Source organism: Arthrobacter sp. 92 (assembly GCF_050260325.1).
Taxonomy (GTDB): Bacteria; Actinomycetota; Actinomycetes; order Actinomycetales; family Micrococcaceae; genus Arthrobacter.
This window is the reverse complement of the sequence record NZ_CP189863.1, coordinates 848,061-963,403: the sequence shown is the minus strand read 5'-3', so window position 1 is coordinate 963,403 and position 115,343 is coordinate 848,061. Positions and strand designations below refer to the sequence as shown.

The window sequence follows — 115,343 nt, the reverse complement described above, 5'->3', positions numbered from 1 at the left end:
CCGAACGTCCAATCCGCTTCCGGGCGTCGTTCCGCCAAGGCGAACGGCCCCGGAATCCACATCGTAGAGCCGGGACAGCAACTGGGCAATGGTGGACTTGCCGGCGCCGGAGGACCCCACCAGGGCCACCGTCTGGCCGGGCTCCACCCGGAAGCTGATGCCGTGCAGCACCTCTTCACCGCCGCGCGTGTCCAGCGTGGAAACGTCTTCGAGGGAGGCCAGGGACACCTTGTCAGCGGACGGGTACGCGAAGCGCACGTCGTCGAACTCCACGGCAACCGGCCCCGGGGGTACAGCCACGGCGTCGGGCTTCTGCTGGATCAGTGGCTTGAGGTCCAGGATCTCGAACACGCGCTCGAAGCTGACCAGCGCGCTCATGATCTCCACACGGGCGTTGGAGAGCGCCGTAAGCGGCGCGTAAAGGCGCGTCAGCAGCAATGCCAGCACCACGACGTCGCCCGCGGCAAGCTGCCCCACGAGCGCCAGCCATCCGCCCAGGCCGTAGACCAGCGCCAGCGCCAGTGCCGAAACCAGCGTCAGCGCGGTCACGAACGTGAACTGGAGCATGGCCATGCGGACGCCGATATCCCGGACCCGGCCGGCGCGCACGGCGAACTCGCGGGACTCCTCGTCCGGCCGGCCGAACAACTTCACCAGGGTGGCCCCGGGGGCGGAGAAACGTTCGGTCATCTGCGTACCCATGGCGGCGTTGTGCTCGGCGGCTTCGCGGCGCAGGTCCGCGAGCTTGGAGCCCATACGGCGGGCCGGGATGAGGAAGATGGGGAGCAGGATCATGGCCAGCACGGTCACCAGCCAGGACTTGCCGAGCATTACCACCAGCGTCAGGGCCAGGGCCACGACGTTGCTGACCACCCCGGAGAGGGTGCCGGCGAACGCGGACTGGGCGCCGATGACGTCGTTGTTGAGCCTGCTGACCAGCGCGCCCGTCCGGGTGCGGGTGAAGAACGCAATGGGCATTTTCTGCACGTGGTCGAACACTTTGGTCCGCAGGTCCACGATCACGCCTTCGCCGATGGTGGAGGACAGCCACCGGGTGATGAGTCCCACCCCGGCCTCCGCCACCGCCACCACCGCTATCAGCACGGCCAGCCGGATCACCACGTCCGCCCCCTGGTGGGCGATGATCGCGTCCACCACCTGGCCGGCCAGGACCGGGGTGGCCACGGCCAGCACGGCCATGACAATGGAGAGCAGCACAAAAGCGATGAGCTTGCCCCGGTGGGGGCGGGCGAAACTGAAGACGCGCTTGAGGGTGGCCTTCGAGAAAGGTTTGGAACCGCTCGACGCGCGGGTGATGTTGTAGAGGGAGCTCCAGGCAACCCGGTCCATGCTCATTTGTTGTTGCCCTTCATGGTGCGGTCCTTCACATCTGATGATGCCGTCGGGGCATCGGTCAGCAATTCGGTGACGACGCCGTTATCTACGTCCCAGCGTGCGTCCAGGCGGACGTTTTCCAGAAGGCGCCGGTCGTGCGTGACCAGGAGCAGCGCGCCGTCGTAGCTTTCAAGAGCTTCTTCAAGCTGCTCGATGGCCGGCAGATCCAGGTGGTTGGTGGGCTCGTCCAGGACCAGCAGGTTCACGCCCCGAGCCTGAAGCAGTGCCAGTGCGGCGCGTGTACGTTCGCCCGGAGAGAGGGAGTCGACAGGCCGCGAGGTGTGGTCCGCCTTCAGTCCGAACTTGGCCAGCAGGGTGCGGACCTCCGCGGGGTTCAGCGCTGGGAGGACGGCTTCGACGGCGTCACCCAGCTTGAGTTGCCCGGCGAGCAGCCCACGGGCTTGGTCAATTTCGCCGATGGCCACCGATGCCCCCATGGAGGCGTTGCCGGAGTCTGGCTGCCGGACTCCCAGCAGGAGCCGGAGCAGCGTGGACTTACCGGCGCCATTGGGCCCCGTGATGCCGATTCGTTCCCCGGCGTTCAGCTGCAGGTTCACCGGCCCCAGCGTGAAGTCACCTTGACGCACGACGGCGTCCCGCAGCGTTGCCACAACGGCGCTGGAACGCGGTGCCTGGCCAATGCTGAACTGAAGCTGCCACTCCTTGCGGGGCTCCTCCACTTCGTCGAGCCGGGCTATCCGGGATTCCATCTGCCGGACCTTCTGGGCCTGCTTTTCCGAGGACTCGGTGGAGGCAGCACGGCGGATCTTGTCGTTGTCCGGGCTCTTCTTCATGGCGTTGCGGACGCCCTGGGAACTCCACTCACGTTGCGTGCGGGCGCGGGAGACGAGGTCCGCCTTGGTGGAGGCGTAGTCTTCGTAGCGCTCCCGGGCATGGCGCCGCGCCACGGCGCGCTCTTCCAGGAACGCCTCGTAGCCGCCGTCGTAGACAGCCACGGACTTCTGGGCCAGATCCAGTTCCACAATGGTGGTGACACAACGGGCCAGGAATTCGCGATCGTGCGAGACGAGGACCGCGCCGCCACGGAGCCCCTGCACAAAGGCCTCAAGCTTGGCCAGTCCGTTGAGGTCAAGATCATTGGTGGGTTCGTCCAGGAGGACGATGTCGAAACGGCTCAACAGCAGGGCCGCGAGGGCAACGCGTGCCGCCTGGCCGCCGGACAGTCCCGTCATCAGTGCGTCCGGGCCCACGTCCAGGCCGAGGTCGGCAAGGACGGCCGGAATCCGTTCGTCCAGGTCCGCCGCTCCGGAGGCCATCCAGCGGTCAAAGGCCAGCGAATAGGCGTCATCGGTTCCCGCAGCGCCCGTGCCCAGTGCCTCGGCGCTGGACTCCATCTCCGCGGTGGCCTGGGCGCAGCCGGTGCGCCGGGCAATGTAGCCGGCTATTGTTTCGGCGGCCATGCGTTCGTGTTCCTGCGGCAGCCAGCCCACGAAGGCGTCCGACGGCGCAAGGCTGACTGTGCCTTCCTGCGGTTGGTCCACGCCCGCCAGAAGCCTCAGCAGCGTGGATTTGCCCGCGCCGTTGGCACCGACAACGCCAACCACGTCACCGGGGGCAACAGTTATGGAGAGTTTTGCGAAAAGCGTGCGGTGATCGTGACCGCCGGAAAGGTCTTTGGCAACAAGGGTTGCAGTCATTAGTCCATCCTCTCACCGCCGCCCAAAACGGCATGAAATCCCGCCGGGCATAAAGAACCCGCTGGTCCGGACTTGGGGGGTGTACGGACCAACGGGTTCGACCATCTAGCATAGTTGAATCAGTCCACACCGTAAAATTGGGACGCGGAGCACCTTGTGACCTCCGCCTCACTCTTGTCCCGCAGAGCCGTATCGCCGAATCCAGTCCGCAGGAATCCATAGATGCCAGTCCCCGCCAAAGCCTTTCAACGTTGGCTTCATAATGTTGCGCCGGCGGCGAGCACAGCCGACATCTGCAGGATCTCCGGCGTGAAGCGCACCACCCTGGCCCAGCAGCTTGTCCGCGGCAAGGTGGCCGAAAGCACCGTGGTCAGCATCAGCCGCGCCTTCGGCATCAACCCCGTGGCTGCCCTGGCGTCATTCGAGAGCTTCAAGGAACTCGCCGGCAGCCCTGTCCCACCCACACCGGGCGAACTGGTCAGCCAGATTGCCACCCTGGACCTGCTGCGCGCAATCATTTCGCGCTCGGCCCCGCCGGCGGCCACCGGCGGGGAGCAGGGGCCGCCGCCCCTGGCTCCGGCGCCGCACGCCACCTCTGTCAGGAACTGGGTGGACGCGATCGACGACGGCGAACTGCGGCACCGCGTCTCCGCGGCCACGGGGATCGCCCCGCAGAATTATTCGGCACAGCTGACAGCCAACCGCCTCTCCCCCGAGCTCGCGGTCGCGACCTCCCGCGAAGCGGGCGTAGGATTCACAGGCGGATTGGTGGCGACCGGACTGATCACGGAGTCGGAAGCCGGATGGGCGCCAGGGGCAAGGCAGTCAGCGCTGGACGGCCTCTCCGACGGCGAACTGACGGTTTTGGCCGGCGAACGGCTGCAGGCCCTGGGCAAAACACTCCGCCGCCATGAGCAGGACCAGGCACAAACAGAGAAAATATGGGAGAACCTCGGATGAGCCAGATACTGCAGTGGTCCACATTGGTGGTCTGCGGCATCGTGGCGCTGATCCGGATACCCAGCGCAGTCCGGGGTGAAAACCGCTCGCTCTTTTATATCTTTGTGCTCGCCACCCTCGCCATGCTGCTGAGCATCGATCCCAGCTATCGGGCGTTTGATTCCTGGCTTGGCTCGCAGAACTATGCCAACCTCATTCTGCGCTTCCTGATCTACGTGGCCATCCTGCTCGCGGGCCACCGAATCGCCCGGGGTTTCGACGCTCCCCGGAGTGAGCGCCTGATCACCGGTCCGGTTGGCCTGACGGTCCTGGGGCTGATCGCGGTCGCCACCGTCGCGTTCTTCCTCATGGCCGATACCGCAGGTACTGACACCGGCCTCAACTCTCTTCCGGCCCGAAGCCCGCTGAATGCGCAATTGATTCTGGCGTATGCCGCCGCCGGGAGGTTGTACCCCTCCTTTATCGCGGCCTGCATCCTGCCGGCAACGCTCCGGGCAATCCGCATGAGGCTTCCACTGGGGATCCGGTCCGGCGCCGTGCTGCTGTCGGTCGCCTTCGTGGGCATGATCGCAGGTTCTTTCTTCCCGCTCATTCCCCGGAACCTGGGGTTCATCGAGGCCCTCGTCAACTACACAGCCGTCCTCACCCTGGTCCTCGGGCTGACGGTTATCTGGCTTGCGCGGGTCATGGCACTGCGTGCCAGGTCACGCTAACGCATCGATTTCCCGGATTCGGCAATCGTTTTTCGTAACCTGCCAGGTTTCCGTTCACAGAATCATTAGACCGTGACATAATCATGAATGTGTGAACGTGGCGGCTGATTCGTGTGGGGAATTTACCGCGCGGATCAACGGTGGCTGTCCGAACACCATTGGGGGGATGAGTGGTAGCGGTCCTTCGGGACCGCTCCCACTCAGCTTTTTTAAACCTGTCGTAGGCTCCTCCCCGGCGTCCATTCCATGGCACCGTCAGCGCGCAAACCTCAGCGTGACAAGCTGGAACGGGCGTAGGGTCAACCCCGCCGAATCGTGTCCGACCACAACACCCGGCGCCTCGACAGGCCGCTCCAGGAGATCCACGGCCGTCACGGAGCGGACATCGAAGCCAGCCGCCACCATTCCGGTGGAACGTTCGCCCAGCGACTCGTACAGCCGCACAATGACATCGCCGGACCCGTCTTCCGCAAGCTTGACCGCCTCAATCACGATGCCTTGGTTGAACACCGTGAAAAGCGGGGCCACGGGATGGGCGCCCTTCACCACGCGGCGAGCCAGGTTGGTGCGGTAGCCCTCCTCCACGGCATCGGCGATGCCCGCTCCGGGCCTGATGCTCACCTGCAGCTCATGCCGGCCGCGGTCCGCCGTGGGGTCCGGGTACTTCGGGGCACGCAGCAAGGACACCCGGACGGTGGTGGTTGTTCCGCCGTCGTCCCGGACGGTGCGCGTCACGTCGTGCCCATAACTGGAGCCGTTTGTTACCGCGACGCCGTATCCGGGCTCCCCCACATGGATCCAACGATGGGCGCAGATTTCAAATTTGGCGGCTTCCCACGACGTGTTCACGTGCGTGGGCCGGTACACGTGCCCGAACTGTGTCTCCGACGCCGACCGGTCTGCGCGCAGATCCAGCGGAAACCCGATCTTGAGGAGCTTTTCCCGCTCCTGCCAGTCCACCGCGGTGGTGATGCCCAGCGACGCCGACCCTGCCTCCAGTGAGATCCGCTGGGTGATGGTGGAGTGTCCCACCAGCCGTTCCACAACCACGACGGCGTCCCAGCCGCCCCGCTCCAGCGTCACCGAATGCGCTTCCGTCAGTGAGCTGACGTTCCGCCGGTAAAACTCATCGATGTCCCAGGCGTCCCACTCGTTGGGGGTATCGCGGTGGAGTTCGAGGTGGTTTCCAAACGCCCCGGGGGCAATGGCCTCGCGCTCGCTGGCGTGGTCCTTCAAGGAGACCAGGAGCCCGTTCGAATCCAGGACCGCCCTGATGAGGCCGTTGTCCAGGACGTAGCCACCGTCCGCTTCGGTAACCACCACGGGATCGTCAGCGCGCACCACCTCGGCAGCGGCGAGCGCCGGAACACCATCGCGTTCGTGCGGCGCGGCATTGAGCAGGAATGCCCGCGTGCCTTCGCCAAGCATGGCCTCGGCTGCCTCGGCGATGATGGCCTCCAGGGCGCCGGAGATCGCCGCATAGTTACGCTCTGCGTCCTGATGCACCCAGGCAATGGAGCTCCCGGGAAGAATATCGTGGAACTGCTGGAGCAGCACCAGGCGCCATAGCCGCTTGAGCTCCGCCGCCGGATAGCTGAATGCGCCGCCGGCCCGCACCGCTGCAGTGGCGCACCACAATTCGGCCTCCCGCAGGAGGTGTTCGCTGCGCCTGTTCCCCAGCTTGGTTTTGGCCTGGCTGGTGTAGGTCCCCCGGTGCAGTTCCAGGTACATCTCTCCCACCCAGACAGGCAGCGCCGAGTACTCGGCCTGGGCTTCGGTGAAGAAGCTGGCCGACGTGCCGATCCGCACCTTCGGGGAGCCTTCCAGATCGGCCGTCCGGCGGGCGGCGGCAAGCATTTCCCGCGTGGGTCCGCCACCGCCGTCGCCATAGCCGAACGGCACCAGCGACACGGTGCCGCGGCCGTGGTCGCGGTAGTTGCGTTCGGCGTGCGCCAGTTCCCGTCCGCTCAGTTCAGAGTTGTAGGTGTCCACAGGCGGGAAATGGGTAAACAGGCGGGTTCCGTCAATACCCTCCCAGTTGAAGGTGTGGTGCGGCATTCTGTTGACCTGGTTCCAGGAGATCTTCTGGGTCAGGAACCAGCGGGAGCCGGCTGCCTTGACGATCTGCGGCAGTGCCGCGGAGTAGCCGAACGAGTCCGGCAGCCAGGCCTCCTGGCAGTCCACGCCAAACTCGTCGAGGAAGAATTTCTTCCCTTCAACGAACTGCCGGGCCATCGCCTCGCCGCCGGGCATGTTGGTGTCCGATTCGACCCACATCCCGCCCACCGGAACAAACTGGCCGGCCTTGACCTTTTCACGGATCCGCCCAAACAACTCCGGGTAAAACTCTTTTATCCAGGCCAGCTGCTGTGCTGATGAACACGAGAAGACAAAGTCCGGCGAGTCGTCCATCAGCGCCACGACGTTGGAGAAAGTCCGGGCGCATTTGCGGATGGTTTCCCGGACGGGCCAGAGCCATGCGGAGTCGATATGGGCGTGGCCGGTGGCCACGAGTTTGTGCGCGGAGGCATAGGCGGGGCGGGCCAGGACCTCCGCCAGTGCCGCACGCCCCGCGGCGGCAGTTCCGGGAACATCGTCCGGGTCCATGATGTCCATCATGCGCTCGAGGGCCCGCAGTATTTCATGGCGGCGGGGCAGCTCGATGGGCAGCTCGTGCATCAGCCCGCCCAGGGTCCACACGTCCTGCTGGAGTTCCCACACGGTCTGGTTCAGCTCGGCGATTGCCATGGTGCCCAGTCTGTAGGACGGCTCACTGCCTGCTGTGGCCTTGTCCCCGTAGGGCATGGCCGCAAAAGTCCAGCCCTGGGCGACGTCCGGATTCGCGGCGGCCTCGACGTAGAAGTCCACGGCCATCCCGCTGCCCAGCAGCTTGAGCGGGATGTACTGGTTACGGGGTGAGATGGCTTTGATGATGGTGCCGTCCGGGCGCCACGCGATCCCTTCGCACTGGAAGCCGGGGATTTCGGTGGTGAAGCCCAGGTCCACCACGATCTCCACGGCGGTGTCGGTGGCAGTGCCCCAGGAATCGGGCACCTCACCCTGCAGCCGAAGCCATGTGGTGCCCCACGGCCTGCCCCAGGCAGCCCCGTGCGCCTGGGGCGCGAATTCGTGGCGGAGGGCCTCCATCACGGAGACCGGTTCGTCCGGCGCGTCCCAGCTGCTCAGGGTGAGCGGTACGCTGCGGGTGTACACCGCGGCATCGATACGTTCCCGCACAAAGCGGTCGAGACGGACTTCCGTGAGCCGGCGGTCGTCATGCAATGTGGTCCTCTTTAAATGCGGGGATGTGGGGGGCACCGCGCAGTGCCTGCGTGGCCGTCGTATCCAGCCTAGGCGCACCCGCTTCGTTAACTGCTCATTCGCAACCGTGGGAGCGGATCGGCGTGTCCATTCGATGGATAAAATCTACTTCCTCGAACCGCATTAGCCAAGCACTTTCCTTATCCCGGCACGGCGGCCGGAGCCGTGATCCTGTGGCGCCCCGCGTAGACATTCAGGGTTGTGCCGCGGCTGAAGCCGGCCAGTGTCATGCCGCTTGCTTCCGCGAGCTCCACGGCGAGGCTGGACGGTGCGCTGACCGCTGCCAGCACCGGGATCCCCGCGAGCGCGGCCTTTTGAACGAGTTCGAAGGATGCCCGGCCCGACACCTGGAGCACCGTGCCCGTCAGCGGCAGAAGCCGTTCGCGAAGGGCCCAGCCCACGACTTTGTCCACGGCATTGTGGCGTCCCACGTCTTCACGCACGCAGAGCAGCTCGCTGTCACCGTCCTCCGTAATCCGGAACAGTCCTGCTGCATGGACCCCGCCGGTGGTTTCGAAAACCGCCTGGGCAGCGCGCAGCTTGTCGGGCAATCCGACGAGGGTCTCCACAGGCAGTGTCAGAGGGTCCGCTGCCGGGCTGAAATGCGATGACTTCCGGACGGCATCGATCGAATCGGTGCCGCAGATTCCACAGGAACTTGACGTGAAGATATTGCGCCCCCGCTCCGGCAGTTCGACGTCGGGCCTTAGCCGGGCTTCCACCACGTTGAAGGTCTGCACTCCGTTCTCGTCCTCACCGGCACAGAAACGCAGTGACACCAGTTGTTCTGGGGCCCAGATAATGCCTTCCGAAACCAGGAATCCGGCCACAAGGTCGAAATCATCACCGGGCGTCCGCATGGTCACCGTGAACGGAAGGGACCCCAGCCGTATTTCCAGGGGTTCTTCAACTGCCAGCACGTCCTCCCGGTGCCTCACCGGGAACTCAAGGGCCTGGGCTGAACCGTCCAGGACGAACCTGTGGACCTTGCGGCGTTGTGTCATTCGGGCCACGATGTCCTCCTAAATGCCGGGCCGGGACTGGTCATAGAACAATCATTGCAAGCAGTGTGCCGGGGCACCAGCGGGCGGCTGTCAACCAAGGAGTGCGCTCCAGTCCACGGGTCCGTCGCTTCCGGCGGCCTTACGCCCCGGCTTGCGAACGGAAGTTCTGGGTTTGGCCGCCGGTGGGCTCGGTGCCGGAATCGGCGGACCCCAAGGCAGGGCGAAGGCCGGCACCATCTCCCCAAGCTGCACACCGTGGGGAGGAACCACCAGTACGCCATCGGCCGCTGCGAGCCCGCGCATCATGCCGGGGCCGGTGTGTTGTGCCGGGGATGCCATGCCATACAGAAGCCTGAAGGGCATCAGCCGGGTCCGGCCCGGATCGGGTTCGAGCATGGCGCCGCTGGGAACTTCGCCCACCGGCGGAACGCTGCCGTGGCCCAGCGCCGCCAACAGCGGGGCACCGATTGTGCAGAGAGCCATCATGGCGGCGAGGGGATTGCCAGGGAGCCCCAGAATGAAACGCCCGTCCGGCAGTTCGGCCAGGACGGCCGGGTGTCCAGGACGCATGGCGATCCCGTCGATGATCAGCCGCCCACCCAACTCCTCCACGGCACGCCTCAGATGGTCGGTGCCGGATCGGCCCGTCCCCCCGGTGGTGATGACGACGTCGGCAGGTACCGTGGCGTGCTTCACGACGGCTTCCTCCACGCTGCGCTCCTGGGGGTCCGTATCCTCCCGGAGGACCTCTTCCGCGTTCACGTCTTCCAGGTTGACGTCTTCCAGGTTGACGTCCTCCAGGGCAGCGAGCCATTCCTCGTAATCGTCCCCGATTTTCACCTGCCCCGCGTCGATTCCGCCAAGCATTTCCACCACGGCGGCGAGCTGCGGCCCGAAGGTATCCCGGACCTTTCCCGGCCCTGGAAGCCCATCGACCACCACTTCCGATCCGGTCAGAAGGAGCCGAACCACCGGTTTCCCTTGAACCAGGACAGTGTCGTGCCCCGCCAGCGCCGCCAGCGCCAGGTGGGCGGGATTCAACCTTGTTCCGCTCCTGATCAAGACGTCCCCGGCGGCTGCTTCCTCACCCGCCCTACGGATATGTTGCCCGTTGCGGGGGTCCCCGGGGCGTGCGCCACCGCCGAGCACCAGGAGGGGCAATCCTTCCTCGTCCGCGGCGATAACGCCGCTCTCGCTCCGGAGCACCGCCCTGGCGCCGGGCGGAATGAGGCCGCCGGTCACGATGGGGCTGGCTTGGTGGGGGGCGAGCCGGTGCCCGGGCTCGGCCAGGATCCAGGGCCCGCTGCCATTGACAGCCCAGCCATCCATCGCGGACGACGCATAATGCGGTATGTCCTGCAGTGCGGTGACGTCGGCGGCGGCTATACGCCCCAGCGCAAGTCGGAGCGGGACCTGTCCGGCCGGGATCGGGGTCGCGCACTCGAAAGAGGCGGCCCTGGCCTCCTGCCAGCTATGTGCGAGGTGGGTGTGCGCGCCGGAAACGGCGCCCACGCTGCCCTCTTCGGGTTCAGCGTCTTCGAGTTCGTCCTGTTCGGGTTCGTCCTCTTCGGGTTCAGCCCGCGCTGCCGCTTCGTTGGCAGCGCCGCTGCCGTCCGGAGCTGCAGCGGTCATGTCCTGGGATTCCCCTCGACGGACGGTTCCGCCGCGGCCCCGGTACGCGACGTGTCCGCCGGTTCGGGGGTTTGCGGAACGCCGGCATAGTCCTGCACCAGCGCCCTGGCCACTCCCATGGCCGCCTGCATGGACTCCGCATCCGGAACCTGGCCGGAGCCCGATGCCATCCCTGCGGCGAATCCCGCAATAAAAGTCGTCAGTGGAGCCGCCGGGCGAACCACTGCGTGCGCTGCCACCCCAGCCAGCGCGAGCACCTCGTTGATGTCCACCTCGACGCCTTCGAGTTCGAAGGCTTGAAGCAGCGCACGGCACCACTCCTCCAGCGTTTCATCCTGGGTTTTCACGGCGGCCTCCAAAGTTCAATTCCAGCTGCGGTGACACGGCACAGTTCCACAAATCATGAACCCTGCCCGGACACCCCGAGTGCGGAGGCATCGTCCCACGTGTCCACGTCATCCGTGGAGCCTGCGGGGACGGTGACAGCCCGCAGGTCAAGCCTAGCAAGCAAGGCGAAAACAGAGCCTCCTCTTAGGGCGCCGCGCTGCTCCAGCTTACCCGCGGATTCTCTTAGCACGCGCGTGCTATAAAAGCCCGCAAGCGGCTGTTTCCGCCCGTCTGCAGACACGGCGATGACCCCGTCCGAGCCGGTTGGCAAGCCCGTAGCCGCCGTTTCAGGGTGGACGTCTCCACCGGCCGGTCCGTCGGCGGAGATCGCAGGGGCGCGAACATCTGAAGCGGCTGCAAGGAGGGCGCTCCGGAGGGCACGTACCGCGCACTCCGCCCGCGGCATGTCGCACGCCAGGATCAAAGTCAGCTCCGCGCGCTCAGCGCCCAGGCCTCGGTCGAGGGCCGCCAGGCCGGCGGCGATGGCCGCGGCAGGGCCGGCAAAAGGTGGCTCCTCACGGCAGCTCAGAACCCCCGGTGGAAGAGTTCCTGGATCCGGACCCACCACGGCGATGGCCCGTGCACCACGGGCGGCCACAATCGACCGCTGCAAGAGGGTGGAACCCTCATAAACGAGACGCGCTTTTGGCACACCGCCCAGGCGGGACGAGCGGCCGCCCGCAAGGATCACAGCATCAAACTCCACACCGCCAGCCTAACCCTGCACAAGCAGGGCACGATTCATCCGGCCACGTCCAACCGGCCCTGCCGAGCGCCTCAGTCCGCAGAATCCGGTCCGGCGGCCCGAAGCCACACAGCTGAAGTCAGGCCGCTGATTCCGGCAAGAGGAACGGATCCCACGCTGGAGTGGGCTTTTCCAGTTCCTTGATCTGCCAGATCGTGCCATGCGGCGGGGCCGGCACGAACCTTAGCTTCCAGCCCATCTCGGCCGGCGTGTGGTCGCCCTTGACGTTGTTGCAGCGCAGGCATGCGGCAACCAGGTTCTCCCACGAGTCCGCGCCACCGCGCGATTTGGGCTGAACGTGGTCTATGGTGTGGGCGGCCTTGCCACAGTAAGCGCAGCGGTGGCCGTCGCGGCGAAGAACGCCCCGCCGGCTGACCGCCGTGACGGCGTTATAGCGGGGCCGGATGTAGCGGTTTAGGAGAATCACGGACGGGCGGCCCAGAATCTCCTGCGGCCCGACGACAGGATCGTCGCCTTCGGCCACCACGCTCGCTTTTCCGGTGAGCACAAGGACCAGCGCCCGGCGGAAGGTCACTACCGCCAGCGGTTCATATCCAGCATTAAGAACGAGAGTGCGCATGCACATACCTCTTCACGGCCGCACCCGTCAGGGGCTCGAGGGCCGGCTGCCCTCTGCTTGTCCGGGCTATGGATCGACACCACAAGAGTAAACATAGGAGACCCATATCACGTAATCGGGCCGCTCAATCATCGCCGTGTCACCTGAATGTTCCCTCCCGCGGTGGAAAGGAACTGACACTCCGGCACACAAAGAAGGACCCCTGCCGCAAGTGCAGGGGTCCTTCTGGCAGCATCGCTGCAGGGTATTTAGCCGCCGACGCGGATGAAGACCGGGCCGGAGCCCACGTTGACGCTGTACAGCGCGGTGGTTCCGCCGTTCCAGCCGCCGTGAACGGCCATGCCGTTGCCAACGTATACAGCGATGTGGGCCATGCCCATGCCGCCATTCTGGTAGTAGGCGAGGTCGCCCGGCTGTGCTTCAGCAGCGCTCACCGTGCGGCCCAGGGACAGGTAACCGGCCGGCCAGCCGTGGTAGTTAATTCCAACGGCTGCCAGAGCGTTGGTGGCCAGGGCGGTGCAATCCTGGGAAACACCAAGCTGAGCGTAGGCGGCTGCGGCGATTGAGGCGCCGAGTCCGCTGGCCGCTGCTGTTGCCTTCGGGGCTTCCGGAGCGGCGACGGTTGCGGTAGCTGCAACGGCAGGTGCCGCGGCGGGGGCGGGTGCTTCCTGAACCGCAACAACAGGCTTCGGAGCCTCGACGGCGGGTGCCGGGGAGGTGGAGACAGCCGGCTTCTCGTAAGAGATGGCGATGCTGGAAGCAGCAGAGATGTTAGCCGGAGCGGCCGACTGGACTTCCAGGGTGGATGCCGAGGTGGCTTCGCGCTGAACGTTGGTGTCTGCAGCGTTGGCTGCGATTCCGCTGGTCAGGACAAGGCCGGAAGCAGCAGCGATAACCGCTGCCTGACGGCCCATGCCGCCGGCGTTGTCGCCGACAGCCTTGGCAATGACAGCAAGCGAGTTGGTCTTGGTGGCCTCGGCGCGGTGCCGTGCGATCGCACGAGTAGTCATTATTTCTCTCTTTCGTTTTCCTCAGACTGCGATGGCAGGCCGCGGTTTTTGGACGCTCCGGCATCTTGGGGGTAAGCCGGAACGGCCCGAATGGGTGATTTAGCGAAGTGCGCGTGCAGCATGGAAAGCACGCGCGGTTGAGCGGTGTAGCGCGTGCTTTAGCGCATGGTGTAGTACGAAGACGTGCCCGTCGCGGACACCGGAAGCAGCAGGGTGCCGTCGGAGGGGTTCAGCGCGCTGATCATCATGCCGTTGCCGACGTAGACCCCCACGTGGGCGCCGCCGTTTTGCATGACAAGGTCGCCCGGCGCCGGGGTGGCGGTGGGCGTCATGGCGTTCCATGCATTGGTGCGGGGGATGCTGATGCCGGCCTGGGCGTAGACCCACTGGGTGAACCCTGAGCAGTCCCAGCCGTTGGGAGTGGTGCCGCCCCAGACGTAGGGGTGGCCGATGCCGGTGTAGGCGATTGCAGCAAGTCCGGAAGCGGCGGCCGACGCAGCGGCATCGGAAAGCTTGCCCGGTGTGGCAGCCCCCGTGGAGCCTGCATCGGCTGTCTGCGATCCGGTGGACTGTGCCCGAAGCGTTTCAGCCTTGGGCGCCGCCTTCGTGGTCACGGACGGACGCTCGAAGGAAACAGTCGCGGTGGGAGCCGCCGTAACAGCAAGCTCAGCCGACTGTGACCCGGACTCTGTGGACGCTGACACCCCGACGTTGGCATCCGCGGCATTAGCCGGGAGTCCAGCGCTGAGGATAAGTCCGGATGCAGCTGCGATCACGGCAGCCTGGCGACCTACGGTCCCGGCGTTAGCAGTCACAGCCTTGGACACCGAGCTCAAGGGGTTCATACGAACCATTTGCGCGCGATGGCGCGCAGCATTGTGGCGTGAAGACACGAAGGTAGCCTCTCCCAATGCCTACGAGGTGAGCTGTCGGATTCGGATGGGAGTCACCCGGCCACTCGGCTTCCTGGGAAGCTTTGCGACTTAACCCCAAGGTCTTCTTGCGAAGACCAAAATTGGTTCCCCCGCCTCTGCCAGACGATGTCATGCGAACGGACCTTGAGCGGTGGCAGAGTTAGGCAATCCACTCAAGAGCGCCAACTTCGGAAAAGTTGGCGTGCTTCAAACGGTACAGCAGTTGGACGGCAATGTCACATTCAGATCACGGAGTGTCACAGGAATTTGAGAGTTAGCCATCGATTTGCTCAGAGCCAGCCGAGGGGGTCAACGACGTCTCCGTTGACCATCACCTCGAAGTGCAGGTGGCAGCCGGTGGATGCACCGGTGGTCCCGCTCAGTGCGATCACGTCGCCGCGGGAGACCTTCTGGCCCACCTGGACAGAGGATGAGGAGAGGTGGTTGTACGTCGTCTCAAGGCCGTTTCCATGGTCGATCACCACGCGGTTTCCACCGCCATAGGGGTGCCATCCCGCGAACGTGACGGTCCCGCTGGCGGCGGCATGAACCGCCGTTCCACACTGGGCGGCGTAGTCCTGACCGCGGTGGAATTCGCCGGCCCCGCCGGTGATCGGGCTTACCCGGAAGCCAAAGGGCGAGGAAGCAATCATTTGGTCCAGGGGCGGCCCCAAGGTCCCCGACGACGATGCTCGGGTTATGGTTCCGACGGACTGGGCGCTCAGGAGCTGCTTGAGCTTGCCGTCCGGGTCCCCTTTGGTGGAAACAGAAGTGCGGTTGAAATCGATCTTGGCCCCCGCGGCAGCTGAAACTTCCGGCTGGGCTGTGGCCGAAGCTGCCGCGGCGGAATTTCCCGTCTCGGCGGCGCTCAACATGGGACCGGTGGACGGAAGGGCCACGGTCAGGACCAGGCCCGCGGCGGCGAGGGCAATGCCGGCCTTCTGGCCGACGCCGCTCGCGGCGGCGAAGTCGGTCACTTGACTAAACAGAGTCCGGCGTCGGCGCGCATCACGATGGGCGTCACGAGGCCGTTCCGCGGGAGCCTCGCTCACCGGGTACTCCGGGGCAGGACCTGCCGCGCGGCGTCGGCCCCTCACGGTCTGCGTGGTCAAGAATGTTCCTCTCTGGATAGCCTGCGGAGTTAGCTGTCGGATTCGGGTCAGAGAGTTTCAGACCCGGCCCGCGGCCCGCAAGCCGTTCCAGCACAGAGGTATCCCAAGGATTCCTTCGTCGGAGAGGACTTGCGCACTGACGGACTTCACCCCAAGACCGCACATAGCGGCCGCTGGTGGTTCCCCCGCCTCTGCCAGTAGGTGATTCGTGCCGCTGATCCGCTGGCAGAGCTCGGCTCCAGATCAGGTAACGCTTTAGTATCGGCGCTAGTCCCCAACTATAGGGGATAAATCAACACGGTAATAATTCCGTTATCGCCGGTGTGAGTAACTTATGGGTGGTCCTACGAGTGCCGACCTAGCTGACGGTGACGAATACGTGCGCCGCAACCTCCGGCGGCAATTCCAGCGCCCCTTCGATGTCCGGCACCCGCACCGAGATGTACTCCCCCACCCGCTCCAGGGAGAGCCTGGCTCCGGGGCGGATTCCACCTTCTTCAAGCTGGAGCAAGAGCTCCGGTTCCACCTGGATCGGCTCCGCCAAGCGTCTCACCGTGATGCGGGAATCGGATCCGTAGCCGGTCATGGCATCGAGCAGGTTGATCACACCGTCAGTGAACAGTTCGGAAGGCTGACCGCCGAGGGCGGCGAGGCCCGGGATGGGATTGCCGTAGGGGGAAACGGTCGGATGGTTGAGCAGTTCGAAGATTCGCCGCTCCACGCGTTCACTCATGACGTGTTCCCACCGGCATGCCTCATCATGAACGTACGCCCAATCGAGACCGATCACATCTGCCAGCAGCCGCTCGGCGAGCCGATGCTTCCGCATGACCTCCGTGGCGCGTTTCCGGCCGGCCTCAGTGAGTTCCAGGTGCCTGTCCCCGGAAACGACCACCAGGCCGTCACGCTCCATCCGGCCAACGGTCTGCGAAACGGTGGGCCCGGAATGGCGCAGCCTTTCGGCAATCCGCGCTCGGAGGGCCACGATGTTTTCTTCCTCAAGTTCCAAAATAGTCCGAAGATACATCTCCGTGGTGTCGATCAGATCCGTCATCCAGCTCAGCTCCTCGAGCACAATCCTTGCGTCAATCCCACCGTACAGCGTGCGGGGCTGATCATCCGATCCGGTTCGTGAGCCCAAGGCAGCCACCGGGGAGGCCCGGCGCGTGCCGCCGTACGTCATGGACAGCTTAGCCTATTTTGAATTACTCCGGATAATTATCCGGCCCCCGGTGAAGGCCCCGCGGGCCGTCTCAATGACTGGACTATGACGCCCGCCGTTCCCGCCCCCATGCGGCCGTCAGGCAGAATAAAAAGGAAGTCTCCGTTGCAGACACCCTTACTGCCGGGCCTCCCCACGTCCACGCCGAAAATTGGAGCCACTGTGAGCGACACCAGCATCACTATCCCCGCCAACCTCCTGCCCAAGGACGGACGATTCGGCGCCGGGCCTTCCAAGGTCCGCCCCGAGCAGATCGAGGCACTCTCGGCCGCATCGGCCACCCTGCTCGGAACCTCACACCGCCAGGCACCAGTGAAGAACCTGGTGGGTTCAGTCCGTAACGGACTGAGCGAATTCTTCCGCGCCCCGGAAGGATATGAAGTCATCCTCGGGGTGGGCGGCTCCACTGCTTTCTGGGACATCGCCAGCTTCGGTCTGGTGGAGAAGAAGGCGCAGCACCTTTCCTTCGGGGAGTTCGGTTCCAAATTTGCCTCGGCCACCAACAAGGCGCCGTTCCTGGACTCGTCGTCGATCATCACGTCCGAGCCCGGGACCCGACCGGCGGCTCGGGCCGAGGCGGGGGTTGACGTGTACGCGTGGCCCCAGAATGAAACCTCCACAGGCGTTGCGGCTCCGGTCAAGCGCGTCGAGGGTGCCGACGAGGGGTCTCTGGTGCTGGTTGACGCGACCTCGGCTGCCGGCGGCCTGGACGTGAACGTCGCGGAATCGGATGTCTATTACTTCGCTCCGCAAAAGAACTTCGCGTCCGACGGCGGACTCTGGCTGGGCCTCTTCTCCCCCGCGGCGCTGGAGCGCGCCGCCAGGATCAAGGCAAGCGGGCGCTGGATCCCGGACTTCCTGGACCTGCAGACCGCTATCGACAACTCCCGCCTGAACCAGACGTACAACACCCCGGCGCTGGCAACCCTGGTGACCCTGGATGCACAGGTCCAGTGGCTCAACGCCAACGGCGGCCTCGATTTCGCGGCTGCACGCACTGCCGACTCCGCAGGCCGGATCTACTCCTGGGCCGAGGACTCCGGGTTCGCCACTCCGTTCGTGGCCAAGGCCGAGGACCGCTCAAATGTCATCGCAACCATCGACTTCGACGACTCGATCGATGCCGCCGCCATCGCCAAGGTGCTCCGGTCCAACGGAATTGTTGACACCGAGCCGTACCGCAAGCTGGGCCGCAATCAGCTGCGGATTGCCACCTTTGTGGCCATCGACCCCGAGGACGTTGCCTCGCTGCTGGAATGCATCGACTACGTGGTGGGCGAGCTCAAGAAGTAGGTCCTCCGCCTCCGCCTTCGACGGCGTCGTCCGGGCCTCGGCCGGGGGCGGCGCCGTTCCGGGTTATGCGGCCGGACACGAGGTGGAATTGCCGCAATCCGCGGGCACGGCGGTTGAAGGTGATCCGCAGTTCCTTGGCGCGGACAATCCACAGGACGCCGACCGCCGAGGCGATCAGCCCCGAGGCTGCCGCGACGGCCATGGACCAGCGAGGGCCGGCCACGTTGGCGACCCACCCGACCAGTGGGGCGCCGATGGGGGTGCCACCCATAAAAATGGCCATGTAGAGTGCCATCACCCGGCCCCGCATGACGGGGTCCGTGGTGGTTTGGACGTAGCCGTTGGCACTGGTCATCATGGTGATCGCAAACAGGCCCACCGGCACCAGGGCCACTCCGAACCAGAAGTAGCTGGGTGCCAGCGCGGCCAGGCCTGAGGTGAGCCCAAACGCCCCGGCAGCCCCGAAGATGATCCGCAGCCGGGGTTTCTTGCGACCTGCCGATAGCAGGGCGCCCGCCACCGAGCCGATGGCCATGATGGAGTTCATCAGGCCAAAAGCGCTGGCGTCCAGGCCGAACTCGGTGCCGACCATGGCGGCGATGAACAGCACGAAGTTCAGTCCCAGTGTGCCAACGATGAAGACGGCCACCAGCACCACCACAATGTCCGGCCGGAAGCGGACATAGCGCAGCCCTTCCCTGATCCGGCCTTTGCCGGCGCCCGCACGCGGCATGATCCGCAGGGAGGAAGCGGAGATACGCCACAGGCTTACCAGCAGGGCCACAAACGTGAGGGTGTTGATGAGAAAGACCCAGCCCGGTCCAACCGCCACGGTGAGGACGCCTGCCACTGCCGGGCCGATCATGCGGGCCACGTTGAACGATGCGCTGTTCAGTGCCACGGCGTTGGGGAGGTAATCGTCCCGGACGAGCTCGGACACGAACGTTTGCCGCACGGGGGCGTCCACCGCGGAAACCAGGCCCAGTAACAGGGCGAAGGCATAAACGTGCCACAGCTGTCCGGCGCCTGAGATGACAAGAATGCCCAGTCCGGCACTGAGCAGCGCCATGGAGGACTGAGTCAGCACCAGGAGCCGTTTGCGGTTGAAGCGGTCGGCTATCAAACCGGCAACCGGCGCGAGGAAAAGCTGGGGTCCGAGCTGCAGGGCCATGGTGATTCCCATGGCCCCGGCGTCATGATCGGTCAAGTGGGCAAAGACAAGCCAGTCCTGCGCCGTTCGCTGCATCCAGGTGCCGATATTCGAGACCAGGGCGCCGGCGAACCAGATCCGGTAGCTAAGTATGTGCAGGGACTTGAAGGTGGACATCATATCCAGCCTCCATGGTGCATATCCCCGAACCGCACCAACTGCTAGTCAGCCTCGCCGGCGGAATCGTCCAGGTGCCCGTGGGTGTCCGGCGCCTGCCCGTCCAAGGCCCCGGAGTCTGGCTCCTCGTCGTTCCCGGACTCAAGGCTGGGAGCCTCGGCCGCCGCTGCGGCGATGAGCTCCACCGCGGCGCCGTTAACTTCATCGCCGGCGGTCACATCGACCCCGCTTTCTTCCCCTGCACTTACTTCAGCGGCACCTTCTTCAGCAGCACCTTCTTCAGCAGCGCCCGAGTCCGCATTGTCGCCGTCCGCCGCCGTTGCGTCACGCGCTGCGGCACTTTCGCCGGCCCGGCTCTCGCCGAATTCCTCGTCCTGGGCGTCCTCCGGGCGGACGCGTTCCGCCCACGGAACCCACTCAGGCGCAAGGATGGAATCCTCGGAAGGCAGCAGGCCAAGCTCGTTGACCGTGATGAGCTTGGACCGCGAGTTGCGGGTCAGCACTGCATACCACTGCCATCCCTGGTACCCGGCCAGTTTGGACTCAAACAGATGCGTCACCAGGCGGTCCCCTTCGGATTTGGCTCCGAGATGCCGTCCAATCTGCTCGGCCGGCGCTATGCCCTGCACCGCTTCTCGGGCAACGTCCACGGCCGCGGCGAGGACTGCGTCGGGTTTGCCGGTGCGCCACACCGGAACGCCGGCCCGTGGCTTGGCCGCAGGTTTGGGCTCGCGCTGATCAGGTTGCGGAGTCATGGGGCTGCCTAGGCGTCCAGCTCGTCGGCGACCTTACGCAGGGCCACGGCAATGGCCTTGCTCTTGTTGCCTTCGGGGTACTTTCCAGCGGAGAGCGTCCCTGAGAGGTTGTCCAGCACAGTCACCAGATCCTGCACGAGGGGTGCCAGGTCCTTGGGGTTGGCCCGCTTTGCCTTGGCGATGGACGGCATTTTATCAAGGACCCGGAGGCCCAGCGCCTGGGCACCCTTGCGGCCATCGGCCACGCCGAACTCCACCCGAGTGCCGGCCTTGAGCTCGGTTACGCCTTCGGGGAGGGCTGACTTCGGCAGGAATACTTCCTGCCCGTCCTCGCCTGCGAGGAATCCGAAACCCTTTTCCTTGTCATACCACTTGACCTTGCCGGTAGGCACGTAATCAACCTTCTTCGTCGTGAACTTGCTGAGACACAGCCGGCCGTCACCGCGTCCGCATCGATATGCGGGTTCAGAGTATGACTGCCCGGACCATGTTGGTCTGTAACTTCAAGGTTATCCTGCCCGGGCCCCGTTTCCTGCTTTGAAGCGCGGCCATCGCCGCACTGTTAGCGTTACTCCCATGACACCTTCCCGCTACCGGCGGCCGCTGTTGATGGTCGCGGCGGTCATCGCCCTCCTTTCCCTCGCCGCTGTGGGCGGCGTCATGGCCATAGCCTTCTCCGGCGGAGCCGCTCCGGTGTGGGTCACCTGGGTTGCCTTGTACGGTTTGCCACTGGCTTTCCTGCTCATGGTATTGATGGTGCTCGATGGCGTTGCGGCCAGACGCCGGGCAGGAAAGCCCAGCGGGCGGTAACGTTGGACTGATGTCCCTTATCCGCGCGCTGAGCAAAGAGCTGGAGGCACGCAGCGACAAGTCGTTGCGGGCCCTGTTCGCCGCGCGGCCGGACCTGATTTCCCCCGGCGTTCCGGATTTTGCCGCCCTGGCGGCGCGGGCGAGTTCACGGGTCAGCGTTCAACGCGCCCTAGAGCGGCTGAACCGGCCACAGATGCAGGTTTTGGAAACGCTGCACCTGTGCACCAATACGGACACCGCCCACAGCGCCTGTGCCGCGGTGCTCAAGAAATTGATCTGCGGCGCATCCTTGGCCTCCATCGAACGGCTGCTCCACTCACTCGAGGAGCTGGCCCTGATCCACCGGGCCGATCCCCCGCACGGCGTCGTGGAGCCTCCGGGGGCAAGGCAACGGTACTACCTTCCGGTGGGGAGTCTCCGTGATGTAGTCGGCATCTACCCCGCGGGACTGGGCCGCAGCTACACGGAACTCGTGCGCCTGCAGCCCGCGTTCGCCCAACGCGTGGTGCAACTGGTGTCGGAGCTTCACCACAGCGGCGTCTCCATCCACCCTGCCACCACTCCAATGGAGGCGGCCTTGTCGCTGCAACACTGGACGTCGACGCCCGCTGCGCTGCAGTCGATCCTGTCCACTGCGCCGGAACGCACGACGGCGCTCCTCGCCAGGTTCGGCAATTGGGCCATGGGCGCCGTTCCCCAGGCGCAAAGGCGGGCCTCCGTCCTCAACGAGGGTCCCGACGTCGGGCCCGTTGACTGGCTTCTGGCCAGGGGACTCCTGGTCCCCCTGGACGCCGCCCACGTGGAGCTTCCACACAGCGTCGGCATTTCCCTTCGCGGCGGTCACGTGATCGAGGACTTCACCCTTTCTCCCCCGGTGCCCAAGCTGGGCCACACCACGGCTGCGCTGCGGAGGAATGCGGCGCTCGGTGCCATTGCCGAGACCCTGCGCCTGGCCGGTGAGCTGTTGCATTTTGTCCGCGAGCAACCGCTCACCACCTTGCGCAGCGGAGGGGTTGGTGTCCGGGAGATGAAACGCCTGGCCGACGCCCTCCGGATTGACCTGCACAATGCCGGCCTGATGGTGGAACTGTGCGCCTTGGCGGGGCTCATCCGGCTGGACGTTGACAGCTCCGCCTGGGTCCAGCCGGCCCAGCTGGAGTGGCTGACGCTCCCCCGGCAGGAACAGTGGCTGTGGCTGGTCAACGCCTGGCTGGCCAGTGAGCGTGCCCCCTCACTGGTGGGGCAACCCGTCACCGCTCCGGGTGCCGTCGCCGCTCCCCATCGAGCGGCCGCCGGCAATACCATCAACGCCTTGTCCGCGGAAGCTCAGCGCCCGGACGCACCTGTGGTCAGGAAAAGAATTCTTGAAATCCTCAAGGAGCTTACGGATGAGGCATCGGCAGCGGACGGACAGGCGCCCGTGCTGGACGCGGCTGCGGTGCTGCAGCGCGCCGAATGGATCCAGCCCAGAATGGCCAGGCGATTCAGCTCCTTGATCCGCGGAGTCCTGTCCGAGGCCGAAATGCTTGGCCTGATCGGCTCGGGGGCCCTGAGCCAGCTGGGTGCCGCGATCGCTGCTGAGCGGCCCGAGGATGCCTTGGATATCCTCGGCGAACACCTCCCTGCCGAGTTGAACCACGTGCTCCTCCAGGCCGACCTGACCGCGGTGGCACCGGGCTACCTGGCCCCGGGACTGAGCGAGAAGCTCCAGATGATGGCCGACGCCGAGGGCCAGGGACCCGCCACCATCTACCGCTTTTCGGTCGCCTCCGTGCGCCGGGCGCTCGACGCCGGCCAGGACGCGGCCACGCTCCTGGGCTTCCTCAGGGAGCACTCGGCCACGCCTGTCCCCCAGCCGCTGGAGTATCTCGTGGAGGACACCGCATCCCGGCATGGCCGGCTTCGGGTGGGCCCGGCCTCCAGTTTCATCCAGAGTGATGATGAGGCCGCCCTTCTCGAACTCATGCACGAGGCCAACGCATCAGTCCTGGGGTTGATCAGGATTGCGCCTACGGTCCTGGTCTCGCACACTGCGCCCAGGGAAACAGCGCAGGTGCTCCGGAGCCTGGGCCTCTCGCCCGCCTTGGAGGAAGCGGAGTCCGCGGTGGTCCGGCTGCGCCGCGGCACCGCCGTCGCCGGCAGCGGCAGCGGCCGTCCGGTTTACAGCGCACCTCGCACCGCCCCGGCGGAGGCCGACATCGAAGCGCAGCTTGCGGTGCTCCGCAGTGGCAAGCCTGCTCGCGGGAGCGCCCGGGAACACCACAGCGCTGAGTCCGGCACGGGTGAGGAGGCCACCCAGATCGGGCTGGAGACGCTGCAGAAAGCCATCAGGCTCAAACAGGCTGTCACCATGAACGTGGTGGACGGCGAAGGGAATTCCAGCCGGGAGACTGTTGTTCCGGTATCTGTCAGTGGTGGCCGGGTCAGGGTTTTTGACCCCACCCGGGACATCGAACGGGTGGTCTCCCTCCACCGGATTATCGACATTGAGGCGGCAGAGGAATTACGTCAGTGATGAGCATGACCCGGGAACGCCCCCTGAAGGCGCGGACACCGTGACCGATGGCCCCCTGATTGTCCAAAGCGACAAAACCATCCTGCTTGAGGTAGACCATGAGCAGGCCACCGAGGCACGGCACGCCATCGCCGCATTCGCCGAGCTCGAACGCGCACCCGAACACGTGCACAGTTACCGTCTCACCCCGCTGGGGCTCTGGAATGCCCGCGCGGCAGGCCTGGATGCTGAGCGCGTCTTGGACACACTGCTGAAGTATTCCCGATTCCCTGTGCCCCACTCGCTGCTGATCGACATCGAGGAAACGATGTCCAGGTACGGCCGGCTGCGGCTGGAGAAGGATCCACAGCACGGACTGGTGATGCGCACCAATGACTACCCCGTGCTTGAGGAAGTCAGCCGCGCGAAGAAAATTCAACCCTTGCTGGGCCCACGCATTGATGCCGAGACCGTCGTGGTGCATTCCTCCCAGCGGGGCCAGTTGAAGCAGCTGCTGCTCAAGATCGGCTGGCCGGCTGAGGACCTCGCCGGCTACGTTGACGGAACTCCGCACCCCATCATGCTGAACGAAACCGGCTGGAAACTCCGCCCGTACCAGAAGCTGGCCACGGAGAACTTCTGGGCCGGCGGCAGCGGGGTGGTTGTGCTTCCCTGCGGTGCGGGCAAGACCCTTGTAGGTGCCGCGGCGATGGCGACGAGTTCCACCACCGCCCTCATCCTCGTGACCAACACGGTTTCTGCCCGGCAGTGGAAGGACGAACTGATCAAGAGGACGTCCCTCACCGCGGAAGAAATCGGTGAGTACTCCGGTGCGGTAAAGGAGGTCAGGCCTGTCACCATCGCCACGTATCAGGTCCTGACCACCAAGCGTGGCGGGCTCTATCCGCATCTGGAACTCGTGGACGGCCACGACTGGGGTCTGATCATCTATGACGAAGTCCATCTCCTGCCGGCTCCGATTTTTCGGATGACGGCGGACCTCCAGGCGCGGCGGCGGCTCGGTCTGACCGCGACGCTGGTGCGTGAGGACGGCCGCGAAGGCGAAGTGTTCAGCCTGATCGGCCCCAAGAGATATGACGCGCCCTGGAAGGACATCGAGGCTCAGGGTTACATTGCCCCCGCGGACTGCGTGGAGGTCCGGGTGGACCTTCCTCGCGATGAGAGGGTGGCCTATGCGATGGCGGAGGACGCGGACAAGTACCGGTTGTGTTCAACCTCGGAAACCAAAACGCTCTTGGTGGAACAGCTCGTGGAACAGCACCGGGGCGAGCAGCTCCTGGTCATCGGACAATACATCGACCAGCTCGACGAGATTGGCGAGAGGCTCCAGGCACCCGTCATTAAGGGCAACACTTCGGTCAAGGAACGTCAAAGGCTGTTCAACGCCTTCCGAGCGGGCGAAGTCCAAACCCTGGTGGTCTCCAAGGTGGCGAACTTTTCCATCGATCTCCCTGAGGCGTCGGTGGCCATCCAAGTGTCGGGTTCGTTCGGGTCCCGGCAGGAGGAGGCCCAGCGGTTGGGCCGCCTCCTGCGCCCCAAGCAGGACGGCCGGGCCGCCCGTTTCTATTCGCTCGTTGCACGGGACACCCTGGATCAGGACTTCGCGGCGAAGCGCCAGCGGTTCCTGGCCGAACAGGGCTACGCGTACCGGATCATGGATGCGAAGGACGTTGGAAGAAACCCTTCCGCTCCGTAGCGTCGCCGCGATGCAGGCAATTCATCGGACACACATCAAACGCCCAGAAAACTTCCAGATTCTGGGAGCATCATGGGAGTTATGAAAAAGAACGGCCCTGAAGCCAAGCTCCTCGTCGTGGATGATGAACCGAACATCCGTGAGCTGCTCTCCACCTCTCTTCGGTTTGCCGGCTTCGAAGTTGTCTCTGCCGGCAGCGGGCGTGAAGCTCTTGCCGCGGCCGAGCTCCATGCACCGGACCTCGCGGTCCTGGACGTTATGCTGCCCGATATGGACGGCTTCACCGTGACCCGGCGGCTCCGCGCTTCCGGCAAGCGGTTCCCCGTGCTGTTCCTCACGGCCAAGGACGACACCGAAGACAAAGTGACCGGCCTGACCGTGGGCGGAGACGACTATGTCACCAAACCGTTCAGCCTGGATGAGGTGGTGGCCAGGATCCGTGCCGTTCTGCGCCGCACGCAGCCCATGATGGATGACGACGCAGTGATCCGGGTGGATGATCTGGAGCTCGACGACGACGCCCACGAAGTGCGCCGTGGCGGAACGGTCATTGAGCTCTCGCCCACGGAATTCAAGCTGCTGCGCTACCTCATGCTCAACCCGAACCGGGTCCTGTCCAAGTCCCAGATTTTGGACCACGTCTGGGAATACGATTTCAATGGCGACGCCTCGATCGTGGAGTCCTACATCTCCTACCTCCGGCGTAAAGTGGACATCGATCCGGATGCTCCGGCTCTCATCCAGACCAAACGCGGAGTCGGCTACGTCCTGCGGACGGCCGAGAAGCGCTAACGTTGCTGCAGCGTTGGAAGGCAGCGTCGCTGCGGTCCCAGCTGGTCGCCATCATGATGGCGCTGATGCTGGTGGCCCTCACCGTCACCGGCACCGGCACTCTGACCCTGCTTCACAGCTACCTTCAAGGCCAGGTGGACGACAAGCTCACGGCCGCCGTCACCTCCGTTCGCCAGCAACAGTCCTTCAGCCAGCTCCAGGACCAGAATCCCAGCGTCCCCACCGACTATTCGCTGATGCTGATCACCCCCGGGCTGCCCCCCGTGGTCTTCGGCGGAAACAAGGACTCCCACCCGAACATCAGCAGCTTTTCCGCCACTGACGCCAGGGACCGCGAGCAGGCGCCGTTCCAGGTCCGTGGCACTGACGGCCGTAATTGGCGCGTCGTTGCATTGAACGTCGTGGACGGCCAGCGCAGCGCGGTGGTGATCATCGGGTTGCCGTTGTCCCCCGTGGACTCGGTGATGGAGCACGCAGCCCTGGTGGTGGTAGGCGTGGGGCTGTTGACGCTGGTCCTGGCCTTCTTCATCGCCACGTGGACCGTCTCACGGTCGTTCCGGCCGCTGGCAAGGGTGGAGAAGACCGCAGCCGCCATCGCCGCCGGAGATCTCTCCAGGCGAGTGGACGTGGAAAATCCCGGCACCGAGGTGGGCCGCCTGGGCAGCTCCCTCAACGCCATGTTGTCCCACATCGAGTCGGCTTTCGCCGCACGGATGGCATCAGAAGAGCGGATGCGCCGTTTCGCTGCCGATGCCTCGCATGAGCTTCGGACCCCTCTTGTGACCATCCGTGGTTTCTCGGAACTGTACCGCCATGGCGCCCTCAGCACGGAGGAGGATGTTGCAACAGCCATGGGCCGGATCGAAAGCGAAGCCAAGCGGATGGGCTCCATGGTCGAAGACCTCCTGCTCCTGGCGCGGCTTGATGAGCAGCGCCCGCTGCAACAGAAGCCCGTGGATCTGCTGCTCCTCGCCAATGATGCCGTGGTGGACACGCAGGCCAGCGCCCGGGGCCGGGTTATTTCCCTGACAGGACTCGACGGCGGGGCCCCCGCTGCTGCTCCAGTTCTCGGAGATGAAGCCAAGCTCCGGCAGGTGCTGGGGAACCTGGTGGGAAATGCTCTGCGCTACACACCGGAGGGAACTCCCATCGAGCTTGCCGTGGGTACGCGTGCCGGGGAGGACGGTCAGCGGAGGTCCGTTATTGAAGTCCGCGACCACGGCTCCGGTATCCCGGACGAAGAGGCTCCCCGGATCTTTGAGCGCTTCTACCGTGCCGACACGTCCCGGACCCGGGAAACCGGCGGAAGCGGCCTTGGCCTGGCCATCGTGGCCGCCATTGTGGGTTCGCACGCCGGCAGTGTCCGGGTGGAGAAAACCGCGGGAGGCGGGGCCACCATGGTGGTCAGCCTTCCGTTCCAGGACGAAAACGCCCAACAGCGCAGCGACGTTATCCACATATAGTCCTCCATCGTGGCGCGCTTTTCTCTCCGCCCCTTAGGCTCGACGCAGCGGCCCGCATCATGGAGCCGCCCAGCCGAATCTCCCCGACGTCGAGAGGAAAAACCATGAGCATCATCTCCGTTGACCCAGAGCTCCTGCAGCTCAAGTCAGCCAATGTCCAGGCCACAGTGGACCGAATCAGCGCGGACGTCCAGGCTATGAAGCGCGGCTTGGACGAGCTTCAGGGAACGTGGCGGGGCTCCGCCGCCACCAACTTCCAGGCCCTCGTCACGGAATGGACGCTCACTCAGGGCAAGGTCGAAGCCTCGCTGGCGTCCATCAATCTGGCCCTGAACTCCGCAGCGGCCAGCTACGCCCAGACCGAGCAGGGCAACACCCAGCGCTTCAGCTAGCCCTTACACCTCGCGCAGGGAGCTTGTGGCATCCTAGGCCTCCGGTGTCCCCTGATGGAAGCGGAGCCGCCACTGCGCGCCATCCAGGACCCACAGGGAACTGCGCAGGTCAGCGCCCTTGTACCCCTGGGTGCGGTACGTCAGCAGCACCGCGCCGGTTCCGATGCGGTCCGTTCCCAGCACCTCGATCTCGGTGGCCGGGGCCGGGTTCTCCTCAAGTGCCATCATCACCGCGTCACGGTTCCACATCCGTCCGGAACTGCCGATCTCGGTAAATTCCGGGTGAAGCAGCACGCCGGTACGGCCAATGTCCGCCCGGACGTCCGGGCGGAGCAGTTCCCGTTCGAGTCCTACGACGATTTCCTCGGGGCTGGCTTCGCCGGCGGTTGCCGCAGCGAACAGTTCGGTATCCAGTTCGCTAAAGAGGTCGGGCTCGCTATAGCGGCCGTCAGCAAAAAGCTCCTGCTGACCGCTCCTCTGCTGCACGCCATGGCCAGCCGCTTCCTCGGCGGGGCGGCGGGCACCAGCCGGGGCTACAGAGGCCGCGGGGGCCGATGCTGTCGCGGCAACGGCGCCTGCCGTGAATCCAGGGCCCGACCTCACGGCCACGCCCTGCTGGTACGCCGTTGCGGCCGCCCGGGCCCGGTCGTCCGCTGCTTCGTTGAGGTCATGCCCGGCGTGGCCGCGCACCCATTCAAAGGTGTACTTGCGGCCTTTGAGTTCCTTATCGATGTCCTTCAGAATGTCCACGTTCAGGACCGGCTTGCCATCGGACTTGCGCCATCCCTTACGTTTCCAGCCCGGCATCCATTTGGTGACGGAGTTGATGACGTATTGGCTGTCGCACAGGATGTGGAGGTCCTCGTCCGGGAGATGTGAGGTGGCTCGGAACAGGTCCAGCACGGCCATCAATTCGCCCTGGTTGTTGGTCCCGTGCGGCCAGCCCCCGGCCCGCCAGCAGTCATCGTTCACATACCAGGCCCACCCGGCAGGGCCGGGATTTCCTAAAGCCGAACCGTCGGCTGCTGCAGTAATCGTCACTTCACTATCCTGCCAGACCGGGAAGTCACCCGGCGCCCAACGGAGAAGGGATGCCCACCGGAAACCATTAGCGATAGCAGCAGCATCGTTAAAGACGACGGCGGCCCCACCCGAAAGTGGAACCGCCGTCGTACAGTGGCTCGGGGGCCGGGAGGTTAGAAACCGCCCATGCCGCCCATGTCTTCGCCGCCACCCATGGCCGGAGCGTTCTTCTCCGGCTTGTCGGCCACAACGGCCTCGGTGGTCAGGAAGAGGCCCGCGATGGAAGCCGCGTTCTGCAGGGCAGAGCGGGTCACCTTTACGGGGTCGTTGATGCCGGCTGCAAGCAGGTCGACGTACTCGCCGGTTGCTGCATTGAGGCCGTGGCCTGCGGGCAGGCCGCGAACCTTGTCCACAACAACACCAGGCTCCATGCCGGCGTTGAAAGCAATCTGCTTCAGCGGGGCATCGATGGCAACGCGGACAATGTTCGCGCCCGTTGCTTCGTCGCCGGAGAGCTGCAGGTTGGCGAACGCCTTGGCACCTGCCTGAATCAGGGCAACGCCACCGCCGGCGACGATGCCCTCTTCAACAGCAGCCTTGGCGTTGCGGACTGCGTCCTCAATGCGGTGCTTGCGTTCCTTGAGCTCAACTTCGGTCGCGGCACCGGCCTTGATGACTGCAACGCCGCCGGCCAGCTTGGCCAGGCGCTCCTGCAGCTTCTCGCGGTCGTAGTCGGAGTCGGAGTTTTCGATCTCGGCGCGGATCTGGGAAACGCGGCCGGCGATCTGGTCAGCGTCGCCTGCACCCTCGACGATGGTGGTCTCGTCCTTGGTCACAACAACCTTGCGGGCGTGGCCGAGGAGTTCGAGTCCGGCGTTCTCGAGCTTGAGTCCGACTTCCTCGGAGATGACCTGGCCACCGGTAAGGATGGCAATGTCGGCCAGCTGCGCCTTGCGGCGGTCCCCGAAGCCCGGAGCCTTGACGGCAACGGACTTGAAAGTGCCGCGGATCTTGTTGACGATCAGGGTGGCCAGGGCCTCGCCCTCGATGTCTTCGGCAATGATCAGCAGCGGCTTGTTGGACTGCATGACCTTTTCCAGGACAGCAACCAGTTCCTTGACGTTGGAGATCTTGGAGTTGACGATCAGGATGTACGGGTCCTCAAGGACCGTCTCCTGGCGCTCGGCGTCGGTGACGAAGTAAGCGGAGATGTAACCCTTGTCGAAGCGCATGCCTTCGGTGAGTTCAAGCTCGAGGCCAAAGGTGTTGGACTCCTCGACGGTGATAACACCTTCCTTGCCCACCTTGTCCAGCGCTTCTGCAATCAGTGCACCGATTTCGTCGTCACCGGCGGAGATCGAAGCGGTTGCGGCGATCTCTTCCTTGGTTTCGATTTCCTTGGCGGAGGCGAGGAGCTCGCGCGTGACGGCTTCCACGGCCTTCTCGATGCCGCGCTTGAGGGACAGCGGGTCAGCGCCGGCCGCGACGTTGCGCAGGCCTTCCTTGACCAGGGCCTGTGCCAGCACGGTTGCCGTGGTGGTCCCGTCGCCGGCGACGTCGTCCGTCTTCTTGGCAACTTCCTTGACCAGCTCGGCGCCGATCTTTTCGTAAGGATCGTCCAGCTCGATCTCCTTGGCGATGGAAACACCATCGTTGGTGATCGTGGGGGCGCCCCACTTCTTTTCGAGGACGACGTTGCGTCCACGCGGGCCGAGGGTGACCTTGACGGCGTCGGCGAGGATGTTCAGGCCCCGCTCGAGACCGCGGCGTGCCTCTTCATCAAATGCAATGATCTTGGCCATAACGGCAGTAGTCCTTTCGGGACAGTCGTTAAGAATGAACCTTCGCTGCGGTGCCCGCGACGGACGATCCTTCACCGGTGGCCTCTGTATGCCGCCGGATGGGATCTCACCCCAGCCAGGTATTTCTTTCGCTCCCTGTCCTGTTTGCTTGGTGCGGAACCGGCCGAACCGGCCGGTGCATTAGCAGTCAGTCCGTGGGAGTGCTAAGTCAATAATTAGCACTCCCCCGGGGAGAGTGCAAGCAGTGACCGCACGAAAGGGCCTCCCCGCGCGTCCAATACGCTACGAGCGATCAGCTGCCCGAGCGGGCTGCGGTTTCGGTGCCGGCCATCTTGGCCGTGTTGTCCGCTCCGTAGAGGTAAACCATATAGTTTGCGGCGGTAACATCGCCGTTCGCATCGAAGCCGATGCGCCCGGACTGGCCGTCGTAGTCGGGCGCCTTGCCGGACTTGGCGACGTCCACGCACTCCTTGTAGCTTTTGCACGGCACAGCCGCTTCGGCTGGCTGGTGGCCGGCGGCGGATGGCGGCGATCCCCCGGAGACGGCAACCAGCTTCGACGCGATGGAGGTTCCGGCGTCGTCCTCCGCCACAGCCGCAGCGAGGGCGGCGAGGTTCACGGCGTCATATGTCTCAGCGGCGAAGGTCATATCCTTGAGGCCCGGATCGACCGACACGAGCCCGGCCTGGAATTCCGCGGAGGGGAAGATGCCGGGCAGGATCCCCCGTGCGCCGTCAAGCGCCTTGGAACCCAGTGCCGAGCCGTACTGGCTCATGGCGCCGTCGCTGAGGATCAGCTTCTTCCCTGCCAGGCCGGCGTTATTGAGCTCGGCAATGGCGCCTTGAGCACCCTCCCGCGCCACCAGAACGACGGCGTCGGGAGCCGACGCCTTTGCGGTCCCCGCCGCCTGCCGCGCATCACCGGCCGGGAACTCGGCGTCCGTCACCGGCGCCAGGCCGGACTGCTGGGCGGCGGTCTTCACCGCTGCGGAAACGTCCGTGCCGTAGCTTCCTGCTTCATGGACGATGGCCAGGTTCTTGGCGCCCGCGTCCTTGGCCAACTTGACCAGGACCGCTGCCTGGGCGACGTCGGCCGAGGCGGTACGGAAGTAGTATCCGCCGCTCTTGTACTTGCTCAGGCCAAGCGCGGAATTGGCGGGCGAAATCACGGCCACCTTGGCCCTGGCGAGTACGTCGATAGCAGCCGCGGCCCGGCTCGAATCAGTGGGGCCGACCACCACGTCCGCCTTGGCATCCACCAGCGCCTTGGCTTGGGCAGCCGTATCCTCACCGGTCTTCTCCGGCAGCAGCTCCACGGGTTTGCCCTTGTGGCCGCCGGCCGAATTGATCTCCTGAACTGCCAGTTTGGCAGCGGCCAGCTCCGAGGCGTTGAGGAAGCCCTGTTTCCCCGTGTTGTCCAGGATCAGGCCGATCCGCAGGGTGCCGTCGCCGCTGGCGTCCGCGGAGTCCAGGCGGGCATTCCCGGCCGAGCCCCCGCAGCCGCCGAGGATGATGGCAGCTCCCGCGGCCAGTGCCACCGCACGAGCGCCCCGCAGGCGTCCCCGACGGTGCATGGCGCGGCTCTCAGCGCCTGGCGCCGTGGGTTCAAGCATCAGGCGGGCCGGACGTTTTCTGCCTGGGGACCCTTTTCACCCTCGCCCACCTCAAGCTCCACGCGCTGGCCTTCGTCCAGCGCCCGGTAGCCCTCGCCCTCAATCGCGGACCAGTGAACGAAGACGTCGTCCCCGGAGCCGTCAACGGTGATGAAGCCGTAGCCCTTTTCGGCGTTGAACCACTTCACGGTTCCCAATGCCATAGTGTCCACACTCTCAGCTAGCTTCCGTACGGCCCACGTCCATGTGCGCCGTGAATACAGGTTAAACAGTTGGTTCAATTGGAGGTCAGCAATCACTGTATCCACCAGACATTCCGATGGGCAGGCCCGGGTTTGCGTGGCACGGAATAGTTATTCAGGCGTAACCGGATTCCGTTGCCGCAGCAGGCCAGTCCGGGTTCGGAGTTACTGGAACCCGGGCCCGAGGACCACCACAACCGGCATCTGGAACTGGGCCGAGTCCACCAGTTTGGTGATCTTGAGCAGCGACCCCAAGGCCTCGGCGTTGGCTTTCTGCGCTGCTCCGCTGTAATAGATGACGGACGTGCTTTGCGGCAAGCCGCCCCAGTTCCCCACCGGCCCCAGTGCCCAGCCAGCCGCGGAAACGCTCCCGCTCACCCGGCTCGCAAGGCCGGATGTGGTGGTTCCGTTGTAAACGGCTACCGGCTGTGTCTTGTCAACGGCCTGACCTGCCGCTTCCGGCGCGATGGACGGGCCGTCGCCGGCCGAGGACGTGGGGCCGGGTGCGTCCGACGCCGAGGGTGCGGGACTGGACGATGCCGGAGCCGACGCCGCTGTGCCTTGGGGCGCGGTGGGCGAGGCGGACGCGCCGCTTACCGATGACCCGGCTGCCATCAACGGGGTGCTGCCTTTGGAGAAGCCCAGCTGGGGCAGGAAGAGGAAGGCAATCAGGCCGATCACCAATGCCGCAACGCCTACCGCCAACACGGGCACCAGCCGGTGGCGGGGAGCATCTGCTGCGGCCCGGTGGACACCTTGGCGTGAAGAGGTCTCCGGGACCCTGTCGAATTCATCCCGAGCGAATTTGGTCATGGTAAAACGGTGTCCTCGCTGATTTTGCTGATGGCCCAGCCCTGACTTCTAAGCGTCAGAGCCCAAACGACGCGCGGTGCGCGCCCGTTGGCGTGACGTACGTAGTCTACGCAATCTCTTGACCAGCATGGGGTCATGAGCCAAAGCATCCTCAGTGTCAATCAATGTGTTGAGGATCTGGTAGTAGTGCGTGGCCGAAAGGTCGAAGAGTTCGCGGATGGCCTGCTCCTTGGCGCCGGCGTACTTCCACCACTGCCGTTCCAAGGCGAGCATCTGCTGGTCCCGCCCGCTCAAAGCCCGGCCGGCCGGAGCCTGTTCGACGGGGCGGGCGCGGCTGGCGGTCCCGCTGCCGGAGTCAGCCAGGGGCCGTTGGTCCTGTATTGGTTCTGCCACGGCGCACTCCTTCGCTGAGTTCGGGTCTAAAGTCTCATCCAATGGTACGGGCGAACAACAAGGCTGTCATTTAGGCGGTCGTCTTCCTCCCATGCCGCCTGCAAGAATGGACGCGTGTTTGATTCCGAACCGTTGTTCGAGCTGGAGCCGATTGCCGGGGACACCACGGGATTCGCCGAGATGGTGAACCTGCCTCTGGACACGCTGGTGACAGCGGACTGGGCGCAAGCCCTGGCCCCAGTCGAGGGCGCCCTGCGCAGGGTCCTGGCCTTTCTTGCGGCCGAAGTCGCCGCCGGGCATCAGGTGCTGCCATCCCCGTCCAACGTCCTGCGTGCCTTCCGCCAGCCGTTCGCTGCCGTCAAGGTCCTTATTGTGGGGCAGGACCCGTACCCCACTCCAGGCCACGCCGTGGGGCTGGCCTTTGCGGTGGACGGCCGCACCAGGCCCATTCCGCGCAGCCTGGCAAACATCTATAAGGAACTCGAAGCGGATCTGGGCATCCCGGCCCGGGTCCACGGCGATCTCGGCGCCTGGACGGAGCAGGGAGTGCTGCTGCTCAACCGCGTTCTCAGCGTGCGGGCGGGTTTAGCCGGTTCGCACCGGTCAAAAGGCTGGGAAGAGGTTACGACGGCGGCGATCACCGCCGTCGCCTCCCGTCATGCCCCGGATGGCCGCCCGGCGCCCTTGGTGGCCTTGTTGTGGGGCAAGGATGCCGAGAGCGTCCGCCCCCTGCTGGGCGAGACCCCTGTTCTGGCCAGCGCGCATCCCAGTCCGTTGTCCGCTGCACGCGGCTTCTTCGGCTCGCGGCCTTTCAGCCATGCCAACGCCCTTCTGAAGGAACAGGGCGCCGATGCAGTGGACTGGACGCTGCCCGTTCTCTGAGGAGTGACGCGGGCGCCGCTCCCGACCCGAGCGAGGGCCGCCTGCGGACGCGGGTGTAATGCGGCCGCCCGGGCTGCCAGGGCCGGCCCTGTCCGGTCCCGGTGGCCTAGGCTTGCTCTTATGACTTCCGTGCCCGCAGCCACATCAGCCACCCGCAAATCGCGTCCGCAGACGAACCTCACGGTACTCCGGCGCGAGGAACTCTCGCCCCACATGGTCCGCATCGTGGCGGGCGGCGACGGCTTTTCCGGCTACATAAACAATGGCTATGTGGACAGGTACGTCAAGATCGCCTTCCCGCAGCCGGGCGTGGAATACCCGCAGCCGCTGGACTTGTGGGCGGTCCGCGAAACAATGCCCCGCGAGCTGTGGCCATACACCAGGACTTACACGGTCCGGTGGGTAAATGAGGCCGCACACGAGCTGGCCATCGACTTCGTCATCCACGGTGACGAGGGCCTCGCAGGACCGTGGGCGGCTACGGCCCGGCCCGGTGACAACCTGGTCTTCACCGGCCCCGGCGGCGGCTACAACCCCGATCCGGCGGCCGACTGGCATCTTTTCGCCGGCGATGAAGCGGCTCTTCCTGCTATCGCGGCGGCCCTCGAAGCGTTGCCCCAGGATGCCCGCGGCCTCGCATTCGTGGAGGTGGACAGCGACGCCGAGATCCAGGCCATCGCCGCGCCGGCCGGCGTCACGATCGCCTGGCTCCCCCGCGGGGGCGTAGCCGCAGGTTCCAGCGAACTGCTTGTCAACGCCGTGCGGGACGCCCAGTGGCTGGAGGGCAGGGTGCAGGTCTTCGCCCATGGTGAGCGCGGCTACATGAAAGCACTGCGCGAGGTGCTCTTCGTTCAGCGCGGCTTGGAACGCGGGCAGGTCTCACTCTCCGGATACTGGGCCAAGGGCCGTGTGGAGGACGACTTCCAGGCCGAAAAGAAGCTTCCCATCGGGCAGGTCTAACCCGGCCCGCCGCGCCGGCTTGCCGATGTGGACCGGCCTGGACCCCGGGCGTGCTGGGCGGTGCCCTAACGACGGCGGGCGCGGCGCCGCTCGTTGCTCGCCAAGCTGCGCGTGAGGGGTCGTGCCAGCGTGTCGCCCAGCACGATACCTGCCGCCACACCAAGGACAATAGCTCCTGCGTTCAACATGCCGCCGGCTCCCATGAGGATTTCGGATTCCTCAATGGTCAACACGTACATAGAACGGAATATGGTCAGCCCCGGAAGCAGGATCAGCGCCGCCGGGACGGCCACCACAAGCTGCGGCGCGCCCATCTTCAGTGCGACCACCCGGGCCAGCAAACCAATGACCACGGCCGCCAGCGCGGGGGCCAGCCGGGCTCCCATTCCGATCTGGGCTCCCCCCAGCAGCACCAGATAGCCCACCACGCCTATGGCCGCGGTGGGCAGCAGCAGCTTCCACGCGGTCTGCTCCGTGATGCCGATGGCAACCACGGCGATGGCGACCATGATGATCAGCGCCCATAAGGGATACGCGGGCGGGAATGTTTCTGTCACGTCGATGGGCTGCATTCCCATCATGGCCCCGACCACGAAGGCCACCGAGATGCCCGCTACCAGCGCGCCGAAGGTCAGCATTGTTGACAGGAAACGGCCGGCCGCCGTCACGGGGAAGCCGTTGATGGCGTCCTGCACGGACGAGACAAGCCGCCCGGTTGGCAGTAGCAGCAGAATGCCGCCCACCACCACAATGGCCGGTGCAATCTGGATTCCCATGGGACTGCCAAAGCGCCACAGGAGCAGCGCGATGAAGGTCACCAGAAAAGCGCAGGAGGCAGTGGTGAAGAAGTCCGGCACCCGCCAGCGGCCCAGTTGCCGGGCCAGCAGGCTGACGAGCAGGTTGGAGAGAAAGGCAATTGCCGACGCGCCCGGGCCGCCGCCGAGCACTCCGACAAAGACGGCCGAGAACACCCCGAAGGCAACCGTGACCATCCAGCGGGGGAAGGGTTTGGAGCTGCGGATTATTTCCTCGAGCCGGCGGACCGCTTCGTCCCGGCCCACCCCGCCGGCAACGATGTCCGTGACGAGCTGGTGGACTTTGGCCAATCCGGCGTAGTTGTTGGTCCAGGACCGCACTACCCGCAGTAGCGATATGGGGGTCTGATCCTTCGGGGCATAGTTGATGGCCACCGACTGGTTGGTGATGTCCACTTCGATGTGCTTCAGTCCGAGCGCCGCCGTGATGGCGATAATGCTGGTTTCCACTTCCAGGGCACCGGCCCCATAACGGAACATGGACTCGGCAAGGTGGAGCGCGAAGTCGATGGTTTTCCGGGCGGAGGTGTCCACACCGCCCACCTGGATCATCGGGTTGGCATACGGGCTTCCCGCGAGGCGGTCCACAATGCTCAGTGGCGCGGTGGGCGGGTTTTCGCCCTGCACGAGCCGCCGGAGCATCCGCTTGGCCGCGGCGTCATGGCGAACCTGAATCGGCGACAGCGGCTCGGTGCGGGGCAGTCCCCCGGCGGGCGGGCGGCGGCGGCCGTCTGATGGTTTGGTCACGCCGGCCTCCTCATGGCTTGGCAATCGGTTTAGTAGAACTGCTGGCCGGTGCGGCGTGTGTACACCTGGCGTGCCACGCGTTCACCGGCGGCGATCCATGCTTTGTACTTAAGCGGACTGATCACCTGGTCATAACAGCCCACGAAGTCTGTGACCGTTTTGCTGAAACTCGTCTTGAACAGACCAAGGCCGTGGAAGGGATTGGAGGTGTCCTTGAGCTTGTCGCTGGGAGGGGTCCCGCAAAAGTCGTATTCGGTGCAGCCCAGATCCTTGACCTGGTTGATGGCTGTCCACTGCACCAGATGGGAGTCGCCATACTGGCTCCGCTTCTGCAGCGAGCCGCCGTCCTTGTAGGTCCCCTTGCGCCCGTAGTTGATCACAAAGGCGCCGACGGAGGGCACGCCGTTTTCGTACACGAAAAGGAGCCGGCCCTGGCCCCGGTCAATGAAGTTGGTCCAGAACTGGCGGTAGTAGTCATACTCGCGGACGCGGACCTGGGACTTGGCCTCCACGGTGGTGGTCATGAGCGAATACATGGACCGGAAGTTCTCTTCCGTGGGTTCCACGTTGTGGACCTCCACACCTTCGCGGATGGCACGGCGGACGGCGTTCCGGCCGCGGGAGTGCAGGTTGCGGAGCAGCTGGTTTTCCTCCGGTGCGATATCCAGCAGCGCGGTGGAGTCGTTGGGCTGCAGGTTGTGCGTCTTGACCAGGCCGGCGCCCTCGAACACGGCCCTTGCGTGCTCGGAGAGGACGATATCCGGCTCAATCTTGATGGCGAAGACACCGAGCTTGGCCCTATTCACGAAGTCGGCGTTCGCGGCGGTGATTCCCGGGATGTCCTCCACAGCCGCCACATCGGGGCCCTTGATCAAGTACCACAGCTTTCCCAGGAGCGGAAAGGACTTCTCCAGGACCAGGTTGTAGCTTGTGTAATCCGCCGTCTCGTAGACCAGGTGAAGGGGTTTCCAGCCAAAGTGCTGCTTGACCTCGGCGAAGGCTTCCGATTGCAGGAGATTGCCGCCATTGGGGTTCGCGGTGACGTGGGCATCCCAGTTGGCGATCTCTTCGGCAGAGGCAAAGCGGGCAGTGAATTCACGCAAGGGTGCGGTATCCAATCATTGCGGTACGAGCGTCGGCGGCATGCGGACATGCAGCCCCAAGTCTATCGGTCCGTGCCGTGCCGCCGGTTCGGCCAAGGCGGTTACGCTGGTCTCATGCAGGCTCAGCAAGAACCCACTGAAGGCCGTCCCGGAGCGTCGGGCAGCCGCCTTCGCGGCTCCGGCATGGGCTCCCAGGCCATCGCGCTGTTTCTGTTCCTCGGCGCGTCCGCGCTAGTGGCGGCCCTCGGCGGCCTGGCCACCGCCAGCCACGTCCACGGCTGGTACGCCGCAGCGGACACGGCGCCCTGGTCTCCTCCCAATGGGGTCTTCGGACCGGTCTGGACGGTGCTGTATGCCGGCATGGGCGTCGCTGCGTGGCTGGTTTGGCGCACCCGCGCCGAGGGGGCAAGGACGGCTCTCACCGCCTACGGCGTCCAGTTGGTTCTGAACCTGCTGTGGACCCCCGCCTTCTTTGCCCTCTACCCGGTTCTTGGGACGCCGGCGCTGTGGATCGGATTCGTGATCATCGTGGCCCTGGCCCTGGCTGTCGCCGCGACCGTGCTGCTCTTCGGACCGATCAGCAGGACCGCAGGACTGCTGATGCTGCCTTATCTGTCCTGGGTCGTGTTCGCGTCCTCATTGAATCTTTGGGCCGCTTTGCACAATTAGCCGCGGTTGGGCGCCAACTGGCGCTAGCCAGCGCCCGCTGGCTCCCTAGCACTCCACCACGTTGACGGCGAGGCCGCCCATGGCGGTTTCCTTGTACTTGGAGGACATGTCCTTGCCTGTCTCGCGCATGGTCACAATGACCTCGTCCAGGGAGACCCGGTGCGAGCCGTCGCCCCAGAGCGCCATCTTGGCCGCGTTAATGGCCTTCGCGGCGGCGATGGCATTGCGTTCGATGCACGGGATCTGCACCAGGCCGCCGATCGGATCGCAGGTCAGGCCGAGGTTGTGTTCCATGGCGATTTCCGCGGCGTTTTCCACCTGCTGGGGCGTGCCGCCCATGACCTCGGCCAGTCCGGCGGCGGCCATCGAGGACGCCGAGCCCACCTCGCCCTGGCAGCCCACCTCCGCCCCGGAGATCGAGGCCTGCTCCTTGTACAGCACACCGATGGCGGCCGCGGTCAGCAGGAACTTCACCACCACATCGTCGCGGTCCTGTTGGGTGGCCTGGTCCATGCCGGGGGCGAAGTGCAGCGCGTAATACAGGACCGCGGGGATGATTCCGGCGGCGCCGTTGGTGGGGGCGGTGACAACCCGGCCGCCGGAGGCGTTTTCCTCGTTCACGGCCAGAGCGATCAGGTTCACCCATTCCTGCCAGTACTTCGGGTCCCGGGAGCCGGGATCCTGGCCGCGGGTTTCCTTCAGGAGGCGCTCGTGCCAGTCCGGAGCACGACGACGGACCTTCAGGCCGCCCGGCAGGAGGCCCTCGCGCTTGAGGCTGACCTCCACGCAGCCCTCCATCACCGAATAGATGTGCAGCAGCCCCTCCCGGATTTCCTCCTCCGTGCGGGAGGCCCGTTCATTGACGAACATGATCTCCCCAATCGAGAGGCCCTTTGACTGGCAGCGGCCCAGCAGTTCCGCGGCGGTGCGGAACGGCAGGGGAAGTTCCTTCTTGGACTCGTCCAGTTCCTTCAGGGCCGCTTCCTCCTCGCCCTCGCGGACGATGAACCCGCCCCCAACGGAGAAGAACGTGGCCTTGTGCAGGATCTCCCCGCCAGCGTCCGTGACGGTGAACGTCATGCCGTTGGTGTGCCGGGGCAGGATCGTCAGGGGACGCAGGATCATGTCCTTCACCCCGTACGGCAGGGGCACGCCGTTTCCCTCTCCTGCGCCGGCCAGCTGGAGAGTGCCGGTTTCCGCGATCGTGGCGAGGCGTTCCTCCACTTCCTCCGGGAGGATCTTTTCGGGATGGAAGCCCTCCAGGCCAAGCAGGATCGCGGTCATAGTGCCGTGGCCGTGGCCCGTGGCGGCAAGCGAACCGTAGAGGTCCACCCGCAGTCCGGCCACCTTCTCCAGGTCCCCGGAGGTCTTAAGCTCTTCGGCGAAGACGGCGGCGGCCCGCATGGGGCCCACGGTGTGCGAGCTGGATGGCCCTATTCCGATGGAAAAGAGGTCGAAGACTCCAACAGCCATTGTCGGTTCCTAACTAGGTCTTGCTGTGGCCCGGCAGAGGGTCTTGCCGGTGGGAGGTGCGGCCGCCGGTGGGAGGCAGTCCTGCCTGATGCACGACGCCGGGCGGCGGCTTCTGGCCGCGGCCCGCCCGGCATCGTGATCTGTACTGCTTCTACTACCTGTAATACGGCCCTTAGGCGAGGTTATCAACCGAGGGGTAGAGCGGGTGGGCGGCGGCGAGGGCCTCCACCCGGTGGCGCAGGCCGGAGAGGTCCGCGCCGGCGTCGGCGGTCAGTGCCTCCGCGATGATGTCCGCTACCTCGGCGAACGCCGCCTCGCCGAAGCCGCGGGTGGCCAGGGCGGGGGTGCCGATGCGGAGCCCGGAGGTGACCATCGGCGGGCGAGGGTCGAACGGCACGGCGTTGCGGTTCACGGTGATGTCGATTTCCGCGAGGCGGTCCTCGGCTTCCTGGCCGTTGAGCTCGCAGTTGCGCAGGTCCACCAGGACCAGGTGCACGTCCGTGCCGCCGGAGATCACGTTGATGCCCTGTGCGGTGACGTCAGGTTGGACCAGACGCTCGGCGAGGATCCGTGCGCCGGCGAGGACACGTTCCTGGCGTTCCTTGAACTCCGGGGACGCGGCGATCTTGAAGGCCACGGCCTTTCCGGCGATCACGTGCTCCAGCGGGCCGCCCTGCTGGCCGGGGAACACGGCGGAATTGATCTTCTTGGCGATGTCGGCGTCGTTGCTCAGGATGATGCCGCCGCGCGGACCGGCGAGGGTCTTGTGCGTGGTGGAGGTGGTGACGTGGGCGTGCGGCACCGGTGAGGGGTGCAGCCCGGCCGCGACGAGCCCGGCGAAGTGTGCCATGTCCACCATCAGGTAGGCGCCCACGGAATCGGCGATCCGGCGGAACTCGGCGAAGTCCAGCTGCCGGGCGTATGCGGACCAGCCGGCGACGATCAGGGCCGGCTGGTGCTCCTGGGCGAGGCGTTCGACCTCGGCCATATCAATCCGGTGGTCATCTTCGCGGACCTGGTACGGGATGACGTTGTACAGGCGGCCGGAGAAGTTGATCTTCATGCCGTGGGTGAGGTGGCCGCCGTGCGCCAGGTTCAGGCCCATGATGGTGTCACCCGGGCGGATCAGGGCGTGCATCACGGAGGCGTTGGCCTGTGCGCCGGAGTGCGGCTGGACGTTCGCGTATTCGGCGCCGAACAGGGCCTTGACCCGGTCGATCGCGAGCTGCTCGATCACGTCGACGTGCTCGCAGCCGCCATAGTAGCGCTTGCCCGGGTAGCCCTCGGCGTACTTGTTCGTCAGGACGGAACCCTGCGCCTGCATGACGGCCCTGGCGGTGTGGTTCTCCGAGGCGATCATCTCCAAACCGTCGCGCTGGCGGGTGAGCTCGTCGTCGATCTTTGCGGCGATCTCCGGGTCCAGCGCGGACAGGTCCGCGTCCAGGGATGCGGAGACGACCTGCTGGAAGCTGGTGGTTGCCCCGGCCGCGCTCACAGTTCGCCGCCGTTCTTGGATGCGTACTCCTGGGCCGAGAGCAGCGGTCCGTCGGACTCGGCGGCGACCTTGAAGAGCCAGCCGGCACCGTAGGGGTCGCTGTTGATCAGCGCGGGGTCATCGACGACGGCCGGGTTGATTTCGGTGACCTCGCCCGTGACGGGGGCGTACAGGTCGGAGACGGACTTGGTGGATTCGACCTCGCCGCAGGTCTCCCCCGCGGTCACGGTGGCGCCGACCTCGGGCAGGTCCACATAGACGATGTCGCCGAGCGCATCCGTGGCGACGGCCGAGATGCCGATAGACACAATATTTGATCCGGCGTTGCCGGAGTCCCGCGCAACCCACTCGTGCTCGTCGGAGTACTGCAGTTCAGGGGCAACTTTTGCCATGTGTTTTTTTCCTAAGTCTTGGAGTGGTCTTGATGCTAAACGGTGAGCTGATCGTGAGGGGCGGGCCGCCCCGGAGCCGGCCACAGCTCCGGGGCAGGCCGCGCCGGGCTACTTTTGGCGCTTATAGAAAGGCAGTGCGACAACTTCGAAGGGCTCAGCCTTGCCGCGCAGGTCGATGTCCAGGGCCGTGCCCGGCTCGGCGAACGCGACGTCAACGTAGGCCATGGCAATCGGGTAGCCAAGCGTGGGGCTCGGCTGGCCGGAGGTGACTTCGCCAACCACTGCGCCGTCTTTGAGGACCGGGTAGTGGCCGCGGCCGGCCCGGCGTCCGAGGCCTTTAAGGCCGACGAGCTTGCGTCCTGTGGTGGTGCCGGCGCCGGCCGCCTTCTTGGCGGCGAGGGCCGCCTTGCCGACGAAGTCGCCTTCTTTGGAGAGCGCCACCACCGGGCCGAGTCCGGCAGCGAACGGGTCGCCGTCGAGGGAGAGCTCGTTGCCGTAGAGCGGCATGCCTGCCTCAAGGCGGAGCGAGTCGCGGGATGCGAGTCCGGCGGGGGTCAGCTCGCCGTCTTCAGCGATCGCGACGAGCGCCTGCCAAAGGGCGGCGGCGTCATCGTTGGCGACGAAGATTTCGAAGCCGTCCTCACCGGTGTAGCCGGTGCGGGCCAGCAGGAGTTCCTGGCTGACGCCGCCCACCAGGAAGGGAACTTCCACGGCGGCGTAGTACTTGAGGTCCGTGACGAGGCTGTGCTGCGCCGCCGGAACGAGGCGGAGCAGGATTTCCTCCGCTTTGGGGCCCTGCACGGCGATTAGCGAGGTCGAGGCGGAGGCGTCCTCGACGGTGACGTTGAACCCTCCGTCCTTACCGGAGCCGGCCCGCTGGGCCAGTGCCGCGGCCACCACGTTGGCGTTGCCCGCGTTGGGGACCACGAGGAACTTATCGGTGCCGTCGGCCGACACCGGGCGGCGGTAGGTGATGAGGTCATCGATGATGCCGCCGTCCTCGTTGCAGATCAGCGAGTACTTGGCCTTGCCGATCGCCATCGCGGAAATCTTGCCGACCAGGGCGTAGTCCAGGAAGGCTGCGGCGTCCGGGCCGGTGACCCAGACTTCGCCCATGTGGGAGAGGTCGAACAGGCCCGCGGACTTTCGGACGGCGTGGTGCTCGGCCAATTCGGAGGAGTACTTGAGCGGCATCTGCCAGCCGCCGAAGTCCGTGAAGGACGCGCCGAGCTTCTTGTGCTCTTCGTAAAGGGCCGTGTAGTTCTCAGTCATCGGTTGCTGTCCTTAGTTGGTGGAGGCGTCGGAGTGGTCCTCGAACGCTTCAAGTGGTGGGCAGGAGCAGATCAGGTTCCGGTCGCCAGCCGCGCCGTCGATCCGGCCCACGGGCGGGAAGTACTTGTCCTGCCTGAGCGTGTGGACCGGGAAGACGGCCTGTTCGCGCGGGTACTCCCGGGTCCAGTGGGTGCTGATCACGGCGGCCGCGGTGTGCGGGGCGTTGCGGAGCGGGGAGTTTTCCACGGTGAATTCGCCGTGGGCCACCTGGTCGATTTCGGCGCGGATGGCGATCATTGCGGTGATGAACCGGTCGATCTCGCCGAGGTCCTCGGACTCGGTGGGCTCGACCATCAGGGTTCCTGCCACCGGGAACGCGAGGGTGGGGGCGTGGAAGCCGTAGTCGATCAGCCGCTTGGCGACGTCCTCGGCGGTGACCCCGGTCTTGGCCGTGAGTTCGCGCAGGTCCAGGATGCATTCGTGGGCCACCAGACCGCCCTCGCCGGTGTACAGCACCGGGAACGAGTCGTTAAGGCGGGCGGCGATGTAGTTCGCGGCGAGGAGGGCCGACTTGGTGGCCTCGGTGAGGCCCTGGCCGCCCATGAGCTTCACGTAGGCCCAGGAGATCGGCAGGACCCCGGCGGAGCCGTAGCGGGACGCCGAGATCGGTGTGCCTCCGGGGCCCTTGGCCGGAGCTGCGCTGTTGGCATCGCCCGGCATAAACGGTGCGAGGTGGGCCTTGGCCGCGACCGGGCCTACCCCGGGGCCGCCGCCGCCGTGCGGAATGCAGAAGGTCTTGTGCAGGTTCAGGTGCGAGACGTCGCCGCCGAACTGCCCGGGCTGGGCCAGACCCACCAGGGCATTGAGGTTGGCGCCGTCGATGTAGACCTGCCCGCCGGCGGCGTGGACCGCGTCGCAGACCTCGCGGACGTCGGCGTCGTACACCCCGTGCGTGGACGGGTAGGTGATCATGATCGCGGACAGGACGTCCTGGTGCAGTTCGATCTTCGCAGTGAGGTCCGCGTGGTCGATCGTGCCGTCAGAAGCGGTCGCCACGACAACGACCTTCATGCCTGCCAGCACGGCCGAGGCGGCATTGGTGCCGTGGGCGGAGGCCGGGATCAGGCAGATGTTGCGCTGGTCGTCGCCGCGGGAACGGTGGTAGCCGCGGATCGCCAGCAGCCCGGCGAGCTCGCCTTGGGATCCGGCGTTGGGCTGGATCGAGACCTGGTCGTAGCCGGTGATCTCGGTCAGCTGGGCTTCGAGGTCCCCGATCAACTCGCGCCAGCCCTCGGTCTGGGACTCGGGCGCGAAGGGATGGATGGAGGCGAACTCCGGCCAGGAAATGGCCTCCATCTCTGCCGTGGCGTTCAGCTTCATGGTGCACGAACCCAGCGGGATCATGGTGCGGTCCAGGGCAAGGTCCCGGTCCGAGAGGCGGCGGATGTAGCGCAGCAGCTGGGTTTCGGAACGGTGGGTGTTGAACACCGGATGCTGAAGGTAGTCGGACGTGCGCTCGACGGCGGGGTCCAGGCCGAACCCATCGACGGAATCCACCACGCTGGCGCCGAACGCGGCAACGACGTCGGCGACGATGGCCGCCGTCGTGGCTTCATCGGTGGAGATGCCGACCGTATCGGTGTCGATGGCGCGCAGGTTGATGCCCTTGGCCTCGGCGGCCGCGATGATTTCGGCAGCCTTGCCCGGCACGGACACGGTGACGGTGTCGAAGAAGGACGTGTGCAGCACATCCAGCCCAGCGGCCTTCAGTGAGGCGGCGATGGTCCTGGCGTGGCCGTGGACAGCTTCGGCGATGGCTTTGAGCCCGTCGGGGCCGTGATAGACAGCGTAGAAGGAGGCCACGATGGCCAGCAGCGCCTGGGCGGTGCAGATGTTGGAGGTGGCCTTCTCGCGGCGGATGTGCTGCTCGCGGGTCTGCAGCGCCAGCCGGTAGGCGGGGACGCCGGCGTTGTCCTTGGAGACACCCACGAGGCGGCCGGGCATGGAGCGCTCAAGGCCCTTCTGGACCGCCATATACGCGGCGTGCGGGCCGCCGAAGAACAGCGGCACGCCGAAGCGCTGGGCGGAGCCGACGGCGATGTCCGCGCCCTGCTCCCCGGGCGAGGTGATCAGCGTCAGGGACAGCAGGTCGGCGGCCACCGTCACGAGTGCGCCGCGTTCCTTGGCGTCCGCAATGACAGCCGAGTGGTCAAACACGCGGCCTGAGGCACCGGGCTGCTGCAGCACGACGCCGTTGATGACGCCCTCGGGCAGGCCTTTGGACAGGTCCGTGACCTCGACCTCGAAGCCCAGGGCTTCGGCCCGGCCCTTGACGACCGCAATGGTCTGCGGCAGGCAGTCGGCGTCGAGGACAGTCTTGCCGTCATGGGCCGTCTTGTTCTTGTTGGCGCGTCGCATCATCAGCACTGCCTCGGCCACGGCGGTGGCTTCGTCCAGCAGCGAGGCATTGGCGATGGGCAGGCCGACGAGGTCCTGGACCATTGTCTGGAAGTTCAGCAGCGCCTCGAGCCGGCCCTGGGAGATCTCCGGCTGGTAGGGCGTGTACGCGGTGTACCAGGCCGGAGCTTCGAGAATGTTGCGGCGGATCACCGGCGGGGTGAGGGTGTCGTAGTAGCCTTGCCCGATCATCTGCACGGCCGTCTTGTTCTTCGCGGCCAGCTTGCGCAGTTCGGCGAGGACTTCCACTTCGCTGAGGGCTGCGGCGAGCGCGAGGTCGGAATCCTGCCGGATGTCCTTCGGAACGGCGGTATCCACCAGGGCGTCGACAGTGTCGTAGCCGACGGCCTTCAGCATGGCGTCGACGTCGGACTGGCGGCGGGCGCCGATGTGCCGGTCAACGAAGGACGTGGACGCTGGGGTAACAGTCACAAGGAACTCCATAACTCAGGCGGCGCAGGGTACGCCACATCGATTCGGGTTCCTCCCCGCTCTGTATTGGACCTGAGAGTTTCCGCGCAGCCGTGCTCTCGCATGGCTCCGCTTGCACCGTCGGTGAGCACGGCGTGACCAGAACCGCCGTCCTGAATATCCAAGGGACGGTGGGTTCGGGCAGCCTGCTGCTTTCCAGAGTTGCCTTGCCGCGGCGGTACGTGGGCCTGAGAGGTTCCTGGGGAGGATTTGCTCCTACGGCGCCTGCTTGTACCTACTTGCAGAACTCTCCCGCCGCAGATCAAAGGCATATTAAATTAGCGGTGACAACTGTCACAACTGCCATTGTCCTATGCCTGAGACGCGTCTGCAAACTGTGAGGCGTCGGCCCGCTGTCCCCGACGGCGCCACCGCACTATCAGTCCCGCAGCCTCTCCACGGCGGCCAACAGGCTCTCCACATCACCGCTCAAGCCAGCCGCCGATCCCCCGGGCCCGCTGGCGAGCATGGCGTTAAAATACAGGCCATCGCCCATGTAAAGGACAGCTTTGGCCATCGCGGGCCCGACGTCGGCGGCCAGCAGTTCCAGCCAACTCTGCTGGACGGCGGCAAAACGGTGCAGTGTTTCCTTGTGCGCCACCTCCGCGAGGCGGGTAGCCGCCACAAAGACCCGGTCCAAGGGGGTGTCTGCCCACAACGAAGACTTGATGAAGTAGGCGGCCGCCCCTTCCGGCGCCACGGACATTGCTTTGACGTCCTCGGCCACCAGGCGGTCCATACGCTCGAGCAACACCGAAATCATGGCCTCCTTGTTGGGGAAGTGGTAGAGCAAACCGCCCTTCGAAACGCCGGCCCTTTTGGCCACCGCATCCAAGGTGGCGGCCCGCTCACCGACCTCAATGAGGAGGGATTCGAAGGCGTCGAGGACGGCTTCACGTGCGACGGGTTTTCTGGCCATGGTTCCTATCATGCCCGCTGCCGCGGGGTCATTTCTTAACTATACCGTCCAGACGGTATAGTTAAGCCATGGCAATCGCATCGACCCCCCGCACGCGGGATTCGCTACCCAAGCGTTCTGATGCCGCCCCCCGCCCGGACCGCGGACCCGGGCGGGACTGGCTGGCGCTGGGGCTGCTCATGTTCCCGGTCCTCCTGGTGGCGGTGGACAACACCGCCCTGACCTTTGCCCTCCCGGCAATCGCCCGCAGCCTCGATCCCACTGGAGTCCAGCTGCTCTGGATTGTTGACGCCTACCCGCTGGTCCTGGCCGGGCTGCTGGTCGCCATGGGCAGCTTGGGCGACCGGATCGGGCGCCGCAGGCTACTGCTCATGGGCAGTGCCGGGTTTGCCGCCATCTCCGCCGCCACCGCCTTCGCCCCCACGGCCGAATGGCTTATTGCCGGACGCGCAGCCCTCGGCTTTTTCGGTGCGATGCTCATGCCCTCCACCCTTTCGCTGATCCGGAACATCTTTCCGGATCCGAACCGCCGCCGGCTGGCCGTGGCGGTCTGGGCTGCAGGATTCTCCGGTGGGGCAGCCTTGGGCCCCATCCTTGGCGGCTGGCTGGTGGAACACTACTGGTGGGGAGCTGTCCTGCTGGTGGCAGTGCCCATCATGCTTCCCATCATGGTTTTTGGCCCCGTCTTCGTCCCCGAGTCCCGGGATCCGCAACCAGGCACCGTTGATCTCGCCAGCATCCTGCTCTCCCTGCTCGTTATGGTCCCGGTGGTCTACGGGATCAAGTCGCTCGCGACCGATGGTTTAAGCGCCGCTCCGGCGCTGGCCACCGGCTTCGGCCTGATGATGGGATACATCTTCATCCGCCGGCAGGGGAAGCTCAGCAATCCCCTGCTGGACATCAGCCTCTTCAGCAACAAAGTCTTCAGCGCGGCGATCACAGCCAACGTGCTGGCGCTGTTCTCCTTCAACGGCTTTATCCTTTTCCTCGCCCAGCACCTTCAGCTGCTGGACGGGCAGTCCCCCACCGAGTCGGGAATTGCCATGATTCCGGCCCTCGCGGCCACGGTGGCGGCCGGCCTTCTGGTAGTGCCGCTGGTACGAAAGGTCCGGCCGGGGTTCGTCGTGGCGGGAGGCCTCGCACTCAGCGCCGCGGGCTACGCGGTCGTGGCCTTTGGAAATTACGGAAACGGGCCGCAGCTGCTGCTTGGTGCCTTGCTAATCCTCGCCTTGGGAGTCGGCACGGCGGAAACCATCTCCAACGACCTGATCCTTGGCTCGGTTCCACCGGAGAAGTCCGGGGCCGCCGCCGCCATTTCCGAAACGGGATACGAAGTGGGATCGCTGCTGGGCACGGCCATCCTGGGGACCATCCTGACGGCGTCATATCAGCGCAACCTCAGGCTGCCCCCGGATGTCGCCTCACTGGCGTCCGGGCAGGACTCCCTCCACGCACGTGAGACGCTGGCGGGGGCGTCGGAGCTCGCGGCCACCCTTCCGGGTCCCCTTGCCGATGCCCTCACCTCGGCGGCACGGACTGCGTTTGAGTCCGGAGTCCACATCACGGCCACAATAGCGCTGGTGCTGATGGCGTCGGCGGCACTGCTCGCCGCCGTCGTGCTCCGCAGAGTACCGAAGGCCCGGTAGCCGTCGCCTTGCGCACCTCATGCCCGGCACCGAACGTGGTGCGGTGCCGGGCATGAGGTGCGGCGGCCCGATGCGGGAAGCTACTTACTGTCGGGAGCGGTCACGCTGGCGGAGGCTTTCATGGTTTCGGCGTTGACCATCCAGGCATACTGTTCAAGCTTGGCAATGAACGCGTGGAGCAGATCCGCCGTGGTGGGGTCCTCTTCGTCCACTTCGTCATGGACCTTGCGCATGGTCCCCACCGCGGCCTCCAGCGCTGCGACGATGCGGTCGATGGCGTCCTTGGTGTTGATCAGTCCGGCCGGGAACTGCGCCAGGCTGGTGGTCTGCGCCACTGTGCTGCTGCGGCCATCCGGCAACGCATGAAGCGCCCGCATGCGCTCTGCCATTTCGTCGGCGAAGTTCCGGGCAGCCTCGACAATCTCATCCAGTTGCAGGTGAAGGTCCCGGAAGTTCGTCCCCACAATGTTCCAGTGGGCCTGTTTGCCCTGAACATGCAGTTCAATCAAGTCCGCGAGAACAGCCTGCAGGTTGTTGGTCAGCGTCGGTGATGCTTTCATGGATCCTCCTGGAATCAGCGGTTGATCGGGTACTTCGACGCTATCCCAGCCCCGTCCGGCACGCCACGGAATCTCGCCTCCGGCTTAAGGACGCTCACCAAAAATGTGCCACATCAACCACGAGCCGTGAGCCTGCCCCCGGCCCATCCAGGGCAAAAACTCTGAAAGGCAGCCGTCCGCGCACGCCCAGGCCGAGGCTGGTGTAGCCTTCGAAGCTGCCGGCCCACGCTACCTGGCGGAAGGTCTGATAGCCGGATACGTTGCTGAGTTCATTCTTGTCGGCGGGATTGTAGGTGGCGCTGCCGCTAGTGTCGTAGGCCGGTGCGTTGACCGTGATCTGCATGAATGCCCGCCCCCTGAGCGGGATCGGCAGTCCCGAACCGTCCTGCACCACCGCGGGAACGTAGCGGACCGTGTACCCCTTAACCGGGCCATTGAGGTCGATGACCAACCGGTCGAAGCAGTAGTGCTGCCCGGTCCGCACATTGGTTACTTGAGCGCTGCTCATGGCGGCATCGGACTTCGCCAGCGAGCCCCAGACGAGGCCGCAGTAGGGGGCCGCGACGGCGGGAGCCGACATCAGAACGCCCAGCCCGCACATCAAAAGTACGGCAGCCAGCCACGCCGGAAACTTTTTCATACCAGCCACCCCTAAGTGAAGAGATACCTCAAGCGTAGGATCGACCACCCCGGAATACGAGGGGCGGCACACAACAAAGCGCCAGCCGCCCCCATGGGCTGCCGGCGCCTCGTGATGCCTTGAAAGGGCTGTTTAGCCTTCGCAGTCGCGGCAGAACTTCATGCCGTTCTTCTCGCGGGCCACTTGGGAACGGTGACGGACCAGGAAGCAGGAGGAGCAGGTGAATTCATCGGACTGCTCGGGAACAACAATGACCGTCAGTTCTTCGCCGGAAAGATCCGCTCCCGGAAGGTCGATTCCTTCGGCGGTGTCGTTCTCGTCGACGTCGATAACGGCGGTCTGGGCTCCGCCGCCGCGGGACGCCTGAAGGGCCTCCAGCGATTCAGCCGGGGATTCTTCTTCTGTCTTGCGTGGGGCGTCGTAATCGGTAGCCATAGCGTGGTTCACTTTCGTTGCTGCGCAGCGCCATTTCAGGCACCTCAGTGAAGCAGTTTAGGTCATTATGCCGGTAGTTGAGGAAAAGTGTGTTCAACCCGACAGAATGTGTCGCGATGCGGCGGCGCCCTTGTTTCCTACTGTGCCCGGGGCGGTGATTACTCCTGGGGCCCTGCCGCGGTGCTCCTGCGCGTCCCGGCGGCCTGAGCTGAGGCAATCGACACGCCGCTGAGGGCCGGGAGCCAGGCCCAGCGGGTGACATCGGCAATTGCAGCGTTGCTGTCATCCCACGTTTTGTACCCTTCGGGGCCCCCTGTGGACGTCCTTTCGAGCCAGGAACGGAGGCTGGCCATCATCGATCTATTCATAGCGCCCAAGGTATGCCGCCGGTGTTGTGGGAACATTTCGCCACGATCTCCGCCGGGTTACACCGGCATCCATTCCAGAGACTTCCTTCCAGGAATTTCTCGCGGCCCGTTTCTGGCAGGGACCGTCATTACGTCTTAGCCTAGAAAGTGCACCGCAGCCGAGGAATCCACGGAGGCAACCAAATGGCAACGAAACTCAACAAGAAGGCGTTGGACAACGCACTGAGGCTCGTCAAAGACAAGAAAATCGAGCGGGACACCCGCGACGACTGGAGTGAGCACACGCCGTCGGCCGACGAGGAAAACGCGTTCATCGACAAGAACGGCTTTCGGGAGTTTTCCCAATGGCACCTGGGAATGGATCCCGAGGCCTCCGAAGGCACAAAAGGCAGCGTGAGTTTTCCGTTTGGCGATTTCAAGAAAGTCCACCGGTGTGCCGTGATATCACTCGAAAGCCGCGCCGCCCAATATGGGCACAGTGACATCCAAAAAGCCGCGAAAGACCTACTCGAAAAGATCGACGCCGACTGAGGCCCCGGAGTCAGGCCACCGGCCACACCACAAGGGTCCTCCACGTGGCCGGATCCGGCTCGGCCGCCGGATCGCTGAGGTAGTACTCCCACATCATGTCCGCCGGAACCAGCCCAAGGTCCTTCATCCGGGCCTGGATGTCTGCATAGGTCTGCGCGAGGGTGTCATAGGGCCCGGTATGCAAAACCTCCAGCGCCTGGCCCTCGGGCAGGGCGCTGGGGACAACCCCGTCCGCCCCATGGATCGGCGCTGAGACCGGGAACCCCGCCTCGACGTCGACGACGTCCGTGGGGGTTCCGCGGTAAAGGCCGAATGGGGGCCCCGCCACCTGAACGCCCTGGTTCTGCACGGCCGCCATGACCGCCCCGAAGGCACGTCCAAAGAACTCCGGGAGGGCATTCATCGGCACGGTTTCCCTCATGACGGCCGTGGGCTGTTCCACAAGCTGCATCGATTTGATCTCCGGCGTTGGCTCCGCACTTGTTTCGCTCATGGGCCCAGACTCCGCTGAGCGAGGCGCAAGGTCTAGGGCCTAACGTCCCGCAGTGCAATGGGACACCTCATGGGGGTCTGGCCGGGCGCCCCCCAATAGATACCCGGCCAGACGTTCGTGGGTGGACGAGCCACCGGGAGGTAGGAGCAGTCCAGCCGCTGCCCGCCGGCAAGGCCCAATTGGACATGTCCAATCTTCTCCGAGCAGAGCCTACTCAGAAATTGTTGGACATGTCCAATCTGATAGAGTTATCGCCGATCGAATGTCACCGATCGCGCAGGCACCCACCAGGTGGAACGCCACCTCAGCCGACTGTTGAAGGAGCCGACGTGAGCACCCAGCCGACACCGGGCCCCGGCGTTGCACTGTCCCGGAAGCTAAACCTCCTGTTGGACACGGCTGAAGCTGAAGGCCGCAAAATCACGTTCAATGCTGTCCGGGACGCCATGGCCAGGGCTGGCACACCGCTTTCCCGCGCCAGGTGGCACTACATGCGCTCAGGTACCGGTCCCGCCGTCAAAAAGGTTCAACTGCTGCAGAATCTGGCCGTTTTTTTCGGCGTCAATGAGGGGTACCTCCTGGACGCTGACGAGGAGCTTCCACCCAGAGTGGAAGCGCAACTGGACCTGCTCGCATCGATGCGGGCCAACAAGGTACGCAACTTCGCGGCCCGGCAGCTCGACGGACTGTCCACGGAAACGTTGCTCCAGATCAGGGACCTGATCGACGAACACCTCCGCGCCGAAACGCCCCCCAAGCCCTAGTCCGCACGTCGAGGCCGTAACCTTGGCCGGAATCGCTGTGCTGGTAGTCTCGCCTGTGGGGGCGGACGGGTCCTCCCGGTTTCCATCGGTGCTTTGGCAAGGACACTTTCTGTAATGGACTACGACGCTGCCCGCGTACGCGCACGAATAGCGGAACAAGGCCTCGCTTTGCCTGAGCCGGTTTCCCTCGAATCGACGCACCGGCATCTGGAAAAGCTGCGGGCTCGAAGGATCGTCATCCAGCCCATGGACGGCACCCCCACGGACAAGGTCTGCGGGCTTTGGTTCGGCCTTGACCACATGGATCTGATCTTGCACGCCCGGGGCGCCTCCGAGGTGCATCGACAGCAAATCATCCTCCATGAATTCGCCCACATGATCCTGCGCCATGAGCAGGAAGTGATACCGCATGAGTACGTCAGCCAGTTCTTTCCGGATCTGGATCCGGACCGGGTGGTGACGGCTCTGAAGCGCACGGACTTCCTCAACGAGTTCGAGGTGACCGCCGAACTGCTGGCTGATCGGCTCGCTTCACGAATCCGCAGCGCTCGGAACAGCTCGGGCGGCCAGCCTGGCAACTTCGGAACGATCTTCGGATGATGCAGCTCCTGATGGCCGGTGCCTTGTATCTCCTGGCACTGGCACGCGTTCCTGCTCTGGCGAGGAACCGCACCGACGCCGTGTTCCTGGCCGCCATTTTTGCGGGCACGGCCGCGGTGCTGATGAATCCTGCGGTGTACGTTTTCGCTGACACGCTGCTGGGCGGGATAAACCTGGTCAAGTTGGCTTTGAACTGCCTGATGATGATCGGCCTATGGTTTCTTCGCCATTCCGTCGTCCAAGCAGTCACGCGCGGCAAGGACCGGCGACCCGTCCTTATCCGGACGTTGCCGTTGAGTCTCACCCTGTGCCTGGAAATCCTGTTTTTTATCCTCACGGGGCCCACCGCCACCACCGATAGCTGGGGATACCACTACCACGGCCGCATCGCGGGCGCTTTTTTCTCCGTCATGCTCATAGCCTTCGTCGCCTGGGCGTGCGCGGAGATAGCCGTGGTGTGCGTGCGTTATGTGCCCCGTCTTCGCCATTGGTTCAGGGTCGGCTTCTGCATGGTGGGCGCGGGCAGCATCATCAGTTTCGTTGCGATGGCCAAGATGGGCGTCGATGTGCTCGCTGCCGTGTTCCCCTCCCTGGCAGCCTTCACCGGCCCCGAAGACACGCCCTTCCACTTGATGGAGATGCTCGCCATCATCCTGGTTGGCATTGGACTGACCATCCCCGCTCTCGCCGGCAGCTCGGCCCGGCGGCGGCGGCTTCGCTGGAACCTGGCCACCCTCGCCCGGGTGGAACCCATTCGGGACAGGGTGCTGCAGGACGCGGCCAGGGAACGGCTGCTCGCACCCGATGCCAGGGCCCTCCCCCAGGAGCGCCTTCACCGAATGATCGTGGAGATCTGGGACGCCGAACTGGGCGCCGGCACAGGCAGCTCCGTATTGACTCCGGAGGAGCGCGCCTATCTGCTCTCCGCCGAGGTGAACCTCAACCTGAACAACGTCCCGGCCTGACCGCTTCCGGCACATAAGGAACAGATTGCATCTCTTCACCCACCCCACCCGACGCTCCCGCCCGACAGGAACCGACCTGCATGGGATCTACCGGACCATGACCCTCTACGACTTTCAGACCGAGATGCGGGCGGGTTTCTTTGTCTCCTACTACCGCAACTTCGCCATCCCCTCGACGGCGAAGACCTTGGCCGCGCGAGGGGAAATGAAGAACCGCCCCATGAAGCGCTCCTATGACACGGCCATCGTCATCCATGAGATCATCGCCAACGGCTTCGACAGCCAACGCGGTCAAGCCATGATCGAGCTGCTTCGCCGAGTCCACAAGGGCGTGCCTGGCAGCGCAGACGACTTCATCTACGTCCTGATGACGTTGCTGGTCCTGCCCTTGCGGTGGATCCAGCGCCACGGCTGGCGCCAACTGACCGCTCTTGAGGAGGAGGCCGCTGTCGCCTTCTACGCCGAACTCGGCAGGCGCATGGGGCTCGGACCGGTACCGGGGACGTTCGCGGCGGCCGGGGAGTTCCTGGATGCCTACGAGGAGCGCCGGCTTGGCCCGAGTGCCGAGGGCGCTTCGCTGCTGGAAGCAACTGTCGAAGCGTTCGCGATCCGCGTTCCAGCCCGGTTCCGCAGGCTGACTCCACTTGTCCTGGCGCTGATGATGGACAAGCCCGAGGTGGCCGTGGCGCTGGGCCTGCGACCCGCCCCTGCCGTGTTGAAGTTCCCCTTCCATGCGGTGATGCGTTTCCGCGCCTTCAAAGCCAGAAGGCGTCCCCTACCGTCCGAGCCTTCGTTCGTTCCCGGCCGGATGAACACCTCGGTGTATCCCGATGGGTACGAACTGAGCCAGGTAGGGCCCTGACAGCCAGGAAGCCGCTGGCACCCGGAGGATGTCAGCGGCTTCTCTCGTCCTACAAACTTGTCTTGTTGCCGGTTCAGTGTGAGGGGCTGATCCTATGGTGGCGGTGTTCCTCACTACTGGGTTTAATGGCGGTCGCCGTAACCACCAGGGCGACCAGACCGGTAATCCAGGACGTCCAGGCGACGCCAGCATGAGTGGCGTACGAACCCAGCCACGGTGACAGGAACAGCAAGGCGCCGAGGGCCGCCTGCGCCCACTCCATGGCCGGCGTTCCGGGCATCGCGAGATTGATGACACCGCTGACGATCAGCAGCACTCCGAACACGACCATCAGCGCGGCGGATGAGCCGGCGGATGTTGTCCACATGACCGACAAGGCTGCGTAGAGCCCGGCAACGACTGCAACCCAGTCCTGCCATCGGCTCCATTTCTTCATTGGAACCAACCTCCAGGTTAAACTGCCCTGGCTTCCCAGGGCCTTGTTCTTCTCTTGACGGCGGTCTGCCCCCCGCTACCTCCGTACAGAGTTCAACAAATACGGTGCGGCACTTCTTCCCGCGGTGGCCTGATCTTCGATGCGCTACTTCTGGATGACCCCCGCGCGGCGTTTCGGCCCTGTGTGATGGGTCTTGTGTTCGGTGGCCGGCATCCCGATAACGGCGATGACAGTGAGCACGGCCCCGATCAAAACGGCCAGGAACACGGCACTGGAGGCAGACACGATCGTCTGGGGATCCGTATCGCCGTGCGGGGTGCCCGCGTAAACCGCATTCGCTATCGCCCCGAATACGGCGACGCCAATGGAGCTGCCGATCGACCGCGCAAAGAGGTTGGTGCCGGTAACCACACCGCGTTCATTCCATTCGACGCTCGTCTGGGCGGCAATGAGGGTCGGGGTTGCCACGAGCCCGAGTCCGAGCCCGACGACGAAGCAGCTGGCCGCGACTAACAGGATGTTGGGTGAGGAAGCGGTGAAGGCAAGAGCTGCCGTACCAATGACTGAAACCGCGATTCCGATCATGGCGGTCCACCTGAACCCAATCCGCAGATACAAGCGACCCGACTGGGACGCACTGATAGGCCAGCCGATCGTTAGTGCTGCCAGGGCGAGCCCGGCCAGGATCGGCGACGTCGAGAGGGCTCCCTCAAGGAAGGTGGGAACGTAAGAGGTGAGGCCAAGCATGACGGCTCCAACGCCGAAGGAGATCATCGCCGTCGTCGTCAGCAGGCGCCGGGAGACGACCCACGGCGGCAAGACCGGCTCGGCAGCTCTCCGCTCCACCAGGAGGAATATGGCGAACAAGACCGCTCCGACCGAAAACACCCCGATGCTGACGGTGGAATGCCAGGCCCAGGCCTGGCCGCCTTCGAGGGCGCCGAGGATGATCAGGCTAAGCGCGACCGTGAGCAGCCCCGCACCAAGATAGTCCACGCGGTGCCTTGCCCGCTCGATGTTCTCCTGAAACGTTCGGACCAGCATCCATCCGGCAAGGAGGCAGAGTGGGATGTTGACGAGGAAGATCCCGCGCCACACGCCAAGTGATGAAAATACACCGCCGAGCGTGGGCCCAACGACTGAGGAGATCGCCCACACGCTTGCAAGGTAGCCCTGTACCTTTGACCGCTCTGTCAGCGTGTAGATGTCGCCAGCAATCGTGATTGCCATCGGCTGGACTGCTCCCGCGCCCAGGCCCTGCAGCACGCGGAAGGCGATGAGCGTCGGCATGCTCCAGGCGACTCCGCAGAGGATCGAGCCCAGCAGGAACAAGCCAATACCGACGAGGATGATCGGCTTGCGGCCGACCATATCGGACAGCTTCGCGTAGACGGGTACGGAGACAGCCTGAGCAAGCAGGTAGGCGGAGAATAGCCAGGGAAAGGAAGTGAACCCGCCAATGTCATGCACGATCGAGGGCACCGCGGTCGCGACGATCGTCGAATCGATCGCCACCAGACCCGTCGAGAGCATCAGGGCGATGAGGATGGGTCCCCGCTTAGAGCGAAAGCCGACCCCCTCGGCTGGCGTTGTCATCACGTGATCTCGTTCCCATCGGCGTCAAAGTGCGTTGCGCGCAGAACCGGTTACGGCCCCGAGTGCTTAACAGCGTGATTCCCCGAATTAGTCCCGCTCGCCGCCCAAGGTCGAACTATTTAAATCGAAAGGGCCCGCAACCGCGGTACCAAAACCGCAGGTCGGGGCCTTCGTGGAGCCTCCTGTCGGATTCGAACCGACGACCCCCGCTTTACAAGAGCGGTGCTCTGGCCAACTGAGCTAAGGAGGCGTGCCCGTGATGGCCTGATGCTCAGACACGCGCCGGGCTGCGCTAGATAAGGTTAGCCCACGGATGCCCCGCTGGTAAAAACGGGACTCCGCGGGCCTACCACGTCCGGCGCCTACTTCTTGGCGTCGATTGCTGCCTGCAGGAACTGATCGAACGGGGTCTGGGCGCTGTCGCCCTTGCCCCACTGCTTGCCTTCAACGAACACGGTGGGCGTGCCCGTAATTCCGATTGCCTGCGCCTCCTGCGTCGTGTACTTCACGTAGGGACGGTATGTCTTGTCGTCGACACACTTGTCGATGCTCTTGGCTCCGACGTCGGTGGCCATCTTCTTGAGGTCGCTGTCCGAGATACCGGCGCTGCCTTCAGCGGGCTGCTTCTCATAGAGGGCATTGAAGAAATCGCTGTACTTTTCCGGCGATTCATTCAGAACACAAGCGGCCGCGTTGGCTGCCCTGGACGAGTAGTTGGTGGTGGAGCGGCTATCCAGGAAGCCCAGAGGGCGGTATTCCACTGTGATTTTGCCGTCGTTGCGCAACTTGGTGAGCTGGTCGTTGTACTGGGCCTCGAAGTTCTTGCACACCGGGCAGATGAAGTCGACGTACAGGACCACCTTGACGGGCTTACCTGCCTCCGCGTCCGCGCCCGGAGCCTTCACCTCGGCAGGAGCCGAGGCGGGCGCCGAGGGGAGGTCCGCCACCTTAACCGTGACGGGATCGGACTTCGCAACTTCGGCATTGGCAAGCAGCGTGACGCCGCCATGAACGTTGCCGTTGGCGGGAGTGGGACCTTCATCGGCCACCGGTGCGTTGTTCTTCATGCTGGAGGTGACCACGAGGGCCACTATGGCGAGGATCGCCACGACGGCCACCACAATGCCCCAGCCGATGAGGAGCTTGTTGCGCTTGTCCTTCTTTAGCTGCGCCTCACGGATCTCACGGGCTTTCTCGCGGGCCTCGGCAGTGCGCTCTGCTTTGGACTTGCGGGGTTCGTTTGCGGGGCTCATCAGTTCCTCGTGTCGATCGGCCAGGTGCGGACCACTCAGTGGCAACTTCATCATTTTAGGGGAGAAACCTGAGAGCTTGCGCCTTCAAGTTTCTCCATCAGCCTGCCCAACGGACGAATAGCCCGGAAGATTCCGTGCGACTAGGGTTGACATTGAGCCACTAAAATCCCCAGGGGGCACCCATGCAAACACCGCCAAGCGACCATACCGACGCCCATGCGCCGGAAAAGTCGACTCCGCACGGCCGCACGGCGGCCACGCAGTATGACTTCATGGTGGTGTCCAACCGGCTCCCCGTTGATCGCTGCGACCCTGAGGATCCCGGCTGCGAGGATGGCTGGCGACGCTCCCCGGGCGGACTCGTGACCGCGCTGGCCCCCATGATGACCAAGACCGACGGCGCCTGGGTGGGGTGGCACGGCGCTCCGGATGAAACCCTGAAGCCGTTCAGCCACGGCGGCATTGACCTGGTCCCCGTCCACCTGAGCACTGAGGATATCGAGCTCTTCTACGAGGGCTTCTCCAATGCCACCCTCTGGCCGCTCTACCACGATGTGATCGCCCCGCCCGAGTTCCACCGCACCTGGTGGGAGTCGTACCGGAAGGTCAACAGAAGGTTCGCCGACGCCGTCATCCACCACGCACACCGGGGCGCCACGGTCTGGGTGCAGGACTACCAGCTCCAGCTCGTCCCCAAAATGCTCCGTGAAGCGCGCCCCGATCTGAAGATCGGATTCTTCAACCACATCCCGTTCCCGCCGCCGGAGATCTTCGCGCAGTTACCGTGGCGCCGTGCCATCATCGACGGCCTGCTCGGTGCGGACCTTGTGGGGTTCCAGCGCAGCAGCGACGCCGGCAACTTCATGCGCTCCGCCCGCCGTTTTCTTGGAGCCAGCGTTAAGCAGCAGCAGGTCCACGTCAAAGGGCAGTATGGCGAAACCACCCACATCGCACGTGCCCAGGCGTTTCCGATTTCCATCGATGTCCAGCAGATCAGCGAACTGGCCCGAAAGCCGGAGATCATCGAGCATGCCCGCCAGATCAGGAGAGACCTGGGGAATCCCAAGACCATCCTGCTCGGCGTCGATCGCCTCGATTACACCAAAGGCATCCGGCACCGGCTCAAGGCGTTCGAGGAACTGCTGGCCGAGGGCAAACTCAAGGTTGAGGACGCAACCCTGATCCAGGTGGCCAGCCCCAGCCGGGAACGCGTCGAACAGTACCGGCTCCTCCGCGAAGAAGTCGAAGGCACGGTTGGACATATCAACGGCACGTACGACACCATGCAGAACACCGCCGTGCGCTACCTCCATCACAGCTACCCCATCGAAGAAATGGTGGCCTTGTACCTGGCGGCCGACGTCATGCTGGTAACCGCGCTGCGGGACGGCATGAACCTGGTGGCCAAGGAATACGTGACGGCCCGCACCAACAACGACGGCGCCTTGGTGCTGAGTGAATTTGCCGGCGCAGCGGACCAGCTGAAGCAGGCCTTGCTGATGAACCCGCACGACATCGACGGCCTCAAGGACACCATCATGAGAGCAGTCAACATGCAGCCCGCCGAGGGAGCGCGCCGGATGCGGTCCATGCGTAAACAGATCCTGGATCACGATGTGGACCTCTGGTCCGCCGAATTCCTGGCAGCACTCAAAGAGAAGGTGGTCCGCGATGACTCCTGACCCGACATCACCGAAAACTCCCGATGCCCACGTATCGGAGACCGCCCCGCTGTCGCTGCCGCCGGAGCTGCTCGAGGCCCTCCGCCGGGTTGCCGACACCGAACACCTGCTGGTGGCCATGGATTTCGACGGCACCATGGCCCCGCTGGTGGACCACGCCGACGACGCCCGTTCCCTTCCGCGTTCCTCCGCTGCCTTCGCCGCCCTGGCGGCCCTGCCTCGAACGACGACGGCGCTCATCTCCGGCCGTGCCCTGGACAGCCTGCGGGCGGTTGCGTCGCCTCCGCCGGAAACCCTGCTCATCGGCAGCCACGGGGCCGAGGCGTGGCTTGGCGCCGGGTCATCCGAACTGACGCTGGACGAGGACCAGCGGGAACTGCTGGCTGAGGTCCGTCATGTGCTGGAGGAAATCGTGCAGCAGGCGCCGGGTACGCTGCTGGAGGACAAGCCTGCGGGCGTGGTTCTGCACACCCGGCTGGCCGCCGACGATGTTGCCGAGGACGCCGTGGCCGCTGCGCGGTCTGTTCTCGAGAACCGCAAGGGTGTCTTCCTCAAGGCCGGAAACCGGGTGCTGGAAACGTCGGTGGTCCATGCCTCCAAGGGTGAGGGGGTAGCCTTCCTTCGCCAGGCCACCGGTGCGACGGCGGTGGTCTTTGCCGGCGACGACACCACGGACGAGGACGCGCTGGACCAGCTGGTGCACGGCGACGTCGGTGTCAAGGTCGGCCTGGATTTCACGCAGGCCGAGTTCCGGGTGGGCGCGCCGACCCACGTGGCCGAACTGCTCGAGGCGCTGTTGCGCGAACGCAGCCGCGCAGTCGCCGGCTAGCTGGCCCCCTGCCGCAGCGCGAATGCCAGCCCTGCCGCTCTCCCGGCGGCCGGCTGAACCTGCCTCGCGTTACGCATCTCACGTGTGACACTTGTAACATTTTCGCCCTTATTGGAAACATCTGACATACTCTGTTTGTGATGTGGCGCACAAGAACCGTGCGGCGTCATGCGATACTCCTCGGCTTCGGCCGGGGAGTACACGGCTGGAAGACCGTGAACAACTGAACAAACATGAACCATTCACAACGGATCGTCCGGCACGTACCTGCCGGTGAAGGGATTGATAACTGTGGCTACAGTTACTTTTGATAACGCTACGCGTCTGTACCCGGGCACAGATAAGCCCGCTGTTGACAAGCTCAACATTGACATCGCCGATGGCGAATTTCTGGTCCTCGTTGGACCCTCCGGTTGCGGCAAGTCCACCTCCCTGCGAATGCTCGCAGGCCTTGAGGACGTCAACTCCGGCCGTATCCTCATTGGCGATCGCGATGTCACCGACGTTCCCCCCAAGGACCGCGACATCGCCATGGTTTTCCAGAACTACGCCCTGTACCCGCACATGACCGTTGCGGACAACATGGGCTTCGCGCTGAAGATCGCCGGCGTCAGCAAGGAAGAGCGCGCCGAGCGCGTCCGCGAAGCCGCCAAGCTTCTCGACCTTGAGCCGTACCTGGACCGCAAGCCGAAGGCGCTCTCCGGCGGTCAGCGCCAGCGTGTTGCCATGGGCCGCGCAATCGTGCGTAACCCGCAGGTCTTCCTCATGGATGAGCCCCTTTCCAACCTGGACGCCAAGCTGCGTGTACAGACCCGCACCCAGATCGCGTCCCTCACCCGCCGTCTCGGCGTCACCACTGTGTACGTGACCCACGACCAGGTGGAAGCCATGACCATGGGTGACCGCGTCGCTGTGTTGAAGGACGGCCTGCTGATGCAGGTTGACACCCCACGCAACCTCTACGACAAGCCGAAGAACGTCTTCGTAGCCGGTTTCATCGGCTCCCCCGCCATGAACCTGCTGGAACTGCCGGTCGTCGACGGCGGCGTCCAGTTCGGCGGAACCGTGTACCCGGTCCCCCGCGATGTCCTCGAAGAGGCGCACGGACGGACGGTCACCCTGGGTTCACGTCCGGAGGACCTCGAGCAGGTCGCCGCGGGCGAAGGCCTCCAGGTCGAGGTTGACGTCGTCGAAGAGCTCGGGGCCGACGCCTACGTCTACGGCCACACCACGCTGGACGGCAAGAGCCACGACATCGTGGCACGCGTCGACGGCCGCCGGCCCCCGATGAAGGGCGAGTCCATCTACGTTCGCCCGCAGTCGGGCCACGTGCACCTTTTCGACACCAAGACGGGCCTGCGCCTCGGCGACTAGCCTTCAGCATTAACCGACGGCGGCCCCTCCTCACTGGACGGGCCGCCGTCGTGATTTAAGCGCGGCTACCTGACTTTGTTTAGGCTGCCCGCCCCTACCTACGGAAGAATTGGCATATGACCGAGGAAAGCAACGCCCAGTGGCACGACGAACCCACCGACTACGGCCAGATCGGCAAGCTGCCTCGGTTTGAAGCTGCAAGCGCCAACGACGAGAAGGCCTCGGTCGCGGCCAGCTCGCTGAGCATCACCGCCGCCGCCACTGAGCCCGAGCTCCTGGACCTGCCCTGGCATATCGCCCTGGAGGACTGGCCGGCGGAGCATCTTGCTGCCCTCCCCCGCGGTATCTCCCGCCATATCGTGCGTTTCGCCCACTTGGGCGGATCGGTCATTGCCATCAAGGAAACCTCCGAGCATATCGCCCGCCACGAGTACCATATGCTCCGCAAGCTCGCCCGGCTGGATGTCCCGTGCGTGGAGCCGGTGGCCGTGATTACCGGCCGCACCACCCCGGACGGCAGGCCGCTGAACCCCGTCCTGGTCACACGGCACCTGAAGTTCTCCATGCCGTACCGCGCGCTCTTCTCCCAGATGCTGCGCAAGGACACACTGACCCGCCTGATCGACGCCCAGGCCCTGCTGCTGGTCCGGCTGCACCTGATCGGCTTCTACTGGGGCGACGTGTCCCTCTCCAACACCCTCTTCCGCCGTGACGCCGGCGCGTTCGCCGCCTACCTCGTGGACGCCGAAACCGGCGAGCTCTATCCGGACCTCTCCACTGGTCAGCGTGAATACGATCTGGAAATTGCCCGCGTCAACATCGCCGGCGAACTGATGGACCTTCTCGACGGCGGCCTGATCGAGGAAAAGGTGGATCCGGTGGCCACCAGCGAACTCATCATGGATAGCTACCGGCGCCTGTGGACCGAGCTGACCGAAAAGGAGTCCTTCGAAATCGGTGAACGCTGGCGCGTGGCGGCCCGCATCCGCAAGCTCAACGAGCTCGGCTTCGACGTTGAGGAATACGCCATCAAGACCACACAGAATGGCACCACCATTCAGCTTCAGCCGAAGGTGGTGGACGCCGGGCACCACCAGCGCCGGCTCCTCCGCCTCACGGGTCTGGACGCCCAGGAAAACCAGGCCCGCCGGCTGCTCAACGACATGGACTCGTTCCGGGCGGACAACAACCCCCAGATGGACGAGGAATACAGTGCCCACCTTTGGGTGAGCCAGATCTTCGAGCCGATCGTCCGTTCGATCCCCCGCGACCTCTCCGGAAAGCTCGAGCCTGCCGAGGCCGTGCACGAGGTACTCGAACACCGTTGGTACATGTCCGAGAAGCAGGAACGCCACATTCCGCTGGCTGAGGCCGTTCAGTCCTACATCGACTCAATCCTCCGCCACCGGAGGGACGAAGCGGCCATCATGCTCAATCCGGACACCGGACTGCTGAAGATCCTGGAAGTGGAGACCGAGGAATCACGCTACGGCGAGGAAGCCGAGGAAGAGTACCCGGACGCCGACGACTGACGCATCTGGCACACCGGGGTTAAATCGAACGGCTAGATCGCCTTTCCGGGGTTAAGGATGCCGGCCGGATCAAAAAGATGTTTGATCCGGCGCTGCAACTCCCGCACTGGCTCGGGCTGTTCCAGGCCCAGCCACCGCAGCTTGTACTGGCCGATCCCGTGCTCGCCGGTGATGGTCCCGCCCATGGCCAGCGCCACCGTGATTGATTTGTCCAGGGCGTCACCCAGCCGCTGCATGGCTGCGGCGTCCACCTGGTTGTCCTGCCGGTCCACCCAGAATGTGGGGTGCAGGTTGCCGTCGCCGGCGTGCGCCACCACCTTCAGCTGCACGCCGTAAGCCACGGCCATGGCCTCAAGCTCGCCTACGTAGTCCACGAGCCGCGAGCGCGGCACGGCCACATCCTCGCCCACCCGGTACTCATCGTCCACCTCAACGCCACGGCTGTTGCGCCGAAGATCCACCAATTGTTCGGCTTCAGCGCTGGCCTCGGTGGTGACGGCCGCGCCTCCCGCCGCGAGGACGTTCCTGACTACCTCCGCTTCCGCCACGGCCCCGAAGCCATCGGTCTGGATCAACAGCAGGGAGGCTCCACGACGGCTCAGGTCCGAGCCATGGACCGCGTCCAGCTGACGCAGGGAACCGCCGTCGAGCAGCTCCATGATGGCGGGCTGCACCCTGGCCCTGCCGACGGCCAGGACGCCGGCGGCCGCACGGCGAAAATCCGGGTAGAAGGCGGCGATGGTCTGGACGTCCCGCGGCAGGTACTTCAGCCGCACAGTGGCACCCACCACAATTCCCAGCGTGCCTTCGGAGCCCACGAAAAGTCCGGTGAGGTCATAGCCGGCCACGCCCTTAAAGGTCTGGTGGCCGGTGTGGATCAGCGAGCCGTCCGCCAGCACAACGTCCAGGGCCAGAACCGAATCGCGCGTCACCCCGTACTTGGCGCAGCGGAGCCCGCCGGCGTTGGTGGCCACGTTGCCGCCGATGGTGGACATCCTGAAACTCGCTGGGTCAGGGGCGTACATCAGCCCGTGCGCGCCTGCCGCCTCGTTGAGATCGGCGTTGATCACACCGGGTTCGACGACGGCGGTTTCGTCGTCGGGGTTCAGGTCCAGGATGCGGTTCATCCGTTCAAGGCCCAGGACCACACATCCCTTGCTGGCATGCGCTCCCCCGGAGACTCCGGTGCCTGCGCCACGGGCCACCACCGGCACCCCGTGGGCGGCACAGGTGCGGACCACTGCCTGGACATCGGCCACGGATTCGGCCATGACCACCGCCAGCGGCATCTCAAAATCAAGCACAGGCGCCTGGTCCACGGCATAGGCGGCCAGGACGGTGCTGTCCACGATCACTCTTCCGGGCGCCAGAATGTTCCTGAGTTCCTCGACGATGCTCCCCATTGGGCCTCCAGGCCAGTTGAATCCGGACTTCAGTCTAGACGGCGGACACCTCAGTCCCGGTTGCCTGCGCGGGCGGCGTGGTTCCGTCAGGATCCGGACAGCCGCAGCACCGCTGGACCGAAGGGTTTGCTCGCACATGCCCTGCGCCGGATTGATCGGAGGTGAAGCCGACGCGTGAGCTGCAAGCGCTTCCAGGTTAGACCTCAACACGGAGACAGGAAATTGATCCACGCCGTGGCAGGTATGCCTTGGAAAGGGAAAATGACCCCGAAACCCCGCTCTTTAAGGGATATCCGGAAAGGTTCCGGACAAGTAACGTCACTGCGGAAATCTGGAAGCGCTTTCATTTTGGTGTGATGCGCCTTACGATTACCGGCATGTCAATCGACTCTTTGCTTCTCTCCCCCGCTGTTGCGGCCGGCCCGCTCACCCTGGTACACCACGCCGTCACCGCCGGGGACTGGTGGCGTTCCGCCGTCATCTACCAGGTCTATCCGCGTTCCTTCCGGGACTTGAATGGCGACGGCATCGGCGATCTGGCCGGAATCACCGCCGAGCTGGCCAGCCTCGCCGAGCTCGACGTCGACGCCGTCTGGCTCTCGCCGTTTTACCGGTCCCCGCAGCGCGACGCCGGGTACGACGTCAGCGACTACTGCGACGTCGACCCGCTTTTCGGCACGCTGACCGATTTCGACGCCATGATGGCCGAGGCCACCCGGCTGGGCCTGCGCGTGATCGTGGACCTCGTGCCCAACCACTGCTCCGACCAGCACTTGGCCTTCCGGGCCGCACTCGCAGCCCCCGCCGGCAGCCCGGAGCGGGACATGTTCATCTTCCGTGACGGCCGCGGAAACGACGGCGAGGAGCCGCCGAACAACTGGCAGTCCCACTTCGGCGGCCCCGCCTGGACGCGGATCACCGAGCCCGATGGTGCCCTCGGCCAGTGGTACCTGCACCTATTCGACTCGTCCCAGCCGGACTTCAACTGGGACAATGACGCCGTCCACGAGGAATTCGAGCGGGTGCTGCGGTTTTGGCTGGGCCGTGGCGTCTCCGGCTTCCGCGTTGACGTGGCTCACGCCCTCGTTAAGGCCCCCGGCCTACCCGAGTGGGGCGGGCGCGCCGACGGCAACAGCTGCGACGGCTTCCCGGGCCGCGACGCACCCATGTTCGGCCAACCAGCCCTGCACGGGATCTACCGCAAGTGGCGCAGGATCCTCGGTGAGTACGGTACCGACCGCATCCTCTGCGCTGAAGCCAATGTGGACCCCCTCCCTCGGCTCGCGGACTGGGTGCGCCCGGACGAGATGCACCAGGCCTTCAACTTTCCCTACCTTCACGCCGGGCTGGACGTGCACCGCATGCGCGGCATCATCACCGAGTCGCTCCTCGCCCTGGACTCGGTGGGGGCTCCGAGCACCTGGGTGCTGTCCAACCACGACGTCGTCCGGCACGCCACGCGTTTCGGCTACGACTGGCATGCGCCGCGCGACGGCGACGGAATTGGCACCTCGGATCCGCAGCCGGACGAGGCCCTGGGCCGGACCCGGGCGGCAGCAGCAACCATGTTCATGCTGGGACTGCCGGGTAGCGCATACCTATACCAGGGTGAGGAACTAGGGTTGCCGGACGGCATCGACATCCCTGACAGCCAGCGGCAGGATCCCACCTTTGCCCGTACCGGCGGCGAGCGTCTGGGCCGCGACGGGTGCCGGGTGCCCCTGCCTTGGCGCGCAGCGGAGCTTCACGCCGGCTTCGGCACGGGAGCGGACCCGTGGCTGCCGCAACCGGCAAGCTTCACCGAGCTGGCACGCGACGCGCAATCCGCCTCGCCGTCGTCGCATCTGACCCTCTATAAGCGACTGCTGGGTCTCCGACGCGAACTCGGCCTCGGCAAGGGATCACTGTCCTGGCTTGAGGACTGGTGCACCGACACCTCCCTGGCCTATCTCAACGGCACCACAGTGGTTCTGATGAATGTTGGCGGCGAGCCACTGGAGCTGCCGGCCGGTAAGGTCCTGCTGCGCAGCAGGCCCGGCGGGTCCGCGGCAGCAGGGTACGGTCCGGAGGACATGTCCAACGCGGGACATCCATTAGGCTCAGGTGAAACCGTTTGGTTGGAAATGCGCATCGAGGACACGGAGAGCTAATAATAATGCCCGGCATCAAGGACGTCGCCGAACGGGCCGGCCTCTCCATAGCCACCGTTTCGCGCGCCCTGAGCGGCAAGGGGCATGTGTCGGCGAGAAGCCGGGAGCGTGCGCAGACTGCCGCAGCGGAACTCGGTTTCGTCCTCTCCTACCACGCCTCCAGTCTCGCCTCCGGCCGCAACCACAACGTGGGGGTGGTGGTGCCGTCCGTCCACCGGTGGTTCTTTTCGTCCGTGGTGGAAGGCGTTTCAGCCGCACTCCTGGATGGCGGCTACGACCTCACCCTCTACAACGTGGGTGAGGATCAGGACCGGCGCCACAATGTGCTGAATGATTTTCTGCTACGTAAACGCGTGGATGCCGTGATCGCGGTGTCGCTGGAGCTCAGCCAGACCGAAATACAACAACTCCTTGCCATCCACCGTCCCATCGTGGGAATTGGCGGCCCGCTGCCCGGCGCCTCCACCATCAGGATCAACGACTTCGGGATTGCCGAAGCCGCAACCAACCACCTCATCGGGCTGGGCCACACGAAAATCGCGCATATGACCGGTGACGCCGCATACCAGCAGGATTTCCGTCTGCCCGGCACCCGCCAAGGCGGTTTCGAAAAGGCCATGAAGCGCGCCGGGCAACAGATTCGTCCCGAGTGGCAGGTCTCCGCGGATTTCACCATTCAGGGCGCATACGCGAGTGCGCGGAGGCTGCTGGGGGCGTCCGCAGAAAGGCCCACTGCGGTGTTCGCGGCTTCCGATGAAATGGCTATCGGCACCATCCTCGCTGCCCGGGACTTCGGGCTGCGAGTCCCCTACGATCTTTCGGTGATCGGCATCGACGGTCACGAGCTCGGGGAGGTTTTTGGGCTGACCACCATCGACCAGGATGCCCGCGGGCAGGGAGCTCTCGCCGTCGAGTTCCTGCTGTCCGGGCTCGAGGGACGGAACGAAGCCGGGAACGAGGGAACTCGCGGAGACACGGAGTACCCGACGCAGTTCATCATTCGCTCGAGCACTGCGGTACCTCCGGTGGGCGAGGGCCCACCCGTGCTCTAGCCTGCCACGCCGGCTTCCAGCGGGGTGGCCGGCAGGCGGGAGGGGACCAGCTCCCGCTCCATAAGGATTTCAGCCTTGCTTGTGTCCAGCCGGTACACCTCGCGGCCACCTGTATCCCGGAACCCGTTCCGGACATAGAAAGCCAATGCCCGCGCGTTCTCCTCATGAACCCCCAATTGCAGGAGGCCGGCGCCCAGTTCGTCGTGCGCGGCGGCTACAGCGTGCTGTAGCAACTCGTCAGCGAGGCCTGAGCCACGATGGGCAGGTGCCACGTAAACACTGATCAGCATGGCTTGCGCCGGCCGGCCGGTGTCCTGGGGCTCCTTTACCACCACGCGCATAAGCCCGCACAGGGGACTCCCGGGCCCGGCGTCTGCAACGAACGTAATGCTGAGCGGGCCGGTCATATCCGCCGCCCGGCTACGCCATTGCCCCTCGGTCTGGGAACGTGCATACCGCAAGGACTCAACGTAGGCGGTGGGGGAGTCCGCAATCATTTCGAGTCGAATGCCTCGCAGGTGCTCCCACTCGCTGGCACCCAGACGCCGGACCCTAGTCAACTGCCCCGCCCATGAAACGCGCGAACCGCGTCAGCACCTCAGGCCATTCCTCCTCGTAATCCGCACGGGAACCGGCCGGGTCCTCGGTCCCCTCCCAGCCGTCCTGAACCAGCCGGACCTCGGTCCCCGCCCCGACCGCCCTGAACGATACCCTCAACTCGGTGGACCAGAGCGCGGTGGTCCCGGGATGCCACGCGGCGTGGAAGGACATGGGCGGCTGCCAGTCATCGATGGAGCCCCAGATCGCGGTCCTGCCGTCGTCAGCAGTTTCCAGAATGAGGTTCTCCTCAAACTCCACGTACGAGCCCGCGCCGAAGACGCTGTGGTCTCCCAACGGCCACCAAAGATGGGTGTGTTCCGTGAAGCCGATAAACGCCTTCGACACTGGCACCGGAACCGTCACCACGTGGATGACGGGCTCAAGGGCATCGGCGGGCTCAGGAACTTCGTCCGCGGAAGGCGCATGGCTAAAGAGGTTGTCCATGGACAACAACTTTACCGGCACGGCCGACGGGATGGGCGTGGCGTTGACTGGGGTCCAGGCCCGTCCCCGGCGGTCCGGTGGTTAGGGGTTCAGGGGGTTGAGCGGTTCGGGGGTTAAATGGCTCAGGCTCCGACGTTGTTGTCGGAGCCTGAGCTCTAATGGTTGTCCGGCGGTGACCTACTCTCCCACACCCTCCCGGGTGCAGTACCATCGGCGCTGTGGGTCTTAGCTTCCGGGTTCGGAATGGGACCGGGCGTTTCCCCCACGCTATGACCGCCGTAACCCTTGCTCCGCACCCCGTTCTAGGGGGTGGGAAATCTTGTGGTTACAACATGTGTTCCTGCCCGGTGCGGGCAGGTGTGGTGTTGTTATTCAGTTGTTGGTTCGCCAGGCAACGTGCCGCGGGTGCGGGTTTGTTGGTTGGGAACCACATAGTGGACGCAAGCAGTCTTGTTTCTTTGTACCACCCCATGGGTGCAAACGCTTTTGAAGTTCGTTTGCGGGGTGGTGTGTGGTGTAAGTTATCGGCCTATTAGTACCGGTCAGCTTCACGAGTCGTTAGTCCTCGCTTCCACATCCGGCCTATCAACCCAGTGGTCTGGCTGGGGGCCTCTCACACACAAGGTGTATGGAAATCTCATCTCGAAGCGAGCTTCCCGCTTAGATGCTTTCAGCGGTTATCCCATCCGAACGTAGCTAATCAGCGGTGCACTTGGCAGTACAACTGACACACCAGAGGTTCGTCCGTCCCGGTCCTCTCGTACTAAGGACAGCCCTTCTCAAATTTCCTGCGCGCGCAGCGGATAGGGACCGAACTGTCTCACGACGTTCTAAACCCAGCTCGCGTACCGCTTTAATGGGCGAACAGCCCAACCCTTGGGACCTACTCCAGCCCCAGGATGCGACGAGCCGACATCGAGGTGCCAAACCATGCCGTCGATATGGACTCTTGGGCAAGATCAGCCTGTTATCCCCGAGGTACCTTTTATCCGTTGAGCGACGGCCATTCCACAATGTACCGCCGGATCACTAGTCCCGACTTTCGTCCCTGCTCGAGATGTCTCTCTCACAGTCAAGCTCCCTTGTGCACTTACACTCGACACCTGATTGCCAACCAGGCTGAGGGAACCTTTGGGCGCCTCCGTTACTTTTTAGGAGGCAACCGCCCCAGTTAAACTACCCATCAGGCACTGTCCCTGACCCGGATTACGGGCCGAAGTTAGATGTCCAAAGTGACCAGAGTGGTATTTCAACGATGACTCCACCCGAACTGGCGTCCGGGCTTCAACGTCTCCCACCTATCCTACACAAGCCACTCCGAACACCAATACCAAACTATAGTAAAGGTCTCGGGGTCTTTCCGTCCTGCTGCGCGTAACGAGCATCTTTACTCGTACTGCAATTTCGCCGAGTTTATGGTTGAGACAGCGGGGAAGTCGTTACTCCATTCGTGCAGGTCGGAACTTACCCGACAAGGAATTTCGCTACCTTAGGATGGTTATAGTTACCACCGCCGTTTACTGGGGCTTAAATTCTCAGCTTCGCCTTGCGGCTAACCGGTCCTCTTAACCTTCCAGCACCGGGCAGGAGTCAGTCCGTATACATCGTCTTGCGACTTCGCACGGACCTGTGTTTTTAGTAAACAGTCGCTTCCCCCTGGTCTCTGCGGCCCCGCCACGCTCCGGACAGTGAATGTCCATCACGATAGGGGCCCCCCTTCTCCCGAAGTTACGGGGGCATTTTGCCGAGTTCCTTAACCATAATTCTCTCGATCGCCTTAGTATTCTCTACCTGATCACCTGTGTCGGTTTGGGGTACGGGCGGCTAAAACCTCGCGTCGATGCTTTTCTAGGCAGCATAGGATCACCGAATCCCCCCGTGAGGGAGTCCCATCAGATCTCAGGCATCATGAACGGCGGATTTGCCTACCGTTCGCCCTACATCCTTGGACCGGGGCAACCATCGCCCGGCCCGGCTACCTTCCTGCGTCACACCTGTTAATACGCTTACCTCCCAGGATCAGGTCCCGCGCTCGGCCAAAACCCACACACCCCAAAGGGTGATAGGGCAGGCTCCGGGCGGTTAGTATCCCCTGTTCAGCATGGGCGGTTTTTCGCCGGTACGGGAATATCAACCCGTTGTCCATCGACTACGCCTGTCGGCCTCGCCTTAGGTCCCGACTTACCCAGGGCAGATTAGCTTGACCCTGGAACCCTTGATCATTCGGCGGACGGGTTTCTCACCCGTCTTTCGCTACTCATGCCTGCATTCTCACTCGTGTAGGCTCCACCGCTGGTTTACACCGCGACTTCACTGCCCACACGACGCTCCCCTACCCATCCAGACGCCTGAACCACAAGGGCTTAGCAAAAATCTGAATGCCACAACTTCGGCGGTGTACTTGAGCCCCGCTACATTGTCGGCGCGGAATCACTTGACCAGTGAGCTATTACGCACTCTTTTAAGGATGGCTGCTTCTAAGCCAACCTCCTGGTTGTCTTCGCAACTCCACATCCTTTCCCACTTAGCACACGCTTAGGGGCCTTAGTTGGTGGTCTGGGCTGTTTCCCTCTCGACTATGAAGCTTATCCCCCACAGTCTCACTGCTGCGCTCTCACTTACCGGCATTCGGAGTTTGGCTGACGTCAGTAACCTTGTAGGGCCCATTAGCCATCCAGTAGCTCTACCTCCGGTAAGAAACACGCAACGCTGCACCTAAATGCATTTCGGGGAGAACCAGCTATCACGAAGTTTGATTGGCCTTTCACCCCTACCCACAGCTCATCCCCTCCATTTTCAACTGAAGTGGGTTCGGTCCTCCACGACGTCTTACCGTCGCTTCAACCTGGCCATGGGTAGATCACTTCGCTTCGGGTCTAGATCACGCCACTGCAACGCCCTGTTCAGACTCGCTTTCGCTACGGCTTCCCCACACGGGTTAACCTCGCGACGTAACACTAACTCGCAGGCTCATTCTTCAAAAGGCACGCCGTCACCAGAATCAGACTGGCTCCGACGGATTGTAAGCACACGGTTTCAGGTACTGTTTCACTCCCCTCCCGGGGTACTTTTCACCTTTCCCTCACGGTACTGGTCCGCTATCGGTCATTAGGGAGTATTTAGGCTTATCAGGTGGTCCTGACAGATTCACACGGGATTTCTCGGGCCCCGTGCTACTTGGGATACTCTCCAGGCGGTGCCAAACATTTCGGTTACGGGGCTCACACCCTCTCTGGCCGGCCTTTCAAGACCGTTCACCTATGCCCGCACATCACACCTCACCAGCCCGGCAGAGCTGGTATGGAAAGTCCCACAACCCCGACCATGCAACGCCCGCCGGCTATCACACATGGAACGGTTTAGCCTGATCCGCGTTCGCTCGCCACTACTGACGGAATCACTATTGTTTTCTCTTCCTGCGGGTACTGAGATGTTTCACTTCCCCGCGTTCCCTCCACGCACCCTATGTGTTCAGATGCGGGTCACCAGGCAGCTCGCGCCCCTGGCGGGGTTTCCCCATTCGGAGACCCTGGGATCACAGTCCGGTTATCGACTCCCCCAGGCTTATCGCAGATTCCTACGTCCTTCTTCGGCTCCTAATGCCAAGGCATCCACCGTGTGCTCTTAAAAACTTGACCACAAAAGATCAATAAAACGCTATTCTTTCGAGAGAACCACAGAAACCATCACCCCACCCCGAAGGATGACGCAACAGATCCAGGTTCATATATCTTGGAAATTGCTTCTTATAAAAGATGCTCGCGTCCACTATGTAGTTCTCAAACAACAACCCCGTACCACACACCCCACACACACAAACGCGCATGATCGGTGCAGCCAGGAAACCAGAAACACACAAGTCCCGGAGCCAAAACCCCGGCCCTGTTGCCTCAGGACCCAACAGTGTGCCAAACACTAAACCACCCGCAACCCCCCGCACCGTTCCAGGACCACCGCCCCAAAGGGCGTGTATCCGTACTGGGTGCCGGGAAAAAACCGGCGGCCGCTATTCGTTGATATTCCACCCGTGAGCACCCGCCGCAGAACTAGCGTCTGCGCAACGGGCCTACTCCTGACAACCCCTCCACACCCGCATACACGGGGCAAGGTGACTGTAGGCGCTCCTTAGAAAGGAGGTGATCCAGCCGCACCTTCCGGTACGGCTACCTTGTTACGACTTAGTCCCAATCGCCAGTCCCACCTTCGACAGCTCCCTCCCACAAGGGGTTAGGCCACCGGCTTCGGGTGTTACCAACTTTCGTGACTTGACGGGCGGTGTGTACAAGGCCCGGGAACGTATTCACCGCAGCGTTGCTGATCTGCGATTACTAGCGACTCCGACTTCATGGGGTCGAGTTGCAGACCCCAATCCGAACTGAGACCGGCTTTTTGGGATTAGCTCCACCTCACAGTATCGCAACCCTTTGTACCGGCCATTGTAGCATGCGTGAAGCCCAAGACATAAGGGGCATGATGATTTGACGTCGTCCCCACCTTCCTCCGAGTTGACCCCGGCAGTCTCCTATGAGTCCCCGCCATCACGCGCTGGCAACATAGAACGAGGGTTGCGCTCGTTGCGGGACTTAACCCAACATCTCACGACACGAGCTGACGACAACCATGCACCACCTGTGAACCGGCCCCAAAGGGGAAGGACTGTTTCCAGCCCGGTCCGGCCCATGTCAAGCCTTGGTAAGGTTCTTCGCGTTGCATCGAATTAATCCGCATGCTCCGCCGCTTGTGCGGGCCCCCGTCAATTCCTTTGAGTTTTAGCCTTGCGGCCGTACTCCCCAGGCGGGGCACTTAATGCGTTAGCTACGGCGCGGAAAACGTGGAATGTCCCCCACACCTAGTGCCCAACGTTTACGGCATGGACTACCAGGGTATCTAATCCTGTTCGCTCCCCATGCTTTCGCTCCTCAGCGTCAGTTAATGCCCAGAGACCTGCCTTCGCCATCGGTGTTCCTCCTGATATCTGCGCATTTCACCGCTACACCAGGAATTCCAGTCTCCCCTACATCACTCTAGTCTGCCCGTACCCACCGCAGATCCGGAGTTGAGCCCCGGACTTTCACGGCAGACGCGACAAACCGCCTACGAGCTCTTTACGCCCAATAATTCCGGATAACGCTTGCGCCCTACGTATTACCGCGGCTGCTGGCACGTAGTTAGCCGGCGCTTCTTCTGCAGGTACCGTCACTTTCGCTTCTTCCCTACTGAAAGAGGTTTACAACCCGAAGGCCGTCATCCCTCACGCGGCGTCGCTGCATCAGGCTTTCGCCCATTGTGCAATATTCCCCACTGCTGCCTCCCGTAGGAGTCTGGGCCGTGTCTCAGTCCCAGTGTGGCCGGTCACCCTCTCAGGCCGGCTACCCGTCGTCGCCTTGGTGAGCCATTACCTCACCAACAAGCTGATAGGCCGCGAGTCCATCCAAAACCACAAAAAGCTTTCCACCCCCCACCATGCGATGAGGAGTCATATCCGGTATTAGACCCAGTTTCCCAGGCTTATCCCAGAGTTAAGGGCAGGTTACTCACGTGTTACTCACCCGTTCGCCACTAATCCCCCCACAAGTGAGGTTCATCGTTCGACTTGCATGTGTTAAGCACGCCGCCAGCGTTCATCCTGAGCCAGGATCAAACTCTCCGTTGAAGTAAAACAAAAACGAACACAACCACCAACCCCCGGGAAAACGGGAGAAAACGGCTGCAAAATTTGAAACCAGCTGTAAAAACCAGACCACACCACGGGGTGGCGGATCCAGTCAATTCAACCAATCCATATAAATAAATTGGTATCAACAAACTTGGCACACTATTGAGTTCTCAAACAACAGACACACCCGGCACCACCACAACCACACGGTCGCGGATCGCTCCGGAGCAACTTCCCAAACTTACCGGCCGATCCTTTCAGTGTCAAATCGGCGTTCACGACTCCGTCTGCCAGTAGCATCCGTGTGGTTTTTGCCGACCAACTCCGGGGAGCGGCGCGGAAATAAACTCTACCACCACTTGGCCACGGACACAAAGCGCCCTCCTTCGGGCGCCAAAAAGCCCGGAATCACGGGGATTCCGGGCTTTCGGCCGGCGATTAAGCCGGGGTGTCAGGGGAGAGTTTGAAGAATGCAGCGCCCAAGGGCGGCAGGGTCACGCTCAGTGTGGCCGGTTGGCCATCCTGTCCCACCCCCGCCGCAGTCAGCGTTCCCTTGTTGTCCACGCCGGAACCGCCATAGGCCTCCGCGTCTGTGTTGAGGACTTCCGTCCACTCCCCCTCGGCCGGCACTCCGATGGCGTAACCATGGTGCGGACCGCCGGAGAAATTGACGGCACAAACCAACGGATTGCCTTCCTTGTCCCACCGGATGAATGTGAGCACATTGCGGTCGGCGTCCCCGCCATTGATCCACTGGAACCCGCCCGGCTCGTTGTCCCGCTCGTACATGGCGGGCGTGGCGGCGTAGAGCTCGTTGAGATCCTTGGTGAGCAGTTGGACGCCGCGGTGCGCCGGGATATCCGCCAGCCACCAGTCAAGCCCGTGCTGTTCGGACCATTCAGCTTCCTGGCCGAACTCCGTGCCCATGAAGATCAGCTGCTTGCCCGGGTGCGCCCACTGATAGGCCAGGAACGCACGGAGGTTGGCCAGCTGCTGCCACCGGTCGCCCGGCATCTTGCGCAGCATGGACCCCTTGCCGTGCACCACCTCGTCATGGCTGATGGGCAGGAGGAAGTTCTCGGTGAAGGCATACACCAGTGAGAAGGTCAGCGTCCCGTGGTGCCATTTGCGGTTTACCGGGTCTTCGGAGATGTACTTCAGGGAGTCGTGCATCCAGCCCATATTCCACTTGATCCCGAAGCCCAGGCCGCCGTGGCTCGTCGGAGCCGTCACGCCGGGGAAAGCCGTGGATTCTTCGGCGATCATGACCGCGCCGGGGTGCGTCTTGTACACGGTGGCGTTTGTTTCCTGCAGGAAGGAGATGGCCTCGAGATTTTCCCTGCCCCCGAACCTGTTGGGCTGCCATTGGCCCGCTTCACGTGAGTAGTCGAGGTAAAGCATCGAGGCCACCGCATCCACGCGCAGGCCGTCGATGTGAAACTCGTCAAGCCAGTAGAGCGCGTTGGCCACAAGGAAGTTGCGTACCTCGGTCCGGCCAAAGTCAAAGATCAGCGTTCCCCAATCGGGGTGCTCCCCCAGGTTCGGATCCGCGTGTTCGTAGAGCGGCTGACCATCGAACTGGGCGAGGGCCCACGCGTCCTTGGGAAAGTGCGCCGGCACCCAGTCCAGGAGCACACCGATGCCAGCCTGGTGCAGGGCGTCCACGAGGAACCGGAACTCATCCGGATGGCCGAACCGCGACGTGGGGGCGAAGTAGGACGTCACCTGGTAGCCCCAGGAACCGCCAAAGGGATGCTCGGCAACGGGCATGAATTCAACGTGCGTGAAGCCCAGCCATTTGACGTAGTCCACCAGGTCCTTGGCAAGTTCGCGATACCCAAGGCCGACGCGCCACGAGCCCAAGTGCACTTCGTAGACGCTCATGGCCGAATTGTGCGGATCACGCGATGCGCGGGCAGCCATCCACTCCTCGTCCTTGAAGGCGTATGCCGACTCCACCACTCGCGAAGCGGTCAGGGGCGGAACTTCGGTGCCGAACGCCAGTGGATCGGCCTTTTCGACCCAGTGCCCGGCCTTCGTCTTGATTTCGTATTTGTAGCACGCCCCTGCCAAAACCCCGGGGATGAAAAGTTCCCAGACGCCGGATGAACCAAGCGAACGCATCGAGTTTTCCCGACCGTCCCAGGCGTTGAAGTCGCCCTTGACGCGGACGGCCTGAGCGTTCGGCGCCCACACGGCGAACGAGACGCCGTCCACATCGCTCAGGGATGACTTGTAGTGCTGGACGTGCGCGCCAAGCACCTCCCAAAGTTTCTCGTGACGCCCCTCACCGATGAGGTGCAGGTCCACCTCCCCCACCGTCGGCAGGTAGTGGTAGGGATCGTCGATGGCGACGGCCGGCACGCCTTCGTAGGTGACTTCCAACCGGTAATCCGGCACATGGCCCGGCTGCAGCGGGTCCAGCACCGCCACCCAGACGCCGTTTGACTCATGGGTCATGGCAACGGAACCTGCTGCGGTCACCACCTCGACCGCGGTGGCAAGGTGCTTGACTGTCCGGACGGTGACGTGGCCGTGGTCATCCAGGTGCGCGCCCAAGACCGAGTGCGGCGCGTGGTACTCACCGGCTGCTACCCGGGCCAGGATGTCGCCGTCCACATGGAGCGGCGCACCGGGGCGTTCTGTACGTGCTGAGCCTGTCATTTTGCTACCTTCCACTGCGGCTCCGGCGGATGTGCCGGAACCCGTACTGCTGAGGAGACGTCGTGAAGCATTCACCGGGATGGCCAGCCATCCCGGTCTGTTACGCAACTCATAAACAACTTCATAGAGTGCCTTGTCCAGCCACAATGCCACAAAGAGGGGCGAGCGGCGGTCAATGGTGCCGGGTGTTATTTCCGCGTAGCCGGCGAGGAACGCTTCTGCGCAGTCGTCAACCCAGGATTCCGGCACCTGGACGCCAGGCTGCTCGCGCTCGGCGGCACCGGCCGCGTAGTCAAAGGACCGAAGCATCCCCACGACGTCGCGAAGCGGGACATCGGGAAAGTTGCGTTCGGCGATGGGACGCAGCGGCTCCCCTTCAAAGTCGAGGATTGCCCAGCGCGCCGCTTCCCCGGGACTGCCCGGGACCTGCAGGATCTGGCCGAGATGAAGATCCCCGTGGATCCTTTGCAGGGCCCCGGCGTTACTGCCTTCGAGCTGGGTGAGCAGGTTTGTCAGGGCTTCCTCATACGGGCCGACGGCGGTGCCGGCCTCGGCCCATGATTGCCGCACCCGCTGGGCCACACCAGGGGCAATGTCCGCGCCCGGTGCGGACTCCGCAGCAAGCCCCAACGCTTCGGCCAGCCTGCGGTGCACCGTGGCAGTGGCGACGCCGAGGGCGTGGGCCTCCGCGGTAAAGTCGGCCCCGGCGGTGGCTGCTTCGACGGCAAGCCGCCAGGCGTCCAAGCCTCCGGAGAGGAATTCGTGGGCTACCGCGAGTTCGCCCTGCACCGTCCGGTTGCCGCGCCCTTCGGCGTCGCCCGGTGCTTCCCACTGCCCGGTGACCCACCCCAGTGTTGCGGGGACCTCGGCCGTGCTCGCCCGGGTGAGGGCGGCGCCGATCTCAACTTCAGGATTGCGCCCCTCGGACAGCACCCGAAAGAACTTCACGATCGCTGCCGAACCGCCGTCGTCCACGATCACCGAACTGTTGGATTGTTCGCCCGAGAGGACCTTGACCGTTCCCGTGCCCGTGGGAAGGCGGTAGTTGGACGGCACCAGATGCCCGGTGGCGTTGCCTTCGAGCGAACTGCCGCCGCTGCGCATCAGTTCCAGCCACGCTGAAACGAACACCGGGTCATGTACGGCGTCGTAAATCCAGCGCTGCCCGTGCTCCGGGTGGCTGGCTTCTCCGATCAGCGCATTGGCTGCCCCCGGCAGTGGCTCCCCGCGGAAGCTGAGCGGCACCTGCACAACATCGGTGCGGTTTCCGCCGTCGGCCGTCGCGTAAGTGACGGCCGCCAGGTAAATCTCAAGGCCCACTTCTCCGCTGCTGTCGTCCAGATGAACCGTGCCCACGGGAGCGAGGTTGAATTGGGCATTCTTGACCGGGAACCAGCGTTGGCCGGGAAGCCATGTCCGCAGGAGCTCGTCGAGGGGAGGATGGAGAGTGGGGTAGGTCATTTCAGCCTTCGATGGAAAGGACGGGCATCGCCTGGGTGAACGGCGAGGCCGGGTTGGACGCGGCCGAGCGAATTCGCAGCCAGAAGAAGTCGTGGCTGCCCAGAGTCAGGGTGAGCCGTCCGTCGTCGCCGACAGGCGGGAACGGCTGGCCGCCAAAGACGTCCCGCAGCCCGCGCCCGGCATATTGCGGGAGGCGCAGCGTGGCGGCCACAGGATGCTGTGAGAGGTTGAAGGCACAAAGAATGGTCTCGGCGTCCTCTCCCGCGGCGTTCTCCGCCGGCAGCTCCCGGAGGTAGGCGAGGACCGAGTCGTGATCGGCCTCCACGTGCCGGAATCCGCCCAGGCCGAAGGCGGCATGGTTCTTGCGGACGCTGAGGATCTGACGGGTCCAGCGGAGCAGGGAGCCTGAATGGGCTGCCTCCGCCTCCACGTTGGCCATGCTGTAGTTGTAGACCAGTGACTGGATCACCGGGAGGTACAGCTTGCCCGGATCGGCGTGGGAGAAGCCCGCGTTACGGTCCGGGTTCCACTGCATGGGGGTTCGGACGGCGTCGCGGTCCTCGAGCCAGATGTTATCCCCCATGCCGATCTCGTCCCCGTAGTACAGGAACGGGCTGCCAGGCAGTGAGAGCAGCAAAGCGTTGATCAGTTCGATTTCGGCCCGCGAATTGTCCAGCAGCGGGGCCAGCCGGCGGCGAATACCGATGTTGGCCCGCATACGCGGATCCGGGGCGTACCAGCCCAGCATGGCCGCACGCTCGTCCGCCGTCACCATCTCGAGGGTCAACTCATCATGGTTGCGCAGGAACGTGCCCCATTGGGCACCTTCCGGAATTTCCGGGGTGTCCTTCATGGTCTCGATGATGGGGGCGGCCTTCTGGTCACGCAGGGCGTAGTACAGGCGCGGCATGATGGGGAAGTGGAAGGCCATATGGCATTCAGGCTCCTCCTCCGTGCCAAAATACTCCACTACCTCGACCGGAGGCTGGTTGGCCTCGGCAACGATGATCCTGCCAGGGTAGTTTTCGTCCACCATGGTGCGCAGTTTCCGCAGGAAATCATGGGTGGCCGGCAGGTTCTCGCAGTTGGTGCCCTCCTCCTCGAAGAGGTAGGGGATGGCGTCGGCCCGGAAGCCGTCGATCCCCTGGTCCAGCCAGAACCGAACCACGTCAAACACGGCGTCGATAACTTTGGGGTTCTCAAAATTGAGGTCCGGCTGGTGGCCGAAGAAACGGTGCCAGAAGAACTGCCGCCGGATCGGATCGAACGTCCAGTTGGATTCTTCCGTGTCGACGAAGATGATGCGCGCGTCCTGGTACTTCTCGTCGGTGTCGCTCCACACGTAGAAGTCACCAAACGGGCCGTCGGGATCCTTCCTCGATTCCTGGAACCACGGGTGCTGGTCGGACGTGTGGTTCAGCGGCAGGTCGATGATTACGCGGACGCCGCGGGCATGCGCTTCCGCCACCAGGCGCTTGAAGTCGCTGATGGTGCCGAACTCGTCCAAAACGGAGTTGTAGTCCGAAATGTCGTAGCCGCCATCACGGAGCGGAGACTGGAAGAACGGCGGGAGCCACAGACAATCCACGCCAAGCCACTGCAGGTAGTCCAGTTTGTCGATCAGTCCATGGAAGTCGCCTGAGCCGTCACCATTCCCGTCGGCAAACCCCCGGACCAGGACCTCATAGAACACCGCCTTGCGATACCACAGAGGGTCGTGCTGGAGACCGGGTGCGTTGAGTTCGAAGTTGCTCCTTGGGGTGAAGTGCTGATTCGGGTTCTGCGGGCTGAAACTCACTAACGCTACCTCCGGATGCTTAGAATGTGTGCCGGCTCTACATGGGCGTCGAGGCGAACGTAGTTGTACTCGCCCCACTCCCAGCTCTCGCCGGTCAACAAATCATCCACCCTGAACCCGCCATTATGCGTGAGGTCCTCCGGGTCCAGTTCAAGCGCCGCGAGATCCAGGGAAACGGTGCTCTCCCTGGTGGCGTGTGGGTCCACGTTGACCACAATGATCAAGGTGTCCTTGGAGCCGTCCGGAAGCGTCTTGTGCTTGGAATACACAATGGTGGCGTCGTCGGTGCTGTGGTGCACCGTCAGGTTCTCCAGGTCCATCAGTGCAGGATGCGTGTGGCGGATCTCATTGAGCCGGGTCAGGTACGGCGCGAGCGTCCTGCCCGATTCCGCAGCGGCATCCCAGTCGCGGGCCTTGTACTCGAACTTCTCGTTGTCGATGTACTCCTCGGCACCGGGGCGGGCCACATGCTCATAGAGTTCGTAACCGGCGTAGACACCCCAGATCGGGCTCGCCGTGGCAGCGAGGGCGGCACGGATCTTAAAGGCCGCCGGGCCGCCGTACTGCAGGTACTCGGTAAGGATGTCCGGGGTATTGACGAAGAAGTTCGGCCGGAAGTACGCCGGAGACTTGTGGCTGATCTCGGTGAAGTACTCCTCGAGCTCCACCTTGGTATTCCGCCAGGTGAAGTAGCTGTATGACTGCTGGAAGCCGGCCCGTCCCAGTGCGTGCATCATGGCAGGCCGGGTAAAGGCCTCGGCCAGGAAGACCACTTCAGGGTGTTTCTTGTTGACCTTGGCGATCAGCCACTCCCAGAACCACACGGGCTTGGTGTGGGGGTTGTCCACCCTGAAAATCTTGACGCCGTGGCTCACCCACAGGAGAACGATCCGCAGGATTTCCTTCGACAGGCCCTCGGGGTCGTTGTCGAAGTTAAGCGGGAAAATGTCCTGGTACTTCTTGGGCGGGTTTTCCGCATACGCGATGCTGCCGTCCACCCGTGTGGTGAACCACTCGGGGTGGGACTCCACCCACGGGTGGTCGGGGGCCGCCTGAAGGGCAAGGTCCAGGGCCACTTCCAGTCCCAGTTCCCCGGCGCGGGCCACGAACGCATCAAAGTCCTCGAAGGTCCCCAGGTCCGGGTGGATGGCGTCGTGACCGCCCTCTTTCGCGCCAATGGCCCACGGCGAACCGGGGTCGTGCGGTCCGGCGATCAGCGTGTTGTTGGGACCCTTCCGGTGCTGGATGCCGATCGGATGGATGGGCGGCATGTAGATGACGTCAAATCCCATGCCCGCAACAGCATCAAGCCGTTTTGCGGCCGTCCGGAACGTCCCAGACGTCCATTCACCGGTGTTGTGATCACGGACGGCGCCTTCGGAACGGGGGAAGAACTCGTACCATCCGCCCCGGCCGGCGAGGTCCCGCTCAACGAGCAGCGGGAAGTTCTCCGAGACTGTCACCAGTTCCCGGATGGGCTGGCGCTCGACGACGGCGGCGACGTCCGCGCCGAAGCCGGCGGCAAGACGCTCCTCCGGGGTCCTGGAGGCGTCGGAGAGGACCACAACCGCGGTCCGCAGGGTCCGCCTGTCGGCGGAGGGGCGCGCCGGGTCTTCCGCGGCCTGCGAGAGCAGCGCGGCGCCTTCGGCCAGCATCAGTTCGACGTCGATTCCGGCTTCGACCTTGACCTCGGCGTTGTGGTGCCAGGTCCCGTAGCGGTCGTGCCATGCCTCAATGACGAAGGACCAGTTGCCGACGCCTTCGGGGGTGAGGATTCCTTCCCACAGGTCCGTGCCCTTGCCCCGGTCTCCCCGTGGCGGGGCCAGCCTGACGCGCTGGCGCTCCTTGCCCTTGGGGTCGAACAGAACCGCGCTGACACCCAGCTGGTCATGGCCTTCGCGGAACGCGACAGCGCTCACTACGATGCCCTCACCCGGCAGCGCCTTGGCGGGAAACTTGCCGCCCTCGACCACCGGCTGCACAGCCGTGATCGGGAAACGGCCAAAACGAAGGTCCTCCATGATCTGAGCCTTGGGCTTTTGCTTTGATGCGGAGCTGGTTCGCGTATTAGTCGTCACAAACTCGACGTTATCGAGAAAGTCGCCGATTCGCTAAGGGAACTTGCGTTTTTCTTGGGGCGATCTGTCATTTACCTAAAAGAAACCTAAACCTGTTCCGGCGGCCCCTGTTGTCAGTTAGTGTGACGCAAGTGAAGGCTATCCGCAGATTTACCGTACGAACCGTTCTTCCGGAATCTATCCGGCCGCTGGCCCGTTTGGCCACTAACCTTCGGTGGTCATGGCACCGGCCCACCAGGGAGCTTTTTGAAGGGCTCAACCCCCAGATCTGGGAGCAAAGCGCCCACGATCCCGTCAGCTTCCTTGGCCTCGTCAGCCGCGAGGAACTCCAGCGGCTGGCCGCCGACCAGGACGTGGTGCGGCGGGTGCATGCGGCGGCGGAAGACCTTGACCGCTACCTGGAACAGCCCCGCTGGTACCAAGGGCTGGGCGACGGCGCCCCGGCCTGTGTTGCATATTTCTCACCGGAATTCGGCATCACCGAAGTGCTGCCCCAGTACTCCGGCGGTCTGGGAATCCTGGCCGGCGATCACCTGAAGGCCGCTTCCGACCTCGGAGTGCCGCTCATCGGCGTCGGCCTGCTGTACCAGGCCGGCTACTTCAAGCAGTCGCTGTCCAGGGACGCCTGGCAGCAGGAAACCTATCCGGTCCTTGACCCCGACGGACTCCCGCTGACGCTGCTCCGCGAGGCATCTCCTGAGGGGAACGGAAAACCGATCCAGATCTCGCTCCCGCTCCCCCACGGCCGCCGCTTGCTGGCACACATCTGGCGCGCCGACGTCGGACGGGTTCCGCTGCTGCTGCTGGACTCCAACGTTCCGGGCAACGACGACGCCGCCCGCGGGGTCACGGACCGCCTGTACGGCGGGGGCGGAGATCACCGCCTCCAGCAGGAACTGCTGCTGGGCATGGGCGGGGTAAAGGCCCTGCGCGAGTACCAGCGCCTCACCGGCTGCCCCGCGCCGGAAGTGTTCCATACCAATGAGGGTCACGCCGGCTTCCTGGGCATTGAACGGATCCAGGAGCTGATGTCCGCCGACCAGCCGCTGAGCTGGGACGAGGCGCTGGCTGCCGGACGTGCCTCCACTGTGTTCACCACCCACACGCCTGTTCCCGCGGGGATCGACCGCTTCGAGGTCTCACAGATCCAGCATTTCTTCGAGGGCGGACTGGCGCCCGACGTCCCTGTGGCCAAGATCCTGGACCTGGGGCGCGAAAGCTTCGCCGACGGCAACCCGTCGGTCTTCAACATGGCCGTTATGGGCCTGCGGCTCGCGCAGCGTGCCAACGGTGTGGCCAAGCTGCACGGCGTGGTGTCCCGCGGGATGTTCTCTGCGCTGTGGCCCGGCTTCGATCACTCGGAAGTCCCCATCACGTCCGTGACCAACGGCGTGCATGTGCCCACCTGGGTGGACGGCCGGGTGTCCAAGCTCGCCCGCGAGCAGTTCGGTGCCGAGGCCGAGGCCATGGGCCGCTGGGACCTTGCGTACAACGTCAGCGACGAGGACGTCTGGGCACTGCGCCGGCAAATGCGTGTCTCCCTCGTGGAGGACGTCCGGCGCAGGCTCCGGGCGGCGTGGAAGAAGCGTGGCGCCGCGGACGCCGAGCTGGGCTGGACGGACTCCGTGCTGGACCCTGACATCCTCACCATCGGCTTTGCCCGGCGGGTTCCCACCTACAAACGGCTTACCCTGATGCTGCGTGAACCCGCGCGGCTGAAGGCCCTGCTGCTGCACGAAACCCACCCCATCCAGCTGGTCATCGCAGGCAAGTCCCACCCCGCCGATGACGCCGGCAAGAAGATGATCCAGGACCTGGTCCGGTTCACCGACGATCCCGAGGTCCGCCACAGGATCGCGTTCCTCCCCAATTACGACATCGCCATGGCCCGGACCCTGTTCCCGGGATGCGATGTGTGGCTGAACAACCCGCTGCGGCCCTTGGAGGCCTGTGGCACGTCAGGCATGAAGGCGGCACTGAACGGCTCGCTGAACCTGTCCGTACTGGACGGTTGGTGGGACGAAATGTACGACGGCGAAAACGGCTGGGCCATCCCCACGGCCAACAACAACGCCTCCCCCGAAGAGCGTGACGACATCGAGGCCGCCGCCCTGTACGAGCTCCTCGAAACGCAGGTGGCGCCCCGCTTCTACGGTCTCACCGTCTCCGACGCCGCGGGAGCTGCCGGGCCGTCCCAGCCCGGTCCGCAAAAGGTCCCCACGCACTGGGTCTCCATGATCAAGCACACCATGGCCCACCTTGGACCGGCCGTCTCCGCGGACCGGATGCTTCAGGACTACGTGAACATCCTGTACCGCCCCGCCGCGGTGGCAGGCCGGCGGGCGGTGGCGGACTCCTATGCGCAGGCCAAGCAGTTGGCCGCATGGAGCACCAGGCTGCGTGCGTCATGGCCGCAGATCCAGGTGGAGCACGTTGACTCGGTGGGCGTGTCCGAAGACCCGCAGATCGGGGACACTCTCCAGGTGAACGCCTACGTGGCGCTGCACAACCTCACGCCGGAGGACGTGGCCGTGGAGGTGGCGTTCGGACGGGCTGAGGACAGCGACGAGCTGGCCGACGTTACCATGGCCGATCTGGTGGCGGTGGAGGATCTGGGCAAGGGACGGTATCTTTTCAGCGGCTTGCTACTGATAGACCGATCGGGCTCCTTCGGCTACACGGTCCGGGTCCTTCCCAAGCACGAAGCCCTGGCATCACGGGCTGAGCTGGGGCTGATCGTCAACGCGTAGCGCTGGACTGGGCGCGGTCCTCAGGGCGCGGTCCTCAAAGACAGACGGCAATGACGGCAAGGCTCTTGCCTGCATAGCTCTCCGCGTCCTGGAGGATCTCGCAGATGATGCCGAATGAACGGTCGGAACGGAAGACGGCGGGAACCTGCCAAATGAATGTCAGCGGTTTCATGCCGTCTTCCGTGACCTTATCCGCAAAATCGTGGAGGGAATCATTAAGGGCATCAAGGTTCACGCCATAATGCTCGGGGAAATCCAAAACCTCCCCAAAGGTTTGCAGCACCGTTTTTTTGGTATCGGCGGGCGGAATCAGCACGACGCGGCGGCCGGCGTCGTTGATCTGATCCCGCAACTCATCGATGGTCCAGGTGTCAGCGGAATAGATTTTCATGGCGCCCTTACTTGGCTTCATTGACAAAAACAAATGATTGGTAGTGGTCCGGGGTGTAGTATTTTTCGCCCGCCCCGCCGGTGATGATCCGGCGGGGACCACGATCGGATTCGCCGGACGTCTCGACCGTGAATTCCTGGTAGTACCCGTTGGGCTTCCTGGGAAGCAGGCCTTCAAAGTTGCTGAAGAGCACCGCGTCACGGCTGTACGGATAGGGACCGCCCTGCGCGATCAACTCAAGGGTCCGCCGCGCCTCGGCAGGAAGACTGGATGCATTGACCGCTTTCAGGCCGGACGCATTGACCGCGTTTGTGCGTGAAACACCTGGGGTGAGGCGGGGCGCAGGCGCGGGGCTCGCGGCGGAAGTGCCACCCGCCGTGGCGGCACTGCTGGTGGGAGCATTGGCACCGGGACTGCCGGCGAGCTGGGGCGGGCTGGTGGCGAGCAGGCCCAGGCCGGCAAGGCACAGGATGGCGACGGCGAAGACCAGCAGCCTCGCAAAGGCCCTCATGCGTGATCCAATGACTGGGTCCTACGTGCGGTAGATGCTGAGGGTGTGGGACTGCAGTGCGTCGCGCTCTCCCGCGGCGACCCTGACCCCTTGGCGCCGGTCGTGGAGTTCAGAGGTGGTCAACCGGAGTTCGAACAGGCGCCGGCCCGTGCCGTCGTCGTTGCTGATCTCGGGAAGCGTGATCTTGACGTCGTGCGCGCTTCCGTTCACCACCACGAGCCCGTCCACCTGGCCGTCGGCCGACCCGAGCAGCAGCTGCACCACCCGGTGCCGGGGGTTGTTCCATCCATCCATCGACATGGGCTTGCCGTGTTCGTCGAACCATCGAAGGTAGGCCTGTTTGTCCCGCGCCGGATAGTCGTGCGGCTGGCCCGCCAGGAACTCCTTGCGCAACCGGATGACCCGTTTGGTGCTGCGGAGCATGGCGTGGGATTCCGGGGTGCTGGTCCAGTCCAGCCACGCGATGTGGTTGTCCTGGCAGTAGGCGTTGTTATTGCCCTGCTGGGTCCGGCCGAGCTCGTCACCGGCCGTGATCATGGGCACGCCCAGGGAGATCATCAGCGTTGCCATCAAGTTTCGGCTGGTCTGCGCCCGCAGCGCCAGGATCTCCTCGTCTTCGGTGGGGCCCTCGAAGCCGTGGTTGTAGCTCCGGTTGTCTCCGTGCCCGTCCCGGTTCTGCTCGCCGTTGGCCTCGTTGTGCTTGCGGTCGTAGGACACCAGATCGGCGAGCGTGAAACCGTCATGGGCCGTGACAAGGTTGACCGAGGCCATGCGCGTCCGGCCTGATTCGGCGAAGAGGCTGGCCGAGCCGGAGATCGCGTCCGCGAGCCGGGCCACCGATCCACCGTGGCCGCCGGAGTCCATGGCCGCCCGATCGGCGAGCCAGAAGGAGCGCAGGGCGTCGCGGTAGTGGTCGTTCCAGTCCACCCAGCCCGGCGGGAACCGTCCGGTCTGCCAGCCCCCGTAGCCAATATCCCAGGGTTCGGCGATCAGCTTCGTAGCGGACAGCACGGGGTCGGCGGCGACTGCCACGAGGAAGGGGTGGCGTGGATCGAAGTCGTTGGCGGCGTTCCGGCACAGTGTGACGGCCAGGTCGAAACGGAAGCCGTCAATATGGAACTCGTCCACCCAATAGCGCAGCGAGTCCAGAACAAGCTGGACCACACGGGGTTCCCCGAAATTGAGGCTGTTTCCGCAACCGGTGGTGTCAATGTACTTACCGTGACCGTCGTGCCGGTAATACTGCAACTCTCCGAGCCCGCGGAAACTGAGCGTCTGGCCATCGGGGCCGCCCTCGGCGGTGTGGTTGTACACCACATCCAAAATCACCTCGAGGCCGGCGGCATGGAGGAGCTTGACCATGCCCTTGAACTCATCCTGCACGGCCTGGGGGCCGGCTTCCTGCGCCGCGCGCGTGGCGTAATCCGGATGCGGGGCAAAAAACGCTGCGGTGTTGTACCCCCAATAATTCGTCATTCCCAGGTTTTGCAGATGCGGTTCGTCCAGGTGGAAATGAACCGGCAGGAGCTGCACCGAGGTGATGCCCAGGCCCGTGAGGTGTTCGATCATGGCCGGGTGCGCCATGCCGGCGTAGGTGCCCCGCAGTTCCGGCGGAATGTCCGGGTGCAGCATGCTCTGGCCACGGACATGGGCCTCGTAAATGATGGTGTTGCGCCACGGGATATGGGGACTGCGGTCGTTGCCCCAGTCGAAGTCGCCGGACATGCGCACGTTGGTGATGAAGCCCTCGCGCTGGTCGACCGCTCGGCCGTACGGGTCCAGCAGCAGGGGCTGCTGGCCGTCGTTGTCGAAATCCAGGCTGGGCACGGGGACGGGCAGAGCATCATCCTCCGGGGAAGACCGGAATCCGTAGCGCGATCCCGTGGGGAAGCCCTCCACGATGCCGTGATGGACGCCGTTGGTGACGTTCGGCAGGGTCTTCAGCTGCCAGGTTCCGCCGGGAGCGCGGTAGGCGATCTCCAGGGTATTGACACCGGGCGCGTAGACCGCAACATTGGCGCAGGCACTCCGAGGACCGTCCACCGCAGGTGAACCCGTGCGGGGGACGCTGATGCCCAGTGGAAACGGCCGTGAGTCGTCCACCGTGGAGGCTGTGTCTAGGAGTGGCATAACCATTGCTTAAATATTAGCGGTGCCACACAAATGAACTATAAATTCCTGGATATGTCGAAAAATACCCTGGCTCGCATCACCGTTGCATACTTGAGGGAAAGCCATTTTGGAGGTAATTGTGCGGGTTGCACTTGCTCAGGTCATCACCGGACGCGACACCGGCCGGAATCTGGCACTCGTGGAAGAGTATGCGAAACAGGCAAAAGAAGGCGGAGCGGAGCTGGTGGTTTTTCCAGAAGCCACCATGCGTGCCTTTGGTAACTCGCTCGTGGACATTGCCGAACCAGTAGATGGCCCGTGGGCCACCCGCGTGCGCGGGATCGCGGCTGAACTGGACATTGTGATCGTGGCCGGGATGTTCACCCCGGGAACCGAACTGGACGACGGCGCACCTCGCGGGACCGTCCGGAAGGTCCGCAACACGCTGCTGGTTTGTGGCCCGGGCGTGGACGCCAGCTACGACAAGATCCACCTCTTCGACGCCTTCGGCTTCGAAGAGTCGGACACCGTTGACGCCGGCACAACGCCCGTGACTTTCGACCTTGGCGGCCTGACCTTCGGACTGGCCACGTGCTACGACATCCGTTTCCCGGACCTTTTCACGGAAAATGCGGACCGGGGCGCCGAGGTGAACATTGTGTGCGCCTCTTGGGGCGCTGGGCCCGGGAAGGTGGAGCAATGGCAACTGCTGGCCCGCGCCCGGGCAGTGGATTCGACCACCTTCGTGCTGGCCTGCGGCCAAGGCGACCCCGCCACCGAAGGCATGGAGGCCAAAGGTTCCGCGCCCACGGGAGTGGGACACTCCGCCGTCGTCTCCCCCTTCGGGGAAGTCCTTAAAGAGCTCGACGGCGGGACCGGCCTGCTGTTCGCAGACTTGGACCCCGCCGTCGTCAAGGACGCCCGGACGAAACTACCCGTCCTGGCCAACCGCCACAAGTTCTAACGCCGCAACGCGGCGCCGCCCCGATGACGGGCGGCCCTTGGCCTACTTCGTTGCGCGCTGCCTGGAGACTTCGTACAGGGAGATGCCCACGGCCATGGAGGCGTTAAGCGATTCCATGGCGGAGTCGATGGGGATCGAAACAATCTGGTCGCAGTTCTCCCGGACCAGGCGGCTGAGGCCCTTGCCCTCTGAACCCACCACGATGCAGACCGGCTCCGTGGCCAGGGTCAGGTCGGGCAGCGAGACGTCGCCATCACCGTCGAGGCCCAGCACATAGATGCCCATGTTCTTGAAGGCCTTCAACGTGTTGTTCAGGTTGGCCGCCCTGGCCACGGGAACCCGGACGGCCGCTCCGGCACTGGTCTTCCATGCCGAAGCGGTGACACCGACGGAACGGCGCTCGGGCACAATGACACCGTGGCCGCTGAAAGCCGAGACCGAGCGGATGATGGCGCCCAGGTTGCGGGGATCGGTGATGCCGTCCAGCGCGACAAAGAGCGGCGCGTTCGCAACGTGACCCTTCTTCCAGCGGTCCACGGTCTGCTCGGCCAGCTCGAAAGCGTCCTGGTATTCGTACGGCGGGATTTGCAGAACCAGCCCCTGGTGCACGGCGTCGTCCGTCATCCGGTCCAGTTCAGGCTTGCCGGTTTCCATCAGCGGGATACCGCGCTCGGCGGCGAGCTTGAGGGATTCCTTGACGCGGTCGTCCATTTCGATCCGGATGGCCACGTGCAGGGCCTTGGCCGGAATGCCGGCGCGAAGCGCCTCAACCACGGAGTTGCGGCCTGTGACCACTTCCTCGGTGGCGCGGCCCTTGGGACCGGAGCGGGCGCCGGCGCTGCGGGGGGCGCCGCCACCGGGACGCTTTGCCGCGGAGCGTTCCGCCAGCTGCTTGTTTTTGTGCGCCTTGTGGTAGGGACGGTCCTCCGCCTTGGGAGTGGGGCCCTTGCCCTCCAGAGCCTTGCGGCCGTGACCGCCGGTTCCGACCGTGGGGCCCTTCTTCAATTTGACCGACCGGCGACCGTTGTTGGCCATGAGTTCCACCCTTTTAAATACGCGATTCGTTGATAAGTCCAACCTCCAGTCTACTGACTCGAGTTAAATCCTGGACCGCGGCGTCCGAAGCCACCGGGCGCCAGGCTCAACGCCGCCCGCGGTTCAGCCCCTCTTAATGCTCCAGCTGGCGCCTTCCGGTCCGTCTTCGACGAGGACACCGGCCGCGGCAAGCGTGTCGCGGATAGCGTCGGAAGCGGCCCAGTCCTTTGCAGCCCGGGCCCTCGCCCTGGCAGCCAGCTGCGCCTCGACGAGGACGCCAAGGGCCGCGGTGCCCTGTTCGTCCGGGGCCGGCCGTGCGGTGTCGCTGAGGCCAAGAACGCCCAACATGGCGGTGACCCAGGCGAAGGCCTGCCGGACCCCATCGGGGTCCCCGGCAGTGAGGGCGGTGTTGCCGGCCCGCACGGTTTCGTGGAGGGCCGCGAGGGCCTGCGGGACGTTAAGATCATCGTCCATGGCCGCCTCAAAGGCGGCGGGCACGGTCTCTGCCGGCACGTCCCCGCTCCCGGCAAGGGCTTTGGCGGCGCGCTCCAGGAAGCCGTCAATGCGCTCCACCGCGGCGGCCGCCTCCTGCAGCGACGTGGGCTGGTAGTCAAGGACGGACCGGTACTGCGCCTGGCCAAGGTAGTAGCGCACCACTCGGGGCGGTGCCAGCTCGAGCATCTCGGCGGGGCTGACGGTGTTGCCGATGGACTTGGACATCTTCTCGCCGGCGTAGGTGACCATGCCGTTGTGCATCCAGAAGTTGGCAAAGCCGTGGCCTGCGGCCTGGGATTGCGCCATTTCGTTTTCGTGGTGCGGGAAGCGCAGGTCCAGCCCCCCGCCGTGGATGTCGAACTCGGTGCCGAGGTACTTGGTCACCATGGCCGAGCACTCAAGGTGCCAGCCCGGGCGCCCCGCTCCCCAGGGCGAGGTCCAGCTGGCCGTCACGGGCTCGCCTTCCTTGTGCCCCTTCCAGAGCGCAAAGTCCCGCGGATCCCTTTTTCCCCGCGGATCGGAGTCCGCGGCGCCCTGCATGTCATCGAGCCTCTGCCGGGTAAGGGAGCCGTATTTACTCCAGGAGCGCACGTCGAAGTACACGTCTCCGGAATCATCCAATGCCGGGTAAGCATGACCACGCTCGATCAGTCGCTGGATGAGGGCGTGCATCTCCGGGATGTGGCCCGTGGCCCGGGGTTCGTACGTCGGCCGGGAAACGCCCAGGGTGTCGTAGGCCTTGAGGAATGCCTGTTCATAGCGGTAGGCAAGGGCCCACCACTCCTCTTCGCGGATATCGTCAGGCCCCTCTTCGAATCCGGGCTCGAAGGAAGCAGCGGACTTGGCAAGGATCTTGTCGTCGATGTCGGTGACATTGCGCACCACGGTCACCCGGAAACGGCGGTACTGCAGCCATCGGGTGAGCTGGTCGAACGCGATGGCGGAGCGGATGTGGCCCACATGCGGCAGGCCCTGCACCGTCGCGCCGCAGTAGTAGAGGCTCACCTTGCCCGGTGTCAGAGGGACGAAGTCACGGACTTCGGCGGATGCTGTGTCGTAAAAGCGCAGGGTCACCGCTCCAGATTAGCCGATGCCCCCGCGCGAAGGATCCGCGGAGACGATCCCTGCAAACGCGGTTCAACGCGGCCTTCAGGGGTCTGGCCTTATTTACAGATCTGGCCGATCCTGTTGTTTTGTTCAGTGAGCTGAGCGGTCTGATCCGGGCTCTTGGTCCCCAGCGAGGTTCCCGCGACCTTCTTCATGATGTCCGCCATTTTCTGGATGGGGTCGGCGAGCTCCGGGGCCACCTTGTCCGCCACTTCCTGGTAGTGCTTGGCGATCTGGTCAGCCTGCTGTTGCTGGTTTCCGCTGGGAACAAACGTGTCGCCATTGAGGAATTTGCAGCTCTCCTGGACGCTCATTTTCGGGGTTCCGGCGCAGCCGCTCAGCAGGATCCCTGCGGATAGCACGACGGCGGCAAGGCACTTTTTCACGAAGGATCTCCTGGGTTTGCGGCTAAGGGTTCTCCCCTTAAGCCTAGGTGACCCAGGCGAGGAGGCTTAGTCCGTGCGGTAGACCAGAGCCGAAGCCACGGCCGCGATGCCCTCTCCCCGGCCCGTGAACCCCAGGCCATCGCTAGTGGTGGCGCTGACGCTGACCGGCGCGCCGGCGGCCTCGCTCAGGACCTTCTGCGATTCCTCCCGGCGCGGCCCGAACTTGGGCCGGTTCGCCACGAACTGCACGGCGATGTTCCCGATCTGGAACCCTTCGTTCCTGACGATCCTGGCCGCCTCCGCCAGGAGCGTGATTCCTGACGCGCCGGCGAATTCCGGCCGGTCCGTGCCAAAGTGGGTGCCGAGATCACCCAACCCCGATGCGGAGAACAGCGCATCGGCAGCCGCGTGGGCCACGGGGTCGCCGTCGGAGTGACCGGCAAGCCCCCGTTCTCCCTCCCAGTGAAGACCGCCGAGCCACAGCGGGCGCGGGCCGCTGTCCGGGGCGTAGGCGTGGACGTCCATGCCGATTCCGGTTCGCGGAAGCAGGGGCTTTGGCGCGAAGGGCGCAGGCGCATCGGGACTGGACATGTTCAGCCTTCCACCCAGCGTGCGCCCAGGGGGCCCTCAAGCAGACCCTCGGCGATGATCAGGTCGAGCGGGGTGGTGATCTTGAGGGATTGGCTGGCTCCGCGCACGGCGTGGACGGGGACGCCCAGCATCTCGATGAGCATGGCGTCGTCCGTGATGGCCGCGGCCTGGGCGGCGTCGAACCCGGCGGCGCCCTCGTGGGCCTTGAGCAGCGTGGCCAAGTCGAAGCCCTGCGGCGTCTGCACCGCCCGCAGATTCTCGCGCGGCGCGGTTCCAACCACCACCTCGGGGGCGATCCGGGCATCCTCGTCGGTGGTGGCCTCGACGGTCTTTACGGTATCGACCACCGGCATGACCGGGATTACGGCCAGGGCACCGGCCGCCAGCGCGTCGGCCACCCGGTGGAACACGGATTCGGGCGTCAGCGCACGTGCAGCGTCGTGCACTAGGACCGCCTGGGTGCCGCTCTCAAGGGCGGACATCGCGGAGCGGACCGAATCCGCGCGGGTGGCCCCACCGTCCACGAGGGTGAGGAGGGGGCCACCGTCCACCAGTTCGGTCCTGAAGTCGTCGCACAGTTGGCGGAGTGCCCCATCGCCTTCAGGCAGCGCCACGCAAACCTGGGTAGCGACGCCGGAGGCCACAATTCCCCGCAGGGCATGCATCAGGATGGGCTCGCCGCCCAGCGGCACCCGCGCCTTGGGCATGCCGTAACCGAGCCGCTGCCCGGATCCGGCAGCCACCAGGACGACAGCTATGACTGGCTTCGATTCCACATCCGCGGCCCCGTGCTCCGGTCCAGCGGAAGTTGCACTTGAACTCATGGGCACAACACTACGTCCCTGCCCAGCTGCGCGCTCCCGCCAACCACAGACCGGCGAAAAATGGGCAAAAAGAAACCCCGGCGGCTGTGGAGCCACCGGGGTTTAGTTCTTAGGAAGCCAGGACTTCGTCGAGAACGCTTGCGGCCTTCTCTTCGTCTGTCTTTTCAGCCAGCGCCAATTCTGAAATCAGAATTTGGCGGGCCTTGGCCAGCATGCGCTTCTCACCTGCGGAAAGGCCGCGGTCGTGATCCCGGCGCCACAGATCGCGTACGACCTCTGCCACCTTGATGACGTCCCCGGAAGCAAGCTTCTCCAGATTTGCCTTGTAACGACGCGACCAGTTGGTAGGTTCCTCAGTGAACTCGGCACGGAGCACATCAAATACATGCTCCAAGCCTTCCTTGCCCACTACGTCACGTACACCAACCAGGTCAACGTTCTCTGCTGGAACTTCAATGGTCAGATCACCCTGAGCCACCTTGAGCTTGAGATACATCTTCTCTTCGCCCTTAACAGTGCGCATCTTGATTTCTTCAATTTTGGCTGCACCGTGGTGAGGGTAAACTACTGTCTCGCCGACCTCAAAAACCATGTGGACTTTCCCCTTTCCCGCAGACCAGTTTATCACGATTCAGGCATATGACCGGCACGGATCGGGGTCCAGAACCGCGGGAATACAGGGAAAACCGGCTCAATCCACCCCCTGGGACCCCTTGACGAATGCGGATAATAGTGCATTCGGCAGCGGCTGCCAACATCAAAGTGGCAGCAGGCGGGGCATCCCTGCACCGCGCCGCCGAGCGCGCGGCGACCGCACCGGCGCTCCGGGCCCAGGGCCGACGGGACGCCTTTGTGTACCGTCCGAATCCTCGTTTGAGGCTGTTTGAGGATAGGCTATGGCTGAAAAAGGAACCAAGACTCTTGAGGAGTACGTGACGTGCGTTTCACTGCGATGAACCGGGGCCAGCGCGGCAAGCTGGCAATGGCAACGGCTGCGATTGCCATTGGCCTGCTGTCCGTAACAGGCTGCGGATACATCAACGCCCAGCAGACCTCTCACCAGTACTCGGCGTCGGACGGAACCCGGACGGACCTCGGCCCGCTCCAGCTCCGCAACTTCATCATCATCTCTGAGGGAGCCGACAAGCCGGGCCGCGTGATCGGCGCGGTCTACAACTCGTCCTCCAACGACGTGAAGCTGACCATCAGCGGGGCCGGCGGCTCACAGACCCAGGTGCCGGTCAAGAAGAACTCGTACACGCTGCTGAACGACACCACGGAACCGGCCATCCTCAGCACCTCCGGCGGCGCGCCCGGCTCGGTTGTGGAGGTGACCATCCGCGAGGATGGCACCAACCAGAACGCCAAGTTCAAGGTCCCTGTCATGGATGCCACCATCGCGGACTACAAGAAGTACCTGCCCACGTCCGCGCCCACCGCGTCCGGCACGGCCACGCCGTCGTCTACGGCGACCACGGCTGCGCCGAGCACGACGTCGGCCCCGTCGCCCACCGCCAGCGCCAGCCACTAGCCCAGGCAAACAGTTTAGAGACAAGAGGAGGGGCTCCCGGACGGGGCCCCTCCTCTTGCGTGGAACGACTGGGTGCGGCGTCCCTTGCGCGCAACGGCAGCTGCGGCGCACGCCAGGGGTTTAGGGCTCGAACTTATAGCCCAGACCGCGCACGGTCACCAGATACCGGGGCAGCGACGGATCAGGCTCGATCTTGCTGCGCAGCCGCTTGACATGCACGTCCAGGGTCTTGGTGTCCCCGACGTAGTCGGATCCCCAGACCCGGTCGATGAGCTGGCCCCGGGTAAGCACCCTGCCGGAGTTCCGAAGCAACATCTCCAGGAGCTCGAATTCCTTGAGCGGAAGCGACACCTGTTCACCGCCGACGCTCACCACGTGGCGTTCAATGTCCATCCGCACGGGGCCGGCCTGCACAGTGCTTGCGACCAGCTCCTCGGGCTCGCCCTGGCGGCGGAGGACCGCCCGCACCCGGGCCACAAGTTCACGCGAGGAGTAGGGTTTGGTGACGTAATCGTCGGCCCCGAGTTCCAGGCCCACCACCTTGTCGATTTCCGAGTCCTTGGCTGTCAACATGATAACGGGGACGCTGGAGCGCTGGCGCAATTGGCGGCACACTTCTGTTCCAGACTGGCCGGGCAACTGCAGGTCCAGCAGCACCAGGTCGGCGCCGTTGCGGTCGAATTCGGTGATGGCGTCCAGGCCGTTGTCCACGACCTCCACCTCGAAGCCTTCCTTGCCCAGAAGATAAGACAGGGGGTCGCTGAACGATTCCTCATCCTCGACAATAAGAATCCTGCTCAAGCGCTAGCTCCTTGTTCATGGACGCCGGCGGCGTCGTGTGGTTGTGATGCGGTGCCCCGGGTTCCGGATTTCCGGCCAACGGAGGTGTCGGTGCCTGCGTCCTCCTGCCCTTCCATTTCCGGAAGGCGCATGGTGAAGGTGGATCCCCTGCCGGGCTGTGACCAGAGGGTCACTTCGCCGCCATGGTTGGAAACAACATGCTTGACGATGCTGAGCCCCAGCCCGGTCCCCCCGGTCTGCCGGGAGCGCGCAGCGTCCACCCGGTAGAAGCGCTCAAACACCCGCTCCTGGTCCTCAGGGCTGAGGCCCTCGCCCTGGTCCGTGACGGAAATCGAAATCAGGCCTTCCTTGGCCCGGACCCCGACTCCCACCCGTGTGTTCTCCGGGGAATAACGGATGGCGTTGTCAATCAGGTTGCGGAGCGCGGTGACCAACAGGTCCTGATCGCCGTAAACCCTCGCATCAACGTGGCCGCCCACCACTATCTGGATATTCTTGCTTTCCGCAGGCAACTGCGAGCGGTCCACGGCCTCCGCGATCACGGCATTGACGTCCACCGGGTGCCCCTGCTGCGCCACATTGGCGCCCTGGAGCCGGGAAAGCTCAATGATGTCTTGGACAAGCGCTGCCAGCCGTGCGGATTCCTTATGCATGCGCTTGGCGAAACGTCGCACCGCTTCTTCGTCGTCGGCGGACGCTTCCAAGGCCTCCGCAAGGAGGGATATCGCGCCGACCGGGGTTTTAAGCTCGTGGGAGACGTTGGCGACGAAGTCGTTGCGGATCTCTTCCGTGCGCGTGATTTCGGTCCGGTCATCGGCCAGCAGCAGGATGTATTCCTCACCCAGCATGGCGGCGCGGACCTGGACGATGATAGTCCCCTGGCCCAGTGGTCCGCGGGGAAGCTCGTATTGCTTTTCCAGAATGACACCGTCGCGGCGAACCCTGGCGGTCATGTCCAGCAACTGTTCGTGGACCACGGTATGACCGCGTACCAGGCCGTAGGCATACGCTGCCGGACTCGCCCGCACCACGCCGTCAATCGCATCCACCACCACAAACGCGCGCCCCACCACAGCCAGCACTTCGGCGGCACCCGGGGGCAGGGCGGGCTCGTCAAACTCAACGTCCACCAGCTTGCGCTGCTGTTCGCTGACCCGGAAAGCGAGCACGCCAAAGATGCCGAAAGACAGGCCAACAAGGCCGGCGATGACACCAATGAGCATAGGATCCACCGCTCCAGCTTATGCTCTGGTTGGGGCGCGAATGGCGAATCTGATGCGATCCGGGCGCCGGTTCAGCTAACGTTCACCTATAGGTGCGTAACAGTTCACCGGGCACTGACAGAGTGGACAGTTGGACTGCATGGACGGTGACACGAAATCTGCCTCCCCAAAGGTGGCCGGCAGCATTTCCGAGGAAAGGACGCGTAAGTGCGTAAGGTTTTTCAGGAGGAGCTCGCCCAGGTGGGCGAACAGCTCGTCGAGATGTCAAAGCTGGTCAGTGAGGCCATCGAGAAGGCCACTACCGCCTTCGAAGGCGCCGACGTCGATCTTGCCGAGGACGTCATCGCTGCGGATGCCAGGATCGATTTCCTGCAAAACAGCCTGGACGAGCGCGCCATCGACATCCTGGCCCTGCAGGGTCCCGTTGCCAGCGACCTTCGAATGATCGTCGGATCATTGCGGATGAGCGCCTCGCTGGAGCGCATGGGCGATCTGGCCCGGCATCTTGCCCAGCTCGCCCGGCTCCGGTTCCCTGCCAATGTCATCCCGCCGCAGCTGCGGGATACGTTCAGGGCCTTCGCCGAGCAGGATTTGCTGATCGCCAACAAGCTGACCGAGCTTCTGGAGACCCGCGACCTTGAGGTGGCCCGCGACGTTATGAAGGCCAACTCCACGGTAAACGACCTCCACTTGAGCGTCTTCAAGGCGATTGCGCGCAGTGACTGGAACGAGTCCGCCGCCACCACAGTGGATGTGGCCCTCGCCAGCCGCTACTTCGAGCGTTTCGCGGACCACGGCGTTTCGGTGGCGCAGAAGGTCACCTACCTGGTCACCGGCGCGTGGCACCCGAACAGCATCGAAAACGGCTAAGAACCAACTGCAGAAACGACGGCGGCCGGTCACCTTCGGGGGTGACCGGCCGCCGTCGTCGTTGAGCTACTCAGAGCAAATTGGAATCCCGGCGCAGCCTTACTTCTTGCCCTGGTTGGCCACGGCCTTGATGGACTCCGCGGCCGCCTCGGGATCGAGGTAGGTTCCTCCCGGGTTGACGGGCTTGAAGTCTTCGTCCAGCTCATAGACCAGCGGAATGCCGGTGGGGATGTTCAGTCCGGCGATCGCTTCGTCGCTGATGCCGTCAAGGTGCTTGACGAGAGCGCGCAACGAGTTGCCGTGGGCGGTGACCAGGACGGTCTTGCCGGCCTTGAGGTCTTCCTTGATGTCAGATTCCCAGTACGGCAGCAGACGGATGAGGACGTCCTTAAGGCATTCGGTGCGCGGAAGCGCATCGCCAAGATCCGCGTAGCGGGGATCGTGCGCCTGGGAAAATTCCGAGTCGTCGTCCAGGGGCGGCGGCGGAGTGTCGTAGGAACGTCGCCAGGTCATGAACTGTTCTTCGCCGTATTCAGCCAGGGTCTGTGCCTTGTCCTTGCCCTGGAGGGCGCCGTAGTGGCGTTCGTTGAGGCGCCAGTCGCGCTTGACGGGAATCCAGCCGCGGTCGGCCTTGTCGAGAGCGATGTTGGCGGTGTTGATGGCGCGCTTCAGCAGCGACGTGTACAGGATGTCCGGGAGAATCGAGTTCTCGACCAGGAGCTCGCCGCCGCGCGCCGCTTCCTCGCGGCCCTGGTCGTTGAGGTCAACGTCCACCCAGCCGGTGAACAGGTTCTTTGCGTTCCATTCGCTGTGGCCGTGGCGCAGCAGAATCAGCTTGTAAGTCATGGTTTTCATCCTAGCCGAGCCTCCACCGGGACTACCTTGCGTTACATGCGCCGTTGAAGCATCCAGTTGAAAGATATGGTTGGACCCGTGGTGCAAAAAGCAGAACGGGTGTATTCCGCCCGGACAAAAAGCGGCAAGCCGGTGGGAAACGTCACCCGCGGCACCACCAACCCCAACCGGATGCGGCGCCTGGACCGCTGGCTGACCGGTCCGCAGGCCTGGCGGCTGCGCCGGGCGGCGGACCCTTTTGTGGTGGACCTGGGCTACGGCGCCTCCCCGGCCACCGCCGTCGAACTCTTTGACCGCCTTGCCGTGGTGCGGCCGAATGTGCGCGTTGCAGGCATCGAGATAGAACCGGAACGGGTCACTGCCGCCAAGGCGCTGGAGCGGCCAGGGCTGAGCTTCCATGTGGGCGGCTTTGAACTGCCCGTGCCCGGCCGTCCCGTGATGGTCCGTGCCTTCAACGTGCTGCGCCAGTACGAGGAAGCGGACGTGGCGGCCATTTGGCGGCTGGTTCAGGACCGGCTGGCCCCGGGCGGCCTGTTCATCGACGGCACGTGCGACGAAATCGGCAGGCGCGTGACGTGGGTGGCACTCGACGCCGAAGGCCCCCTGAGCCTGAGCTTCTCCATGCGGTTCGGCGGCTTCCTTCTTCCCTCGGACATTGCCGAGCGTCTGCCCAAGGTTCTCATCCACCGGAACGTCCCTGGCGAACGGATCCATGACTTCCTGCAGGCAATGGACAAGGCCTGGTTGGAGTCGGCGCCGCTGGCGTCTTACGGGAACCGCCAGCGTTGGACAGGGATGTGCCGGTCCCTCCTCGGAGCAGGATGGCCCATCCGTGACGGTCCGTCACGGTGGAGGCTGGGGGAACTTACCGTCGGCTGGGCTGCGGTCGCCCCGGGGAAGCCGGACCGGGGCGACAGCTGAAGCGTGTTACCAGGGCCCGTACGGGCCCATGTTGCGGCGGCCGCCGCGGCCCGCGTCCTTCACGGCGGGGCGCACGTCTGCAAGGTACACCGATGCCGCAGTGACGGCGGCTAGGCCAAAGAGTCCCAGCGGGCCAAGCAGTCCGCCGCTGCCGCCAAAGAGGGAGAGAACGCCGACTGCGAAGGCGCCGCCGGTCAGTGCCATCCAAAAGGTCTTGGTCCGTTTGGAGACAGCCTCAAACGCATCGGCCCGGTGACGGAGGCAGTCGAAGAACGCCCACCCTTCGAGTCCAAGGGCCACGAGCGCCAGGACAAAATAGACCCCGGCCTCGACGTAGTCAAGCATCGTATTTACGTCCACGAACCCAGCCTAGCCGTCCAGAGCCTTCAGTGCCTGCTCCAAATCGGCCCAAAGGTCCTCGACGTTTTCAATTCCGACGCTCAGCCGGACCAGGTTCTCCGGAACACTGTGAGGTTCAGCCGCGTGGCGGCGTCGTCGTTCTATCAGGGACTCAACCCCGCCAAGGGAGGTGGCCGGCAGCCACAGGTGGAGCCCATGGACCACCGCGTCCGCGGCGGCGGCGCCGCCACGGCTCCCGGCGGGGGCCACCTGGATGCAGATTACCGAGCCGAAACCCTTCATCTGGGACTTGGCGCGTTCGTGCCCGGGATCCGTGGCCAGCCCGGGGTAGCGGATGCCTTCAATCCGCGGGTGCCGGCTGAGCCGCTCGGCGAGCACCGCGGCGGAGGCCTGCGAGCGCTCGATCCGCAGTGCCAGGGTCCGCAGGCCGCGCAGCGCCAGCCACGCCTCGAACGGACCGGCAATGCCTCCGTGGATGATCCGGTGATGCAGCAGTTGGGCACGGATCTTGGCGTCGGAGGTCACCAGGGCGCCGAGGACCACATCCGAGTGCCCGGCGAGGTACTTCGTCACCGAATGCAGCACCACGTCGGATCCCAGGCTCAGCGGCTGCTGCACCAGAGGGGTCGAAAACGTGTTGTCGGTCACCACAATCGCGCCGGCGTCGTGGGCGGCGGCGGTCAGGGCGCGGATATCGGCAATGCCGAGCATGGGGTTGGTGGGGCTCTCGAGCCACAGCATGCTCGCCGGCGCCCCGGCTGACGGGGCGATGAGTTCCAGCACGGCGTCCGTGTCCGCGATGTCCACGGTCCGGAGTTCGAACAACCCCTTCTCCGCTAGTTCGGTGGCCATCACCAGGGACCCGGCGTAACTGTGCGAGGGCATGACCAGCACTCCCCCGGCCGGAATCAGGGAGAGCGCGGAACTGACGGCGGCCAACCCGGACGCGTACAGGAGGGCGGGCAGGTCGGCACCCTCCAACTGCGCGAGGGCATCTTCGAAGGGGTCCCATGTGGGGTTGGAGTACCGGCCGTAGCCACGGTCCCCGTCGGCCAGCGGTCCCGTGCCGAAATAGGTGGAGGAAAGGACGATCGGCGGGTTGACCGGCTCGTCGCGCTTGCGGGGCGGGCGGCCGGCGGCCACAACCACCGTTTCGGCCGACAGCGCGGCGGCCTGATGTTCGGAAAGACTCATGGGGAAAGGGTACGTCCGAGCCCGCCGTCGTAGAAAAGGCATTACGGTCCCGAACGTAAGGACCCTGCTAAGTCGGTAGGCTGGTCATGTGACTACCCAACACCGCGGACTCTTCATCGCCTTCGAAGGCGGCGACGGCGCCGGCAAGTCCACGCAGGCGGCAGAACTGGCTGGAGTCCTGGAGTCCCGGGGCCTCCTGGTGCGGCGCACCCGGGAACCCGGTGGAACTCCCATTGGCGAGAAGCTCCGGTCGCTGGTGCTGGATCACGGCCACGGCCACATCGACGCACGCACCGAGGCCCTCATCTTCGCGGCTTCCCGCGCCGCCCACGCAAACCAGGTCATTCGGCCTGCTCTGGAGCGCGGCGAGATTGTGCTCACCGACCGCTACATCGACTCGTCCGTGGCCTATCAGGGTGCCGGACGGAAGCTGGGAACGGGGGCAGTGCGTGATTTGAATGATTGGGCCACCGCCGGTCTCCAGCCGGACCTGACGGTATTGCTCGACGTCGACCCCGCGGAAGGCCGCCTCCGCCGCACTGCCGGCGACGCCGCAGAGGACAGGCTCGAATCCGAGGCCGACGAATTCCATGCGAGGATCCGTGCCGCGTTCCTGGACCTGGCCGCGGACCGGCCCGAGAACTACCTCGTCCTGCCCGCCCACCTGCCCGTCACGGAACTGGCGAAGGAAATCCTGAACCGGGTGGACGCGCTGATGCTTGCCCGGCAAGGTGCCTGTCAACTTGCCGGGCAAGGAGAGTCGCCGTGACGGTTTGGGACGACCTGCAGGGCCAGCCCGCCGTCGTCGCGCAGCTTCAACAGGCCGCCAATGGCGAGGGTCTCACTCACGCCTGGCTGTTTACCGGTCCCCCGGGCTCCGGCCGTTCCAATGCCGCGAAGGCCTTCGCAGCCGCCCTGAACTGCGACCAGGAGGACGTGAGGCGGCGCGGCTGCGGCGAGTGCCCCGCGTGCCTGACAATTCTTGGCGAAACGCACGCCGACGTCGCCTTCGTGCGCACGGAAAAAGTCACCATCACCATCGATGAGGCCCGCGAACTGGTGTCCACCGCCGGGAACCGGCCATCCTCCGGACGCTGGCGCATCATTGTGGTGGAGGACGCGGACCGGATGGCCGAACGCACCACCAACGTGCTGCTGAAGGCCATCGAGGAACCCACGCCACGCACCATCTGGATGCTGTGCGCACCCTCGCCCGCCGACGTCCTGGTCACCATCCGCTCGCGTTGCCGTCCCGTCGCCTTGCGGCTCCCGCCGGCTGCGGACGTCGCGGCGCTGTTGGTCAAGCGCGACGGCGTGGAGCCGGAGCTCGCCGAACGTGCGGCCCGCGCCGCCCAAAGCCACGTGGGCATTGCGCGCCGGCTGGCCCGGGACGCTGATGCCCGGGAACGCCGGTTGGAGACCGTCCGCTTCCCCTTGGGCCTGCGGGGCATCACTGCCGCTGTCCTCATGGCGGAAAAGCTGGTAAAAATCGCCACGGAGGAAGCCAACAGCTCCAACGATGAGCGCGATGCCGCCGAGAAGGTGGCCCTCCTGGCCACCCTCGGAGCCCCGGAGACGGGCACCTTGCCCCCAGCCATGCGCAGCCAGGTGAAGCAACTCGAGGACGACCAGAAACGGCGGGCCAAGCGGTCCATTACCGATTCCTTGGACCGCACGTTGACGGACCTGATGTCGTTTTACCGCGACGTGCTGATCATCCAGATGGGAAACGGCGTTGAATTGGTGAACGTTGAGCTGAGGGATGAACTGGAAGAATTTGCCCGCCGCTCCAGTCCCGAGGTGACGCTCGCCCGGATGGACGCCATCAACAAGGCCCGCCAACGCATCACCACCACCAACGTCGCCCCCTTGCTCGCAATCGAATCCATGGCAGCCAGCCTGAACTAGTGGATCCCTTCCTCCCCCTACAGCGTTTTCCCAAGGAGCCCAGCATGAAGCCTGCCCGACGCCTGCCACTACGGTCCCGGGCGACCGCGATTAAGGCAGCAGCCGGCTCCATCGCACTGATGCTGGTTCTCACGGGCTGCAGCCTGCTCGGCACCGGCGGAGGCGGCGAGACCAAGGGCAGCGGGAACACCGGCAGTGCCGACCCTTCCATAGCCGCTGCCGCGCCGGCCGAGCTGAAGCAGTTCTACACCCAGAAGGTTTCCTGGACCGCATGCGAGAGTAAGTTCCAGTGCGCCAAGGTCAAGGTGCCCTTGGACTACAGCAAACCTGATGGCGGCAGCATCGAAATCGCGGCTCTCAAGATGCCCGCCTCGGGAAGCAAGAAGGGCAGCCTGCTGGTGAACCCGGGAGGTCCCGGCGGTTCCGGGTATGACTTCGTCAAGGACGCCGGCGCCACCAACGTGTCCGAAGAGGTGCGGGCCAGCTATGACCTGGTGGGGTTTGATCCGCGCGGCGTGAAGCGTTCCGCCCCGGTCAAGTGCCTCACCGATAAAGAGCGCGACGAGTCCCGGGCCAAGAACTACAACCTGAGCACCGATGCCGGCCTTGAGGCGGCACTGGCGGATAACAAGGCCACGGCGGCAAAGTGCGCGGAGAACACCGGTCCCGTGCTCGGCCACATCGACACAGTCAGCGCCGCCAAGGACCTGGACATCCTCCGCGCCGTGGTCAACGACGCCAAGCTCAACTACCTTGGTTACTCTTACGGCACGTTCCTTGGCTCCACGTACGCCTCATTGTTCCCGGACAACGTGGGCCGGATGGTCCTGGACGGAGCCCTGGACCCTTCCCTGAGCAACGAGGAGCTCACCAGCGGGCAAGCCAAGGCTTTTGAGAAAGCCATCCGCGCCTATGTGGAGAAATGCCAAAAAGACAGCGGATGCCCGCTGAAGGGCTCAGTGGACGCCGGCATCCAGCAGATCCGCGAGGTCATCCAAACTGTGGACGCGAATCCCCAGCGCGCCCAGGACGGCCGCCTGGTCACTGGTTCCACCTTTGTCAGCGGCCTCATTCTCCCGCTGTACAACAATGACAACTGGCCGTTGCTGACCCAGGCACTGGACTCGGCCATCAAGGGTGACCCCACGCCGATGCTGCGCCTGGCCGATTTCGGCGCCGACCGGGATCCAAACGGCACGTACACGTCCAACAGCGGCTTTGCGTTTACCGCGATCAACTGCCTGGACTACCCCATGGTCACCGACACTGCGGGCATGCGCGCCGAGGAGCAGCAGTTGCGCCTGGACTCCCCCACGTTCGGCTACTTCTTCGCCTATGGCGGGACCAACTGCAAGGACTGGCCGTACAAAAACGTCCGCACCCCGGCCCCGGTGAACTACTCCGGCAAGTCCCCCATTGTTGTGGTGGGGACAACCGGCGACCCCGCCACCCCGGTGGAATGGGCCGGCGCACTGCGCAAGCAACTGGGCAACGCGTCACTGCTTACCTGGAAGGGTGAAGGCCACACCGCTTACGGGCGTTCCAACAGCTGCGTCACCCAGGCCGTGGATGGTTATCTTCTGAACGGCAAGCCACCGGCCGACAACACGGTCTGCTAGGGCAGTACCCGCCGTTCCAGTAGCGCCGGGAGGTCCCGGATGGAAGGCACGACGGCGGTGGCACCGGCTTCGCGCAACACCGCCTCCGGATGGGCGCCGGTGAGGACGCCGGCCACCGTCGTGGCCCCGGCGCGAAGGCCCGAAATGATGTCCGCGCTGGAGTCGCCCACCACCGCCACCTGACGGACGTCGTCGACGTCGAGGGCCAGCACGGCGGTGAGGATCATGTCCGGATACGGGCGCCCGCGCCCCGCGTCCGCCGGGCACAGGCTCAGATCCGCCAGCCCCATCCATCCCAGGCTTTCCAGCACCACGTTCTGGGTATGACGTCCAAAACCTGTAGCGAGGCAGATTTTGAACCCCGCGTCACGAAGCCATCCGATGGAGTCCTCGGCACCGGGAACAGGGCGGACGATGCCGCCGGCTATGAGTTCATCGCAGCTGTCCTCAAAAAACCGATTGGCCGCCGCGGCCCGCGCGGGATCGGCGAAAAGCTCCCTGAACATGGAGATTTTCGAGGTGCCCGCGGCATCCCTGGCGTACCGCAACATATTCTCGGACTGTCCCGATCCGGCCGGCACGCCCTGTCCCGCGAGGGTCCGCGTCATGGCACGGTCCAGCAGGCCGCCGTCGTACACGGTGGTCCCCACCATGGAAAGCACCGCCAGGCGGACCCCGGGCACCGCCGCCGTCTCGGGACCGGGTGACACCCCTGGTTCGTGCCGCGTCCGCCCCGGTGTTTCATACGGCGTTCCGCCGGTTCCGCTACCCACGGTCATGGCCCATCCCCTTCGTTGACGCGAAGCCGTTATCCCGCGGCCACGCTGGTTCCCTCCAGCTTCGACCCCGTCCGGGATGCGCAGCTGAACCGGCGCGAACCGCCACGTGAACATCCCGCCAACGCCCGGTCCGGCGTTGCGAGGGGATGGTCCGGGAGTAACCAACGGCGTAAGGCCGGACCGCGGGAACTGTCTGGGTCCAGGCCCAGTACTGGGCTGAAACGCGTGTTACCGGCACATATCCGCGGCTCATTTTGACCCGGGCGCCGCGACTCCATTACAGTTGTCTCTTGCATGAACCGCCCGGATTTTTCCGGAAGTTTCGTGCGGTGCTTCCTTAGCTCAGTCGGTAGAGCGTTTCACTCGTAATGAAAAGGTCATCAGTTCGATTCTGATAGGAAGCTCGGGAAGAACCCCGTATTGTCACCAATTTGGCGGCGATACGGGGTTTTTTACTGGATTCGGTGGCATTGCTGCGCAAGGTCGTGGCCCATCCACGGCGGACATTGGGGATAGCGGCAGGCCCACGGTGCGCGGCGGGGGATGCCTTGCCACTGCTCGATTTCGACGCTCAGGAACCTTCCCCGGCGTCAGAACGACACGCCGCGCACGAGGGTGATGAGCTGATCCTTCGTCTGCTCGGTGGTGGGTCCCGTCGGGGAGATCAGCACCTGCGCCGTGAATGTCGCCAGGTTCTGGCCCCTGACCACCATGACGGACAGGATCGTGACCGGCACGTCGCCGGCCGGACGGAGGGACTTCGGGCCCGCGGGTTCGGTTCTCATGATGAAGGCTGCCTTGTCCCCGACGCCGTCGAGCGGCTCGCCGGGCATGCCACGGGCGGACAGCGCCGACGCTGAACCCTTGAGGACCTCGCTCGAGAAGACAAGGGAATCCGGGCCTGGTGTGCCCAAGTCGCCGAACGTATAGCGGCAGCTGCCCTCGCCCGGGAGGATCTGCGGTTGGGTCTTCGCTCCGAAGGCCTGCCTGACCTCATCGGGACTGATCAGCGCGCAGACCGCGTTGTTCGTCGTGGCCGGCGGACCAACTGGCGGAGCGGCGGGGACGCCGAGCGCGGTGCCGTTGCCCCAGCCGGCGTCCACTGCTGCCTGCGAGAGCGCGCGGGCCATGGCGTCGCCGTCCGGGACGCCGGACCCGGCCATGGGCGGCGGGGCCACGTAGGGCATCTCAAGGGTCTCGTTGCCCCGGACAGCGATCAGGACGACATTCGCGGACGCGCCGCCGGCCTCACCGCGGAAGTAGCCCGTCCACTGCAGGCATGCGAAGTCTCCGATCCCCGCGACGGGTGAGCAGTCGGACGTCGACTTCGCTCGTGAAATGTCCGCCGCCGATGCGGGAGACGTGAGGGCCACCGAAAGGAACGTCGCACCCGCATCTTTGGACTTGCTCGAATAGGTGCATAGGTAGGCCTTGCTCCCCTGCGGCTTGGCCGGGCTGTTCTGGCCCACCGGCACGAGTCCCGAACCGGCCTTTGCCGCAATCTCCGGGGTGATGAGATCGCAGGCCGGGTTGCCCGTGCTGGATGAAGGCGCGCGCGACGACGACGTGCCGCCTGCGGGCTGAGAGCACGCGGCGAGGGCGAGGAACAGGGCGAGCATGGCCACGGGCGTGACGCCGGGTCGGATCCACCGGGACTGACGATTACGCATGGGGCTCCTTTCCGAGTCCGCGAGCCAGGCCCACCCGTGCATTGCCGGCGAGGTGCACGAGCACCCCCATCACAAGGAACGCGGCGAGCACCTGGGCGGTTGTGGCAATCACTGCCGGCCAGCCGCCTTCGAGCCTCGGATCGAGGAAGTCGTAGGGGTACCAGCCGTCGAGAGCACCGCGCACCCACGAGAAAATCAGGAACGCGACCGGATAGAAGAGCCAGAGCAGGGGCCGCGCCCATGGGCCACGAACGGTGCGCGTGACGATGAGCCAGTCGAGCACCGCAACCAGCGGTGCCATGCGGTGGGTGACCATCCACGGCCAGTACATGTCCAGTGTCCACCACGGCTCATCGGGCGGGGCCACGAGCACCACGTAGATAATGCCCGTCATCAGCAGGTAGAACGCCAGGGCCCCGAAGAGGTGATCCCACCACTGAGGCAGCCGCGCACGCGCCCGCGCGGCGGACACAAGGAACACGACGCCGAGTACGAGGTTCGACTGGAACGTGAACTGGGAGACGAGTTGGGGGACGTCGACGGAGTTGCCCGGCTGCGTCGCGTCGTAGATCTCCTGGGCCAGGGCGGCCAGCATGGCGAGCCCGGCCCCGCCGCGCACCAGACGGATCCAGAGACAGTCCGGATGCAGCGCCCGGTTGGCGCCCACCTTGCGTTGGATCAGGGGAATCAGCACACTACTCATGGCATCAGTGTGGCGCTGCGCGACGGCGGCCCCCAGAGGCGAAAGGACCTGAGAACCTCTCTCCGCCCGTCAGCTGCGAGGGGTCCCCTGCCAGTTCAGGGTGAGGCCGCGTCTTCGGGTGGAGCGTCTCTTGCCCACGGAAACCTTGTATTCCTGCCAGTGCTACTGAACGCTGGAGGGGTGAAGCCTCCGGAGGTGGCCAGGCGTAGATCATCGTGGAGCACGGTGGTCGGATTCGGACTGGTCAGCCTCGCCATCGACTCCGTGTCCGACGGCGCCCGCCCCCTCGCCGGTCCCCTCCTGGCCCAATTGGGCGCCTCCGCCCTCGTGGTTGGGCTAGTCACCGGAGGCGCCGAGGCTGCAGCCCAGGGTCTGCGGGTGCTGTTCGGGCCCTGGGCCGACCGCACCGGAAAATACTGGACGTTCACCCTGGCCGGGTATGCCCTGACCGCGCTCTGCATTCCGCTGCTGGCGCTGGCACCGGCCCTGGCCGCCAGCGGCCTGGTCCTCGCCTCCACGCTGATCGTGGGCGATCGGGTGGGTAAGGCGGTTCGGAGCCCGGCAAAGACAGTCCTCCTGGCCGCCGTCGCCAAGCCGATAGGCCGCGGGCGCGGTTTCGCCGTGCACAAGTCGCTGGATCTCGCCGGCGCGTTCCTCGGGCCCCTGATCGCCTCTGCGGTGATCGCGGCCACGGGCGCGCTCTGGCCCGCTTTCGCGGTTCTGGCCGTCCCCGGGGCAGCGGCGATGGTGTTGCTGTTCTGGTTGCGCCGGCACGTTCCGGATCCGGGCAGCGGCCGGCGTGACGCCGGAAGCGACGCTGAGGGTGAACCTGAACGTGGCGGCGGGACGCCCCGGGCTGACGCTTCGCGTGCAGCCAAGGGGTCCGCCAGGTTCCCGCCCAGCTTCCTCCTGTTCGCGGTGGCGGCTTTCCTGTGGAGCGCCGGGCTGGTGGCATTCGGGGTGATCTCCTTCCACTTAAGCGCCGACGTGGGCACACCGGTGTCGCTTGTCCCGCTGATCTACGCGGCGGCTATGGCCACGGCAGCACTGGGAGCGTTGGCCAGCGGGTACCTCTACGACCGGCTGGGCGGAGCCATCCTGCTTGCCCTTCCGCTCCTTGTGGCGATGGTGCCGGTGCTGGCCTTCTCCACCACGGCCGCGCCGGTCCTGGCCGGCGTCCTCATCTGGGGCGCCGCAACCGGCATTCAGGACTCCACGGTCAAGGCGCTGGTTGCCGATCTGGTGGCCGAACCCCGGCAGGGAACGGCCTACGGGGTGTTCGCGGCATTCGAGGGAGGCGGGGCCTTGGCCGGGGGCGCGCTCTACGGGGCGCTCTACGGGTCCCGTCCCCTACTGATCGCCGCGGTGGCCGTGCTGCAAGCCCTCGCCCTGGTCCTTCTGGCGGTCACCGTGCGGAAGTCGCCCCGCCCGGCACGCGACGCCTGAACCACCCCAGGTTCCGCCGCCGGCAAAAGTACTTCCGTAGCTCCCCGAACCACAACACGGCCGAGGCCAGCAACACACACACTCCCCAATGCGCGGCGTCCATTGATGTGGTCCCGAAGGCCTCCTGCATCCCAGGGAGCTCCACCACGGCAACCTGGAGCAGCGCCGCAACACCCACGGCACCCCACAGCCACCTGTTCACGAACAGCCGGTGAAAAGCGCTTGATGTCTCCGAACGGGAATTGAAGGCATTGAACAGCTGGGCGAAAACCAGCGTGGTGAATCCGGCGGTTCGCGCCAATTCCAGCGAGCCGCCGCCGTCGTCCTCGACGAGGCCTCCCGGGAGGAAGATATCGATGCTCAGCAGCGTCGCCAAAGCCATCACGAGACCGACCGACAGGATGCCATGCCACATCCGGCGCCCGATGATCCGATCCGTCACTTTGCGGGGCCTGCGCGCCATGACGTCGTCGATCTCCGGGTCCACCCCCATGGCGAGGGCCGGCCCGGAATCCGTGACGAGATTGATCCAGAGGATCTGGGTGGCCAGCAGCGGCACAGCCACGGTTTCGCCGCCGGCCATGGGCAGGCCCAACGCACCAGCAAAAACCACGCCCAAAAAGACCGTGAAAACCTCACCCATATTGGAGGAAAGAAGGTAGCGCAGGAATTTTTCGATGTTCTCAAAGATGACCCGCCCCTGGCGCACTGCGGAGACTATGGTGGCGAAGTTGTCATCAACAAGGATCATCTTCGCCGCCTCCTTAGTCACCTCGGTCCCGGTGATGCCCATGGCAATGCCGATATCCGCGGATTTCAGGGCCGGCGCGTCGTTGACGCCATCGCCCGTCATGGCCACCACGTTTCCCTGTGCCTGCAGGGCATCCACGATCTGAAGCTTGTTTTGCGGCGCCACTCTGGCGTATACCGAGGTTGAGTTGACCACGGTACGCAATCCACCGTCGTCCAGTAAGTCCAGTTCGGCTCCGGTGACCGGCCTATCCCCCGCCCGCGCTATCCCCAGGTCGACGGCGATGCGCGCGGCGCTCAGCGGGTGGTCGCCGGTAATCATGAGCACCCTGATTCCGGCGCGTTGCGCTTCAGCTACCGCTGCGGCGGCCTCCGCCCGGGGCGGGTCAATGATTCCCACCACCCCGATGTACACCATGGTGCTTTCATCCGCTTCGTCCAGGACCTCCGTTTCGTGCCGGTCCTCGTCCCCGAACCGGCGGTAGGCCACCCCCAGCGTCCTGAACGCCTGGGCGGAGAGCGCCTCAATATCGGCGAGCGCCTGCGCCCTCCGGTCCGGGTCCAAGGGAACAACGCCTTCGCCCAGCTGAAGACGGGTGCAGTGCTCCAGCAGGACGTCGGGGGCACCCTTGGTGAGCAGGGACAGGGTGCCCAGCTCCCGGTGGTGTGCAAGCGCCGACATGAGCTTTCGCTCCGAGGTGAAGGGCACTTCTCCGTGCCGTTCATATTCGCCCACCCGTTCGGTCACCCCCGCCAGCTTGCGTGCGGCCACGAGGAAGGCTGCCTCCGTGGGATCACCCTGAATTTCCCACTCGCCGTCGTGCTCCCTCAGCTGCGCGTTACTGGCCAGCGCGCCGCCGGCGAGCACCAGCCCCACCTCGTGCAGTACTGCCGGATCCGTGATTTCACGTCCATCTTGATGGACGTGACCTTCAGGACGGTATCCGACGCCGGTCAATTCCACTTCCCCGGACGCCGTGATGATCCGTGCCACGGTCATCTCGTTCCGGGTTAGCGTCCCGGTCTTGTCCGCGGCTATCACGGACGCCGAGCCGAGGGTCTCCACCGCATGAAGCTGCTTCACCACGGCGTTCCGTTTGGCCATGCCCTGAACCCCCAGGGCGAGCACCACCGAAAGGATCGCCGGTAGGCCTTCCGGGACAGCGGCGACGGCGAGCGAAACTCCCAGCAGGAGCACCGTCACCAGATCGCCCACGGTGGAGACCCCGTAGGCAGCCACCATGGTCACCATGACCACGACTGCGATGATGACAACGGTGGCGCCCAGCAGCCGGCTCACACCTGCGATCTCCCGCTGCATTGGTGTGGGCTCCGCCGCCGTCCGCTCCAGGAGTCCCGCGATGGCGCCCACCTCGGTCTCCATCGCCGTGCCCGTTACTACCGCCCGGGCCACTCCCCGCGAGACTGTTGTGCCCTTGTAGACCATGTTCAGCCGGTCGGCGAGCGGCACGTCCTGGCCCAGGGTCCTCTGGTTCTTGTACACCGGTTGGCTCTCTCCGGTCAGGGACGCCTCGGAAACCGCCAGGGCGCTGGCCGTGATCAGACGAGCATCGGCGCCCACGGAATCGCCCTCCGCCAGGACCAGGATGTCACCGCACACCAGTTCGGCTGAGGGGACGGTCGTGAGAATGCCATTGCGCAGCACGGTGGAGTTTGCCGCCGTCATGGATCTCAGGGCCTCGACGGCGCGTTCGGCCTTGTTTTCCTGGATAAAGCCAAGAGCTGCGTTGAACAGGACGACGGCGGCGATCACCACGGCGTCCACCGGTAACCCGGTGGCGCCTTCGACTACCCAGGCGCCGACGGAGATGGCGATAGCGGCCACCAGGAGATAAATCAGCGGGTCCCGGAACTGGGAGAGAATCCTCCGCCACACCGGGACCGCGGGCACGGTCCGGAGTTCGTTGGGTCCACCGCGCGCAAGCCGGCGGCCCGCTTCCTCCGCAGACAACCCCGTTTGCGGATCAACTGCCCAGGCCCCCAGTGCGTCGGCAGCCGGGCGCGAATGCCACACACCGGTCCGAAGGGGCGCAACCCCGTGACGGTTGTCCGTCATACCGCCCTCACCCGCATGACCTCAGACTCCGGCACGGGCTCGGCCGCCGCAAGGGGATAAGGACCCAGGACGCCGCGGTGGCAGAACTCAGCTGCCTAGCGGGCCCATACCGACACGGCCCCGGAGTGGCCGGTAACGATGCTCTGGTAGAGGAACAACAGGCCTACGACTACGCCGGCAACGAGCACCATGAGGTGAATGGCGCGATGCTCCCGCAGGCCGCCCAGAAAGCGGATCCGGCGTCCGACGGGCTCATAGGTGATGACCAGCATCGCCGCCACCACCAGGAAGAAGATCACGGCAACGTATTTGAGCACATCACCTTGTTCGGCGTGTTCGTGGACCAGCGCCGAGGCGGGTCGGATTTTTTCCAGTTGTTCGCCGGCCTGGGCGGTCAGGAGGGACAAGGGAACCAGCCCCAACGACAGCACCCCCAGCGGCCACGCCAGATACTGCCGTGCCCTCGCCCATGCGGCGTAAAGGATGGCGCCAAGGCCAGCCAAGGGCGCCAGGACAACCACGCCGTGGACGAGAAGTATGTGGGCGGGCAGCCCGGCAATTTCGAACATTAAGCATTTCCTTCAGTAAACGGACCGCATCCCAAAAGGTCTCTTCGGCCGCCAGCCCCGGAAGGCGGGTGCAGGGCCGATATTTCCCGTCATCGCCAAAGTATCAGCACAACCGGTGAATACCCGGGGTTGTGGCCGGGCCGGGGCCTTTCTTGGTGCGCCCTCTTGGTGGCGGACTGGGTGGGGAATCTATGATGCTCGCATGGACAAGCAGCTCCTGGGTGACATTGCCGCGCGTCTATATGCGGCGCCGCTGGAGGACTTCGTAAAGTCCCGGACGGCCGCGGCCAAGTCCGCGGCTTCCGGGGCGGGCCGCGGGTTTGCCGACGAAATCCGCGGACTCCCCAAGCCCTCAACCGCTGCCTGGGCCGTGAACATGCTCGCCGTACACCGTCCGGACGCCATAAGGCAGCTCACTGAACTCGGGCACGAGATGCGCAGCGCGCAGGCCAGCCTGGATGCCGCGGCTTTGCGGGTCCTCGGACAGGAGCGGCGGCGGCTGTTGGCCGCGGTGATGGACACCGTGCGTGCCGTCGCGGAGCAACAGGGCCGCCGAATCAGTGCCACGTTAGCGGCTGAGGTTGAGCAGACCCTGCGGGCCGCCACAGTGGACGAAGGGGCCGCGGCCGCAGTGCGGAGCGGGCAACTGCTCCGTTCGTTGTCGGCCGACGGTGTGGATGTGGTGGACCTTGCCGGTGCTGTGGCCGTTCCCTCCGCGCTGGGCGGGGTGTCCTCGGCGGCGAAGGCCGTCAGACCCCCCGGCCACCAGCCGCTACCCGGGCAGCTTGGTGGTACATCCGCGAAGTCAGGGACGGCACCCGCGCAGCCCGAATCAGAACCCGGGCCGCCCGAACCGGAATCCGGGCACCGGACGGACCAGCCCCGGCTGAAGGCCGTAGGAACAAAGCGGGCAGCCCCCACGCCGTCGGCCGTCCAGCGAGCTGTGGAGCGGGTGGCCGCGGCCGAGGCGGCGGCGGGTTCAGCCGCTGCCGCAGTGGCGGAGTACGAAGAGGAATACCAGGAAGCTTCGTCCGCGATGACGGCCTTGGAGAATGAAGACCGCAGGCTCCGGGACCGGCTGAAACGTGTGGGCGAAGAGCTGGAGCGGGCCCGAAAGCGGCGTGAGGCGGCGGCCGCCAACATGCAGCTCGCATCCCGTGCCGCCGAGAAGGGCCGCCGCGCCGAAGTGCTGGCCAGGGAACGGCTGCTGCGTCTTCGCAACACGCCGGACTGAGAATCCTTAATTGTCAGGGCCCGGTTGGACACTGGATTCATGGAGAAGAACCCGAACAGCAATCCGGTGGATCCGCAGGGACGCAATACCTTCAGCGCGGACTCCGGTGACGTGGAGTTTCACGTCACATACATCGACTCCGACGGCGGCCGCATTAGAACCGAGGCGTTCGAAACCGAAGCTGAGGCTCAGCGCTTCGCCAGCCGGATGGTCCTGGACGAAGACGGATGGGCCCTCGTCGATGCCGTCACCGTCCGGCAGGGCCGGCTGGCCGCCTGAGAGGACGCGGGCAGAAGGAGGGCCCCGCACTCGGCGAGTGCAGGGCCCTCAACTGTCAAGCAACTGTCAAGGCTTTGCCGCGGCGGGCAGAACCCATGCGCCGCCTACGCGAAGTCGGAAACGGCCGGGTCCGGTCCGATGCGGCCGGCGCCTTCGGCAGTGCGGTCCAGTCCGTCGATGGCCTCGATGTCCGAACCGTCCAGCGTGACCTCCAGCGCGGCGTAGTTCTCGCGAATACGGGATTCCGTCACGGACTTCGGAATCACCACGTTGCCAAGAG

97 protein-coding genes, 2 tRNA genes, 3 rRNA genes, 1 pseudogene and 3 riboswitches (2 of these 106 cut by a window edge) are annotated in these 115,343 nt (G+C 64.7%); of the genes and pseudogenes, 36 read left to right on the top strand and 67 right to left on the bottom strand.

Annotated features, from left to right (window positions below; genetic code table 11):
- Window positions 1-1,356: the 5' portion of an ABC transporter ATP-binding protein gene (locus tag ACP4XC_RS04470; protein ID WP_427173665.1), read on the bottom strand. Its footprint begins 576 nt before the window's first position; 1,356 of the gene's 1,932 nt are visible here — the first part of the coding sequence; the start codon lies at window positions 1,354-1,356; its stop codon lies beyond the left edge, outside the window.
- Window positions 1,353-3,053 (bottom strand): ABC-F family ATP-binding cassette domain-containing protein, encoded by a 1,701-nt coding sequence (locus tag ACP4XC_RS04465; RefSeq protein WP_427173664.1) that lies wholly within the window; start codon window positions 3,051-3,053, stop codon window positions 1,353-1,355. Before ACP4XC_RS04465 ends, ACP4XC_RS04470 begins: the two co-directional genes overlap by 4 nt.
- A 222-nt stretch (window positions 3,054-3,275) precedes the next feature.
- On the opposite strand from ACP4XC_RS04465, the gene ACP4XC_RS04460 reads away from it, so the two are divergent.
- Complete coding sequence (locus ACP4XC_RS04460; RefSeq protein WP_427173663.1) at window positions 3,276-4,013, top strand: hypothetical protein; 738 nt, start codon at window positions 3,276-3,278, stop codon at window positions 4,011-4,013.
- Window positions 4,010-4,726, top strand: coding sequence for a hypothetical protein (locus tag ACP4XC_RS04455; protein ID WP_427173662.1), 717 nt, complete (start codon window positions 4,010-4,012; stop codon window positions 4,724-4,726). Before ACP4XC_RS04460 ends, ACP4XC_RS04455 begins: the two co-directional genes overlap by 4 nt.
- A 255-nt stretch (window positions 4,727-4,981) precedes the next feature.
- Here ACP4XC_RS04455 and ACP4XC_RS04450 read toward each other — a convergent pair whose 3' ends face one another.
- The 10 genes from ACP4XC_RS04450 to ACP4XC_RS04405 form a co-directional block, all read right to left on the bottom strand.
- Window positions 4,982-8,008 carry an alpha-mannosidase gene (locus ACP4XC_RS04450; protein WP_427173661.1) on the bottom strand — a complete coding sequence of 1,009 codons (3,027 nt, stop codon included), beginning with the start codon at window positions 8,006-8,008 and terminating at the stop codon, window positions 4,982-4,984.
- Window positions 8,009-8,187: 179 nt separating this feature from the next.
- Entirely contained in the window at window positions 8,188-9,060 is an 873-nt protein-coding gene (fdhD, locus tag ACP4XC_RS04445; protein WP_427173660.1) for a formate dehydrogenase accessory sulfurtransferase FdhD, read from the bottom strand.
- Window positions 9,061-9,141: 81 nt separating this feature from the next.
- Entirely contained in the window at window positions 9,142-10,683 is a 1,542-nt protein-coding gene (locus ACP4XC_RS04440) for a molybdopterin molybdotransferase MoeA (protein ID WP_427173659.1), read from the bottom strand.
- On the bottom strand, window positions 10,680-11,030 hold the full coding sequence (locus ACP4XC_RS04435) for a DUF6457 domain-containing protein (protein WP_427173658.1): 351 nt from the start codon (window positions 11,028-11,030) through the stop codon (window positions 10,680-10,682). Before ACP4XC_RS04435 ends, ACP4XC_RS04440 begins: the two co-directional genes overlap by 4 nt.
- Before the next feature lie 53 nt (window positions 11,031-11,083).
- Window positions 11,084-11,776, bottom strand: a complete 693-nt coding sequence (gene mobA, locus ACP4XC_RS04430) for a molybdenum cofactor guanylyltransferase (RefSeq protein WP_427173657.1) — start codon at window positions 11,774-11,776, stop codon at window positions 11,084-11,086.
- Window positions 11,777-11,894: 118 nt separating this feature from the next.
- Window positions 11,895-12,395, bottom strand: a complete 501-nt coding sequence (locus tag ACP4XC_RS04425) for an HNH endonuclease (RefSeq protein WP_427173656.1) — start codon at window positions 12,393-12,395, stop codon at window positions 11,895-11,897.
- Between the two features lie 248 nt (window positions 12,396-12,643).
- A complete protein-coding gene (locus ACP4XC_RS04420; protein WP_427173655.1) occupies window positions 12,644-13,405 on the bottom strand; it encodes an NlpC/P60 family protein in 762 nt (253 codons plus the stop codon).
- Between the two features lie 158 nt (window positions 13,406-13,563).
- Window positions 13,564-14,250 carry a C40 family peptidase gene (locus ACP4XC_RS04415; protein WP_427173654.1) on the bottom strand — a complete coding sequence of 229 codons (687 nt, stop codon included), beginning with the start codon at window positions 14,248-14,250 and terminating at the stop codon, window positions 13,564-13,566.
- 52 nt (window positions 14,251-14,302) lie between these two features.
- A riboswitch (cyclic di-AMP (ydaO/yuaA leader) is annotated at window positions 14,303-14,461 on the bottom strand.
- 148 nt (window positions 14,462-14,609) lie between these two features.
- Window positions 14,610-15,431 (bottom strand): M23 family metallopeptidase, encoded by an 822-nt coding sequence (locus tag ACP4XC_RS04410; protein ID WP_427173653.1) that lies wholly within the window; start codon window positions 15,429-15,431, stop codon window positions 14,610-14,612.
- A gap of 3 nt (window positions 15,432-15,434) precedes the next feature.
- Window positions 15,435-15,654: riboswitch (cyclic di-AMP (ydaO/yuaA leader) on the bottom strand.
- A 135-nt stretch (window positions 15,655-15,789) separates the two neighbouring features.
- Window positions 15,790-16,485: a metal-dependent transcriptional regulator gene (locus ACP4XC_RS04405; protein ID WP_427175012.1), complete on the bottom strand. Its 696-nt coding sequence runs from the start codon at window positions 16,483-16,485 to the stop codon at window positions 15,790-15,792.
- Between the two features lie 330 nt (window positions 16,486-16,815).
- Here ACP4XC_RS04405 and serC point away from each other — a divergent pair, with 330 nt between their 5' ends.
- The gene (gene serC, locus ACP4XC_RS04400; RefSeq protein WP_427173652.1) at window positions 16,816-17,946 is read left to right on the top strand and encodes a phosphoserine transaminase; all 1,131 of its coding nucleotides are present in this window, start codon (window positions 16,816-16,818) and stop codon (window positions 17,944-17,946) included.
- Here serC and ACP4XC_RS04395 read toward each other — a convergent pair.
- The 3 genes and pseudogenes from ACP4XC_RS04395 to ACP4XC_RS04385 all read right to left on the bottom strand — a co-directional run bounded on the left by ACP4XC_RS04395 (window position 17,936) and on the right by ACP4XC_RS04385 (window position 20,420).
- Entirely contained in the window at window positions 17,936-19,273 is a 1,338-nt protein-coding gene (locus tag ACP4XC_RS04395) for an MFS transporter (RefSeq protein ID WP_427175011.1), read from the bottom strand. The genes serC and ACP4XC_RS04395 overlap by 11 nt on opposite strands.
- 358 nt (window positions 19,274-19,631) lie before the next feature.
- Window positions 19,632-20,028, bottom strand: a pseudogene (locus ACP4XC_RS04390) (DUF3027 domain-containing protein); the annotation flags it as partial.
- Between the two features lie 8 nt (window positions 20,029-20,036).
- Window positions 20,037-20,420, bottom strand: coding sequence for a cold-shock protein (locus ACP4XC_RS04385; RefSeq protein ID WP_427173651.1), 384 nt, complete (start codon window positions 20,418-20,420; stop codon window positions 20,037-20,039).
- Between the two features lie 184 nt (window positions 20,421-20,604).
- Here ACP4XC_RS04385 and ACP4XC_RS04380 point away from each other — a divergent pair, with 184 nt between their 5' ends.
- From ACP4XC_RS04380 to ACP4XC_RS04355, 6 genes are all read left to right on the top strand, one after another.
- Window positions 20,605-20,838 carry a hypothetical protein gene (locus tag ACP4XC_RS04380; protein ID WP_427173650.1) on the top strand — a complete coding sequence of 78 codons (234 nt, stop codon included), beginning with the start codon at window positions 20,605-20,607 and terminating at the stop codon, window positions 20,836-20,838.
- Between the two features lie 10 nt (window positions 20,839-20,848).
- Window positions 20,849-23,353 carry a helicase-associated domain-containing protein gene (locus ACP4XC_RS04375; protein ID WP_427173649.1) on the top strand — a complete coding sequence of 835 codons (2,505 nt, stop codon included), beginning with the start codon at window positions 20,849-20,851 and terminating at the stop codon, window positions 23,351-23,353.
- A gap of 40 nt (window positions 23,354-23,393) precedes the next feature.
- Complete coding sequence (locus tag ACP4XC_RS04370; RefSeq protein ID WP_427173648.1) at window positions 23,394-25,049, top strand: DNA repair helicase XPB; 1,656 nt, start codon at window positions 23,394-23,396, stop codon at window positions 25,047-25,049.
- Between the two features lie 81 nt (window positions 25,050-25,130).
- Entirely contained in the window at window positions 25,131-25,841 is a 711-nt protein-coding gene (locus ACP4XC_RS04365; RefSeq protein ID WP_427175010.1) for a response regulator transcription factor, read from the top strand.
- Window positions 25,842-25,843: 2 nt separating this feature from the next.
- Window positions 25,844-27,304, top strand: coding sequence for a sensor histidine kinase (locus ACP4XC_RS04360; RefSeq protein ID WP_427173647.1), 1,461 nt, complete (start codon window positions 25,844-25,846; stop codon window positions 27,302-27,304).
- Window positions 27,305-27,408: 104 nt separating this feature from the next.
- Window positions 27,409-27,696, top strand: coding sequence for a WXG100 family type VII secretion target (locus ACP4XC_RS04355; protein ID WP_427173646.1), 288 nt, complete (start codon window positions 27,409-27,411; stop codon window positions 27,694-27,696).
- Window positions 27,697-27,729: 33 nt separating this feature from the next.
- Here the strand turns inward: ACP4XC_RS04355 and ACP4XC_RS04350 are convergent, their stop codons facing one another.
- From ACP4XC_RS04350 to ACP4XC_RS04325, 6 genes are all read right to left on the bottom strand, one after another.
- Window positions 27,730-28,737, bottom strand: coding sequence for an RNase H family protein (locus ACP4XC_RS04350; protein ID WP_427173645.1), 1,008 nt, complete (start codon window positions 28,735-28,737; stop codon window positions 27,730-27,732).
- A gap of 155 nt (window positions 28,738-28,892) precedes the next feature.
- The gene (groL, locus tag ACP4XC_RS04345; protein ID WP_427173644.1) at window positions 28,893-30,521 is read right to left on the bottom strand and encodes a chaperonin GroEL; all 1,629 of its coding nucleotides are present in this window, start codon (window positions 30,519-30,521) and stop codon (window positions 28,893-28,895) included.
- A 292-nt stretch (window positions 30,522-30,813) separates the two neighbouring features.
- Window positions 30,814-32,133 (bottom strand): ABC transporter substrate-binding protein, encoded by a 1,320-nt coding sequence (locus ACP4XC_RS04340; RefSeq protein ID WP_427173643.1) that lies wholly within the window; start codon window positions 32,131-32,133, stop codon window positions 30,814-30,816.
- The gene (locus ACP4XC_RS04335; protein WP_427173642.1) at window positions 32,133-32,336 is read right to left on the bottom strand and encodes a cold-shock protein; all 204 of its coding nucleotides are present in this window, start codon (window positions 32,334-32,336) and stop codon (window positions 32,133-32,135) included. Before ACP4XC_RS04335 ends, ACP4XC_RS04340 begins: the two co-directional genes overlap by 1 nt.
- 204 nt (window positions 32,337-32,540) lie before the next feature.
- A complete protein-coding gene (locus tag ACP4XC_RS04330) occupies window positions 32,541-33,188 on the bottom strand; it encodes a LytR C-terminal domain-containing protein (protein ID WP_427173641.1) in 648 nt (215 codons plus the stop codon).
- 48 nt (window positions 33,189-33,236) lie between these two features.
- Complete coding sequence (locus tag ACP4XC_RS04325) at window positions 33,237-33,551, bottom strand: DUF3263 domain-containing protein (RefSeq protein ID WP_427175009.1); 315 nt, start codon at window positions 33,549-33,551, stop codon at window positions 33,237-33,239.
- A gap of 144 nt (window positions 33,552-33,695) precedes the next feature.
- On the opposite strand from ACP4XC_RS04325, the gene ACP4XC_RS04320 reads away from it, so the two are divergent.
- Complete coding sequence (locus tag ACP4XC_RS04320; RefSeq protein ID WP_427173640.1) at window positions 33,696-34,463, top strand: uracil-DNA glycosylase; 768 nt, start codon at window positions 33,696-33,698, stop codon at window positions 34,461-34,463.
- Window positions 34,464-34,583: 120 nt separating this feature from the next.
- Complete coding sequence (locus tag ACP4XC_RS04315; RefSeq protein WP_427173639.1) at window positions 34,584-35,423, top strand: siderophore-interacting protein; 840 nt, start codon at window positions 34,584-34,586, stop codon at window positions 35,421-35,423.
- Between the two features lie 65 nt (window positions 35,424-35,488).
- On the opposite strand, the gene ACP4XC_RS04310 is transcribed toward ACP4XC_RS04315, so the two are convergent.
- Together ACP4XC_RS04310 and ACP4XC_RS04305 are read right to left on the bottom strand one after the other, a co-directional pair.
- Window positions 35,489-36,985, bottom strand: coding sequence for a threonine/serine ThrE exporter family protein (locus ACP4XC_RS04310; RefSeq protein ID WP_427173638.1), 1,497 nt, complete (start codon window positions 36,983-36,985; stop codon window positions 35,489-35,491).
- 29 nt (window positions 36,986-37,014) lie between these two features.
- Window positions 37,015-38,088, bottom strand: a complete 1,074-nt coding sequence (locus ACP4XC_RS04305; protein WP_427173637.1) for a lipid II:glycine glycyltransferase FemX — start codon at window positions 38,086-38,088, stop codon at window positions 37,015-37,017.
- A 114-nt stretch (window positions 38,089-38,202) separates the two neighbouring features.
- On the opposite strand from ACP4XC_RS04305, the gene ACP4XC_RS04300 reads away from it, so the two are divergent.
- Window positions 38,203-38,757 carry a TspO/MBR family protein gene (locus ACP4XC_RS04300; protein ID WP_427173636.1) on the top strand — a complete coding sequence of 185 codons (555 nt, stop codon included), beginning with the start codon at window positions 38,203-38,205 and terminating at the stop codon, window positions 38,755-38,757.
- A gap of 45 nt (window positions 38,758-38,802) precedes the next feature.
- Here ACP4XC_RS04300 and ACP4XC_RS04295 read toward each other — a convergent pair whose 3' ends face one another.
- The 6 genes from ACP4XC_RS04295 to ACP4XC_RS04270 all read right to left on the bottom strand — a co-directional run bounded on the left by ACP4XC_RS04295 (window position 38,803) and on the right by ACP4XC_RS04270 (window position 47,236).
- The gene (locus ACP4XC_RS04295; RefSeq protein WP_427173635.1) at window positions 38,803-40,230 is read right to left on the bottom strand and encodes an L-serine ammonia-lyase; all 1,428 of its coding nucleotides are present in this window, start codon (window positions 40,228-40,230) and stop codon (window positions 38,803-38,805) included.
- A 172-nt stretch (window positions 40,231-40,402) separates the two neighbouring features.
- Window positions 40,403-41,725, bottom strand: coding sequence for a serine hydroxymethyltransferase (gene glyA, locus ACP4XC_RS04290; protein ID WP_427173634.1), 1,323 nt, complete (start codon window positions 41,723-41,725; stop codon window positions 40,403-40,405).
- A complete protein-coding gene (gcvH, locus tag ACP4XC_RS04285) occupies window positions 41,722-42,117 on the bottom strand; it encodes a glycine cleavage system protein GcvH (RefSeq protein WP_427173633.1) in 396 nt (131 codons plus the stop codon). Before gcvH ends, glyA begins: the two co-directional genes overlap by 4 nt.
- A 108-nt stretch (window positions 42,118-42,225) precedes the next feature.
- Window positions 42,226-43,389, bottom strand: coding sequence for a glycine cleavage system aminomethyltransferase GcvT (gene gcvT / locus ACP4XC_RS04280; protein WP_427173632.1), 1,164 nt, complete (start codon window positions 43,387-43,389; stop codon window positions 42,226-42,228).
- A 12-nt stretch (window positions 43,390-43,401) separates the two neighbouring features.
- A complete protein-coding gene (gene gcvP / locus ACP4XC_RS04275) occupies window positions 43,402-46,290 on the bottom strand; it encodes an aminomethyl-transferring glycine dehydrogenase (RefSeq protein WP_427173631.1) in 2,889 nt (962 codons plus the stop codon).
- A gap of 193 nt (window positions 46,291-46,483) precedes the next feature.
- Window positions 46,484-46,582, bottom strand: a riboswitch (glycine riboswitch).
- Between the two features lie 114 nt (window positions 46,583-46,696).
- Window positions 46,697-47,236 carry a TetR/AcrR family transcriptional regulator gene (locus tag ACP4XC_RS04270; protein WP_427173630.1) on the bottom strand — a complete coding sequence of 180 codons (540 nt, stop codon included), beginning with the start codon at window positions 47,234-47,236 and terminating at the stop codon, window positions 46,697-46,699.
- Between the two features lie 68 nt (window positions 47,237-47,304).
- On the opposite strand from ACP4XC_RS04270, the gene ACP4XC_RS04265 reads away from it, so the two are divergent.
- The gene (locus ACP4XC_RS04265) at window positions 47,305-48,882 is read left to right on the top strand and encodes an MFS transporter (RefSeq protein WP_427173629.1); all 1,578 of its coding nucleotides are present in this window, start codon (window positions 47,305-47,307) and stop codon (window positions 48,880-48,882) included.
- Window positions 48,883-48,962: 80 nt separating this feature from the next.
- Here ACP4XC_RS04265 and ACP4XC_RS04260 read toward each other — a convergent pair whose 3' ends face one another.
- The 4 genes from ACP4XC_RS04260 to ACP4XC_RS04245 form a co-directional block, all read right to left on the bottom strand.
- A complete protein-coding gene (locus tag ACP4XC_RS04260; protein WP_427173628.1) occupies window positions 48,963-49,442 on the bottom strand; it encodes a Dps family protein in 480 nt (159 codons plus the stop codon).
- A 94-nt stretch (window positions 49,443-49,536) separates the two neighbouring features.
- Window positions 49,537-50,082, bottom strand: a complete 546-nt coding sequence (locus ACP4XC_RS04255; RefSeq protein WP_427173627.1) for an AMIN-like domain-containing (lipo)protein — start codon at window positions 50,080-50,082, stop codon at window positions 49,537-49,539.
- Window positions 50,083-50,214: 132 nt separating this feature from the next.
- The gene (locus ACP4XC_RS04250; protein WP_427173626.1) at window positions 50,215-50,517 is read right to left on the bottom strand and encodes a DUF4193 domain-containing protein; all 303 of its coding nucleotides are present in this window, start codon (window positions 50,515-50,517) and stop codon (window positions 50,215-50,217) included.
- A 158-nt stretch (window positions 50,518-50,675) separates the two neighbouring features.
- On the bottom strand, window positions 50,676-50,885 hold the full coding sequence (locus ACP4XC_RS04245; protein WP_427173625.1) for a hypothetical protein: 210 nt from the start codon (window positions 50,883-50,885) through the stop codon (window positions 50,676-50,678).
- A gap of 183 nt (window positions 50,886-51,068) precedes the next feature.
- On the opposite strand from ACP4XC_RS04245, the gene ACP4XC_RS04240 reads away from it, so the two are divergent.
- Entirely contained in the window at window positions 51,069-51,416 is a 348-nt protein-coding gene (locus ACP4XC_RS04240) for a hypothetical protein (protein ID WP_427173624.1), read from the top strand.
- A gap of 10 nt (window positions 51,417-51,426) precedes the next feature.
- Here the strand turns inward: ACP4XC_RS04240 and ACP4XC_RS04235 are convergent, their stop codons facing one another.
- The gene (locus ACP4XC_RS04235) at window positions 51,427-51,909 is read right to left on the bottom strand and encodes a GyrI-like domain-containing protein (protein ID WP_427173623.1); all 483 of its coding nucleotides are present in this window, start codon (window positions 51,907-51,909) and stop codon (window positions 51,427-51,429) included.
- A 329-nt stretch (window positions 51,910-52,238) separates the two neighbouring features.
- Here ACP4XC_RS04235 and ACP4XC_RS04230 point away from each other — a divergent pair, with 329 nt between their 5' ends.
- The 4 genes from ACP4XC_RS04230 to ACP4XC_RS04215 all read left to right on the top strand — a co-directional run bounded on the left by ACP4XC_RS04230 (window position 52,239) and on the right by ACP4XC_RS04215 (window position 55,100).
- On the top strand, window positions 52,239-52,673 hold the full coding sequence (locus tag ACP4XC_RS04230; RefSeq protein WP_427173622.1) for a hypothetical protein: 435 nt from the start codon (window positions 52,239-52,241) through the stop codon (window positions 52,671-52,673).
- Between the two features lie 114 nt (window positions 52,674-52,787).
- The gene (locus tag ACP4XC_RS04225) at window positions 52,788-53,273 is read left to right on the top strand and encodes a hypothetical protein (RefSeq protein ID WP_427173621.1); all 486 of its coding nucleotides are present in this window, start codon (window positions 52,788-52,790) and stop codon (window positions 53,271-53,273) included.
- Window positions 53,270-54,238: a hypothetical protein gene (locus ACP4XC_RS04220; protein ID WP_427173620.1), complete on the top strand. Its 969-nt coding sequence runs from the start codon at window positions 53,270-53,272 to the stop codon at window positions 54,236-54,238. Before ACP4XC_RS04225 ends, ACP4XC_RS04220 begins: the two co-directional genes overlap by 4 nt.
- Before the next feature lie 25 nt (window positions 54,239-54,263).
- Window positions 54,264-55,100, top strand: a complete 837-nt coding sequence (locus tag ACP4XC_RS04215; protein ID WP_427173619.1) for an oxygenase MpaB family protein — start codon at window positions 54,264-54,266, stop codon at window positions 55,098-55,100.
- A gap of 73 nt (window positions 55,101-55,173) precedes the next feature.
- On the opposite strand, the gene ACP4XC_RS04210 is transcribed toward ACP4XC_RS04215, so the two are convergent.
- The 4 genes from ACP4XC_RS04210 to ACP4XC_RS04195 form a co-directional block, all read right to left on the bottom strand.
- Window positions 55,174-55,536 carry an SPW repeat protein gene (locus ACP4XC_RS04210; protein ID WP_427173618.1) on the bottom strand — a complete coding sequence of 121 codons (363 nt, stop codon included), beginning with the start codon at window positions 55,534-55,536 and terminating at the stop codon, window positions 55,174-55,176.
- A 144-nt stretch (window positions 55,537-55,680) separates the two neighbouring features.
- Window positions 55,681-57,132, bottom strand: coding sequence for an MFS transporter (locus tag ACP4XC_RS04205; RefSeq protein WP_427175008.1), 1,452 nt, complete (start codon window positions 57,130-57,132; stop codon window positions 55,681-55,683).
- A 173-nt stretch (window positions 57,133-57,305) separates the two neighbouring features.
- Window positions 57,306-57,382 (bottom strand) — tRNA-Thr (locus ACP4XC_RS04200).
- Between the two features lie 112 nt (window positions 57,383-57,494).
- A complete protein-coding gene (locus ACP4XC_RS04195) occupies window positions 57,495-58,385 on the bottom strand; it encodes a DsbA family protein (RefSeq protein ID WP_427173617.1) in 891 nt (296 codons plus the stop codon).
- 182 nt (window positions 58,386-58,567) lie between these two features.
- Here ACP4XC_RS04195 and ACP4XC_RS04190 point away from each other — a divergent pair, with 182 nt between their 5' ends.
- From ACP4XC_RS04190 to ACP4XC_RS04175, 4 genes are all read left to right on the top strand, one after another.
- Entirely contained in the window at window positions 58,568-60,067 is a 1,500-nt protein-coding gene (locus tag ACP4XC_RS04190; RefSeq protein ID WP_427173616.1) for an alpha,alpha-trehalose-phosphate synthase (UDP-forming), read from the top strand.
- Window positions 60,057-60,896: a trehalose-phosphatase gene (otsB, locus tag ACP4XC_RS04185; protein WP_427173615.1), complete on the top strand. Its 840-nt coding sequence runs from the start codon at window positions 60,057-60,059 to the stop codon at window positions 60,894-60,896. The genes ACP4XC_RS04190 and otsB overlap by 11 nt, the downstream gene beginning before the upstream one ends.
- Window positions 60,897-61,187: 291 nt before the next feature.
- On the top strand, window positions 61,188-62,270 hold the full coding sequence (locus ACP4XC_RS04180) for an ABC transporter ATP-binding protein (protein ID WP_427173614.1): 1,083 nt from the start codon (window positions 61,188-61,190) through the stop codon (window positions 62,268-62,270).
- Window positions 62,271-62,386: 116 nt separating this feature from the next.
- Window positions 62,387-63,802 carry a DUF4032 domain-containing protein gene (locus ACP4XC_RS04175; protein ID WP_427173613.1) on the top strand — a complete coding sequence of 472 codons (1,416 nt, stop codon included), beginning with the start codon at window positions 62,387-62,389 and terminating at the stop codon, window positions 63,800-63,802.
- A gap of 32 nt (window positions 63,803-63,834) precedes the next feature.
- Here ACP4XC_RS04175 and ACP4XC_RS04170 read toward each other — a convergent pair whose 3' ends face one another.
- The gene (locus ACP4XC_RS04170) at window positions 63,835-65,205 is read right to left on the bottom strand and encodes an FAD-binding oxidoreductase (protein ID WP_427173612.1); all 1,371 of its coding nucleotides are present in this window, start codon (window positions 65,203-65,205) and stop codon (window positions 63,835-63,837) included.
- Between the two features lie 377 nt (window positions 65,206-65,582).
- On the opposite strand from ACP4XC_RS04170, the gene ACP4XC_RS04165 reads away from it, so the two are divergent.
- Window positions 65,583-67,355, top strand: coding sequence for a glycoside hydrolase family 13 protein (locus tag ACP4XC_RS04165; protein WP_427173611.1), 1,773 nt, complete (start codon window positions 65,583-65,585; stop codon window positions 67,353-67,355).
- A 5-nt stretch (window positions 67,356-67,360) separates the two neighbouring features.
- Window positions 67,361-68,407: a LacI family DNA-binding transcriptional regulator gene (locus ACP4XC_RS04160; protein ID WP_427173610.1), complete on the top strand. Its 1,047-nt coding sequence runs from the start codon at window positions 67,361-67,363 to the stop codon at window positions 68,405-68,407.
- Here the strand turns inward: ACP4XC_RS04160 and ACP4XC_RS04155 are convergent.
- From ACP4XC_RS04155 to ACP4XC_RS04120, 8 genes are all read right to left on the bottom strand, one after another.
- Window positions 68,404-68,904 (bottom strand): GNAT family N-acetyltransferase, encoded by a 501-nt coding sequence (locus ACP4XC_RS04155; protein WP_427173609.1) that lies wholly within the window; start codon window positions 68,902-68,904, stop codon window positions 68,404-68,406. The two genes, ACP4XC_RS04160 and ACP4XC_RS04155, sit on opposite strands and share 4 nt — an antisense overlap.
- A gap of 55 nt (window positions 68,905-68,959) precedes the next feature.
- Window positions 68,960-69,451, bottom strand: coding sequence for an SRPBCC domain-containing protein (locus tag ACP4XC_RS04150; RefSeq protein WP_427173608.1), 492 nt, complete (start codon window positions 69,449-69,451; stop codon window positions 68,960-68,962).
- A 164-nt stretch (window positions 69,452-69,615) separates the two neighbouring features.
- Window positions 69,616-69,732: ribosomal RNA gene (rrf, locus tag ACP4XC_RS04145) — 5S ribosomal RNA — on the bottom strand.
- Between the two features lie 230 nt (window positions 69,733-69,962).
- A 23S ribosomal RNA gene (locus ACP4XC_RS04140) occupies window positions 69,963-73,089 on the bottom strand.
- 491 nt (window positions 73,090-73,580) lie between these two features.
- Window positions 73,581-75,104, bottom strand: a 16S ribosomal RNA gene (locus ACP4XC_RS04135).
- The 16S, 23S and 5S rRNA genes sit together here, the layout of an rRNA operon.
- A gap of 441 nt (window positions 75,105-75,545) precedes the next feature.
- The gene (locus tag ACP4XC_RS04130; RefSeq protein WP_427173607.1) at window positions 75,546-79,232 is read right to left on the bottom strand and encodes a 1,4-alpha-glucan branching enzyme; all 3,687 of its coding nucleotides are present in this window, start codon (window positions 79,230-79,232) and stop codon (window positions 75,546-75,548) included.
- A gap of 1 nt (window position 79,233) precedes the next feature.
- A complete protein-coding gene (gene treS / locus ACP4XC_RS04125) occupies window positions 79,234-81,030 on the bottom strand; it encodes a maltose alpha-D-glucosyltransferase (RefSeq protein WP_427173606.1) in 1,797 nt (598 codons plus the stop codon).
- A 5-nt stretch (window positions 81,031-81,035) separates the two neighbouring features.
- Window positions 81,036-83,051, bottom strand: coding sequence for an alpha-1,4-glucan--maltose-1-phosphate maltosyltransferase (locus ACP4XC_RS04120; RefSeq protein ID WP_427173605.1), 2,016 nt, complete (start codon window positions 83,049-83,051; stop codon window positions 81,036-81,038).
- A 188-nt stretch (window positions 83,052-83,239) separates the two neighbouring features.
- Between ACP4XC_RS04120 and glgP the strand changes: the two genes are divergently transcribed.
- A complete protein-coding gene (glgP, locus tag ACP4XC_RS04115; protein ID WP_427173604.1) occupies window positions 83,240-85,858 on the top strand; it encodes an alpha-glucan family phosphorylase in 2,619 nt (872 codons plus the stop codon).
- A gap of 34 nt (window positions 85,859-85,892) precedes the next feature.
- On the opposite strand, the gene ACP4XC_RS04110 is transcribed toward glgP, so the two are convergent.
- From ACP4XC_RS04110 to glgX, 3 genes are read right to left on the bottom strand one after another with little or no spacing between them, the layout of a single operon-like run.
- A complete protein-coding gene (locus ACP4XC_RS04110; protein ID WP_427173603.1) occupies window positions 85,893-86,249 on the bottom strand; it encodes a barstar family protein in 357 nt (118 codons plus the stop codon).
- A 7-nt stretch (window positions 86,250-86,256) separates the two neighbouring features.
- On the bottom strand, window positions 86,257-86,760 hold the full coding sequence (locus tag ACP4XC_RS04105; protein WP_427173602.1) for a ribonuclease domain-containing protein: 504 nt from the start codon (window positions 86,758-86,760) through the stop codon (window positions 86,257-86,259).
- A 21-nt stretch (window positions 86,761-86,781) separates the two neighbouring features.
- A complete protein-coding gene (gene glgX, locus ACP4XC_RS04100; RefSeq protein WP_427173601.1) occupies window positions 86,782-88,896 on the bottom strand; it encodes a glycogen debranching protein GlgX in 2,115 nt (704 codons plus the stop codon).
- A 115-nt stretch (window positions 88,897-89,011) separates the two neighbouring features.
- Here glgX and ACP4XC_RS04095 point away from each other — a divergent pair, with 115 nt between their 5' ends.
- The gene (locus tag ACP4XC_RS04095; protein WP_427173600.1) at window positions 89,012-89,836 is read left to right on the top strand and encodes a carbon-nitrogen hydrolase family protein; all 825 of its coding nucleotides are present in this window, start codon (window positions 89,012-89,014) and stop codon (window positions 89,834-89,836) included.
- 42 nt (window positions 89,837-89,878) lie between these two features.
- Here ACP4XC_RS04095 and rlmB read toward each other — a convergent pair whose 3' ends face one another.
- The 6 genes from rlmB to ACP4XC_RS04065 all read right to left on the bottom strand — a co-directional run bounded on the left by rlmB (window position 89,879) and on the right by ACP4XC_RS04065 (window position 94,866).
- The gene (gene rlmB / locus ACP4XC_RS04090; RefSeq protein WP_427173599.1) at window positions 89,879-90,871 is read right to left on the bottom strand and encodes a 23S rRNA (guanosine(2251)-2'-O)-methyltransferase RlmB; all 993 of its coding nucleotides are present in this window, start codon (window positions 90,869-90,871) and stop codon (window positions 89,879-89,881) included.
- 123 nt (window positions 90,872-90,994) lie between these two features.
- A complete protein-coding gene (gene cysS, locus ACP4XC_RS04085; protein WP_427173598.1) occupies window positions 90,995-92,440 on the bottom strand; it encodes a cysteine--tRNA ligase in 1,446 nt (481 codons plus the stop codon).
- Between the two features lie 89 nt (window positions 92,441-92,529).
- Window positions 92,530-92,859 (bottom strand): hypothetical protein, encoded by a 330-nt coding sequence (locus tag ACP4XC_RS04080; RefSeq protein WP_427173597.1) that lies wholly within the window; start codon window positions 92,857-92,859, stop codon window positions 92,530-92,532.
- A 66-nt stretch (window positions 92,860-92,925) separates the two neighbouring features.
- Window positions 92,926-93,450 carry a 2-C-methyl-D-erythritol 2,4-cyclodiphosphate synthase gene (gene ispF, locus ACP4XC_RS04075; protein WP_427173596.1) on the bottom strand — a complete coding sequence of 175 codons (525 nt, stop codon included), beginning with the start codon at window positions 93,448-93,450 and terminating at the stop codon, window positions 92,926-92,928.
- Window positions 93,451-93,452: 2 nt separating this feature from the next.
- Window positions 93,453-94,274, bottom strand: a complete 822-nt coding sequence (gene ispD / locus ACP4XC_RS04070; protein WP_427173595.1) for a 2-C-methyl-D-erythritol 4-phosphate cytidylyltransferase — start codon at window positions 94,272-94,274, stop codon at window positions 93,453-93,455.
- 109 nt (window positions 94,275-94,383) lie between these two features.
- On the bottom strand, window positions 94,384-94,866 hold the full coding sequence (locus tag ACP4XC_RS04065) for a CarD family transcriptional regulator (protein ID WP_026266570.1): 483 nt from the start codon (window positions 94,864-94,866) through the stop codon (window positions 94,384-94,386).
- A gap of 360 nt (window positions 94,867-95,226) precedes the next feature.
- On the opposite strand from ACP4XC_RS04065, the gene ACP4XC_RS04060 reads away from it, so the two are divergent.
- The gene (locus ACP4XC_RS04060) at window positions 95,227-95,805 is read left to right on the top strand and encodes a hypothetical protein (RefSeq protein WP_427175007.1); all 579 of its coding nucleotides are present in this window, start codon (window positions 95,227-95,229) and stop codon (window positions 95,803-95,805) included.
- Window positions 95,806-95,925: 120 nt separating this feature from the next.
- Here the strand turns inward: ACP4XC_RS04060 and ACP4XC_RS04055 are convergent, their stop codons facing one another.
- On the bottom strand, window positions 95,926-96,606 hold the full coding sequence (locus ACP4XC_RS04055) for a response regulator (RefSeq protein ID WP_427173594.1): 681 nt from the start codon (window positions 96,604-96,606) through the stop codon (window positions 95,926-95,928).
- On the bottom strand, window positions 96,603-97,829 hold the full coding sequence (locus ACP4XC_RS04050) for a sensor histidine kinase (RefSeq protein ID WP_427175006.1): 1,227 nt from the start codon (window positions 97,827-97,829) through the stop codon (window positions 96,603-96,605). The genes ACP4XC_RS04055 and ACP4XC_RS04050 overlap by 4 nt, the downstream gene beginning before the upstream one ends.
- Window positions 97,830-98,036: 207 nt before the next feature.
- Between ACP4XC_RS04050 and phoU the strand changes: the two genes are divergently transcribed.
- Window positions 98,037-98,699, top strand: coding sequence for a phosphate signaling complex protein PhoU (gene phoU / locus ACP4XC_RS04045; RefSeq protein WP_427173593.1), 663 nt, complete (start codon window positions 98,037-98,039; stop codon window positions 98,697-98,699).
- A 99-nt stretch (window positions 98,700-98,798) separates the two neighbouring features.
- Here the strand turns inward: phoU and ACP4XC_RS04040 are convergent, their stop codons facing one another.
- Entirely contained in the window at window positions 98,799-99,545 is a 747-nt protein-coding gene (locus ACP4XC_RS04040; RefSeq protein WP_427173592.1) for a phosphoglyceromutase, read from the bottom strand.
- Between the two features lie 87 nt (window positions 99,546-99,632).
- On the opposite strand from ACP4XC_RS04040, the gene ACP4XC_RS04035 reads away from it, so the two are divergent.
- Entirely contained in the window at window positions 99,633-100,475 is an 843-nt protein-coding gene (locus tag ACP4XC_RS04035) for a class I SAM-dependent methyltransferase (RefSeq protein ID WP_427173591.1), read from the top strand.
- Window positions 100,476-100,481: 6 nt separating this feature from the next.
- On the opposite strand, the gene ACP4XC_RS04030 is transcribed toward ACP4XC_RS04035, so the two are convergent.
- A complete protein-coding gene (locus tag ACP4XC_RS04030; protein ID WP_427175005.1) occupies window positions 100,482-100,820 on the bottom strand; it encodes a DUF2516 family protein in 339 nt (112 codons plus the stop codon).
- 24 nt (window positions 100,821-100,844) lie between these two features.
- Complete coding sequence (locus tag ACP4XC_RS04025) at window positions 100,845-102,029, bottom strand: trans-sulfuration enzyme family protein (RefSeq protein WP_427173590.1); 1,185 nt, start codon at window positions 102,027-102,029, stop codon at window positions 100,845-100,847.
- A gap of 88 nt (window positions 102,030-102,117) precedes the next feature.
- On the opposite strand from ACP4XC_RS04025, the gene tmk reads away from it, so the two are divergent.
- Genes tmk through ACP4XC_RS04010 form a run of 3 tightly spaced genes read left to right on the top strand, consistent with a single transcriptional unit; the run spans window position 102,118 to window position 105,556 of the window.
- On the top strand, window positions 102,118-102,798 hold the full coding sequence (tmk, locus tag ACP4XC_RS04020) for a dTMP kinase (RefSeq protein ID WP_427173589.1): 681 nt from the start codon (window positions 102,118-102,120) through the stop codon (window positions 102,796-102,798).
- Complete coding sequence (locus ACP4XC_RS04015; RefSeq protein ID WP_427173588.1) at window positions 102,795-103,937, top strand: DNA polymerase III subunit delta'; 1,143 nt, start codon at window positions 102,795-102,797, stop codon at window positions 103,935-103,937. Before tmk ends, ACP4XC_RS04015 begins: the two co-directional genes overlap by 4 nt.
- Window positions 103,938-103,981: 44 nt before the next feature.
- Entirely contained in the window at window positions 103,982-105,556 is a 1,575-nt protein-coding gene (locus ACP4XC_RS04010) for an alpha/beta hydrolase (protein WP_427173587.1), read from the top strand.
- On the opposite strand, the gene ACP4XC_RS04005 is transcribed toward ACP4XC_RS04010, so the two are convergent.
- Complete coding sequence (locus tag ACP4XC_RS04005; RefSeq protein ID WP_427175004.1) at window positions 105,553-106,209, bottom strand: HAD family hydrolase; 657 nt, start codon at window positions 106,207-106,209, stop codon at window positions 105,553-105,555. The genes ACP4XC_RS04010 and ACP4XC_RS04005 overlap by 4 nt on opposite strands.
- A gap of 457 nt (window positions 106,210-106,666) precedes the next feature.
- Here ACP4XC_RS04005 and ACP4XC_RS04000 point away from each other — a divergent pair.
- Window positions 106,667-106,739, top strand: a tRNA-Thr gene (locus tag ACP4XC_RS04000).
- A 186-nt stretch (window positions 106,740-106,925) separates the two neighbouring features.
- Here ACP4XC_RS04000 and ACP4XC_RS03995 read toward each other — a convergent pair.
- Together ACP4XC_RS03995 and ACP4XC_RS03990 are read right to left on the bottom strand one after the other, a co-directional pair.
- Window positions 106,926-108,005: a hypothetical protein gene (locus tag ACP4XC_RS03995; RefSeq protein WP_427173586.1), complete on the bottom strand. Its 1,080-nt coding sequence runs from the start codon at window positions 108,003-108,005 to the stop codon at window positions 106,926-106,928.
- Window positions 107,998-108,708 carry a Pr6Pr family membrane protein gene (locus tag ACP4XC_RS03990; protein ID WP_427173585.1) on the bottom strand — a complete coding sequence of 237 codons (711 nt, stop codon included), beginning with the start codon at window positions 108,706-108,708 and terminating at the stop codon, window positions 107,998-108,000. The genes ACP4XC_RS03995 and ACP4XC_RS03990 overlap by 8 nt, the downstream gene beginning before the upstream one ends.
- Window positions 108,709-108,903: 195 nt before the next feature.
- Between ACP4XC_RS03990 and ACP4XC_RS03985 the strand changes: the two genes are divergently transcribed.
- Window positions 108,904-110,154 carry an MFS transporter gene (locus ACP4XC_RS03985; protein WP_427173584.1) on the top strand — a complete coding sequence of 417 codons (1,251 nt, stop codon included), beginning with the start codon at window positions 108,904-108,906 and terminating at the stop codon, window positions 110,152-110,154.
- On the opposite strand, the gene ACP4XC_RS03980 is transcribed toward ACP4XC_RS03985, so the two are convergent.
- Entirely contained in the window at window positions 110,114-112,981 is a 2,868-nt protein-coding gene (locus ACP4XC_RS03980) for a cation-translocating P-type ATPase (RefSeq protein WP_427173583.1), read from the bottom strand. The genes ACP4XC_RS03985 and ACP4XC_RS03980 overlap by 41 nt on opposite strands.
- 95 nt (window positions 112,982-113,076) lie before the next feature.
- Entirely contained in the window at window positions 113,077-113,550 is a 474-nt protein-coding gene (locus tag ACP4XC_RS03975) for a hypothetical protein (RefSeq protein WP_427173582.1), read from the bottom strand.
- A 202-nt stretch (window positions 113,551-113,752) separates the two neighbouring features.
- Between ACP4XC_RS03975 and ACP4XC_RS03970 the strand changes: the two genes are divergently transcribed.
- Together ACP4XC_RS03970 and ACP4XC_RS03965 are read left to right on the top strand one after the other, a co-directional pair.
- Window positions 113,753-114,784: a hypothetical protein gene (locus ACP4XC_RS03970; RefSeq protein WP_427173581.1), complete on the top strand. Its 1,032-nt coding sequence runs from the start codon at window positions 113,753-113,755 to the stop codon at window positions 114,782-114,784.
- Between the two features lie 39 nt (window positions 114,785-114,823).
- Window positions 114,824-115,063 (top strand): hypothetical protein, encoded by a 240-nt coding sequence (locus ACP4XC_RS03965; protein WP_427173580.1) that lies wholly within the window; start codon window positions 114,824-114,826, stop codon window positions 115,061-115,063.
- A gap of 104 nt (window positions 115,064-115,167) precedes the next feature.
- On the opposite strand, the gene ACP4XC_RS03960 is transcribed toward ACP4XC_RS03965, so the two are convergent.
- Window positions 115,168-115,343: the final stretch of an aldo/keto reductase gene (locus tag ACP4XC_RS03960; protein WP_427173579.1), read on the bottom strand. The gene runs 670 nt beyond the window's last position; only the last 176 of its 846 coding nucleotides appear in the window; its start codon lies off the right edge, out of view; it ends in the stop codon at window positions 115,168-115,170.

Bases quoted from the DNA above. Each gene is read 5' to 3' on its own strand.
- ACP4XC_RS04465 (WP_427173664.1), bottom strand. From the start codon at position 3,053: ATGACTGCAACCCTTGTTGCCAAAGACCTTTCCGGCGGTCACGATCAC.
- ACP4XC_RS04460 (WP_427173663.1), top strand. From the start codon at position 3,276: ATGCCAGTCCCCGCCAAAGCCTTTCAACGTTGGCTTCATAATGTTGCG.
- ACP4XC_RS04455 (WP_427173662.1), top strand. From the start codon at position 4,010: ATGAGCCAGATACTGCAGTGGTCCACATTGGTGGTCTGCGGCATCGTG.
- ACP4XC_RS04440 (WP_427173659.1), bottom strand. From the start codon at position 10,683: ATGACCGCTGCAGCTCCGGACGGCAGCGGCGCTGCCAACGAAGCGGCA.
- ACP4XC_RS04425 (WP_427173656.1), bottom strand. From the start codon at position 12,395: ATGCGCACTCTCGTTCTTAATGCTGGATATGAACCGCTGGCGGTAGTG.
- ACP4XC_RS04420 (WP_427173655.1), bottom strand. From the start codon at position 13,405: ATGACTACTCGTGCGATCGCACGGCACCGCGCCGAGGCCACCAAGACC.
- ACP4XC_RS04415 (WP_427173654.1), bottom strand. From the start codon at position 14,250: ATGAACCCCTTGAGCTCGGTGTCCAAGGCTGTGACTGCTAACGCCGGG.
- ACP4XC_RS04405 (WP_427175012.1), bottom strand. From the start codon at position 16,485: ATGACGGATCTGATCGACACCACGGAGATGTATCTTCGGACTATTTTG.
- ACP4XC_RS04395 (WP_427175011.1), bottom strand. From the start codon at position 19,273: ATGTCCACCTTCAAGTCCCTGCACATACTTAGCTACCGGATCTGGTTC.
- ACP4XC_RS04380 (WP_427173650.1), top strand. From the start codon at position 20,605: ATGACACCTTCCCGCTACCGGCGGCCGCTGTTGATGGTCGCGGCGGTC.
- ACP4XC_RS04375 (WP_427173649.1), top strand. From the start codon at position 20,849: ATGTCCCTTATCCGCGCGCTGAGCAAAGAGCTGGAGGCACGCAGCGAC.
- ACP4XC_RS04365 (WP_427175010.1), top strand. From the start codon at position 25,131: ATGAAAAAGAACGGCCCTGAAGCCAAGCTCCTCGTCGTGGATGATGAA.
- ACP4XC_RS04355 (WP_427173646.1), top strand. From the start codon at position 27,409: ATGAGCATCATCTCCGTTGACCCAGAGCTCCTGCAGCTCAAGTCAGCC.
- groL (WP_427173644.1), bottom strand. From the start codon at position 30,521: ATGGCCAAGATCATTGCATTTGATGAAGAGGCACGCCGCGGTCTCGAG.
- ACP4XC_RS04340 (WP_427173643.1), bottom strand. From the start codon at position 32,133: ATGCTTGAACCCACGGCGCCAGGCGCTGAGAGCCGCGCCATGCACCGT.
- ACP4XC_RS04335 (WP_427173642.1), bottom strand. From the start codon at position 32,336: ATGGCATTGGGAACCGTGAAGTGGTTCAACGCCGAAAAGGGCTACGGC.
- ACP4XC_RS04330 (WP_427173641.1), bottom strand. From the start codon at position 33,188: ATGACCAAATTCGCTCGGGATGAATTCGACAGGGTCCCGGAGACCTCT.
- ACP4XC_RS04315 (WP_427173639.1), top strand. From the start codon at position 34,584: ATGACTTCCGTGCCCGCAGCCACATCAGCCACCCGCAAATCGCGTCCG.
- ACP4XC_RS04300 (WP_427173636.1), top strand. From the start codon at position 38,203: ATGCAGGCTCAGCAAGAACCCACTGAAGGCCGTCCCGGAGCGTCGGGC.
- ACP4XC_RS04295 (WP_427173635.1), bottom strand. From the start codon at position 40,230: ATGGCTGTTGGAGTCTTCGACCTCTTTTCCATCGGAATAGGGCCATCC.
- gcvH (WP_427173633.1), bottom strand. From the start codon at position 42,117: ATGGCAAAAGTTGCCCCTGAACTGCAGTACTCCGACGAGCACGAGTGG.
- gcvT (WP_427173632.1), bottom strand. From the start codon at position 43,389: ATGACTGAGAACTACACGGCCCTTTACGAAGAGCACAAGAAGCTCGGC.
- gcvP (WP_427173631.1), bottom strand. From the start codon at position 46,290: ATGGAGTTCCTTGTGACTGTTACCCCAGCGTCCACGTCCTTCGTTGAC.
- ACP4XC_RS04270 (WP_427173630.1), bottom strand. From the start codon at position 47,236: ATGGCCAGAAAACCCGTCGCACGTGAAGCCGTCCTCGACGCCTTCGAA.
- ACP4XC_RS04265 (WP_427173629.1), top strand. From the start codon at position 47,305: ATGGCAATCGCATCGACCCCCCGCACGCGGGATTCGCTACCCAAGCGT.
- ACP4XC_RS04260 (WP_427173628.1), bottom strand. From the start codon at position 49,442: ATGAAAGCATCACCGACGCTGACCAACAACCTGCAGGCTGTTCTCGCG.
- ACP4XC_RS04255 (WP_427173627.1), bottom strand. From the start codon at position 50,082: ATGAAAAAGTTTCCGGCGTGGCTGGCTGCCGTACTTTTGATGTGCGGG.
- ACP4XC_RS04250 (WP_427173626.1), bottom strand. From the start codon at position 50,517: ATGGCTACCGATTACGACGCCCCACGCAAGACAGAAGAAGAATCCCCG.
- ACP4XC_RS04245 (WP_427173625.1), bottom strand. From the start codon at position 50,885: ATGAATAGATCGATGATGGCCAGCCTCCGTTCCTGGCTCGAAAGGACG.
- ACP4XC_RS04240 (WP_427173624.1), top strand. From the start codon at position 51,069: ATGGCAACGAAACTCAACAAGAAGGCGTTGGACAACGCACTGAGGCTC.
- ACP4XC_RS04235 (WP_427173623.1), bottom strand. From the start codon at position 51,909: ATGAGCGAAACAAGTGCGGAGCCAACGCCGGAGATCAAATCGATGCAG.
- ACP4XC_RS04225 (WP_427173621.1), top strand. From the start codon at position 52,788: ATGGACTACGACGCTGCCCGCGTACGCGCACGAATAGCGGAACAAGGC.
- ACP4XC_RS04220 (WP_427173620.1), top strand. From the start codon at position 53,270: ATGATGCAGCTCCTGATGGCCGGTGCCTTGTATCTCCTGGCACTGGCA.
- ACP4XC_RS04210 (WP_427173618.1), bottom strand. From the start codon at position 55,536: ATGAAGAAATGGAGCCGATGGCAGGACTGGGTTGCAGTCGTTGCCGGG.
- ACP4XC_RS04205 (WP_427175008.1), bottom strand. From the start codon at position 57,132: ATGACAACGCCAGCCGAGGGGGTCGGCTTTCGCTCTAAGCGGGGACCC.
- ACP4XC_RS04195 (WP_427173617.1), bottom strand. From the start codon at position 58,385: ATGAGCCCCGCAAACGAACCCCGCAAGTCCAAAGCAGAGCGCACTGCC.
- ACP4XC_RS04190 (WP_427173616.1), top strand. From the start codon at position 58,568: ATGCAAACACCGCCAAGCGACCATACCGACGCCCATGCGCCGGAAAAG.
- otsB (WP_427173615.1), top strand. From the start codon at position 60,057: ATGACTCCTGACCCGACATCACCGAAAACTCCCGATGCCCACGTATCG.
- ACP4XC_RS04175 (WP_427173613.1), top strand. From the start codon at position 62,387: ATGACCGAGGAAAGCAACGCCCAGTGGCACGACGAACCCACCGACTAC.
- ACP4XC_RS04170 (WP_427173612.1), bottom strand. From the start codon at position 65,205: ATGGGGAGCATCGTCGAGGAACTCAGGAACATTCTGGCGCCCGGAAGA.
- ACP4XC_RS04165 (WP_427173611.1), top strand. From the start codon at position 65,583: ATGTCAATCGACTCTTTGCTTCTCTCCCCCGCTGTTGCGGCCGGCCCG.
- ACP4XC_RS04160 (WP_427173610.1), top strand. From the start codon at position 67,361: ATGCCCGGCATCAAGGACGTCGCCGAACGGGCCGGCCTCTCCATAGCC.
- ACP4XC_RS04155 (WP_427173609.1), bottom strand. From the start codon at position 68,904: ATGATTGCGGACTCCCCCACCGCCTACGTTGAGTCCTTGCGGTATGCA.
- ACP4XC_RS04150 (WP_427173608.1), bottom strand. From the start codon at position 69,451: ATGGACAACCTCTTTAGCCATGCGCCTTCCGCGGACGAAGTTCCTGAG.
- ACP4XC_RS04130 (WP_427173607.1), bottom strand. From the start codon at position 79,232: ATGACCTACCCCACTCTCCATCCTCCCCTCGACGAGCTCCTGCGGACA.
- ACP4XC_RS04120 (WP_427173605.1), bottom strand. From the start codon at position 83,051: ATGGAGGACCTTCGTTTTGGCCGTTTCCCGATCACGGCTGTGCAGCCG.
- ACP4XC_RS04110 (WP_427173603.1), bottom strand. From the start codon at position 86,249: ATGAAAATCTATTCCGCTGACACCTGGACCATCGATGAGTTGCGGGAT.
- ACP4XC_RS04105 (WP_427173602.1), bottom strand. From the start codon at position 86,760: ATGAGGGCCTTTGCGAGGCTGCTGGTCTTCGCCGTCGCCATCCTGTGC.
- glgX (WP_427173601.1), bottom strand. From the start codon at position 88,896: ATGGTTATGCCACTCCTAGACACAGCCTCCACGGTGGACGACTCACGG.
- rlmB (WP_427173599.1), bottom strand. From the start codon at position 90,871: ATGGCCAACAACGGTCGCCGGTCGGTCAAATTGAAGAAGGGCCCCACG.
- ispF (WP_427173596.1), bottom strand. From the start codon at position 93,450: ATGTCCAGTCCCGATGCGCCTGCGCCCTTCGCGCCAAAGCCCCTGCTT.
- ispD (WP_427173595.1), bottom strand. From the start codon at position 94,274: ATGAGTTCAAGTGCAACTTCCGCTGGACCGGAGCACGGGGCCGCGGAT.
- ACP4XC_RS04065 (WP_026266570.1), bottom strand. From the start codon at position 94,866: ATGGTTTTTGAGGTCGGCGAGACAGTAGTTTACCCTCACCACGGTGCA.
- ACP4XC_RS04060 (WP_427175007.1), top strand. From the start codon at position 95,227: ATGAACCGGGGCCAGCGCGGCAAGCTGGCAATGGCAACGGCTGCGATT.
- ACP4XC_RS04050 (WP_427175006.1), bottom strand. From the start codon at position 97,829: ATGCTCATTGGTGTCATCGCCGGCCTTGTTGGCCTGTCTTTCGGCATC.
- ACP4XC_RS04040 (WP_427173592.1), bottom strand. From the start codon at position 99,545: ATGACTTACAAGCTGATTCTGCTGCGCCACGGCCACAGCGAATGGAAC.
- ACP4XC_RS04030 (WP_427175005.1), bottom strand. From the start codon at position 100,820: ATGCTTGACTACGTCGAGGCCGGGGTCTATTTTGTCCTGGCGCTCGTG.
- ACP4XC_RS04025 (WP_427173590.1), bottom strand. From the start codon at position 102,029: ATGAGTCTTTCCGAACATCAGGCCGCCGCGCTGTCGGCCGAAACGGTG.
- ACP4XC_RS04010 (WP_427173587.1), top strand. From the start codon at position 103,982: ATGAAGCCTGCCCGACGCCTGCCACTACGGTCCCGGGCGACCGCGATT.
- ACP4XC_RS04005 (WP_427175004.1), bottom strand. From the start codon at position 106,209: ATGGTGGGGACCACCGTGTACGACGGCGGCCTGCTGGACCGTGCCATG.
- ACP4XC_RS03995 (WP_427173586.1), bottom strand. From the start codon at position 108,005: ATGCGTAATCGTCAGTCCCGGTGGATCCGACCCGGCGTCACGCCCGTG.
- ACP4XC_RS03990 (WP_427173585.1), bottom strand. From the start codon at position 108,708: ATGAGTAGTGTGCTGATTCCCCTGATCCAACGCAAGGTGGGCGCCAAC.
- ACP4XC_RS03980 (WP_427173583.1), bottom strand. From the start codon at position 112,981: ATGACGGACAACCGTCACGGGGTTGCGCCCCTTCGGACCGGTGTGTGG.
- ACP4XC_RS03975 (WP_427173582.1), bottom strand. From the start codon at position 113,550: ATGTTCGAAATTGCCGGGCTGCCCGCCCACATACTTCTCGTCCACGGC.
- ACP4XC_RS03970 (WP_427173581.1), top strand. From the start codon at position 113,753: ATGGACAAGCAGCTCCTGGGTGACATTGCCGCGCGTCTATATGCGGCG.
- ACP4XC_RS03965 (WP_427173580.1), top strand. From the start codon at position 114,824: ATGGAGAAGAACCCGAACAGCAATCCGGTGGATCCGCAGGGACGCAAT.